The 114,325-nt window shown below is 44.0% G+C and carries 122 protein-coding genes, 4 tRNA genes and 2 pseudogenes (1 of these 128 running past the window's edge); 84 read left to right on the forward strand and 44 right to left on the reverse strand.

What is annotated here, in order from left to right; translation table 11 throughout:
* The 3 genes from VXQ11_RS09450 to gmk form a co-directional block, all read right to left on the reverse strand.
* Positions 1-1,470: the 5' portion of a RelA/SpoT family protein gene (locus VXQ11_RS09450; RefSeq protein WP_064094585.1), read on the reverse strand. Its footprint begins 636 nt before the window's first position; only the first 1,470 of its 2,106 coding nucleotides appear in the window; it begins with the start codon at positions 1,468-1,470; the stop codon falls past the left edge of the window.
* 215 nt (positions 1,471-1,685) lie between these two features.
* On the reverse strand, positions 1,686-1,967 hold the full coding sequence (gene rpoZ, locus VXQ11_RS09455) for a DNA-directed RNA polymerase subunit omega (RefSeq protein ID WP_004650579.1): 282 nt from the start codon (positions 1,965-1,967) through the stop codon (positions 1,686-1,688).
* Positions 1,968-2,043: 76 nt separating this feature from the next.
* The gene (gmk, locus tag VXQ11_RS09460) at positions 2,044-2,667 is read right to left on the reverse strand and encodes a guanylate kinase (protein WP_064094584.1); all 624 of its coding nucleotides are present in this window, start codon (positions 2,665-2,667) and stop codon (positions 2,044-2,046) included.
* A gap of 133 nt (positions 2,668-2,800) precedes the next feature.
* Here gmk and ispH point away from each other — a divergent pair, with 133 nt between their 5' ends.
* From ispH to rplS, 12 genes are all read left to right on the forward strand, one after another.
* Positions 2,801-3,751 (forward strand): 4-hydroxy-3-methylbut-2-enyl diphosphate reductase, encoded by a 951-nt coding sequence (gene ispH / locus VXQ11_RS09465; protein WP_064094583.1) that lies wholly within the window; start codon positions 2,801-2,803, stop codon positions 3,749-3,751.
* 164 nt (positions 3,752-3,915) lie between these two features.
* Positions 3,916-4,362: a GspH/FimT family pseudopilin gene (locus tag VXQ11_RS09470; RefSeq protein ID WP_416705899.1), complete on the forward strand. Its 447-nt coding sequence runs from the start codon at positions 3,916-3,918 to the stop codon at positions 4,360-4,362.
* A complete protein-coding gene (pilV, locus tag VXQ11_RS09475; protein ID WP_064102387.1) occupies positions 4,362-4,871 on the forward strand; it encodes a type IV pilus modification protein PilV in 510 nt (169 codons plus the stop codon). Before VXQ11_RS09470 ends, pilV begins: the two co-directional genes overlap by 1 nt.
* A gap of 1 nt (position 4,872) precedes the next feature.
* The gene (locus VXQ11_RS09480; protein ID WP_416705900.1) at positions 4,873-5,895 is read left to right on the forward strand and encodes a PilW family protein; all 1,023 of its coding nucleotides are present in this window, start codon (positions 4,873-4,875) and stop codon (positions 5,893-5,895) included.
* On the forward strand, positions 5,892-6,659 hold the full coding sequence (locus VXQ11_RS09485; RefSeq protein WP_416705901.1) for a pilus assembly protein PilX: 768 nt from the start codon (positions 5,892-5,894) through the stop codon (positions 6,657-6,659). Before VXQ11_RS09480 ends, VXQ11_RS09485 begins: the two co-directional genes overlap by 4 nt.
* A 15-nt stretch (positions 6,660-6,674) precedes the next feature.
* Positions 6,675-10,526, forward strand: a complete 3,852-nt coding sequence (locus tag VXQ11_RS09490; protein WP_416705902.1) for a pilus assembly protein PilY — start codon at positions 6,675-6,677, stop codon at positions 10,524-10,526.
* Between the two features lie 10 nt (positions 10,527-10,536).
* Positions 10,537-10,983, forward strand: coding sequence for a type IV pilin protein (locus VXQ11_RS09495; RefSeq protein WP_064094577.1), 447 nt, complete (start codon positions 10,537-10,539; stop codon positions 10,981-10,983).
* Complete coding sequence (locus VXQ11_RS09500) at positions 10,977-11,435, forward strand: type IV pilin protein (RefSeq protein WP_064094576.1); 459 nt, start codon at positions 10,977-10,979, stop codon at positions 11,433-11,435. The genes VXQ11_RS09495 and VXQ11_RS09500 overlap by 7 nt, the downstream gene beginning before the upstream one ends.
* A gap of 143 nt (positions 11,436-11,578) precedes the next feature.
* Complete coding sequence (rpsP, locus tag VXQ11_RS09505) at positions 11,579-11,836, forward strand: 30S ribosomal protein S16 (RefSeq protein WP_004281198.1); 258 nt, start codon at positions 11,579-11,581, stop codon at positions 11,834-11,836.
* A 30-nt stretch (positions 11,837-11,866) separates the two neighbouring features.
* Positions 11,867-12,415: a ribosome maturation factor RimM gene (gene rimM / locus VXQ11_RS09510; protein ID WP_064094575.1), complete on the forward strand. Its 549-nt coding sequence runs from the start codon at positions 11,867-11,869 to the stop codon at positions 12,413-12,415.
* A gap of 28 nt (positions 12,416-12,443) precedes the next feature.
* Entirely contained in the window at positions 12,444-13,178 is a 735-nt protein-coding gene (gene trmD / locus VXQ11_RS09515) for a tRNA (guanosine(37)-N1)-methyltransferase TrmD (protein WP_044109068.1), read from the forward strand.
* Between the two features lie 185 nt (positions 13,179-13,363).
* Entirely contained in the window at positions 13,364-13,738 is a 375-nt protein-coding gene (gene rplS, locus VXQ11_RS09520; RefSeq protein ID WP_005101283.1) for a 50S ribosomal protein L19, read from the forward strand.
* A gap of 522 nt (positions 13,739-14,260) precedes the next feature.
* Here rplS and VXQ11_RS09525 read toward each other — a convergent pair.
* The 4 genes from VXQ11_RS09525 to VXQ11_RS09540 form a co-directional block, all read right to left on the reverse strand.
* On the reverse strand, positions 14,261-15,229 hold the full coding sequence (locus VXQ11_RS09525) for an esterase/lipase family protein (protein WP_144723626.1): 969 nt from the start codon (positions 15,227-15,229) through the stop codon (positions 14,261-14,263).
* Positions 15,230-15,363: 134 nt separating this feature from the next.
* Complete coding sequence (locus VXQ11_RS09530) at positions 15,364-16,323, reverse strand: esterase/lipase family protein (RefSeq protein WP_416705903.1); 960 nt, start codon at positions 16,321-16,323, stop codon at positions 15,364-15,366.
* A gap of 84 nt (positions 16,324-16,407) precedes the next feature.
* Positions 16,408-17,418: an esterase/lipase family protein gene (locus tag VXQ11_RS09535; RefSeq protein WP_416705904.1), complete on the reverse strand. Its 1,011-nt coding sequence runs from the start codon at positions 17,416-17,418 to the stop codon at positions 16,408-16,410.
* A 390-nt stretch (positions 17,419-17,808) separates the two neighbouring features.
* The gene (locus tag VXQ11_RS09540; RefSeq protein ID WP_416705905.1) at positions 17,809-18,837 is read right to left on the reverse strand and encodes a lipase secretion chaperone; all 1,029 of its coding nucleotides are present in this window, start codon (positions 18,835-18,837) and stop codon (positions 17,809-17,811) included.
* 181 nt (positions 18,838-19,018) lie between these two features.
* Here VXQ11_RS09540 and truB point away from each other — a divergent pair, with 181 nt between their 5' ends.
* The 3 genes from truB to VXQ11_RS09555 all read left to right on the forward strand — a co-directional run bounded on the left by truB (position 19,019) and on the right by VXQ11_RS09555 (position 21,303).
* Positions 19,019-19,924 (forward strand): tRNA pseudouridine(55) synthase TruB, encoded by a 906-nt coding sequence (truB, locus tag VXQ11_RS09545; protein WP_416705906.1) that lies wholly within the window; start codon positions 19,019-19,021, stop codon positions 19,922-19,924.
* 12 nt (positions 19,925-19,936) lie between these two features.
* On the forward strand, positions 19,937-20,701 hold the full coding sequence (locus VXQ11_RS09550) for a sulfite exporter TauE/SafE family protein (RefSeq protein WP_313390847.1): 765 nt from the start codon (positions 19,937-19,939) through the stop codon (positions 20,699-20,701).
* 134 nt (positions 20,702-20,835) lie between these two features.
* On the forward strand, positions 20,836-21,303 hold the full coding sequence (locus VXQ11_RS09555) for a hemerythrin domain-containing protein (RefSeq protein WP_005248295.1): 468 nt from the start codon (positions 20,836-20,838) through the stop codon (positions 21,301-21,303).
* A 140-nt stretch (positions 21,304-21,443) separates the two neighbouring features.
* Here the strand turns inward: VXQ11_RS09555 and VXQ11_RS09560 are convergent, their stop codons facing one another.
* Entirely contained in the window at positions 21,444-22,322 is an 879-nt protein-coding gene (locus VXQ11_RS09560; protein WP_144723631.1) for an EamA family transporter, read from the reverse strand.
* Positions 22,323-22,633: 311 nt separating this feature from the next.
* Here VXQ11_RS09560 and VXQ11_RS09565 point away from each other — a divergent pair, with 311 nt between their 5' ends.
* Positions 22,634-23,779 carry a hypothetical protein gene (locus VXQ11_RS09565; RefSeq protein WP_416705907.1) on the forward strand — a complete coding sequence of 382 codons (1,146 nt, stop codon included), beginning with the start codon at positions 22,634-22,636 and terminating at the stop codon, positions 23,777-23,779.
* A gap of 55 nt (positions 23,780-23,834) precedes the next feature.
* Here the strand turns inward: VXQ11_RS09565 and VXQ11_RS09570 are convergent, their stop codons facing one another.
* Together VXQ11_RS09570 and serA are read right to left on the reverse strand one after the other, a co-directional pair.
* Positions 23,835-24,701, reverse strand: a complete 867-nt coding sequence (locus tag VXQ11_RS09570) for an EamA family transporter (protein ID WP_416705908.1) — start codon at positions 24,699-24,701, stop codon at positions 23,835-23,837.
* 127 nt (positions 24,702-24,828) lie between these two features.
* On the reverse strand, positions 24,829-26,061 hold the full coding sequence (gene serA, locus VXQ11_RS09575) for a phosphoglycerate dehydrogenase (protein ID WP_064094563.1): 1,233 nt from the start codon (positions 26,059-26,061) through the stop codon (positions 24,829-24,831).
* Between the two features lie 354 nt (positions 26,062-26,415).
* Here serA and VXQ11_RS09580 point away from each other — a divergent pair, with 354 nt between their 5' ends.
* The 3 genes from VXQ11_RS09580 (at position 26,416) to VXQ11_RS09590 (ending at position 29,767) form a co-directional block, all read left to right on the forward strand.
* The gene (locus VXQ11_RS09580) at positions 26,416-27,825 is read left to right on the forward strand and encodes an FAD-binding oxidoreductase (RefSeq protein WP_416705909.1); all 1,410 of its coding nucleotides are present in this window, start codon (positions 26,416-26,418) and stop codon (positions 27,823-27,825) included.
* Between the two features lie 141 nt (positions 27,826-27,966).
* Positions 27,967-28,344, forward strand: a complete 378-nt coding sequence (locus VXQ11_RS09585) for a hypothetical protein (protein WP_064094562.1) — start codon at positions 27,967-27,969, stop codon at positions 28,342-28,344.
* Positions 28,345-28,537: 193 nt separating this feature from the next.
* A complete protein-coding gene (locus VXQ11_RS09590) occupies positions 28,538-29,767 on the forward strand; it encodes an MFS transporter (protein WP_416705910.1) in 1,230 nt (409 codons plus the stop codon).
* Positions 29,768-29,982: 215 nt separating this feature from the next.
* On the opposite strand, the gene VXQ11_RS09595 is transcribed toward VXQ11_RS09590, so the two are convergent.
* The 5 genes from VXQ11_RS09595 to VXQ11_RS09615 all read right to left on the reverse strand — a co-directional run bounded on the left by VXQ11_RS09595 (position 29,983) and on the right by VXQ11_RS09615 (position 35,285).
* Positions 29,983-30,285 carry a DUF3817 domain-containing protein gene (locus tag VXQ11_RS09595; RefSeq protein ID WP_064094560.1) on the reverse strand — a complete coding sequence of 101 codons (303 nt, stop codon included), beginning with the start codon at positions 30,283-30,285 and terminating at the stop codon, positions 29,983-29,985.
* Positions 30,286-30,405: 120 nt separating this feature from the next.
* On the reverse strand, positions 30,406-32,550 hold the full coding sequence (gene yccS, locus VXQ11_RS09600) for a YccS family putative transporter (protein WP_064095165.1): 2,145 nt from the start codon (positions 32,548-32,550) through the stop codon (positions 30,406-30,408).
* Positions 32,551-32,717: 167 nt separating this feature from the next.
* Positions 32,718-33,260 (reverse strand): superoxide dismutase family protein, encoded by a 543-nt coding sequence (gene sodC, locus VXQ11_RS09605; protein WP_064094559.1) that lies wholly within the window; start codon positions 33,258-33,260, stop codon positions 32,718-32,720.
* A gap of 122 nt (positions 33,261-33,382) precedes the next feature.
* Entirely contained in the window at positions 33,383-34,513 is a 1,131-nt protein-coding gene (locus VXQ11_RS09610; RefSeq protein ID WP_064094558.1) for an AI-2E family transporter, read from the reverse strand.
* Positions 34,514-34,640: 127 nt separating this feature from the next.
* Complete coding sequence (locus tag VXQ11_RS09615) at positions 34,641-35,285, reverse strand: ParA family protein (RefSeq protein ID WP_064094557.1); 645 nt, start codon at positions 35,283-35,285, stop codon at positions 34,641-34,643.
* Positions 35,286-35,409: 124 nt separating this feature from the next.
* Between VXQ11_RS09615 and VXQ11_RS09620 the strand changes: the two genes are divergently transcribed.
* Together VXQ11_RS09620 and VXQ11_RS09625 are read left to right on the forward strand one after the other, a co-directional pair.
* On the forward strand, positions 35,410-35,877 hold the full coding sequence (locus VXQ11_RS09620) for a Holliday junction resolvase-like protein (protein ID WP_416705911.1): 468 nt from the start codon (positions 35,410-35,412) through the stop codon (positions 35,875-35,877).
* A gap of 27 nt (positions 35,878-35,904) precedes the next feature.
* Positions 35,905-36,483, forward strand: coding sequence for a hypothetical protein (locus tag VXQ11_RS09625; protein ID WP_416680911.1), 579 nt, complete (start codon positions 35,905-35,907; stop codon positions 36,481-36,483).
* Positions 36,484-36,498: 15 nt separating this feature from the next.
* Here the strand turns inward: VXQ11_RS09625 and VXQ11_RS09630 are convergent, their stop codons facing one another.
* A complete protein-coding gene (locus VXQ11_RS09630; protein WP_416680910.1) occupies positions 36,499-37,128 on the reverse strand; it encodes a class I SAM-dependent methyltransferase in 630 nt (209 codons plus the stop codon).
* Positions 37,129-37,318: 190 nt separating this feature from the next.
* Between VXQ11_RS09630 and VXQ11_RS09635 the strand changes: the two genes are divergently transcribed.
* The gene (locus VXQ11_RS09635; protein WP_191730970.1) at positions 37,319-37,882 is read left to right on the forward strand and encodes a hypothetical protein; all 564 of its coding nucleotides are present in this window, start codon (positions 37,319-37,321) and stop codon (positions 37,880-37,882) included.
* Between the two features lie 72 nt (positions 37,883-37,954).
* Here the strand turns inward: VXQ11_RS09635 and VXQ11_RS09640 are convergent, their stop codons facing one another.
* Positions 37,955-38,287 (reverse strand): HopJ type III effector protein, encoded by a 333-nt coding sequence (locus VXQ11_RS09640; protein ID WP_416705912.1) that lies wholly within the window; start codon positions 38,285-38,287, stop codon positions 37,955-37,957.
* 173 nt (positions 38,288-38,460) lie between these two features.
* Between VXQ11_RS09640 and crcB the strand changes: the two genes are divergently transcribed.
* Positions 38,461-38,841, forward strand: a complete 381-nt coding sequence (gene crcB, locus VXQ11_RS09645; protein WP_416705913.1) for a fluoride efflux transporter CrcB — start codon at positions 38,461-38,463, stop codon at positions 38,839-38,841.
* An 87-nt stretch (positions 38,842-38,928) separates the two neighbouring features.
* Here crcB and VXQ11_RS09650 read toward each other — a convergent pair whose 3' ends face one another.
* Positions 38,929-39,180, reverse strand: coding sequence for a type B 50S ribosomal protein L31 (locus tag VXQ11_RS09650; RefSeq protein ID WP_004732342.1), 252 nt, complete (start codon positions 39,178-39,180; stop codon positions 38,929-38,931).
* A 96-nt stretch (positions 39,181-39,276) separates the two neighbouring features.
* Positions 39,277-40,575, reverse strand: a complete 1,299-nt coding sequence (locus VXQ11_RS09655; RefSeq protein ID WP_416705914.1) for an ABC1 kinase family protein — start codon at positions 40,573-40,575, stop codon at positions 39,277-39,279.
* Positions 40,576-40,862: 287 nt separating this feature from the next.
* Here VXQ11_RS09655 and VXQ11_RS09660 point away from each other — a divergent pair, with 287 nt between their 5' ends.
* Positions 40,863-41,075, forward strand: coding sequence for a DUF1737 domain-containing protein (locus VXQ11_RS09660; RefSeq protein ID WP_416680907.1), 213 nt, complete (start codon positions 40,863-40,865; stop codon positions 41,073-41,075).
* Positions 41,076-41,277: 202 nt separating this feature from the next.
* On the opposite strand, the gene VXQ11_RS09665 is transcribed toward VXQ11_RS09660, so the two are convergent.
* Both VXQ11_RS09665 and VXQ11_RS09670 read right to left on the reverse strand, forming a co-directional pair.
* A complete protein-coding gene (locus tag VXQ11_RS09665) occupies positions 41,278-42,636 on the reverse strand; it encodes an MATE family efflux transporter (protein WP_416705915.1) in 1,359 nt (452 codons plus the stop codon).
* A gap of 39 nt (positions 42,637-42,675) precedes the next feature.
* The gene (locus VXQ11_RS09670) at positions 42,676-43,134 is read right to left on the reverse strand and encodes a DMT family transporter (RefSeq protein WP_416680905.1); all 459 of its coding nucleotides are present in this window, start codon (positions 43,132-43,134) and stop codon (positions 42,676-42,678) included.
* A gap of 126 nt (positions 43,135-43,260) precedes the next feature.
* Here VXQ11_RS09670 and hemW point away from each other — a divergent pair, with 126 nt between their 5' ends.
* Complete coding sequence (hemW, locus tag VXQ11_RS09675; RefSeq protein ID WP_416705916.1) at positions 43,261-44,415, forward strand: radical SAM family heme chaperone HemW; 1,155 nt, start codon at positions 43,261-43,263, stop codon at positions 44,413-44,415.
* Positions 44,416-44,586: 171 nt separating this feature from the next.
* On the forward strand, positions 44,587-45,531 hold the full coding sequence (locus VXQ11_RS09680; RefSeq protein ID WP_416705917.1) for an HNH endonuclease: 945 nt from the start codon (positions 44,587-44,589) through the stop codon (positions 45,529-45,531).
* A gap of 61 nt (positions 45,532-45,592) precedes the next feature.
* Here VXQ11_RS09680 and VXQ11_RS09685 read toward each other — a convergent pair whose 3' ends face one another.
* The 5 genes from VXQ11_RS09685 to hemF all read right to left on the reverse strand — a co-directional run bounded on the left by VXQ11_RS09685 (position 45,593) and on the right by hemF (position 50,559).
* Positions 45,593-45,802 (reverse strand): cold-shock protein, encoded by a 210-nt coding sequence (locus VXQ11_RS09685; protein WP_004281542.1) that lies wholly within the window; start codon positions 45,800-45,802, stop codon positions 45,593-45,595.
* 348 nt (positions 45,803-46,150) lie between these two features.
* The gene (locus VXQ11_RS09690) at positions 46,151-47,974 is read right to left on the reverse strand and encodes an acyl-CoA dehydrogenase C-terminal domain-containing protein (RefSeq protein WP_064094547.1); all 1,824 of its coding nucleotides are present in this window, start codon (positions 47,972-47,974) and stop codon (positions 46,151-46,153) included.
* Positions 47,975-48,372: 398 nt separating this feature from the next.
* On the reverse strand, positions 48,373-49,161 hold the full coding sequence (gene aroE, locus VXQ11_RS09695) for a shikimate dehydrogenase (protein WP_064095163.1): 789 nt from the start codon (positions 49,159-49,161) through the stop codon (positions 48,373-48,375).
* Positions 49,162-49,260: 99 nt separating this feature from the next.
* Positions 49,261-49,467, reverse strand: a complete 207-nt coding sequence (locus VXQ11_RS09700) for a hypothetical protein (protein WP_416705918.1) — start codon at positions 49,465-49,467, stop codon at positions 49,261-49,263.
* A 135-nt stretch (positions 49,468-49,602) separates the two neighbouring features.
* On the reverse strand, positions 49,603-50,559 hold the full coding sequence (gene hemF / locus VXQ11_RS09705) for an oxygen-dependent coproporphyrinogen oxidase (RefSeq protein ID WP_191730975.1): 957 nt from the start codon (positions 50,557-50,559) through the stop codon (positions 49,603-49,605).
* Positions 50,560-50,795: 236 nt separating this feature from the next.
* Between hemF and hemN the strand changes: the two genes are divergently transcribed.
* Positions 50,796-52,169, forward strand: a complete 1,374-nt coding sequence (gene hemN / locus VXQ11_RS09710) for an oxygen-independent coproporphyrinogen III oxidase (protein ID WP_064095162.1) — start codon at positions 50,796-50,798, stop codon at positions 52,167-52,169.
* 139 nt (positions 52,170-52,308) lie between these two features.
* On the opposite strand, the gene ribA is transcribed toward hemN, so the two are convergent.
* Complete coding sequence (gene ribA, locus VXQ11_RS09715) at positions 52,309-52,911, reverse strand: GTP cyclohydrolase II (protein ID WP_064094544.1); 603 nt, start codon at positions 52,909-52,911, stop codon at positions 52,309-52,311.
* A 309-nt stretch (positions 52,912-53,220) separates the two neighbouring features.
* Between ribA and dxs the strand changes: the two genes are divergently transcribed.
* From dxs to VXQ11_RS09755, 8 genes are all read left to right on the forward strand, one after another.
* Positions 53,221-55,131, forward strand: coding sequence for a 1-deoxy-D-xylulose-5-phosphate synthase (gene dxs / locus VXQ11_RS09720; RefSeq protein WP_416680903.1), 1,911 nt, complete (start codon positions 53,221-53,223; stop codon positions 55,129-55,131).
* A 114-nt stretch (positions 55,132-55,245) separates the two neighbouring features.
* Entirely contained in the window at positions 55,246-56,076 is an 831-nt protein-coding gene (locus tag VXQ11_RS09725) for an inositol monophosphatase family protein (protein WP_034608351.1), read from the forward strand.
* Positions 56,077-56,626: 550 nt separating this feature from the next.
* Complete coding sequence (locus VXQ11_RS09730) at positions 56,627-58,504, forward strand: DEAD/DEAH box helicase (RefSeq protein WP_416705919.1); 1,878 nt, start codon at positions 56,627-56,629, stop codon at positions 58,502-58,504.
* A gap of 405 nt (positions 58,505-58,909) precedes the next feature.
* Positions 58,910-59,728: an ABC transporter ATP-binding protein gene (locus tag VXQ11_RS09735; protein WP_416680901.1), complete on the forward strand. Its 819-nt coding sequence runs from the start codon at positions 58,910-58,912 to the stop codon at positions 59,726-59,728.
* Positions 59,725-60,504, forward strand: coding sequence for a lipid asymmetry maintenance ABC transporter permease subunit MlaE (gene mlaE, locus VXQ11_RS09740; RefSeq protein ID WP_005248230.1), 780 nt, complete (start codon positions 59,725-59,727; stop codon positions 60,502-60,504). Before VXQ11_RS09735 ends, mlaE begins: the two co-directional genes overlap by 4 nt.
* Positions 60,504-61,181 carry an outer membrane lipid asymmetry maintenance protein MlaD gene (locus VXQ11_RS09745; protein WP_064094540.1) on the forward strand — a complete coding sequence of 226 codons (678 nt, stop codon included), beginning with the start codon at positions 60,504-60,506 and terminating at the stop codon, positions 61,179-61,181. The genes mlaE and VXQ11_RS09745 overlap by 1 nt, the downstream gene beginning before the upstream one ends.
* Positions 61,182-61,199: 18 nt before the next feature.
* Positions 61,200-61,826, forward strand: coding sequence for an MlaC/ttg2D family ABC transporter substrate-binding protein (locus tag VXQ11_RS09750; protein ID WP_416680900.1), 627 nt, complete (start codon positions 61,200-61,202; stop codon positions 61,824-61,826).
* A 15-nt stretch (positions 61,827-61,841) separates the two neighbouring features.
* Entirely contained in the window at positions 61,842-62,132 is a 291-nt protein-coding gene (locus VXQ11_RS09755; RefSeq protein ID WP_416705920.1) for an STAS domain-containing protein, read from the forward strand.
* A gap of 111 nt (positions 62,133-62,243) precedes the next feature.
* On the opposite strand, the gene VXQ11_RS09760 is transcribed toward VXQ11_RS09755, so the two are convergent.
* A complete protein-coding gene (locus VXQ11_RS09760; protein WP_064094537.1) occupies positions 62,244-63,257 on the reverse strand; it encodes a magnesium and cobalt transport protein CorA in 1,014 nt (337 codons plus the stop codon).
* A gap of 152 nt (positions 63,258-63,409) precedes the next feature.
* Here VXQ11_RS09760 and VXQ11_RS09765 point away from each other — a divergent pair, with 152 nt between their 5' ends.
* On the forward strand, positions 63,410-64,000 hold the full coding sequence (locus VXQ11_RS09765) for a TIGR00730 family Rossman fold protein (protein ID WP_416705921.1): 591 nt from the start codon (positions 63,410-63,412) through the stop codon (positions 63,998-64,000).
* Between the two features lie 32 nt (positions 64,001-64,032).
* Entirely contained in the window at positions 64,033-64,434 is a 402-nt protein-coding gene (locus tag VXQ11_RS09770) for an NUDIX hydrolase (protein WP_064094535.1), read from the forward strand.
* Between the two features lie 4 nt (positions 64,435-64,438).
* Here the strand turns inward: VXQ11_RS09770 and VXQ11_RS09775 are convergent, their stop codons facing one another.
* Together VXQ11_RS09775 and recG are read right to left on the reverse strand one after the other, a co-directional pair.
* A complete protein-coding gene (locus VXQ11_RS09775; protein WP_416705922.1) occupies positions 64,439-65,074 on the reverse strand; it encodes a ComF family protein in 636 nt (211 codons plus the stop codon).
* Positions 65,061-67,106, reverse strand: coding sequence for an ATP-dependent DNA helicase RecG (gene recG, locus VXQ11_RS09780; RefSeq protein WP_409666495.1), 2,046 nt, complete (start codon positions 67,104-67,106; stop codon positions 65,061-65,063). Before recG ends, VXQ11_RS09775 begins: the two co-directional genes overlap by 14 nt.
* A gap of 33 nt (positions 67,107-67,139) precedes the next feature.
* Here recG and VXQ11_RS09785 point away from each other — a divergent pair, with 33 nt between their 5' ends.
* A complete protein-coding gene (locus VXQ11_RS09785) occupies positions 67,140-67,955 on the forward strand; it encodes an NAD(P)H-binding protein (RefSeq protein ID WP_416680897.1) in 816 nt (271 codons plus the stop codon).
* 236 nt (positions 67,956-68,191) lie between these two features.
* Here the strand turns inward: VXQ11_RS09785 and plsB are convergent, their stop codons facing one another.
* Complete coding sequence (gene plsB, locus VXQ11_RS09790) at positions 68,192-70,759, reverse strand: glycerol-3-phosphate 1-O-acyltransferase PlsB (protein WP_416705923.1); 2,568 nt, start codon at positions 70,757-70,759, stop codon at positions 68,192-68,194.
* A gap of 282 nt (positions 70,760-71,041) precedes the next feature.
* Between plsB and VXQ11_RS09795 the strand changes: the two genes are divergently transcribed.
* Positions 71,042-71,914, forward strand: coding sequence for an acyl-CoA thioesterase (locus VXQ11_RS09795; protein ID WP_416705924.1), 873 nt, complete (start codon positions 71,042-71,044; stop codon positions 71,912-71,914).
* Positions 71,915-72,091: 177 nt separating this feature from the next.
* Complete coding sequence (locus VXQ11_RS09800; RefSeq protein ID WP_416705925.1) at positions 72,092-73,339, forward strand: dicarboxylate/amino acid:cation symporter; 1,248 nt, start codon at positions 72,092-72,094, stop codon at positions 73,337-73,339.
* A gap of 272 nt (positions 73,340-73,611) precedes the next feature.
* Here VXQ11_RS09800 and yihA read toward each other — a convergent pair.
* The 3 genes and pseudogenes from yihA to VXQ11_RS09815 form a co-directional block, all read right to left on the reverse strand.
* Positions 73,612-74,388 (reverse strand): annotated as a pseudogene (yihA, locus tag VXQ11_RS09805) (ribosome biogenesis GTP-binding protein YihA/YsxC); the annotation flags it as partial.
* 105 nt (positions 74,389-74,493) lie between these two features.
* Positions 74,494-74,934 carry an RrF2 family transcriptional regulator gene (locus VXQ11_RS09810; protein ID WP_416705926.1) on the reverse strand — a complete coding sequence of 147 codons (441 nt, stop codon included), beginning with the start codon at positions 74,932-74,934 and terminating at the stop codon, positions 74,494-74,496.
* A 97-nt stretch (positions 74,935-75,031) separates the two neighbouring features.
* Positions 75,032-75,793 (reverse strand): globin domain-containing protein, encoded by a 762-nt coding sequence (locus VXQ11_RS09815; protein ID WP_416705927.1) that lies wholly within the window; start codon positions 75,791-75,793, stop codon positions 75,032-75,034.
* 316 nt (positions 75,794-76,109) lie between these two features.
* Here VXQ11_RS09815 and VXQ11_RS09820 point away from each other — a divergent pair, with 316 nt between their 5' ends.
* Positions 76,110-76,238: a hypothetical protein gene (locus tag VXQ11_RS09820; protein WP_263600639.1), complete on the forward strand. Its 129-nt coding sequence runs from the start codon at positions 76,110-76,112 to the stop codon at positions 76,236-76,238.
* Positions 76,239-76,374: 136 nt separating this feature from the next.
* Here VXQ11_RS09820 and VXQ11_RS09825 read toward each other — a convergent pair whose 3' ends face one another.
* Positions 76,375-77,577: a PLP-dependent transferase gene (locus VXQ11_RS09825; RefSeq protein ID WP_416680893.1), complete on the reverse strand. Its 1,203-nt coding sequence runs from the start codon at positions 77,575-77,577 to the stop codon at positions 76,375-76,377.
* 163 nt (positions 77,578-77,740) lie between these two features.
* On the opposite strand from VXQ11_RS09825, the gene VXQ11_RS09830 reads away from it, so the two are divergent.
* The 30 genes and pseudogenes from VXQ11_RS09830 to VXQ11_RS09975 all read left to right on the forward strand — a co-directional run bounded on the left by VXQ11_RS09830 (position 77,741) and on the right by VXQ11_RS09975 (position 94,026).
* Positions 77,741-78,475: a type 1 glutamine amidotransferase gene (locus tag VXQ11_RS09830; protein ID WP_064102406.1), complete on the forward strand. Its 735-nt coding sequence runs from the start codon at positions 77,741-77,743 to the stop codon at positions 78,473-78,475.
* A gap of 272 nt (positions 78,476-78,747) precedes the next feature.
* A complete protein-coding gene (rpsJ, locus tag VXQ11_RS09835; RefSeq protein WP_000070912.1) occupies positions 78,748-79,059 on the forward strand; it encodes a 30S ribosomal protein S10 in 312 nt (103 codons plus the stop codon).
* A gap of 60 nt (positions 79,060-79,119) precedes the next feature.
* The gene (gene rplC / locus VXQ11_RS09840) at positions 79,120-79,758 is read left to right on the forward strand and encodes a 50S ribosomal protein L3 (RefSeq protein WP_064094523.1); all 639 of its coding nucleotides are present in this window, start codon (positions 79,120-79,122) and stop codon (positions 79,756-79,758) included.
* An 11-nt stretch (positions 79,759-79,769) separates the two neighbouring features.
* Positions 79,770-80,372: a 50S ribosomal protein L4 gene (gene rplD, locus VXQ11_RS09845; protein WP_035265093.1), complete on the forward strand. Its 603-nt coding sequence runs from the start codon at positions 79,770-79,772 to the stop codon at positions 80,370-80,372.
* Complete coding sequence (gene rplW, locus VXQ11_RS09850; RefSeq protein ID WP_004281510.1) at positions 80,369-80,689, forward strand: 50S ribosomal protein L23; 321 nt, start codon at positions 80,369-80,371, stop codon at positions 80,687-80,689. Before rplD ends, rplW begins: the two co-directional genes overlap by 4 nt.
* An 11-nt stretch (positions 80,690-80,700) precedes the next feature.
* Complete coding sequence (rplB, locus tag VXQ11_RS09855; protein WP_064094522.1) at positions 80,701-81,525, forward strand: 50S ribosomal protein L2; 825 nt, start codon at positions 80,701-80,703, stop codon at positions 81,523-81,525.
* 19 nt (positions 81,526-81,544) lie between these two features.
* Complete coding sequence (gene rpsS / locus VXQ11_RS09860) at positions 81,545-81,820, forward strand: 30S ribosomal protein S19 (RefSeq protein ID WP_004673001.1); 276 nt, start codon at positions 81,545-81,547, stop codon at positions 81,818-81,820.
* Between the two features lie 11 nt (positions 81,821-81,831).
* Positions 81,832-82,161, forward strand: a complete 330-nt coding sequence (gene rplV / locus VXQ11_RS09865; protein ID WP_001982638.1) for a 50S ribosomal protein L22 — start codon at positions 81,832-81,834, stop codon at positions 82,159-82,161.
* A 1-nt stretch (position 82,162) separates the two neighbouring features.
* A pseudogene (gene rpsC / locus VXQ11_RS09870) lies at positions 82,163-82,979 on the forward strand (30S ribosomal protein S3).
* Positions 82,919-83,332 (forward strand): 50S ribosomal protein L16, encoded by a 414-nt coding sequence (gene rplP, locus VXQ11_RS09875; RefSeq protein ID WP_004281506.1) that lies wholly within the window; start codon positions 82,919-82,921, stop codon positions 83,330-83,332. The pseudogene rpsC and the gene rplP overlap by 61 nt, the downstream one beginning before the upstream one ends.
* Positions 83,332-83,529: a 50S ribosomal protein L29 gene (rpmC, locus tag VXQ11_RS09880; protein WP_004281505.1), complete on the forward strand. Its 198-nt coding sequence runs from the start codon at positions 83,332-83,334 to the stop codon at positions 83,527-83,529. Before rplP ends, rpmC begins: the two co-directional genes overlap by 1 nt.
* Complete coding sequence (rpsQ, locus tag VXQ11_RS09885; RefSeq protein WP_004281504.1) at positions 83,526-83,783, forward strand: 30S ribosomal protein S17; 258 nt, start codon at positions 83,526-83,528, stop codon at positions 83,781-83,783. Before rpmC ends, rpsQ begins: the two co-directional genes overlap by 4 nt.
* A gap of 91 nt (positions 83,784-83,874) precedes the next feature.
* Positions 83,875-84,243: a 50S ribosomal protein L14 gene (gene rplN / locus VXQ11_RS09890; RefSeq protein ID WP_004281503.1), complete on the forward strand. Its 369-nt coding sequence runs from the start codon at positions 83,875-83,877 to the stop codon at positions 84,241-84,243.
* 9 nt (positions 84,244-84,252) lie between these two features.
* Complete coding sequence (rplX, locus tag VXQ11_RS09895) at positions 84,253-84,570, forward strand: 50S ribosomal protein L24 (RefSeq protein ID WP_004281502.1); 318 nt, start codon at positions 84,253-84,255, stop codon at positions 84,568-84,570.
* 16 nt (positions 84,571-84,586) lie between these two features.
* A complete protein-coding gene (gene rplE, locus VXQ11_RS09900; RefSeq protein ID WP_004645057.1) occupies positions 84,587-85,123 on the forward strand; it encodes a 50S ribosomal protein L5 in 537 nt (178 codons plus the stop codon).
* Between the two features lie 9 nt (positions 85,124-85,132).
* Positions 85,133-85,438, forward strand: a complete 306-nt coding sequence (gene rpsN, locus VXQ11_RS09905; RefSeq protein WP_004732275.1) for a 30S ribosomal protein S14 — start codon at positions 85,133-85,135, stop codon at positions 85,436-85,438.
* 12 nt (positions 85,439-85,450) lie between these two features.
* The gene (gene rpsH, locus VXQ11_RS09910; RefSeq protein ID WP_064094520.1) at positions 85,451-85,846 is read left to right on the forward strand and encodes a 30S ribosomal protein S8; all 396 of its coding nucleotides are present in this window, start codon (positions 85,451-85,453) and stop codon (positions 85,844-85,846) included.
* A gap of 13 nt (positions 85,847-85,859) precedes the next feature.
* Positions 85,860-86,393 (forward strand): 50S ribosomal protein L6, encoded by a 534-nt coding sequence (gene rplF / locus VXQ11_RS09915; protein ID WP_064094519.1) that lies wholly within the window; start codon positions 85,860-85,862, stop codon positions 86,391-86,393.
* A gap of 14 nt (positions 86,394-86,407) precedes the next feature.
* The gene (rplR, locus tag VXQ11_RS09920; RefSeq protein ID WP_004281497.1) at positions 86,408-86,758 is read left to right on the forward strand and encodes a 50S ribosomal protein L18; all 351 of its coding nucleotides are present in this window, start codon (positions 86,408-86,410) and stop codon (positions 86,756-86,758) included.
* Positions 86,759-86,760: 2 nt separating this feature from the next.
* Positions 86,761-87,258, forward strand: coding sequence for a 30S ribosomal protein S5 (gene rpsE / locus VXQ11_RS09925; protein WP_004281496.1), 498 nt, complete (start codon positions 86,761-86,763; stop codon positions 87,256-87,258).
* A gap of 6 nt (positions 87,259-87,264) precedes the next feature.
* Positions 87,265-87,441: a 50S ribosomal protein L30 gene (gene rpmD, locus VXQ11_RS09930; RefSeq protein WP_004281495.1), complete on the forward strand. Its 177-nt coding sequence runs from the start codon at positions 87,265-87,267 to the stop codon at positions 87,439-87,441.
* A 3-nt stretch (positions 87,442-87,444) separates the two neighbouring features.
* The gene (gene rplO / locus VXQ11_RS09935; protein WP_064094518.1) at positions 87,445-87,885 is read left to right on the forward strand and encodes a 50S ribosomal protein L15; all 441 of its coding nucleotides are present in this window, start codon (positions 87,445-87,447) and stop codon (positions 87,883-87,885) included.
* Between the two features lie 45 nt (positions 87,886-87,930).
* Entirely contained in the window at positions 87,931-89,250 is a 1,320-nt protein-coding gene (gene secY, locus VXQ11_RS09940; RefSeq protein WP_416680952.1) for a preprotein translocase subunit SecY, read from the forward strand.
* Positions 89,251-89,269: 19 nt separating this feature from the next.
* Positions 89,270-89,386 carry a 50S ribosomal protein L36 gene (gene rpmJ / locus VXQ11_RS09945; RefSeq protein WP_000867907.1) on the forward strand — a complete coding sequence of 39 codons (117 nt, stop codon included), beginning with the start codon at positions 89,270-89,272 and terminating at the stop codon, positions 89,384-89,386.
* 105 nt (positions 89,387-89,491) lie between these two features.
* Positions 89,492-89,848, forward strand: coding sequence for a 30S ribosomal protein S13 (gene rpsM / locus VXQ11_RS09950; RefSeq protein ID WP_004281492.1), 357 nt, complete (start codon positions 89,492-89,494; stop codon positions 89,846-89,848).
* A gap of 19 nt (positions 89,849-89,867) precedes the next feature.
* Positions 89,868-90,254: a 30S ribosomal protein S11 gene (gene rpsK / locus VXQ11_RS09955; RefSeq protein WP_004281491.1), complete on the forward strand. Its 387-nt coding sequence runs from the start codon at positions 89,868-89,870 to the stop codon at positions 90,252-90,254.
* 12 nt (positions 90,255-90,266) lie between these two features.
* Entirely contained in the window at positions 90,267-90,893 is a 627-nt protein-coding gene (rpsD, locus tag VXQ11_RS09960; protein ID WP_064094516.1) for a 30S ribosomal protein S4, read from the forward strand.
* Between the two features lie 16 nt (positions 90,894-90,909).
* Positions 90,910-91,917 (forward strand): DNA-directed RNA polymerase subunit alpha, encoded by a 1,008-nt coding sequence (locus VXQ11_RS09965; RefSeq protein WP_004281489.1) that lies wholly within the window; start codon positions 90,910-90,912, stop codon positions 91,915-91,917.
* A gap of 18 nt (positions 91,918-91,935) precedes the next feature.
* On the forward strand, positions 91,936-92,301 hold the full coding sequence (gene rplQ / locus VXQ11_RS09970; RefSeq protein ID WP_004281488.1) for a 50S ribosomal protein L17: 366 nt from the start codon (positions 91,936-91,938) through the stop codon (positions 92,299-92,301).
* Between the two features lie 234 nt (positions 92,302-92,535).
* A complete protein-coding gene (locus tag VXQ11_RS09975) occupies positions 92,536-94,026 on the forward strand; it encodes a flavin-containing monooxygenase (protein ID WP_064094515.1) in 1,491 nt (496 codons plus the stop codon).
* 61 nt (positions 94,027-94,087) lie between these two features.
* On the opposite strand, the gene VXQ11_RS09980 is transcribed toward VXQ11_RS09975, so the two are convergent.
* Positions 94,088-95,260, reverse strand: a complete 1,173-nt coding sequence (locus VXQ11_RS09980; protein ID WP_416705928.1) for an acyl-CoA dehydrogenase family protein — start codon at positions 95,258-95,260, stop codon at positions 94,088-94,090.
* A gap of 183 nt (positions 95,261-95,443) precedes the next feature.
* Here VXQ11_RS09980 and VXQ11_RS09985 point away from each other — a divergent pair, with 183 nt between their 5' ends.
* The 5 genes from VXQ11_RS09985 to VXQ11_RS10005 all read left to right on the forward strand — a co-directional run bounded on the left by VXQ11_RS09985 (position 95,444) and on the right by VXQ11_RS10005 (position 100,773).
* The gene (locus VXQ11_RS09985; protein ID WP_416705929.1) at positions 95,444-95,701 is read left to right on the forward strand and encodes a succinate dehydrogenase assembly factor 2; all 258 of its coding nucleotides are present in this window, start codon (positions 95,444-95,446) and stop codon (positions 95,699-95,701) included.
* Positions 95,694-96,080, forward strand: a complete 387-nt coding sequence (locus tag VXQ11_RS09990) for a hypothetical protein (RefSeq protein WP_416705930.1) — start codon at positions 95,694-95,696, stop codon at positions 96,078-96,080. The genes VXQ11_RS09985 and VXQ11_RS09990 overlap by 8 nt, the downstream gene beginning before the upstream one ends.
* 536 nt (positions 96,081-96,616) lie before the next feature.
* On the forward strand, positions 96,617-97,657 hold the full coding sequence (locus VXQ11_RS09995; protein ID WP_416680887.1) for a hypothetical protein: 1,041 nt from the start codon (positions 96,617-96,619) through the stop codon (positions 97,655-97,657).
* 63 nt (positions 97,658-97,720) lie between these two features.
* A complete protein-coding gene (gene rrtA, locus VXQ11_RS10000; protein WP_416705931.1) occupies positions 97,721-98,293 on the forward strand; it encodes a rhombosortase in 573 nt (190 codons plus the stop codon).
* Between the two features lie 197 nt (positions 98,294-98,490).
* Positions 98,491-100,773, forward strand: coding sequence for a TRAP transporter large permease subunit (locus VXQ11_RS10005; RefSeq protein WP_416705932.1), 2,283 nt, complete (start codon positions 98,491-98,493; stop codon positions 100,771-100,773).
* A 62-nt stretch (positions 100,774-100,835) separates the two neighbouring features.
* On the opposite strand, the gene VXQ11_RS10010 is transcribed toward VXQ11_RS10005, so the two are convergent.
* The 6 genes from VXQ11_RS10010 to rnr all read right to left on the reverse strand — a co-directional run bounded on the left by VXQ11_RS10010 (position 100,836) and on the right by rnr (position 107,672).
* Entirely contained in the window at positions 100,836-101,717 is an 882-nt protein-coding gene (locus VXQ11_RS10010; protein WP_416705934.1) for a DMT family transporter, read from the reverse strand.
* Between the two features lie 61 nt (positions 101,718-101,778).
* On the reverse strand, positions 101,779-102,210 hold the full coding sequence (locus VXQ11_RS10015) for a hypothetical protein (RefSeq protein ID WP_416705936.1): 432 nt from the start codon (positions 102,208-102,210) through the stop codon (positions 101,779-101,781).
* 14 nt (positions 102,211-102,224) lie between these two features.
* On the reverse strand, positions 102,225-102,446 hold the full coding sequence (locus VXQ11_RS10020) for a YheV family putative zinc ribbon protein (RefSeq protein ID WP_064094507.1): 222 nt from the start codon (positions 102,444-102,446) through the stop codon (positions 102,225-102,227).
* Between the two features lie 31 nt (positions 102,447-102,477).
* Entirely contained in the window at positions 102,478-104,517 is a 2,040-nt protein-coding gene (locus VXQ11_RS10025) for a M3 family metallopeptidase (protein WP_416705937.1), read from the reverse strand.
* A gap of 215 nt (positions 104,518-104,732) precedes the next feature.
* Positions 104,733-105,140 (reverse strand): hypothetical protein, encoded by a 408-nt coding sequence (locus tag VXQ11_RS10030; RefSeq protein ID WP_416705938.1) that lies wholly within the window; start codon positions 105,138-105,140, stop codon positions 104,733-104,735.
* Between the two features lie 84 nt (positions 105,141-105,224).
* Positions 105,225-107,672 (reverse strand): ribonuclease R, encoded by a 2,448-nt coding sequence (rnr, locus tag VXQ11_RS10035; RefSeq protein WP_416705939.1) that lies wholly within the window; start codon positions 107,670-107,672, stop codon positions 105,225-105,227.
* Between the two features lie 263 nt (positions 107,673-107,935).
* Between rnr and VXQ11_RS10040 the strand changes: the two genes are divergently transcribed.
* From VXQ11_RS10040 to VXQ11_RS10060, 5 genes are all read left to right on the forward strand, one after another.
* Positions 107,936-108,025, forward strand: a tRNA-Ser gene (locus VXQ11_RS10040).
* A gap of 16 nt (positions 108,026-108,041) precedes the next feature.
* Positions 108,042-108,118 (forward strand) — tRNA-Arg (locus tag VXQ11_RS10045).
* Positions 108,119-108,166: 48 nt separating this feature from the next.
* A tRNA-Arg gene (locus VXQ11_RS10050) sits at positions 108,167-108,243 on the forward strand.
* A 118-nt stretch (positions 108,244-108,361) separates the two neighbouring features.
* Complete coding sequence (locus VXQ11_RS10055; protein WP_416680883.1) at positions 108,362-108,967, forward strand: dihydrofolate reductase family protein; 606 nt, start codon at positions 108,362-108,364, stop codon at positions 108,965-108,967.
* Positions 108,968-109,253: 286 nt separating this feature from the next.
* Positions 109,254-109,330: transfer RNA gene (locus tag VXQ11_RS10060), tRNA-Arg, on the forward strand.
* Between the two features lie 104 nt (positions 109,331-109,434).
* On the opposite strand, the gene VXQ11_RS10065 is transcribed toward VXQ11_RS10060, so the two are convergent.
* Positions 109,435-110,733 (reverse strand): hypothetical protein, encoded by a 1,299-nt coding sequence (locus VXQ11_RS10065; protein ID WP_064094503.1) that lies wholly within the window; start codon positions 110,731-110,733, stop codon positions 109,435-109,437.
* 159 nt (positions 110,734-110,892) lie between these two features.
* Between VXQ11_RS10065 and VXQ11_RS10070 the strand changes: the two genes are divergently transcribed.
* Complete coding sequence (locus VXQ11_RS10070; protein ID WP_064094502.1) at positions 110,893-111,390, forward strand: YcxB family protein; 498 nt, start codon at positions 110,893-110,895, stop codon at positions 111,388-111,390.
* A gap of 31 nt (positions 111,391-111,421) precedes the next feature.
* Entirely contained in the window at positions 111,422-112,063 is a 642-nt protein-coding gene (locus VXQ11_RS10075) for a fumarylacetoacetate hydrolase family protein (RefSeq protein ID WP_064094501.1), read from the forward strand.
* A gap of 160 nt (positions 112,064-112,223) precedes the next feature.
* Here VXQ11_RS10075 and VXQ11_RS10080 read toward each other — a convergent pair whose 3' ends face one another.
* Positions 112,224-113,471 (reverse strand): YihY family inner membrane protein, encoded by a 1,248-nt coding sequence (locus tag VXQ11_RS10080; protein WP_064095160.1) that lies wholly within the window; start codon positions 113,469-113,471, stop codon positions 112,224-112,226.
* 110 nt (positions 113,472-113,581) lie between these two features.
* On the opposite strand from VXQ11_RS10080, the gene wrbA reads away from it, so the two are divergent.
* Positions 113,582-114,181: an NAD(P)H:quinone oxidoreductase gene (wrbA, locus tag VXQ11_RS10085; protein ID WP_416705940.1), complete on the forward strand. Its 600-nt coding sequence runs from the start codon at positions 113,582-113,584 to the stop codon at positions 114,179-114,181.
* The last annotated feature ends 144 nt before the right edge of the window (positions 114,182-114,325 follow it).

Consider the following 114,325-nt stretch of genomic DNA (forward strand, 5'->3'; position numbering starts at 1 on the left):
AAACAGTTTTAATGCACGATTCAGTGCCTGCTGTCCCACCAGACGCTGCTCGTCCAGATCCTGATCGCGCAAGATATTCTGGATTGCGCGGCGGGCTTTTTGAGTATTGATAAAACTGAGCCAGTCGGGATTGGGTGTCGCGAGTACATCAGTAATGATTTCAACCACCTGACCACTAGCCAATGGCGTTGAAAGCGGTTTGGTTTCATTATTGATTTTAGCGCCCACCGCATGGTTGCCAAGGAACAAGCTGGCGGCATAAGCAAAATCAACTGCTGTAGCACCTTGTGGTAATTCATGCAGGTGCCCATGCGGGGTATAGACCCAGATTTTTTCCTGATGCAGATAATCCAGTAATTCACTAAATGTGGTTTTGGCACATTCACCATCGACCAGTACATTGAGATTCTGCATTGACGCCTGAATCGCAGAACGACAGGCTTGTGGAGCATTTTCGCCCAAAACTACACCGAAACGTGCGGCTTTACGCATCAGTTCGGTTTGAATGGTTAAAGATAAAGTGGTCTTTTCGCCTTTCAGGCGCATCATCAGGGACTGGTTGCCACCGGGTAAGGGGCGACGGATATGGTCTTCATAGCTTTGAATCTTAAAGCTTTGGGTCAGAATCTCTGCAAGACGATCACAATCGGCAATGCTCTGTAAGATAATTTCAAAAGCATGGCTATGCGTCAATTCTTGCAGGTCAATGTCATTTTTAACAAAATGACGAAGTAACTCGATATTGTTATTTTTCTTTTTGATGCGGCCTTGAATACCATTTTTCTGCAATAGTTCGGTCAGGTTTTTTTCCCATTTGGCCTGATATTCACAGCGTTTCGGTTTGGTTTCCTGCAGGGCAGTCTGAACATTGTTGTACATATCCAGATCAAGATTCTGATAGCACAAATGCTCCAGATTGTCGGCCATTTCATTCATGCCGACAATACGTGCCATCGGAACAAAAATTTCAAAGGTTTCCCGGGCAATACGGGCACGTTTGTCTGGGCGTAATGCTTCCAGGGTGGTCATGTTGTGATAGCGGTCAGCCAGTTTCACAATAATGACACGCGGATCCTGTAAGGTCGCTTGCAGAATTTTCCGGAAAGAAGCTGCTTTATTATATTCTTTATCGCTGGAATGACTCAGTTTGGTCACGCCATCGACCAGTTCTGCGACCGTGTTGCCGAATTTTTCAGCAATATCATCTTTACTGAACTCAGTGTCTTCAATCACGTCATGCAGCAGGGCTGCCATTAAGGTTTCAGTATCCAGACGCATATGCGCCAAAATGCAACTGACCGCAATTGGATGCAGAATATAAGGTTCACCACTTTTGCGAATAATGCCGTCATGGGCGATATCTGCATAATCACAGGCCGCAAGCACACGTTCAACGTCGTTTTCACTTAAATACGCGTCGATAATGATCTTTAGCTGTTGCTTGGCTTGACTGACCTGTGGGCCTGGCATAAAACACCTTTAAAACTGAATTTTTTACAAATTAAACCGAGAAAGCTCTAATGAAATGCAAAGTACAGAGCTGATTAATTTTTACTATAAAAAGTAGAAAATCTCTAGCAGTTTGCATGAGCTAACCCTTATGTTATAACCGTTCTGGTATAAATATAAAAGTCACATAACAAAAAAAGCCTAGTTTTAAACTAGGCTTTTTGATTGACGATCTCTTATTGGAAAGAAAAACCGTCTAAGTTCAGATTGTTTGCAGAAAGTGCAAGGTCCAGACTTGATGTCTGATAGTCTTGATCACGTTGTTTCAAAATATCTTTTGATACATGACCTGCAGCGATTTCACGTAAAGCAACAACAGTCGGTTTGTCATTGTCCCATTCTACAGTTGGTTCAATGCCTTGACGCGCCAATTGACGCGCACGCTTGCTTGCCACTAGTACAAGCTCAAAGCGGTTGTCTACATGGTCTAAACAATCTTCAACGGTGACGCGTGCCATAAGAATTCTCGTTTGAATAATAAATTTTAACAGACTGCACAGTATAAAAGGCTTTGTCTATAGACTCAAGTTTTAATCACTGCTCAGTCGGCGTGATCAGTTTCTGAATTAGCTTTTCATGACGGTTGGCTTGCTGGCTAAGCACCAGACGATTGGCAATAATCACTGCTTCCAGGTCATGCAGCGCCTTATTGAAGTCATCATTGATAATGATATAGTCAAAGTTGCTATATTGCTGCATATCTTCTACTGCGCAGCTCAGGCGATGTTCAATGACATCAACGGTATCAGTGCCCCGGTTAGACAAGCGTTCCCGCAAATCAAACTGGCTTGGCGGCAAGATAAAAATTTGTTTTGATTCAGGAAAAAGTCGACGAACCTGCTGTGCGCCCTGCCAGTCAATTTCCAGCAGTACATCATGGCCTTTAGCCAACTGTTCTTTCACCGTGGCCTGCGCGGTACCATAGTAATTACCAAATACTTCAGCGTATTCGATAAAACCACCTTCATTGACCAGATTTAAAAAATCTTCTTTGGTGGAGAAGTGATAATGCACGCCATCGAGTTCGCCAGGTCGTTGACCACGTGTAGTATGTGAAACAGAAACGTGAAGATTGTTGACACGCTCAAGTAGGGCTTTAACAAGGGATGTTTTGCCTGTTCCAGACGCTGCAGAAACGACAAACAAGAGACCCGACATGATATTTTTCCTGATATGATAAAATATCTTCTCTATTTTAGAGTAGAGCGGCTTTAAACTAAATAGTTGTCAGCCGATTGTTTACATTTATTTCAATTGAACCACTAAAAATGGTGTGAGTATTGAGGATTCTATGGAAATTGTTTTAGCCAACCCGCGTGGTTTCTGTGCTGGTGTGGATCGTGCCATTGCGATCGTGAACCGTGCCTTAGAATGCTTTAACCCACCAATTTATGTGCGTCATGAAGTGGTGCACAACAAATTTGTGGTCGATGACTTACGCCAGCGTGGTGCAATTTTTGTTGATGAGCTGGATGAAGTGCCTGACGATAATATCGTGATTTTTAGTGCACATGGTGTTTCGAAAGCCGTCCAGCTTGAGGCTGAACGCCGTGGTTTAAAAGTTTTTGACGCGACTTGCCCGTTGGTCACTAAAGTACATATTGAAGTGACGAAATATGCACGCGAAGGAGTGGAAGCCATTCTGATTGGGCATGAGGGACACCCAGAAGTTGAAGGTACCATGGGCCAATATGACAAGAAAAATGGCGGTGATATCTATTTAGTAGAAGACGAAGAAGACGTTGCTGCGTTAACTGTGCGAAATCCTGAAAAAGTAGCATTTGTCACTCAAACCACTTTATCAATTGATGATACGGCGAAAGTGATTGATGCCTTACGTCAAAAATTCCCAATGATCCAAGGCCCGCGTAAAGATGATATTTGCTACGCTACGCAAAACCGTCAGGATGCAGTGCGCGATCTGGCTGAACGTTGTGATGTAGTCTTAGTTGTGGGTTCACCAAATTCATCTAACTCAAACCGTTTGCGTGAACTGGCTGAACGTATGGGTAAATCTGCTTATCTGGTTGATAATGCCGATGAGCTCAAACAGGAATGGTTTGCAGAAAATATCCAGATTGGGGTAACAGCAGGCGCGTCAGCACCGGAAATTCTGATTAAGCAGGTCATTCAGCGGTTACAGGACTGGGGTGCCCAAGCACCACATGAGCTGGATGGGCGAGAAGAGAATATTACATTCAGCCTACCGAAAGAGTTACGTATTCCTGTAATCCAAGGCTAGACTGTTAACTGCTTAACATTCTGTTTTTTATTTAAAAATAAACAGATGGCTGTGAACTGACAGTTATCTGTTTTTTTATGCCTTTTATCTGTTCTGTGTAGTTTTTGTAATTTTAATAAGTAATAGTTTAAATGGGTGAATATGAGGCCCAAGGGGGAGGAAGTATGTATAAAAGCCAAGGATTTACTTTAATTGAGTTAATGATCACGATTGCGGTGTTGGCGATTATTGCAGGAATAGCTGCTCCTTCTTTTGGAAATATGATGACACAACAAAATCTCAAGAAAAGTACTAATGAACTCATCGGAGTATTGCAAGAAGCACGCTCTAAAGCTGTTTTAGAACGTCGGAATGTAAAGATTGAGCTCAAGTCTGTAGAAACACCAACTCGGGTAGCAAATACTGATACGGTTTTAAATTGGATGCCTTATGGCTCCACCACATTACTTCCAAATAGTGCAACAGAAATTACATATGGATTTAATGGCGGTGTAGTTGGTGCAACTACAGATACGACATTTATCTTATGTAGTAATTCGGGCGGAATATCTCAAACTATTTCAGTATCTAAAATGGGAACGGTTCAACAAGTGGTGAAGGGAACATGCTGATGAATAGAATAAACCATCAACAGGGTGTTGGACTAATGGAAGTACTCATTGCATTGCTTATTCTGGCAATCGGCGTAATGGGATTTATTGCGCTTCAGTATAGAGCGGTTGAAGCAACTATAGAAAGTGGTTCGCGTATTCAAGCGATTAATTTAGGTCGTGACTTGGCTGAAAGAATGCGAGTGAATCGTGGTGCAGAAAATGTTTATACATATAACTTGAATACACCAGGGAAACAACTGGATAGAGCGAAAAACTGCTTTACTGCAACTAATTGTACAAGTACTGACTTTGCTGATTTTGATGTGTCCGAAATTTCTAGAAAAGCACGTTCAATTGGCATGATGATTAATTATTTGCCATGCCAAGGAAATAATGATGGGCGCCGTTGCATTTATGTAGCATGGGGAGACACTGCACCAACACATGGAGCAGTTGGGGAAGGAAACTGTACTTCGAGTACTGCATATGATCCTGATTCAACCTGTTTAATTATGGAGGTCTACTGATATGAATAAACAAGTAGGTTTCACTTTAATCGAGTTGATGATCGCATTAGCACTTGGTTTGGTAATTAGTGCAGCAGCTTTGATGCTGTTTTTAACTGCATCAAGAAGTCAAGCATTACAACAAGGACAGGCGAGTTTACAAGATGATGCAAATTTTGGTTTAAATACAATTATTCAAGATATTCGCTTGGGTAATTTGAATACCGTTCAATCAAGTATCAATGATCTTAGTACCTATGGCGGTATTGTATTTAGGTCGAGTGCAAATGCAGTGACTGTAACAGGAACAGAAAGAGCTAATCTGCCTATTACACTTATTGGGGGTACTGTGGCACAGAATTTATTATCCAGAAGTCATGGTCAGACAGTAGGAAGTGCCCCACAGTGGTCTGGTATCTCAAATATAAATACTTTTTCTAGTGACCAATTAACAATTCAATATTTACCTCAATACATCAAAGATGATAAAGGCACCCTAACCACTACAGATGATGTTTGGTATGGAGGATTTGATTGCGAAGGGAATAATTTAGAATTTACCCTGGCACAGGGGAGACAGGTAATAGTACAGCGTTACTTCTTAAGAGCTGATAGTAATAAAAGCGATAATGAGCCAAATCAGCCTTTAGCGCTTGCCTGTGATGCAGGGTATTATCCTTTAGATGGTAGTCCAACTTCTATTACAGGATTTGGAGATGCTGGACAGATTATTTTAAAACGCGCCGATCATTTCAGGGTGTTGTATGGTATTCAAAATGGGGCTAATTATCGTTATGTTGATGCTGCTACTTATCTTGCATTGCCAGTTCCAAGACCGCGAATTCTATTAATTCAATTAGGGATTCTTGGGCGCTCCAATCAGTCGGTGGGGAATGACAGCACCTTCTCAGACAGCCAAGTGTTTCAAGTATTAGATCAAGCTGTAAAAATTAAAACACCTGCAGCGAACTCTCCTAAATATGCTCGTCAAGTAGTAACACAAACAGTCGCTTTGAGAAATACATTTGGGGAAAGAGGGCAATGATTAAGAAACAACGTGGTGCAACGCTTATAGTGGTTCTACTTATATTGTTAGCTGTTATTGTCCTGGGAACGCTTGCAGTACGACAAGGAATGGTTTCTCTGGGAATTGCAACGAATAGTCAAGCGCAGCAGCTGTTGCTACAAAACTCGGACTCGGCATTTTTCAATATTGAAAGAGAAGATAATATCATTCAGGCACTCAGTGGTAGTGGGATGTTTGGCTACATTGGTGGGGCTGATGATAGAGATAAGGAACTTGTATTTTGCTATAGAGGTGCTGAACCAAGTTTCTTTGACATCAATCGTGCAAGTATCATTTATTGGAAAGCTGGAGCAACGGCACCAACAAATAATGAATTTGGTACAGATGGTTACTGTAATTCAAATACAGGAAGTTCTACTAACTTTTTTACAAGTGGACGAAAAGTGGTAATGACGCAAGTCGCGGTCAAGTTTTCTAGTATTTCTGAGAATGATCCATTTTTTGGGGCGCAATTTGGTACGGATGAAGAAGCAGTTAAATTCGAGCGTAGTAAGGCAGTAAAGGTTTTTGCAGTTTCAGTTATGCCTAATCTTACGTCTGCAACGAGTTCAGCAATTAATGCATGTTTTCAAAATCATATGAGTGAAGTAACAATTCCTACAGGTACTCCGGTAAGTTTAAATGCACCGAGTAGAAGAACGGTCACAGAATGCCTGAGTGATCTCAATGTTCCGTTTACTTCTCATGTGACTGAATATGTCATTGTTCAGGACTTTGTCTAAATTTGGGGTAATGAAATGAAACAATTAAAAAATAATTTTCTAAGTTCATATGGCTATAAAGTCCTTGTTGCAAGTATGACTGCACTATCAACAGTATTGGTTACTACTAGCGTAACTCAAGCAAGTGATATTGACATTTATCAGGATGCAAAGTCTGGTGACATTACTTTAATGTTTACACTGGATATCTCAGGAAGTATGGGGGCGCCTCAGCAAACTGGTGATCGTGATTCCTGTGATGTTCCTGCGGGAATTACTATTACTGATGATGGGTGGGAGGATTCTACTAATGGTACGCCTACTTATAGACGATATTATTGTAATGCTATAGAAACTAAAACCTATAAATATAGATCAAGAGTAGAGAGTAGTACACGCCGTTATTGGACTTGTGAAAATAATAGTCACAATGTTAGTTTGTGTACTTGGAGCAGTCGTTACAATCAAAAACCTTCAGATTACGATAGTTTATACAAAGAGACAGTACGTATAGGAGGTAGCGATTATACAGTCGCTTATGAAGGTATGGAGCGAAAGTATTACGACCGTATTACCCGTGTAAAAGACGGAATGTTTGATCTATTAAATGGTAATACTGCGAATAATATTCCACGTTTAACAGATGATAAAATTATAGGTCTTACTACATATTCTCGCCCAACAGGATTTGATAATTTAGGACGACCTTCAACAGCGGACAATGTGAGGGGGCAAGTTCGAATCCCAGCTCGTCCACTCGGTACGTTAGTTAATGGGGTAACTCAACGCCAATTATTGCTTAATGAGATTGCTATCTTAGGTGCACGAGGTGGTACACCAACAGCTCATGCTTATGCAGAAGCAGTAGCGGCGTTGTGGGGGACGTCTACAAAAGATGCAACAGAAAGTGGTTTCGGTTATGCAGGTACAGGGGTTACTTCAGGTAACAACTATGTACGGCCTACAAGTATACAGCGCCAAATGGATGATTTAGAAAGTCGTAAATGTAGTGGTCAAGGTGTATACGTCTTAACAGATGGTGTGCCAAGTAATAATAATAATGCACGAGGGTTAATGCGAAAGGCATTAGGTGATAATAGTTTTTCTTGTAGTGATAGTGGAACTGGTTGGGATTGTATTCAAAAATTTGCTGCAAATATTCTGGATACTAGGCGGAATGGTAATAGACCGATTCTAAAAACAGCTGTGGTTGGTTTTGGCGGTGACTTCAATAATATTCCATCATTTAGTAAGGAGTTAACGCAACAGGAAAACTTAGATAATATTACGAAATCAACTGCAACAACCGATGTTAAAAATGCTGCTCGTTGGGGAGTAGAGTCTGAGGGGGGGTGGTATTCAGGCAATAGCTCTCGTGATGTAGTTAATAGTGTAAATGATTTTATTAGCAATTTAGGACAACAAATTCCATCTGTTACAACTGGTTCGCCGACAATTCCAAGAGATGCTTTAAACCCTGCAGAGCTGCAGAACAATGCTTACTATCAAAGTTTCCAACCTACGCCCAATACTAATTATCAATTATGGTTAGGTAACTTAAAAAAATATGTAGTATCAGACAATGGCGTATTGAAAGCTCGAAATAATGCATCTGTTTTCGCGAGTGATGGAAGTGTTATTGAGCCAACTTATGATGCGAATGGAAATATTACCTCAGCTGTTTATGATTTTTGGGCTAAAGCAATTAATCCAGCTGTTGAAAATGCAGATGAAAATACAGTAGGTAGTAAAAAATTTGCAGCTAGGGGCGGGGCATGGTCTAAGTTGTTATTAGGAGCTAAAGCAAATGATCTGGCTGAGCGAAAATTATTAACTAATCGAAAAGCTATCGGAACTGGATCAACGGCTACTTTTGATGGTACAGGATCATTACGACAAGTAGATCTTTCAGATATATTGGATACAACTTATCAAAATGATCCGAATCGTGGTTATTTAATATCATTATTAGGTTATAACATCGATGTTAATAGCCCGCCAACGACAGTTGCAAATTTAATTACCCAACCAGCTCTACGTCAGATGGGTGCAGTCATGCACTCTTACCCTGTACTTGTTACAAATAAAGGTAAATTAAGCTATAACTCGACTGATAAAGTTATGCAGTCTACTAATAGAGAGGACTATGTATTATTTGGAACAACTCAAGGTTTGTTACATGTTGTAGATGCTGAAACAGGTGCTGAAAAATTTGCATTTGTTCCTAATGAGATGGTTGAAAATCAGAAGGATGCATTCCGACTTTCCAGTGTCACAAATCAAGGGATGGATAAGCTTTTTTATGGTATAGATGGTCCTTGGGCATTAGATACGCGTTATGTGATTGATGGTTCTGGTAATCTAACTGTAGGTAATGGTCGAACCAGTAGTCAAAAGGGCTGGCAAATTGCATACGGTGGTTTGCGCATGGGAGGCCGAAGCTATTACGCTTTAGATCTTAGTAATATTAATGCCCCGAGTTTAAAATTTCATATAGATCCAGCTACAAATACTGTTTACAGTGGCACATCAAGTAAGACATTCTCACAATTGCAATATATGGGTCAGAGCTGGTCAAAACCCTCGATTGCATGGATCAATTGGGGAGGCGTACGTAAACGCGTTATGTTTGTAGGCGGAGGATATGATGCCGGTGGTGATGATGGTGATGCACGTACCAACGGGATAAAAGGAGTATATGGCGGTTATGAAGACCATAATTACAACCAAATTAATAAAAAAGGTGCTGGCATCTATATGTTTGATGCCGATAATGGTGACCTATTGTGGTGGGCAAGTGATAACGTAGCGAGCAGTTCGGGAACTTCTACTAACTCAGGCGTGATTGCAACAAAGCATGCAGATTTAAAATATAGTGTGACCAGTCAAATTCGTACGGTTGATCGTGATGGAGATGAATTAGTTGATCATATCTATTTTGGTGATTTAGGTGGCCAATTATTTAGAATTGACTTTGATAACTCAAAGAATATAAGGGGCGCAGTACCTAAAACACCAACTCGATTACTAAACCTAAATGCCGGAGCGAAAAGTCCGCGTTTTTATGATATGCCAACTTTTTCTCTTTATAATCATAGCGGAACTACGTTTGCATTAATATCAACCGGTAGTGGAAATCGTAGTAAGCCATTACAAGACTATACTGCTTCTGATAATACTTACGATTATGATGCTATTTATAATATATATGATAAAGATGTCGCTCGACGTGATTTATTTACTACAACAACTAGGCTCAATACAAAAGATGTTACTAAATCGAGTTTAGGTGAGATAACAGATGCAAACCGTTTCTCAAATATGAATTTAATAGCTAACTTTACTAATACTAACGGTTGGTTCTATAGGTTTAAAACGTGCACAGCGGGTGTGGATGGTACAACTAACAATTGTAGTAGCTATAAGAAACAAAGCGAGAAAGTATTTGGTACACCCTTGGCGATGAACTATAAATTATATGTTTCTACCTTTGATGCGAGTAAACCTGGTATTTCAGGTGACTGTGGTGCTGGGGTTAAAGGTGAAAGTATGATTACAGCTTTTTGTTTGCCATATGGCCAATGTGCTTCGGAGCCAGCTGATTCACGTGCTGTAATTGGTGTAGGTATTCATACTGTAACCGTTGGTGGTAAAGATGATGGAGGTGGAGGAAAGCCTGATTGTGAAGGTGACAGCTGTCCACCTGTAACTTGTGGTGATGAAGCATGTCCACCAGAAGCGGAAGGTGAGTCTAGTGCAAAAAATTACTGTATTCAAACAAGTGGCCGTATTGCTCTAACTGTGACGGGTGGTTTCGATGGTGGTGAAGCAACAGAAATGTGTCTGATTCCCCAACGTTGGTATGAAAAACTAGCGCGTAAAAACTGATAGGTGACTTATGAATTTAAATATTTCACCAGTAAAGGGTTTTACTTTGGTTGAACTCATGGTTGTGGTCGTAATTGTAGCTATATTTGCTGCGGTTGCGATTCCATCCTATCAAGCTACTGTACGACGTGGTCAGGCTGCGCAAGCACAAGATCAACTCCAGCAAATAGCAATGATGTTAGATAAGCATAAGTCTCGCAACTTTAGCTATGAGGGAGCTAATGTACCAACGGATTTGAGGGTGCTGCCTAAAGGTGCAACTGGAACAGCTGTTAAGTACAATTTTGTTTTAGTTCCTGGCGCCACCGGACAAACATGGGTTGTGACAGCTGAAAGTCAAGATACGCGAAACTTTAGCTTCTTAATGTCAAGCACAGGCTTGCGCTGTAAAAATAAGACTTGGGCTAATATTAATACCACGACCATGACGTGTGGAGCGGGGCATGAAGAATGGTAAATGAAAATAAAGGCTTTACGCTTATCGAACTCATGATTGTGGTGGCAATTATAGGTATCCTTGCTGCGATTACTTATCCTTCATATCAGGAATATGTTCGAAAAACGAAAAGAACTGAAGCTCAAGCTGAGTTATTGGATATTGCTCAAAAAATACAGCGCTATAAAATTGCTAATTTTTCTTATATGAAAGATGTTGGAGGGACACCAACGGCTATTACGTTAGCAGATATACAGCACTCAGGAAATATTCCATCACAAGGTGAAGTCCTATATACCGTCGCTTTAACTAATGTCGGGTTGAGTACATGGACACTTGTAGCTACTCCTAAAACCGGTACTGTGGTTGCTAACAATGGTGTTCTTTGTTTAAATCAAAGAAACCAGAAATTTTGGGCTAAGGGTGCGGTAGCTTGTGCCTTGAGTGAAACATCTACTTGGGACGGTCGCTAACTCAAATCCAAAATTCCACCTAAATACTTTTTGATCTTTCATTCAGGGCAAAGTTCAAGTAAAATACTGCCCTCTATGAAAGGGGTTTGAGCTGTATCGATGGTCGGTACAAGGATAATCCGTAAAAACTATAAGGTTCTATCATGGTTGTTATTCGTCTTGCACGCGGTGGTGCTAAAAAACGTCCGTTCTATCAAATCATTGTGACTGATAGCCGTAATGCACGTGACGGTCGTTTCATCGAACGTATCGGTTTCTTCAACCCTACAGCTCAAGGTAAAGCAGAAAAACTTCGTTTAGATGCTGACCGTTTTGCTCACTGGGTTTCTCAAGGTGCTCAACCTTCTGATCGTGTTGCTTCTTTAGCTGCTCAAGCTAAGAAAGCTGCAGTTGCTGCATAATTTTTATATAAATTAGGTAGTAGCTTGCCCATGACACCAACACAGAATGTTCCCGAAGATCGTATTCAGATTGGACAGTTACGTTCAGCATATGGATTAAATGGGTGGCTCTGGGTCTATTCCAATACAGACCCCATGAGCAACATATTTGACTATCTGCCTTGGTACATTGAGACCAAAGCAGGTTGGCAAATTGTCGATGTAAAACGTTGGAAACCACATGGTAAAGGCCTGGTTGTTTCGCTGAAAGGTGTGAGTGATCGCACTGCTGCAGACGAACTGGTTGGCTCCAATGTCTGGATCTCTAAATCGCAACTGCCTCAAGCTGGTGTAGATGAGTATTACTGGTCTGATTTGAAAGGTCTAACGGTGTTAGGTCTGGATGAGCAGGAACAAGAAATCAATCTTGGTCAAATTTTTGAGCTGTTTGAAACAGGTGCTAACGATGTGATGGTAGTTCGCGCAACTGCCGACAGCATCGATGGCGAAGAGCGAATGATTCCATGGCATAAAGATGTGGTGCAACGCGTTGATCTTGAAGCTGGTCGTATCTACGTCAATTGGGGCGTAGATTACTAAGAATTTTTCGGAAATACGGGAGTCTGCGATGTTCTTTGCAGTCATTACGCTTTTTCCTGAAATGTTTGAAGCGATTACAGCCTATGGTATTAGCGGGCGCGCAGCAAAACGTGAATTGATGCAAGTTCATTGTATCAATCCTCGCGATTATGCGACGGGCAACTATAAACGGGTGGATGAACGTCCATTCGGTGGTGGTCCGGGTATGGTGATGATGGCTGAGCCTCTGGCAAAAGCAATCCAGCATGCCAAAGAGCTTGCAACGCAAGCGGGTGCAGTTCAGGTTCCTGTGGTGTATATGTCACCGCAAGGACAGACCTTAAACGAAACTGCGGTACAGGATTTTGTCAAATATGACGGAATTATCGTACTGTGCGGACGTTATGAAGGTGTCGATGAGCGTTTGATCCAGCAATATGTTGATCAGGAATGGTCAATTGGAGATTATGTCTTGTCAGGTGGTGAACTTCCTGCGATGGTTTTATTGGACAGTATTATCCGGAGACTTCCGGGTGCCATGTCTGATGAACAATCACACGTGCAAGACTCATTTGTGGATGGTCTGCTAGATTGCCCACAATATACCAAGCCAGATCATTTTGAAGGTTTGGATGTGCCTGAGGTGTTAAAGTCCGGGCATCATGCCAATATTGAAAAATGGCGGTTTTTGCAGCGATATCAGCGTACACTTGAACGCCGCCCAGAGTTGGTGGAAAAAGTCGAACTGAGCAAGCAGCAGAAAAAATGGCTAAAAGATTTGTAAGATATTGATGAGTGATCATTTCTGTCTTCAAGCAAGTACTTAAAATGATTTAAGTATTCTTTAATAGGCTCTTTATGGTTGAGATGGTCAACCATAAAGGGAAAGATAATCGGGTGTATGCGCTTTAGCCTCTATACCCAGCGATGATCAGACCTCTTCTGACTCGCACATATTGGAGATACCCCATGAGCGGTAAGCATCCTTTAGTTCAAGTAATTGAAAACGCACAATTGAAACAAGACATCCCTGCTTTTGCACCAGGTGATACAGTTATTGTTCAAGTTAAAGTAAAAGAAGGCGAGCGTGAGCGTTTACAGGCGTTCGAAGGCGTTGTAATTGCTAAGAAAAACCGTGGTTTGAACTCTGCGTTCACAGTACGTAAAATTTCTAGCGGTGTTGGCGTTGAGCGTGTATTCCAAACTCACTCTCCAATCGTTGCTGGTATCGAAGTGAAACGTCGTGGTGACGTTCGTCGTGCTAAACTTTACTACCTACGTGAATTGTCTGGTAAAGCTGCACGTATTCGTGAAAAATTACCAGCTCGTAAAACTAAAGCTTAATTTTAAGTTTTATACGAGTGAAAAAATGCGCCTTTGGGCGCATTTTTTATGCCTGATTTTTATTTGGATTTATTCGAAATGTTCCTGCAAAGGCAAGATCATGGCATCCAAAATATCCAAGAAAATTTTATGAATAAACATCAGGAATAATACAAAATATCCCCAAGACTGGAATCCTGCATTAAAAAGTTGAATGCAAATAAAACATTGTGTGATAGCCAGTAAAATACTGATCCATACATTTGCGATAATATGTCGATGACAAGAGGGACAATAATAAGGCTCATATTTTTTAAATTGAAAAGGATTAATCACTTTTCGTTTGCAACAGGGGCAGGTTCTTTTAAATCTGTTTTTGATTTCTATAGAAGGTATCTGCATTTATTTTATTTCACAGTTCTTTTTATATTTGATGAATATTTTATATGCAGTTTAATCATGATTAACAAGTAAATTTTAAGAAAAAATTTAGCGAAAAATAAGATGGAAAAAGCCTCTGGATGAATAGAGGCTTGTGTAGCTCTATAAACCTTGCAGTTTTAAGCGGTTGGCATGCTGGCGATAAACATCGACTGGGTCTGGAGCAAAGACATTTTTTAACCCGAGTAACTGGTTCACTTCGTCCAGGTGGTTCCAGTTGTAGTTATCCCGAATGGTTTTACCGAATTTGGCACTACAGCGGGAGACCAGACCATCATTTTCCTTGCCGCCATCAATGAGCAGGGCTGTAACTTTGAGTGCTGAATCAGGATCGAGCGGGTTGGTAACTTGGCCTACACCTGTGAATGAATAGTTGTAGATACCTTTTTGTTGATATGCACCTTCACCACAGGTGGTAGTCGGCATACCCAGTGGATATTTCTGATTGAATTGCGCAGATCCTGCCAGGGTCAGGCTGCGACCACCAGCCAGAGAATCATGCGGGAAACTGTTCGGGTCTAACCCTTGTGCCCAGGTGATGGCTTTAGACACCAGGTTAATGCCACTGACTAAAGGCCCTTGTATCGGTGTGCCTTCTGCTTGCAGGATCAGGTCTGCAACCGGGGAGCCCTTATGTGGAGCACCGACGGAAGTCAGGGAAGCAACTATTCCATTCCCCGCACCTGCGACATAACGAATGGTCGGGCCACCATGCGAATGACCGATCAGATTGACTTTCTTTGCACCGGTAATGGCCAGAATTTCATTTACTTGCTCTAAAAGTTGCTCACCACGAATTTCCGATGAGTTAAAAGGCGAGACACGGGTTGCCCAGACATTGCCGCCATTACGCGCCAGATCCGGTAAAATCTGATACCAGTAATCCAGTCCAAACTGGTCAGTACCGATCCGGATGAAACCCGCCATACCATGTGCAAAGACAATCGGATATTGGGTCTTGGCATATTGTGAACTGGCTTTTGCTGTAACCTGACTGGCCTGGGTGGATGCCTGGGTGCTGAGACATGTACCCGCCAGTAGCAGGCCGGTGATTAATATTCCGAATTTCATTATATTTTCCTCACTTTTGTTGTTTTAACGGGATGATCCTCATCCGGTTGCCTAAAGTTTCCCTCTGTAGCAGGGACTTAGTTTCCTAAGTTTTTTTAATTAATAGAGATGATCTATTCATAAAGATGAGTGATTTATAAGCCTTGCAGTTTGAGCCGGTTGGCATGTTGGCGATACAGTGCGACCGGATCCTGCGCGAAAGGACCCAAAATGCCAAAAAACTGGTTTACTTCATCAAAATGGTTATGGGCATAGTCCTGACGGATGCTCTGGCCATAGCGTCCGCTACACAGCGGCAGAGCACCATCATTGGCTTCTCCTTTCAGAAAACTGCTACCTAACGTCACGACTGTAGATTCAATCGCATCCAAGGAATTGGTTGCCTGCCGGTTGCCCATCCAGGAATAGTGGTAAATTCCATTGGGTGTAAGTTTGCTGCCTTGAGACTGACAGTTTTGGGGAATAGCAACGGAACCATATTTTCTATTGAAAGCCTGAATCGCCTCTGGGTTCATGGCTTGCAGTGCCTCGATCGTACTGACCGGATACTGGTTGCCTGTAACTAGATTCATGCTGTGGCCCAGAATTGTCCCGATGGCATGAATAAAGGGTTCAAGGAGGGGTGTCTGGCTGGCATTGACAAAAACCGGTGTGCCTTGCATGGCGCCTGCAATGGCGGTTAAAGAGGCGGCTTTATGCGGTGCAACGCCCTCGATATATTGAATCGTTGGGCCACCTTGGCTATGCCCAATCAGATTGACTTTCTTATGGCCTGTCAGTGCCAGTACTTCATCAATTTGCATCAAGAGCTGTTCATTGGACGCAACAGCAGACAATTCGGCAGAAAACACCCGTGCACCATGCCGGCTCAGATCTTGGGGAATCTGATACCAATAATCCAGACCGATGCTCTCCGTTCCAATCCGGTTAAAACCCAGACCAAAACCATGCACAAAGACCATCGGGTATTTTGTCCTGGCATAACTTGAGAGAATAAAATTGCTTTTATATTGTTGTAATGCCGAGGCTTGCACAGGGCCAGTTAATAGGGAAACCAATAGCAAAAAGCTTAAGTACGATATTATTTTTTTCATTGCAGCTTCCCGATCACGGATAGGTCAAATAAAAAATAATCAGAAAAAAGCCTATATCTCAGCTGAAATATAGGCACTCTGGGATTATAAACCTTCTAATTTGAGCCGGTTGGCATGCTGGCGATAGAGGGCGACCGGATCGGGTGCAAACATACCCTTCAGACCAAACATCATGTTGGCCAGGTCCGTATGATTGAGTTTGTACTGGTCATGAATGACCTTGCCCATGAACGCACTACAGCGTGACACCATGCCATCATTGTCTTTACTGCCATAAGATAAAGGGCCGAGCTGCATCAGAATCGTATCAATATCCAGGGCATTGGTGGCTTGGGCTACACCTGTCCATGAATAATAATGGATTCCTTTACTGTCTTTCTGCTTTAAATTTTTATTGCAGTTTTCTGTGGAGGCCAATACACCATCTTTGACCACCTGCTGCGCCACGGTGGCATTAAAAGTATTTGAGCCGGTCTGGGTCAGGGATTTCATGGAAGCATCAAAATCAATTTCCAGTTCAGGTTTAAACTGGCCCAGTGCAATCAATGGACCAATAATATAATCACCTAAAATGTTAAAGGCGGTACGGGTCAGGCGATTATTCTGAATATCATCTGCCACTTTGGAGCCATGGTAGGTTCCTGCAACGCCAGTGATAGACGCAATATACTGCGGCTGGGTCGCTGCAACATACAGCACTGTTGGTCCGCCATGGGAATGGCCAATCAAGTTCAGTTTTTGCTTGCCGGTAATTGCCAGAACCTCTTCAACCTGATGGATCAGTTGTTCCCCGCGATGCATCGTAGTATTTGCCGGCGATAATTGTGCCGCAAACACGGTTGAGCCATTACGTGCCATATCTGGCAGAATCTGATACCAGTAATCCAGCCCGATACTATCGGTGCCAATACGTGACCAGCCTAACCAGCCATGCACCATCAGGATCGGATATTTGGTCTTGGCATAGTCGGATCTGCTCTTTTCTATCACTTGTGTTGCACTCGCTGCGGCCTGAGTCTGTGCAGAAAAGCTTAATCCCAGCGTTGTTATTAAAGCTACAGTCATAAACTGTGCTGTCTTACTAAAAGTACGCATAACTGTCCCTTTTTAATTTTATCGTTATTCAAGCAATCATTGCTTTGTATAAAGTGCTGCAAGCCACAAAATCAGAGGATGAAAATACAGTTCCGACCTTCAGTGGCTGAGCAAATTTTCTTTTTTAAAAGGGGTATTTTTTCATTTCAAAGCGTTTAAACCATGTCATTTCAGGACATGCAGGACAGGAGGTTTTTACATTGTAAGCATATGTTTTATTTACACATGTATTTAAATTACAAGTGGCTGAAATACAAAAAGCTCGTGCGGGTTATTTTGTGTAAATAAGAAATATTTAGAAACAACTCTTAGGAGTTGTTTTTAGCACAACAATTAAGTCTTAAATATTGAGGTCATAAAAAAGCCATCAACAGGTGATGGCTTTTGGATTTAATCCGCGAAGGGTAACTTGGCCCCCTGATCATGGACCTGTTCAAAGGTTTCTGCCCGTAGCTGTTCTTGCGGTGTATTGAAATGCTTGCTACGCAGCTGGGCAATGGCTTGCTTTTTTGCTGTATCGGACATGCCGGACTGAGTAATCTGATCTCGTTCATCTAAATAGCCCGTCACCCGGTTTTTCCAGTCGCTGCGTTGTACATCCAGTTGCTCTAGTCGTTGTGTTGCTTCAGGGCCGACCAGATTTATCCGCATCTGCCGGATTTCATCACGGGAACCGCCACGGGCTTTAATATCAGCGGTGAGTTTGCGCAGGTCTTCCAGTTTATTTAGTTGTTCCAGATTTTCCTGCCAGTCCTGCGGGAGTTGCTGAAACAGTGCTTTGAGCTTTTGGGCTTTTTCAATCTCAGTCAAGCTTTTGTCCGCCAGTACGCTCATCCGGTCCAGGGTATATTCATGATAGGCATCTTCTGTGCCGAACAAGCCCTCAATTTCATACTTGGAAAAGTATTGCTGGCGCAAATTCTGGGTACTGTTATAGATGCTACGATAATAGGCAGGATCTTCCTGATTCAGCCCGGCCGGTGCAGTGAGTTGGCCCAAACTCTGACGGTACTGGATATAACGATCCCATAAATCCAGAATTTGCGAGAGTGCCGGTTCTTTATGATTCTGGCGAATATAGGCTTTAAAATCCTGCTGGATCTGCTGCAGATTTTTTTCACCAAACTGGGTAATAAAATATTCAAAACAGTTGCGGGTCTGTTCATTCACAATCAGACGATTGCTGGCATCTAACTGCATCTGACAATTAATTTCGGTATCTTGCTGGCTGGCACTGGGGAAAGCTGCATTGGCAGGACCATTGACCAAGAGTGCGGTTTGCTCTGCCTGAGTTTCAGTTAAAGGTGTTTCTGTTCCTGTATCCGCCTGGGTATTTTCTTTTGGGGACAGCCATAAGATCAGTGTGAGTATGCACAGCACCAGCAAAGCCAGAATGATCCATATTTTATATTTCTGCATATCCTATGCACCTATTTTCTCGTTATTTCATTATTTTTAGAGGTTTAAGCTTTTTAAAAGCGTTGAGTTGTTCAAACCGGCTCAATATGCCATAAAAATCATTAGAAACTATAGAAAAGTTGTAAATCCTCTCGCAGGGTTTTACCATGGCGCCAATTTATAAAATGTCTGATTTTTTGCCATGAAAGCATCATCTCCTAAAATTCAGCGTCGTCATCTTAGTGGTGTCTTCCTGCTTAATAAGCCTTTGGGCATCAGCTCCAATGCTGCATTGCAAAAAGTCCGCTGGTTGTATCGTGCACAAAAAGCCGGCCATACCGGTGCGCTGGATCCGTTGGCATCCGGTTTATTGCCTGTGTGTTTGGGGGAGGCGACCAAGTTTTCGCATTATTTATTAGATTCGGTCAAGCGTTATCAGACGACCGTATTTTTGGGACATAGCACCACCACAGGCGATGTGGAAGGCGAGGTACTTCTGGAAAAATCAGTTCCTGAACTCTCGGAAGCCTTGATTCAGGATACACTGGCACAGTTTATCGGGGATATCCAGCAAGTGCCGCCGATGTATTCCGCCTTGAAAAAAGAAGGCCGTCCTTTATACGAACTGGCGCGCAAAGGTATCGAGATTGAACGTGAAGCACGTCCAATTACCATTTTAGCGATTGAGCTTTTATCCTTTACGGAGAACAGTATCACGCTGGACATTACCTGTTCTAAAGGGACTTATATCCGGGTTTTGGGGGAAGATATTGCCAAAGCGCTGGGAACTTATGGCCACCTGACTTATCTGCACCGCATCAAAACCGGCCATTTTGATTTGATCCCGAGTTATACCATTGAATATCTGGAAAGCCTGAGCGAAGCAGAGCGTGATGCACTGTTGTTGCCGGCCTATGCACCGGTTGATCATTTTCCAAAAGTGCAGATACCCGAAGGTCGTGCAGAATATTTTAGCCGCGGCATGGAAAGTAATATCGAACATGAAGCAGCTGAACAGGTACTGGTTTTTGATGGTGAGAAATGTCTGGGTCTGGCAGAAATCACCGACAAAAAACGTCTGGTACCTAAACGCGTCCTAAACTTCTAATCGAGTCAATATATGGAAATTGAGATCATCATCAGTCTGGTTGTCTTTGCATTTTTTGCAGGGGCGATTGATGCTGCCGTGGGCGGTGGTGGTCTGATCCAGATCCCGGCAATTATGGGGACTTTACCGCATTTACAGCCTGCTACGGTCTTTGGCACCAATAAACTCGCGTCCATTTGTGGCACCGCTTCTGCGGCATTTTCCTATCTGCGTCAGGTAAAACTGCCCTGGTTGCTCTTGGGCGTGATTGCACTGTGCAGTTTTGTCAGTTCTTTTATTGGTGCAGCCAGTGTTACGCTAATTCCAGTCGAGATCCTTAAGCCTTTTGTGCTGGTCATGTTGATCGTGATCGCAATCTATACCTTAATGAAAAAACAGTTTGGCCAGGTGCATACCGAACAAAAACTGAATCGGAAAATGCTGATACTGGCCGCTTTGGGCAGTCTGGCGATAGGCTTTTATGATGGTATCTTTGGTCCGGGCACCGGCAGTTTCTTTATTTTCTTTTTTATTCGCTATTTAAGCGTCGACTTCCTGCATGCATCGGCCTTATCGAAAATTGCCAATTTCACCACCAACCTGGCCGCCTTAAGCTTTTTTATTCCCAGTGGCAATGTGCTGTTTATGGTCGGGGCAATGATGGCGGTAGCCAATATTTGTGGTTCCTTGGTCGGGGTGCGTTTGGCATTTAAATATGGCAGTGGTTTTATCCGGATTTTATTCCTGATTCTGGTCAGTCTGCTGATTTGCCGGATGGCATACCAGATGTTTTTTTAGATATAAACCCGATGTAAATCATTCTCGATATTAAAATTTCTTAACAAATCACTGTATAAACTGCGTCTGAACCTGTTCTGAAAATCTTCTAGAATCAATGATATGAAAAATAAAACAATCGGAGAAATATCGGAATGACGACTATTTTTGAAGCATTAAGAGAGAGTCATGAGATTCAGCGTGATCTTGCAGAAAAACTATTACAGACTTCCGGGGATACACCAGAACGCCGCGAGCTGTTCAAGCAACTGAAAAATGAATTGTTTGCCCATGAAGCTGCGGAAGACCGTTATTTTTATATTCCCTTGATGATGACTGATTCGGGCCTGAATATTACCCGCCATGCCTTGGCCGAACATCATGAAATGGATGAAATGATCGAGGAATTAACTGCAACTGAATTGAGTAATCCGGGCTGGATTGCCATGGCCAAAAAACTTTCCGAAAAGGTGCATCATCACTTAAAAGAAGAGGAACATGGTTTCTTCCAGCAGGCCGGTAAAATTCTGGATGAAAAGCAGAAGACTGCTTTAGCAGTGCAGTACCAGAATGAATACCAGCGTTATAAAGACATGAAAAAAGATATGCTGGTACAAAGCTAAGCTTTAAATTCAAGTCGAATAAATAAAAAAGATGGCAGTAGTACCATCTTTTTTATGCCTTCTATATTTTTCTTTCAAAGCAAGTAAAAACACAGAATGGATAGAATATTTAATTAGTTTTTCAAATTCCAATAAGCCTTTTAGGTATTCTTTTCTGCCGATCCTTGACGGGCGGCACGTACCGTCACGCCGACTGATGCCAGCATGATACAGATCAGTGCCACGGTCTGAAGAAGCGTAATTTTTTCGCCTAATAGTACAAAACCGGCCAGTGCGGCCAAAGCCGGAGACAGGCTGGACAAGGTACCATAGCTGGTTTTATTCAAATGCTGAAGTGCCTTTAAATCCAGAGCATAAGGAATGGCTGTTGCCAGTACAGCAATGCTAATTGCCTTGCCCCAGTACTGGGTGTCTATCAAGGCAGGAGCATTGTTATACAGTCCGATCGGTAACAGGCATAAGGCTGAAATACTGATCGCAATAGTCAGTGCATGCATGCCGATATTTTGCTGCACCACACGTTGGCCAAAGAAAATATACAATGCCCAGCATAAACCCGCACCTAAAGCACAGGCGGCGCCGAGCAGGTCGAAATTACTGCTATTGGCCTGTCCCCAGGGCACCATCAGTACAATACCCAGAATTGCCAGCATTACCCAGACATAATCTTTGCGGTTTTGAATCGAAATAAGAGCCAAGCCGAGCGGACCAATAAATTCTAGCCCTACCGCAATCCCTTGGGGGAGTTTGCCCAGCGACATATAGAACAGGATATTCATTACGCCTAAAGCGGCGCTATAGCAGAGTAAATCCCGCCATTTCAAAAAAGGCAAACGCTGAATGATTTTCCAGGAACGAAACATCACGCCGACAATGATCGCTGCAAAACAGAGTCTTAAAATGGTCACTGTGATAGGGTCAAGGACCAGAAAAAGTTGCTTGGCGAAGGATGCACTGATCTGGTACGACGTCATGGATAAAACCATGTACAACACAGCAAGGAGTTGGGCGTTTGGCATGGGAGTTACTTACACCAGAAAGGTGTAATCAGGACATGGAAGAAAGCGGGATTATAGCAAAATGGTTAATTTTTGATGAGTAGGGCAGAGCAATATTTTATCAGGGTCCAGTAATATCTGGACTCAATCCATCCGGGTTTTTGGCTTGATCAAATCCATGAGGATCAGCTTTTCAAAATTGAAGCGAGCTGAGGTGTGATTACAAATTAATCAATTTTTAATTTGATCTTATTTTTATATTTATTAAAATGTCTTAGATCCCGATTCGGGGTGGCATTAAAATAACAATGAAAATAATAAGGTAGATAATAATGAAATTAAGAATACTTTCCTGCGCCATTTTAAGCTGTATGCTTGCAGCATGTGGAGGCTCTGATAATTCTGATAATAATACACCAGCTCCTAGCCCACCGGCTCCGACCAATCCTAGTAATCCGAATAATCCTACTCCGGGTGATGGCGCATCAGACACGGTTTCGGAATTCTATAACTACCAGTTCAACCTGCCGAATGCTGAAGCCCCAGAGATGGAGTCGAAAAAACTTCTATTGGCCAGTCATAAAAATAAAATTACTGACGGCATATTATATGCGGATGATAACAGTGCCGTGGATACTGAATATGATGTTGAAGATGACATGGTCTTTCCGACTTATGTCACAGAAAAAGGTGTATTCCCTGCAGATCAGAACCGTACAGCCTTAGGTTACAAGCTGGAAAAAGTACTGGAAAATACGACGACTCAATTCAAGAGCCGTCCTGTGACGATACCGGAGAACAACATCAGCAATCATCGTCACATAGCATGGTACGATCTGTCAGGCAAAGCATTAACTGAGCGTACCAATATTGCTGGGGTGAAAATGTATGAGGATACTGAGACCAGAACCTTGTTTAACAGTGATAGCGCCACTACAGCTGACCGCAAGTATTATAATGCCTTTGCGACCAATTTTATTGATTTGCAGAAGGCCCGCAAGTTCCCGAATGGATCTAAATGTTTCCGTCTTCTGGCGGAACATCCTGAAGAAGAATATATTGAATTTAATCCGGTAGAAAAAACTCGCTATACCACTCTGGCTGAATGGCAGGCACAAGCCTCTGTCCAGGAAATGGCAAAAACTATTCTAGATGGCACCATGGCTGGTTTGAAATATAAAAAAGCAGAATATAAAGATGCTGCCATGCAATATTACAAATATTTCGGTGCGATCGAATATCAGGGAGGAATTTATGACAGTGCCTTCTCGGAACATGGGGAACATATTGATCATGACGATTATATTGCCCAATCAAGACAGGTTGCCTTGGACAGATTAAAGGCAGAAGATGCAAGCTCTTTAATGATCAAATGGACAGAATACAGTTATGAGCAGCTTGCTTCTGCTTGTGATGGCTACAATGTTGCAGCAGCCAATGCACTGAATACGGCAATTAAAGACGCTACACCACGGTAAAATCATTTTAATACAGCTATCTTAAATAAAGGCGCTCTAGCGCCTTTATTTGTCTTCAAGTTTTTTGTCTTTGAGTCGTGACCGTGCAGCCAATTGAAGCGCTAATAATGGTGGCCAGTGCCAGCCATTGGGTCCATAATAAGGTTTCACCCAGGAATACAAAACCGGAAAGCGCTGCAACTGCAGGTTCCAGACTCATCAAGGTCCCAAAACTCAAGGCAGTTAAATTTCGCAGGGCAATCATTTCCAGCGTAAAAGGCAGGGCACTGGCCAGCACAGCCAAAGCGACAAAATACAGCAAGCTCATCGGTTCAAAAGTATGTGCTGGCATTCCTGTAAAGAGTGCAATTGGCATCAGTACCAGCATGCCGAAAAACATGCCCAGACACACCGTATGATTGCCGGAAACCCCAGAAGGCTTCTGTCCAGCGACGATATACAGTGCCCAGCAGGCACCTGCACCCAAGGCAAATAGAATTCCGATCGGATCAAGCTGTTGCGTAGCCTGATTAAAAGGAAACAGCAGCACCAGTCCCAGAATTGCCATTCCAACCCAGACAAAGTCAAACTTTTGTCGGGCGTGGAACAGGGCAACACTTAAGGGGCCAATAAATTCAAAAGAAACTGCAATTCCGAGAGGCAGGCGATCAATCGCCAGATAGAACAGCATATTCATACCAGCCAGAGCTAGCCCATAGCTGATAATCGCTGACCATTTCACCTGTTTGAAGTTAATTTGCCATATTTTAAAAATCAATGCCAAAATCAATGCGCCGAGGAGCAGGCGCATGGCTGAAACGGTCAGAATGGGAAACTGACCGAACAGATATTTGGCAAAGGAACCACTGCTTTGCATACTGATCATGGCGATTAGCAAGATCAGCGGCGCTTGCACCACTGGTGCAATTTTAAAATTTGGCATGACTAAATTTGTTTCGATGACTCGAAGAGCGGGAGCACAGCAAACGCTGGATCAGGTTTAAACCTAAAAACCTTGAAGCAATAAAAAAAGCCACAGCCCGAAGACTGTGGCTTTTTTTAAATCTGAATTAGAACAATACGCGTACGCGAATTGTGCCTTCAACGTTGTGAAGTGTTTCCAGTGCTTCCTGAGATGCAGTCGCATCGACATCCATGACCAGGTAACCTACATCGCCTTTAGTCATCAGAGACTGACCAGAGATGTTGATGCCGTGTTCGGCAAACAGGTTGTTGATCTTGGACAATACGCCTGGAATGTTTTTGTGGATGTGAAGAAGACGGTGTTTGCCCTCAGTCAATGGAAGCGCGATTTCCGGGAAGTTCACCGCAGAAAGGGTCATACCTTTGTCAGAGTAAGCAACGAATTTTTCAGCCACTTCCAGACCGATGTTCGCCTGAGCTTCCATGGTAGACCCCCCCACGTGTGGAGTCAGAATCACGTTTGGCAGGTTACGTAGTGGAGAAACGAATTCTTCACCATTTGCTTTCGGCTCTTTCGGGAATACATCTACGGCCGCACCCGCAATGTGTCCAGACTTGATCGCATCTGCCAGATCTTCAATCACGACACATGTACCACGTGCTGCATTCAGGAAGATTGAACCTTCTTTCATTTGCGCAAACTGTTCTTTTCCAAAGAAATTACGGGTAGATGGCAGATCCGGAACGTGTAGAGTAACCACGTCTGCATTGGCAAGTAATTCGCCCATAGAACCGACTTGACGTGCATTACCTAAAGGTAATTTGGTCACCGCATCATAATAGATTACTTTCATGCCCAGACTTTCAGCCAGTACAGAAAGTTGTGAACCGATTGAACCGTAACCTACGATACCTAAAGTTTTACCACGTGTTTCGAATGAACCGACAGCCGATTTGTTCCAGCCACCTGCATGTGTATCTGTTGATTTTTCAGGTACACGGCGCAGAAGAAGAATAGTTTCTGCCAATACCAGTTCAGCAACTGAACGTGTATTTGAATATGGTGCATTAAATACCGGAATACCGCGACGCATTGCAGCATCAAGATTGACCTGATTGGTACCGATACAGAAACAACCTACTGCAATCAGTTTGTTCGCGGCTTCAAATACTTCTTCAGTCAATTGAGTACGGGAACGAATACCGACAAAGTGTGCATCTTTAATCGCTTCTTTCAGTGCTTCGCCTTCGAGCGCTGTTTTGCGATAGTCGATGTTGGTATATCCAGCTGCATTCAATGTATCGATTGCGTTCTGGTGAACGCCTTCTAGCAATAGAAAACGGATTTTATCTTTAGGTAGAGAAAGATGTTGGCTCATTACGGCTCCGCTACAAAGGCCAAATTTAGTCGCGGTATGATAGCACAGGAATGGGGCGGTTATACATTTCCTTGATGGCTACAATATCAGCTATTTTTGCAAGTGATAGTAGTGAAAATGATAGAACTGGTTGAATTAAACCATCATTTTCAAAGGTATATTATCAAAATTGTCATTTTTTCAGGGAAACGCCAAAAAATAGCTTATAATATTGCGCCATGCTGTTTAAGCTCCCATTTTTGGTGCTTTAATCAGCATGTTTCGCCTGATTTGTATCCATGTTTTTATGCATAAAAAATGTGCAAATGAACCAGCGAAGTCTTTCTTGTTTAAATCATGCTAGGTCTGCAAACGATGAATGCTCCAGTCGCTTTAACCCCTGAGTTATTGACCCAATTGACTGCAATTGTGGGTGAAAACCGTATTAAAACCGATACGGATAGCCTCCAGAATTGGGGTCGCGATCATACCAAGCACTTTGATCCAAACCCGTCAGTCGTTGTTTTTCCATCCTCAACGGAACAGGTCCAGGACATCGTAAAACTGGCCAACCAGTTCAATGTTGCAGTGACACCATCGGGTGGCCGTACCGGTCTTTCCGCAGGTGCAGTTGCAGCCAACGGCGAGATCGTGGTGAGCATGGACAAGATGAACCAGATTCTGGAATTCTTCCCGGCAGACCGTATGGTACGCGTGCAGGCAGGTGTGGTGACTGAACAGTTGCAGAACTATGCTGAAGAACAGGGCATGTACTATCCTGTTGACTTTGCTTCAGCAGGTTCATCACAAATCGGCGGAAATATCGGGACCAATGCTGGCGGCATTAAAGTAATTAAATACGGCATGACCCGTAACTGGGTACTCGGCCTGACTGTGGTAACCGGTAAAGGTGACATCCTTCGCTTGAACAAGGGCATGATCAAGAATGCAACCGGTTACGCACTTCAACACTTATTCATCGGTGGTGAAGGCACGCTGGGTCTAGTAACTGAAGCTGAAATTAAATTAGAGCGTCAACCACAAGACCTGCAAGTGATGGTTCTGGGTGTACCTGATTTTGATGCAATCATGCCGTTATTGCATGCCTTCCAGGCGGAAATTGATTTAACTGCGTTTGAGTTCTTTGGTGAACTGGCAATGCAAAAAGTATTGGCCAATGGTCATGTACAGCGCCCATTTGAAACCGAATGTCCATTCTACGTGTTGCTTGAGTTTGAAGCGCCGTTTGAGCCGATTATGGACAAGGCGATGGAAATCTTCGAGCACTGTATGGAACAGGGCTGGGTACTGGACGGCGTGATGAGCCAAAGCCTTGATCAGGTAGAAAGCTTATGGCGTTTACGCGAAGATATTTCAGAATCTATTGCGCCATTTATTCCATATAAAAATGACATTTCAGTTCTGATCACGCACGTTCCTGCATTCATTAAAGAAATCGATGCGATTGTAAGCGAGAACTATCCTGATTTTGAAATCTGCTGGTTCGGTCATATTGGTGACGGTAACCTGCACTTGAATATCCTGAAACCTGAAAACTTAAGCAAAGATGAATTCTTTGCCAAATGTCAGGTCGTGAACAAGTATGTCTTTGATACCGTGAAAAAATATGACGGTTCAATTTCTGCGGAACATGGTGTAGGTATGACCAAGAAGCCATATCTTGAATATTCGCGTTCTGCGGAAGAGATTGAATATATGAAAGCCCTGAAAAAAGTCTTTGATCCAAAGGGCATCATGAACCCGGGTAAACTTTTCGATCTTTAATTGTTCGAAATTAAAAAAAGCGCATCGAAAGGTGCGCTTTTTTATTGCTGTGTAAATACAGTTACAGAGTCTAAATAGTCTTCGATTCAAAAGCTCGGCATGATGTGTTGGAATAATAATGACAATTTGGGGTTAAACAATATGTTACGGATATTGGCAGTCATAACTTTAGCTTTCGGTGTGATGGGGTCGGGTTGTACCACCACGCAACAGGTCATTGCAAAAGTACAGTCTTCTTCAGATACGCCCTTGGAACAGGTTTTGAAAATGAGACCGGATTTGCGTAAGGAACTGGCGACGGTTGAATTGCGCCAGTTTTTCAATAAGGCGGAGACACCTACCATTGGGCAGGTCAAAGTGACTGAAACCCGTTTAAAGGACGATTCAGTGCGTTCAGTCCAGACCATTTACTATTTTAGCCGTAAAAACGGGAGCTGGAAGCTGGATAATACTGACAGGTCCTATCGTTGCATGCGTGGGGCAAATACCAAAACTTTCCAGAAAGCGGTCTGTCCATAATAGTGTTTGATCTTTAGACAGATTTTGGTTAAAAGCGTATCTAGAGGATGCGCTTTTTTGTTTTGGAAGATTATCTCTACGATCAATTATATTTATTCAGAGCGTTTGAATATCTCATCTGCTAAAATTCCTGCTTTCTATTTTAGATAAAGCTCATTCTGCTTCATCCGGCAGACTGACAATAAAAACTCCCATGCAAAATATCCAGATCCAAAAACTGACCCGTGCCACACTCATGTTCCCGCTGGCACTGGTCTTGTTTGAATTCTCCGTCTATATCTGTAATGACCTGATTCAGCCGGCCATGCTGGCGATTACCCGTGATTTTGGCGTGAGTAGTTCATGGGCACCATCCTCCATGTCCTTTTTCCTGTTGGGTGGGGCATTTGTCGCAGCGATTCTGGGACCTTTGTCCGATCGTCTTGGACGTAAAACGGTACTGCTTGGTGGTGTGGCATTTTTTACCCTCAGCTGTCTGGCTATTTTATTAACACCCAATATCGAAAGTTTCTTATTTCTGCGCTTTTTACAGGGCTTTGGCCTGTCCTTTATTACCGCTGTAGGTTATGCCGCCATTCAGGAAAGCTTTGAAGAACGTGATGCCATCAAAGTCATGGCACTGATGGCCAATGTGTCTTTGCTGGCACCCTTGCTAGGACCAGTGCTGGGTGCCTTTATGATTGATCACATCTCCTGGCATTGGGGTTTTATCGGGATCGCATTTCTTTCATTTCTGAGCTGGTTCGGCCTGAAAGCTAAAATGCCAAACCTGAACGTCAGTATTCCCAGACAGCCGGTCAGCTATATTCTGGATGACTTTAAACAGGTTCTAAAAAATAAACGCTTTGTGATCATGACTGTAGCCTTGCCTTTGGTAAGTTTGCCTTTGATGTTATGGATTGCCTTGTCACCGGTGATTCTGGTCGAGCAATTTGGATTCAGTAGTGTGCAATATGGTCTGGCACAGTTTCCAGTCTTGGGCGGCCTGATTGCAGGTAATCTGATTCTGCTGAAAATTATCGATAAAATGCCGCTGGGTAAAACCGTATTATTGGGTCTGCCACTGATGCTGTTGGGTGCCGGTTTATTGATGCTGGGTTTATTGATTCCAGAGTATTTTGTTCATTGTCTGATTATCGGCACCACTTGTATCAGTCTAGGTGAGGGGGTAAGTTTTTCGGTACTTTACCGTTTTGCACTGATGTCTTCAGAAGTGTCCAAAGGCACGGTGGCCGCGACGGTTTCTATTATCCTGATGCTCAGCTTTTTTGTGGTCATTGAAGCAGTAAGAATGGCATATGAAACCTACGATATCTGGGCCTACTGTGCTGCCTCTTTGATTCTGATTGCACTCTGGTTTACTTTGCCACGCATGCAACTCAAACAGTTAATGCTGGAAAGACAGGAGCGTGGAGAGTTTTGATTTTTTAAAATTTATTTTTTGCTTAAAGATTATTTTCTAAGAAATTTACCTCTCCCTAGCCCTCACTTGCGCTTCGTTTTAAAAGCGGTACTTTAAAACTTGCTTAGGAGAGGGAATTTTCATTAAATTTAATGGTTTTTAGAATTAATAATGAAGAATAGATAGATATTGAAGGTCCTCTCTCCCTGTGGGAGAGAGTTAGAGAAAGGGAGCAATCAAGCTTCTTCCGCTACCGGTAGCTCTAGCTTCTTCAGTTTCATATCAAATAGGAATGGACCGAAAGGCAGAATCGAAGCGATTAAACCCATCACAAACATGCTGAGAGACCATTTCTGTTTTTCACATACCGCGAATAAAACCACCAGAAATAGCACAAACAGTACCCCATGCCCCATACCGACATATTTGACCAGAATCGGATTATCCATCATATATTTCACTGGCATCGCGATAAATAACAGCAGCAGGAATGAAATCCCTTCAAGCAAACCGACCAGACGCAAAGTTTTGATGTTCATAATACATATTGATTTAACCAAATTAGTTTTGAGTGTACCGAATATCACCTGAATATTGAATCTTAATAATAAAGATATATTCAATATTTTTAATAAGTTATAACCAAGTAAAGCAGTTGGTTATTTAATCTCGGCACCTAGTAATTCATGACGTAATTTTAGTAATTCCGGTAAGGTTTCCAGCAATAAACTGATCTGTTTCAGCACCAAAAGCAGATGTGCTGAGAGGTTTTCCTGTGTACTTAAGCGTTGAATTTCTGCCAGTTTATGATCAATGTCATAGGTATCTAAAGGCTGTTGTTGCAGCAATACCCCAGTTAAGGTTTGCTTGCACCAACGCATTAAATCCAGAATTTGTGTATCAGTAACCTGCTCACGGTGACTCCCCAATGCTGCAATATAACTGAGCTGGCTATGGCTATAGACCAGATAGCGAAAGGCACTTTTAACCAGTTGCGGATCTGGATTCGGTTCGGTGCTCAGGCTTGAAATCATGCTGGATAAATCAATCTGTGCATTGTGGGCCAGACGCCGTGCAGTCCGGTAAGCAATACTGTTATCTTTACCGTTTTGATATTGTTCGACCACTGCAGCAAAATAGTCCAGTGTAGCAAGCGATGATTTTTTAATATTGCTAGAAATATTACGAAAATTCCAGTCAGGCCAGATCCAGCTTACTGCCATCCATGCAATCAGACAGCCTATGAGGGTATCAATAATACGCGGTAAAATAATGGCATAACCGGCACCTTTCAGGTTAAAAATCAGGAGTACCATCAGGGTCGCCATGAGAGTGGCCATGGCATATTTTTTGGAACGTAGATAGAAAAAACCGACACCAAAAATTACTGTCAGGAGTAACTGACCTTCGACACTTGGCACAAAATACAGAATGGGAACGCCCAGCATGACCCCCAATAATGTTCCTAGGGTCCGCAATTTGAGCCGGCTTTTGGTGGCAAAATAACTGATCTGACAGACAAACAGGCTGGTCAGTAAAATCCAGTAGCCATTTTTCGCAAAGGGCAATAATGAAATGGCATAGCCGACTAGAAACACAATGGCAATCCGCACCGCATGCCGAAAGAGTGCCGATTGCGGACTCAAGTGTGGTTTGAGTTTCAGCCAGAGATCTGTGCTATCGCGAATATCATCATCAAACAGGCTCAGGTCATCAAAATGCTGCTGATAGCGTGGCTTATACAGTGCCTGTTGATCATGCAGGTGTTGTAACTGCTCATGTACACTCAGCAGATTGGCCAGAATAAGCTGTAAATTTTTAACTTCAATATTCTGTGGGTGTTGGGCAATCCAGTCCTGCATCGATTCCTGTAAATGTTTTAATGCCAGTTCATCATCTGCAGACAGATAAAATTTTTCATTGCGCAGCACACAGCCTGCCAGATGCTGACAGGCAAGGGCTTGCAAGCGGATATTTTTTTGAATCCGGAAAATCAGGTCAGTGCGGCTAAAATGCTGTTCGATCTGTTCATAATGCAGATAATTGGCTGTGGCCTGTTCATGAATATCCTGCATCAGAAAATACAGATTCAGCCAGTAAATGGTATTGCGATTGGCACGCGATGCTTTGAGTCGGGTCAATAGCGAATCTTTGCTGCGGTTAAAACTCTGAATGACTAAAGTATTTTTAAGGGACAACTCATAGAGCAGGTTTTCAACATTCGGATGCTGGTCCGGATCAAACAGTTTGGCTTTACTCAGCAGTAAATCCGACATGTGCTGCAAGCTTTGTGCGAGATTTTCCTGAACCTGCAAGGTAGGACGCAGCAGAAAAAATAGAATAGACGTCAGGCCGTACCATAGTGCTCCAATGACAAAATAAAGCGGCTGTTCATACCAGTGCTGATATTCGCCCAAGCCGAACATGGTATAGATTGACAGTAAAATGGTGCCAAATGAAATTGTGGCATAACGTTGGCCTAAGGCACCCATTAGAATAAACAGCGCACTCGATAGCGATAGCCACAGTGCAAACCAGAATTTATGTGGAGCAAGAAATTCCAGAATGCTGCTAACACTAAAAAACAGAATGATGACCAGTAACAGGTTGCGCAAACGCAGGCTTAGCCGGTCATCAAAATCAGTCAGTGCCGTGGCAATTGCTCCTAAAGTTACTGGAACGATCAAAAACTCATAACCCAGAAATTTCAGACCGAAAGTAGTACCTAAAAACACCAGCAGGATCTGCAGGCAATAAGTTATCAGCGCACTGGACTGAAAGGGCAGCAGGACAGGTTTTATAATTTTAACAAAAGTAGCAGTCGCAGGTCGGGCAGCATTCACAGGGACAGGATCCGGAAAGTAAAAACGCAAAGTTCTGAATGCAATTTAGACGCCAAAATAAAAGAAAAATCCATGAAAAAACGAGCATATTGCCCGTTTTCTCTATTTGGTCATTGGCATGAGGGTATTTAGATCACACCACAGGCAATACGTTCACCGCCGCCGCCTAATGGTAATGGGGTGTCGGAATAGTTGTCCCCACCAGCATGAACCATAATGGCACGACCCTGAACATCAGCCAGTTTCAGGCGTGGTGCAAGCAGGGTGACACGCGCAGTTCCATCAGTCTTAACTTTCAACGCTGGTAAATCGCCTAAGTGACCGGTTGTTGGCGTACCGTGATGTGGTGCCTGATTCGGATTGTAATGGCTACCTGCTGCCAGTGCTGCACCCATCTTGCCATCTTTCATTGCAGGTGCACATGATCCATTTTCATGAATATGGAAACCGCGCTCACCTGCAGGAAGCTGTTTCAAGTTGGTGCGAATGACCAGACCAGCTGGGCTGTCACTGAGTAATACGGTACCAATCTCTTGGCCTACACCTTGAGCAGTTACTGCATTTAAAGTCACTGCTCTGACCACTTCGTTTGATGGAGAGGTTGAGGCACAACCGGTAAAAAGTGCTGCGCTTAATGCGCAAAGTGTCGTAATTTTAAACAATGAAGACATGATTCTGGCATCCTGATCTTTATTCTGTTTGGTGAAATCATTTAAACAGAGCAAGACCAGAAGCTCTATATAAAATCAGTACTTAAATGTTTTGTTTTGTTTAAGTCGATTAAATATATGCTTCAAGGTGCTTTGGGTGGTGTCTCTTTTGTTTCCGGATCAATCTCATGTGCCAGGGTCGCTTTAGGCATCATTAATGGTTCATTTATATTACTTTCATGTAACCATTCACGCCAGATAGCCAGGAGTACAGCCAGAATCACCGGGCCAATAAATACCCCCACCAGACCGAAGCTGGCAATACCGCCCAGCACTCCAAACATGATCAGCAGGAAAGGAATCTGCGTTGCACCAGAAATTACCAGGGGACGAATGACGTTATCGGCGGTACTGACCACACAGACACCCCAAACCATGACTCCAATAGCTTCAATGGTTTGTCCTTGCGAAAACAGCCACAGTGCGACCGAACTATAGGCAAGAGGTGGACCGAAAGGAATCAGGGCAAAAATAAAGGTCACAATGGTTAAAACCATCGGATTTGGAACACCTGCAACAAAATAACTCATACCTGCCAGCAGAGCCTGGGCAATTGCAGTTAAACCGACCCCATAGACCACCGCTCGGGTAGTGGCAGAGATAGTAGAAAAATAATGATGCACACGTGGTCCGACCACCATTTCAAAGGCTTTACGCACCTGATTTAAAATGGTCTGACCATCACGGTAGAAGAAAAACAGCGAAAGTATGGCAAAACATAATTTAAATATATTTTTGCTGACTTCGTTCAGTACCACTTTGCCATAATTCAGATGACCTTGAATCCAGGTCGATACCGACAGCGCGATACTCTGCGGATCGGTATTGATTTCATTTAAGGTCCGGCTGATCTCCTTGCCGACAATCGGAAGTCCACGAATAAAATCAGGTACATTCAGATGACCGGAAAAGACCTGTCGCTGCAATTCCATATACAGGTTACGGCCTTCATGCTGCAACATGAAAATAGCAAAAATAAACGGAAGACCGAATACCAGAATCACGGCCAGAATCATCAGGGTCGCACTCAGTGTCGGGCGATTGCCACACATACGTAACACTGATTGATACAGGGGCCAAGTCATATAGGCAATAATTGCCGCCCAAACTACAGGAATGATGAAATACTTGAGTATATGAAAACTCAAAAAAATCAGGATAAAGAACAATCCAAATAATAAGACTTTTTGTAATATAGGCGCGTATTGTTGCACTGAATTTAATGACTCATTTTTAGGTCGTGTTCAGGCATATTAACTGAAAAAAAAGCGATCGAAAATGCTGCATTGCCAAGTAGCGTGATTATTTTCCAAGAGCTGCAGCCTGATTCAGTCTATTGACTCAAAACCATTGACTTGGATCATCAATAATCGCATTTAGTACCGGTTGCCATTGATCCTGCAGTTCCCGGTAAATTTTTTGTTGTTTATCAAAGACTGAAAGACCTTCCATCGCTAAACGGCTATAAGGGGCGCGTTCCGAAATCCAGGCCACCGGCTGTTGGTCGATTTTGTCAAAAAATTGTTGTATATCCTGATTGCTGGCTGCATTTGCTTTGGTGCGATTGGCTAGAAGCAAAATTTCGACCTTGCCTTTGCGGATACGTTTAATGTCCTGTAAATGTTTGAGAAAACGGCGGGTTGAATCGATATCAAAAAAAGAAGGCTGGATCGGGATGATAATCGCATGTGCTTCACTGACCAGCTGTTCCGCATGATCGTCACTTAACGCACCTGGTGCATCAATAATCAGGTATTCAATCTGCTTGGGAGCATCACCAATGGATTTGCTATTGCGCCAGTCCAGACTTTGAATAGGTGCCGCCTGTGCCGGGCGGTGCTTAAGCCATTGCAATGTGGATTTCTGGTTGTCGGCATCGGCCAATGCCACTGTATAACCCTTTTGTGCGAGTGCTGACGCCAAACTAATGGCTGTCATGGTTTTACCACAACCGCCTTTCTGATTCGCAACTAAAATTGTTTTCATGACTCAAGGTGATTTTATTCTGTTCCAGCCTAGCATATCATTCTTTTCAAGTATGCAAATGGCCGATATCCTCAACTTCAGTCGAATGCGATGTTATAAAAATCAAGTAAATTAGGAAGATTGAATGTCCATATGGATGGCCATGCTGATTGGCGCATGTATCGGGGTGGTATTGACCACTATTATTTTAAGTCAGACACGCAACGGACGGATCAAGGCCGAATATGAGCAGTATATCGCCGAGCTGGAACTGGAGCATCAGCAATCCCTGATTGCCGCGCAAAAGCGCAGTGTAAATACTAGCCGTGCCGTTCTCAAAGGCAAAATGGCGGAACAGCTCGCACCGATCATGCCGGAATTTCAATATCTGCCGAGTGATGCTAAGTTTCTGGGCGACCCGGTAGATTATGTGGTCTTTGATGGCTATAGCGATTTTCGTGACGGGGAAGGTGCAGCCGAAGATATTGAAGTCGTCTTGATTGATATTAAAAGTGGGGGCGCACGTCTGACCAAAGGCCAGCAAGCCATTGCCCGAGCGATTCAGGAAGGACGGGTACGTTTTGAAACTGTTCGGATTGATTTTGAGGATTAATCTAAACCTCATGCAGAATAAAAAATTATGCAAAAACTACTGATTACTGCGCTGCTGTTTATGCTTGGACTTTGGGTCTGGAATGAGTTTTTCCGCGCTATTCCACATCTACAAGAAAAAGGCGTACTTAAAAATTTTAAAGTAGAACCGGTCAAGCATATTTCAGAAACCTATATTGTGCATGATCAGCGCTTTGTAAAACCCAAGCGTCGGGTTCTGCATCAGGCGAGTCCTGTGGTGGGGAGTTTTAATGATCTGGCCTATCTCAGCAATATTGATGTGCTGTTGCTGACTCAGCCGCTGCCAGCCATGCAGGCAATATTGGAGTTTGATGAAGCAAAACGCTGTTATCAGGTTGAAGGACAAATCAGCGAGGTAGATCGTAACTTCATCAATACGCATGTGCAGCATTTCAGTCTGATTGCTGCCACTGAAAAAATTGCCGATCAGATTCGCCGGTTAAAACCAGGACAGAAAATTACTCTTAGTGGTGATCTGGTTACCGTTCATTCAGGTACGACTGGACAAGAATTCACGGTGGGTACAGGTTCTAAATATCGCGGCCATTGTCAGTTACTGCGAGTGACTCAGATTCAACATCACTAAAAAGATCAGAGGGAGTTAGCCTCTTGACTTACGCAGTCGAGCCAACAGCATATGCTGACCAATCTTGGGTAGACCTGCCGCATCAATATAATTCAAGCTTTCTATTTCAAAACCGGTTTCCAGCAAGGCATTTTCAATATCGCGGTTCAGATGACAGCCATCTGCGACTTTCTTTTGAATAGGAGTAAGTAAATGTTGCAGGTGCTGGATCTTTAAATTTTGCCGATTCAGCACATGTTCGACCACATGTAAAGTACCACCCGGCTGTAGCACCCGATAAATTTCCTTTAAGCTCTGTTCGAGATCTGGAATACTGCAAAGTGTCCAGGTTGAAACCACATGTTGCAGGCTATTCGCTGCAAAAGGCAAAGTTTCTGCGCTGGCTTGAATATGCTCAACCGGAAACGCAGCCTGCTGAATCCGCGTCTCTGCCAGTCTGAAAATATCAGCATTCGGTTCCAGCGCATAGAGCTTGTCAACCAGTTGATAAAACGGCAGATTCAGCCCGGTACCGAAACCAATTTCCAGCACTTCATTTGACACCCCCAAGAGCAATTCGCGGCGTAAGTCCATCAAAGCCGGGGTTTGCATGACCTGATTTAAAAGATGTGGAAAGATATGTTGTTGATAAATTTTATACAGCATCCGGGCCATTTTAATGAGATGAGAATTTGTTCTAGCTTAACCGAAAATAAAATAATCGGCATATCCCGAGCTGACCAAATTTGTTCAGTTTGTTACCAAGTTCAACTGTTTATTCATTAAAAAATACGTAAGATCAAAGAAGATATCCTTAAAACGTTTAAGCAACTTGATTAGGATTAGATTAAAAATTATGTTCAAACACTTTAAACATTATGCTTTGCTCGCCAGCCTGTTACTGCCTATTTCTGGCTACAGTTCTGTTGAGCATAATATTGCCAAAGGTTTGCCTCCTGTGGTCAAAGGTCAGTCAATTTCGGTCTTGCAGCCTTTTAAAGGTGATTTCCGTATTTTGGGTTCTAAGGTTTATAGTTCTGATCCGCAAGCCAAATTCTCTCCGATTGATTATGCAGTCAGTTGGGGGTTATTTGCTGAGCCTGAAATTGCCCGGCATATCACCGTGAATCAATATGACCGTTATCTGAACTGGAAAATGGATCGGGTGCCGGTGCCGGTAGAACAAGCCAAGCAGATGGTGTCCAATATGCATATCATTCCCGCCAATCCTGAAATTGCCAAGGCAATCAAAAAGGTGAAGCGTGGCGATCTGGTGCGTATGCAAGGGGAGCTGGTTGAAGTGCGTGACAAAGATCTGGTCTGGACATCTTCTTTAACTCCGACAGATACGGGGGATGGGGCTTGTGAAGTTTTCCGTGTCAGCTCCATTCAGTGGATTGAAAAAGTCGGTAAAAGCTAAACAGATATCCAGCATACTGCTGAGATGCCTAAAAAAACCGTTCCTATGAACGGTTTTTTATCTGTTGAAGACTTATTTTGCAATTAGAGCCTGACCTTCAAAGGCAATTCCATCCCACCCATTAAGCATAAACTGACGGATATTCTGATGATCGGTCGACTCTAGCGTCGCCAGTACAGCAGCATAATGCTCAGCAAACAGGCTTAAGGTCTGTGCCTGATCCAGACCATTGAGTTGTGCAAAAGAAAAGACTTTGGCGCTGCCTTGGTTTTCTGTAGCCGCATTATTTTGCTGGCCATTTTTAAATGCAGTTGGTGTATGCGTATAGCGCGAGTCAATATATGCAATCACATCTGCAAATTTTGCTTCGCCTGCCGTTAACTGGGCCAATAAATCCTGTGCCATGCTATTTTTCCTGTGCCATTCATGAAAATTCGATGCGATAAATATAGCAATTTTCTTGCGAAGTTCCATGGTATTTGATTGATTTTCCGTTCAAGATAATAGTGAAAATTATCCATGTTAAGTTTAAAAATTTGGATAAGATAAACTTGATCAATAAATAGATAGGAAAAAATATGGGCTGGCTTTGGGTGGCAATGGGTGGGGCAGTCGGTGCCAGTCTGCGTTATGCAGCAGGACTTTGGCTGTTTAAACCACAAATGCAGTTTCCTTGGCCCACCTGGTGGATCAATATTCTAGGCTGTTTATGTGCGGGGATTTTTTTTGCCTGTAGCCAAAAATATCCAATCTTTCAACAGGAAGCTCGTCTGTTTTTAATGGTGGGAATTCTCGGTGGTTTTACTACATTTTCCAGTTTCGGTCTGGAAAGCTTTTTGCTATTCAAGCAAGGGGCTATGGGCCTAGCGGTATTATATGCATTATCCAGCTTAATCATCGGCATTATGGTTCTGGCGCTGGGCTTTTATTTAACGTCATGGATGCTATCGCACAGTTAAAACGGACATAAAAAAGTCAGGAAACTGGAGGTTATTTCCTGACATAAACCACGATTCGAAGATTGAGATAATCGACGGTTTTCATTTTTAACCACGTTTAAAGCGGCCAAAACGTTTGTTGAAGCTTGCCACACGACCTTCATTACTGGTCTGACGTTGCTCACCCGTATAGAAAGGATGAGAAGCGCTTGAAATATCTAGTGTTACATAAGGGTATGTTTTACCTTGATATTCTTTAGTCTGACTGGAGTTCATGGTACTGCCAATCACAAAATAGGCATCGGCATTGGTATCATGGAATAACACTTCACGATACTCAGGGTGGATATCTGAACGCATATCTAAATTCCTCTTGATTATTGATCAAATGTTATAATGTAACATTTACGCTTTCAAGTAATTTAGGGTTACAACGCGTAAGCCAGTCGCCTCTATTTAGCTGCGACTGGGTACGAGCTCTTCAAATACATCACTTAAATCATCATTTACTTTAAGATGAATCAGGTTCCAGTACTGCCCTGAAATCGTCCGGTTCACCATTAAGGTATCTGGAGAAGGTTTAAACACATCCCAGTATTTTAAGGAAGGTTTCAGCAGTTCCATACCATCATGATGCGCTGAGTTTTCGGCGAAATCATAGTGGGTGACTAAAGGACGCATGAGTACTTCCAGCCATTGTTCATACAATTCTGTCGGGAATTTTCCGGTCTCAGTCAATGAATGCAGTGCATCCAGTTGTTGTTCGATTACGGGAATATTCTTTTCGCGCGCAGCTTGAATCAGTTCCCTGAAATGTTCAATAACTTCGGTCGATAAGGTCTTGACGCCGCCATAATCATAAACAATCACAGAACCATCCTCACGGAAGGCGAAATTGCCAGGATGCGGATCACAATGAAAGCGTTTCAGATAGAAAATTTCCTGACCAATGGCACGGAATAAACGGCGTCCCAAAGCATTTCGGGTCTCGAGTGGCCAAGTGCTAGCGGTTTCAATACTTTTCCCAAGCTCCTGGCTCAAAGTCAGAATATGCCGTGAAGAGTACTCATGAAACACTTTCGGAATTATAATTTTACTGTCCAGAGATTCATGGAAAGTCCGGGCGATTTCCAGATTCTGTGCTTCGATTTCATAGTTCAGCTCATTGTCCAGACTCTGCTGAATTTCCTTAAACAGCTGATCCTGAAGTTTACGGTCAATCTTTAACACGCCCATCATGCGCAGTGCCAGACGGACTTGTTTCAGGTCACTTTCGCAGGCTTCATCTACCCCAGGATACTGCACTTTGACCACAACTTGCTGGCCATCTGGCAGGATCGCTTTATGTACCTGACCAATCGAGGCTGCAGCAAATGGCTGTTCATCAAAGTGCTGGAAAAGCTGTGCTAAGGGTTTACCCAGTTCTTTTTCTACCTGTGCCTGAATTTCCTTAAATGGCATGGGGGGTGCCTGACGTTGTAACTTGGCAATGGCTTTGGCGACTTCGGGCGGGAAAACGTCTTTATATTGCGAGGCAATCTGGCCGACTTTCATGACTGCGCCTTTCATCTCTCCCAAGGTATCTGCAATCTGTACCCCAATATCCTGAAATAGTTTGCTGCGCGCAGTATTTTTCTGCTCTTCATCGGCAGTTAGATTTTTAATGGAATTGGAGAGGGTTTTACCTGCAATACTTGCGGTCATTCCGGCAAGTTTCATAAAGCGACGACCGGGTGTGCTAGCCGTTTTTGCCATGCGAGATTCCTTGAAACCAAAAATGAACGGATGTATTTGATCATAGGTGACAAAGGTTGAATTGCCTAGATTTAATTGTAGAGGTTGTGTTGTGATTTCCTTCAGCTTCTCCATGTTTAATGCATCATCTCTGATTTGTTAAAAGATTTATCTTCCTTACATTGACTTGAATGACAATAGTACACCGGAATCCATCATTGTTTTAGATAAGACCGAGTACTAATTCTGAATGTTGTTTTATGGCTAAAAGCTTAGAATAAACAGATTGCTGTAATGAAGAAAATTCAATGAAAGTCTATCGATATTTTACTGGGAAGGATGATGTGCATTTTTGTGCGCGGGTGACCCGTGCCTTAAATGAAGGTTATGAGTTATATGGGTCACCCACCATGACTTTTAATGGTACGGATGTGATTGTGGGGCAGGTGGTGACCAAAGTTGTGGTGGATGAATCGGAGATTCCAGAAGGACTGAAGGAGGCTTTGGGAGCTAATTCTTAACTTCTACATCGAAATTACAATGCTCAAGGCGATGCTCTCATCTTTTATTTTTATGCTGTCGCTTAGGCAGCTCTTACTTTTGTCATGGCAAAATTAACAAAACCGTTTCGTTGGTCTGATGCTACTTCTCTGTTTCACAGCTCAACGGTGACATCCATGTCACCTACCCAATATTTAAGATTGCTTGAAAGTCGCTAAGTTTTTATACCTTTAAGCTTAAACGTCTGTTATTGCTATAGAGTCGTGCCAGCAATAAAACACAGGCAACACTTAAACCCACGATCAGGCCAACCCAAACACCGGCGGCGCCCATCTCGGTAAAGCGGGATAAATATACTCCAACCGGGAAGGCGATGACCCAGTAAGCCAGCATGGTAATCCACATCGGCCCCTTGGTATCCTGCATGCCGCGCAGACAACCTGCCGCACTGATCTGCCAGGCATCCATCAGCTGATAGGCAATGGCAAACAGAATCAGATACACCGCAATTTGGCTTACGATCAGATCTGAGGTGTAGAGTGCCACGATTTCATTGCGGAAAACCCAAAGCAGAATCATGGTCAGGATCGCCAGAATAGTGGCAGTGATCAGGCCGAGATATTGCACTTTACGCATGGCTTGCCAGTTCTGTTCACCATAGTAGGTGCCGACCCGAATGGTCAGGGCAATCGCCAGTGACATGGGGATCATGAACAGTTGTGAAGTGACAGAAATAGCAATCTGATGGGCAGCGACAATGGTCTCTCCCAGAGGACTCAGCACAATTGCTGCTGTACTGAAAATACTGACCTCAAAGAAGATCGCCAATCCAATCGGACAACCCAGTTGCAGAATACGCTTCACCCATTCCGGGTTGATTTTTTCCCAGTGAGTAAAAGGCTGAGTACGCTGATAGGCTCTGTTTTTAAAGATATACAATGCCAGAGTCATGAGCATTAACCACTGCAAAATCGCTGTGGCAAACCCACAGCCTGCACTGCCTAGGGCCGGAACAGGACCAATACCATACATAAAGATATAGTTCAGCGGAACCAGCAAAACCAGGGCCAATAAACTAATCACGGTGACCGGGCGAGGATTTCCAATCGCTTCTGAGTAGCCGCGTAAGGCTGCATACATGGTTACCGCAGGCATACCAAAACCAATCGCATGCAGGAATAAACTGGCTTTAGGCTGCAAGCTTTCCGGTACACCCAAGAGAGGTAAAAGGGCTGGCAAGAGTTGTAAAATCAAGCCGGCAATTACTCCAAGAATCAAGGCAACCCAAAGCGATTGACGTGCAATGGTGGCAATTTTTTCAGGTGTACGTGCGCCGTTAGCTTCGGCAACCAAAGGCGTCGTGGCAATCATAATGCCACTAAACAGCAGCATCACTGGAATCCAGAGTCCTACTCCGACGGCAATCGCGGCAAGATCGGTAGCAGACAGGTGACCGGCCATAATGGTATCAATCAGGCCCAGACCAGCCTGAGAAAATTGGGTTACCAGAATAGGCAGCATCAGATGGAAAAGTTTTTTTAATTCAAAACCAAAGGTTGTGACTGGTGAAACATTCGACACAAAAATTACTCATCGTGATCATGTGCTTAAATAGAAGGTTTAGCGTTGTAAAGTGAGAAGCACACCAATAAAAATTACCACGCCGCCTAAAAGACGTTGCCAGTTAACCGGCATTTTTTCATTACCCAATAATCCCAGATGATCGACCAGCATCGACATTACCATCTGACCAAAAATAATGAGACCGCTAAGAACCAGAAAGCCAAGTTTGGGCGCTGCATAAATGCTCATACTAATCGCGTATACACCCACGATTCCCCCTAGCCATAAATACCAGGGAACACTCATCAGTTCCTGTAAACTGGGTCTGGGATTGGACTGAAAAAGTACGATTACGGCGAGCACTATTGTACCAATCAAAAAGGAAAAAAATGCAGCTTGAATAGGAGAATATAAATATTCTTTCAGTTGTGTATTAATTGCAGTCTGGAGTGTCAATAAAACACCGATTGCAAAAACCAAAGGAAGTAAAATAATAAGTTGAGAAGATATTTTCATAATTTTAACTGACTAATTCTATTTAAATTTTTAGACATATCACACGATCAAATTTAATTTTAGCAGTGTTGCCGCCGAGTCATGTTAAAATTCCGCTATATCTTGTAATCGTTTTTGAGTAGTTCTTTGGCTGAATTGAATCCTGCTGCTGTCCCTTTGTCCTTATATATTCATATACCTTGGTGTGTGCGCAAATGTCCTTATTGTGACTTCAATTCACATGCGGTTCCGGATGGTCAGCTATCACTAGAATTGGAACAGGAATATTTACGAGCACTGGTGGAAGACTTTAAAACTCAGGTCAATTTTGCCCAAGGCCGGCAGATTCACAGTGTCTTTATTGGTGGGGGGACGCCGTCACTGATTTCTGCCCCAGGTTATCAATGGTTATTTGGTCAGCTCAAAGCCATTATTCCCTTTGCCGAAGGCTGTGAAATTACCCTGGAAGCCAATCCCGGCACGGTCGAACATGATCCGTTTGCCGGCTATTTGCAGGCCGGTATTAACCGCCTGTCGATTGGGGTGCAGAGTTTTAATACCGATCATCTCAAGCATTTGGGACGGATCCATAGTAATGAAGATGCGATTTCTGCCATTGGGTTGGCACGTGAAGCAGGTTTTCAGCGGATTAATGTCGACTTGATGCATGGTTTGCCGGAACAGACTTTAGAACAGGCTTTACATGATTTAAAACTGGCAGTGGAGCAGGGTGCTACCCATATTTCCTGGTATCAGTTGACGATTGAACCCAATACGGTATTTTTCCGGACTCAACCGATTTTGCCTGTCGATGAAGTCTTGGAAGATATTCAGGAGCAGGGTGAGCTCTACCTAAAATCTCAGGGTTTTATCAACTATGAAGTTTCGGCCTGGCGTAAAGAATTGCCTTCAGCGCATAATCTGAATTATTGGCAGTTTGGTGACTATCTGGCGATTGGTGCCGGAGCACATGGCAAAGTCACTCAGCCGCATGGCGTGTATCGGTTCCAGAAAACCCGTTTACCTAAGGACTACTTAGCCAAAGTACCTGCCGAACATGTGCAGTTTAAGCGCATTGAAGATGCCGACCTGCCTTTTGAATTTATGATGAATGCATTACGTTTAAATCAGGGCGTGGAAGCCAAACTCTATGCCGAACGTACCGGTTTGAGTCTAGATACTTTACATGAGTTACTGAGCTCTTTACGTGAAAGAAAATTAATGGTCGATGATCAAGACCGGCTTTCATGTACCGAGCAGGGGCATATCTTTTTAAATTCGGTATTAGAAGAATTTCTTTAATTATTTAATTTCCCCATTGTTCTAAAAGAAACCCTAATAGGATTTTATTGGGGTTTTTTATTGCCTTAAATAAATACCTAAAGTCTGATTGAAGCTTTCTTAGAGAGAAGTTTTCTGAGAATATTCAAAGATTAAATTAATTGAATATTATAATTTCTAGAGGGTGGGCAGGTGGATACATTATGGGCTTTTCAACAGCTGGATTTAACTGACACCCGATTCTTTATTTTTGATAGTAAAAGTGATCATCTGGTTTATGAAGATCGGGACTTTAAAGAATATCATTGGGATCAAAGTAAATATAATCGGGTCAGAGAAGGAGATTTCTTTTTATATCGACGACCGCAAAAAGCTTCTGAAATTAAAAATCAATTCTATCTTTATGGTGCAGGTCGTATAGCCAAGATTATTGCACCTAATGCTATTCCTCAAAATCATCAAAAACGCCAAACCAAACCGGTCTTTGCGGAAGTGATCGATGGTATACGTTTTATAGATCCCATTCTGCAGTCCGATTTGGAAAATTTTCAATGGACTTTTAAACCACGCGGAAATACTTGGGAACATTTTTTTCAACAATATGGCATGAATGAGATCACGGCAGATGATTTTTGGCGATTACTTAAATTAGCGGGAAGAGGGGAAAAACAGGACACTTTGCGGGATACGCATTTGCGTCAAGAAATCCTTGATTATAGTGTTGAAGATCAATATGCCAAAGTAAAGGTTCGCGGCTCGGCACATCAAGAATTTGCCTTACAAGTTAAACTCAATTATCAATATCAATGTGCGATCTCCGGCATTAAGACCAAAGCCTTTTTAGTGGCTTCTCATATTGTACCTTGGTCTGAAAATCAGGCACACCGAAAAAATCCGCGTAATGGAATTTGTTTATCTTCTTTATTGGATCAAGCTTTTGATCAGGGATTTATCACACTAGATAAAGGGCTTAAAGTGTGTATTGCGAATCAAGCCAAGCAAGATGTGAGTTTATATGCCTATTTAAAGCCCTATCACGGTAAACGAATCGACGTACCAAAACGTTTTGCTCCTGATCCGGTATTTTTAGCCTGGCATAGAGCACACCGGTTTTTAGAACAACCAAATAATCTTTAAAAAATGATAGGCACAAAAAAAGCACTCTAAGAGTGCTTTTTTTCAATATCTTGCGTCTAAATTATAGAGCAACGATATTTACAGCTGTAGGGCCTTTTTGACCTTGAGCTACGCTGAAAGAAACCTTTTGGCCTTCAACTAAAGTTTTGAAACCTGAACCAGTGATTTCGCTGAAATGAGCAAAAACGTCTGGACCTGATTCTTGTTGAATGAAACCGAAACCTTTAGTTTCGTTGAACCATTTTACTGTACCGTTAACTGTATTAGACATAATATAACCTATTGAATCGTATGAATTTATAGCCAAAATTTCAGATGACTAACTGTAACTTTGAAAAATAAAAAGGATGGAGCTTTTTGATCTGTAATACGAAGGTTTATGACTAAAACTGCGATACTTAAAAGAAGACTAACCAAAACAAGAATTTTTCTAGTTGGGGTTATCATACCGCTTATTTTGAGATATACAAGCGTTTTATTTGGCTAATTTATTAGGATGTTGAAAAATATAAAATTAAATTTGTATATTTTATATCCAGAAAGGTTTTTTAAGTTGAAAGAAAGATATTTGAGTCAATAAAAAGAGCGCCGAAACGCTCTTTTTGAGACAATTTACAGCTTAGTAATCGAAGCTAAAGTGTTCTGGCGCGAGTGCCGTCATGGTTTTAGAGGGATTCACCATCGCTTCTGCATGACCTTGGGTACGTGGCAGAATACGTTCAAAGTAGAAATCAGCAGTTTTGATTTTTGCTTTATAGAATTCTGGAACTTCCGCACCATCACCAGATGCCAGTTTGGCTGAAGCAACTGCAGCTTGCTGTGCCCAGAAGTAGGCCATCATCACATAACCGGAGAACATCAGGAAATCGACTGACGCAGAAGACACGATGTCGCGGTCCTTACGTGCAGCCAGCATAATACGCACGGTTAAGGCATTCCACTGTGCACAGAGCTTGGTTAAATCCCAGGCGAAACGGCGCATGTATTTATTGCGCGCATGCTGACCGCAGAATTTCAGAATTTCAGCAGTGTAATCACGAATCACTTTGCCTTTCGACGTCAACAGCACTTTACGGCCGATCAGATCCAGTGCCTGAACACCTGTAGTACCTTCGTACAGGGTAGAAATACGTGAGTCACGTACGATCTGTTCCATGCCCCATTCTTTGATATAGCCATGTCCACCAAAGACTTGCATACCATGATTTGATGCTTCATAGCCCATTTCGGTCAAGAAGCCTTTCAGGATAGGGGTGTAGAAACCAAGATGATCATCATGCTGTTCAAAAGCAGCGGTATCGCCACGCAGCAAAGCATCATTCATATTATCGGCAATTTGTGCTGCATGATAAATCATGGCACGGCCACCTTCAGCAATGGCTTTTTGCGTCAACAGCATGCGGCGTACATCGGCATGATGAATGATTGCATCCGCTACTTTTTCTGGATCTTTTTTGCCAGACAGGGCACGCATTGACATACGCTCTTTGGCATAAGGCAAAGCACCCTGGAATGACAATTCAGCATGGCAGATGCCCTGAATTGCAGTACCAATACGCGCCGTGTTCATAAAGGTAAACATGGCATGCAGGCCTTTGTTTGGTTCACCAATCAGGTAGCCAGTCGCATTGTCGAAATTCAGTACAGCCGTTGCTGAAGCGCGAATCCCCATTTTGTGTTCTATCGAGCCACAGTTTACTGGATTGCGTTCACCGATCCCACCATCTGCAGCAGCAATAAATTTCGGTACGATAAACAGGGAAATCCCTTTGGTGCCTTGCGGTGCATCCGGAAGGCGTGCCAGTACAATATGTACGATATTTTCAGTGAGGTCGTGCTCACCTGCGGAAATAAAAATCTTAGTTCCTGAAATCGCATAAGTGCCATCTTCTTTCGGCTCTGCCTTGGTTTTTACCTGACCCAGATCCGTACCACATTGTGGTTCAGTCAGACACATGGTGCCCGCCCAAGTTCCTGCAACCAGGTGAGGCAGATACGTGTTTTTCTGCTCATCGGTACCATACTGGATAATAGTATTGATACAGCCCACACTTAAACCCGGATACATCTGGAATGACCAGTTCGCAGTACCCATCATTTCTGATTTGATCAGGTTTAAAGACATGGGCAGGTTTTGGCCACCAAACTCTTCAGGATAAGACAGACCTTGCCAGCCACCTTGTACGAACTGTTCGTAAGCTTCCTTAAAGCCTTTCGGGGTTTTTACTTCGCCATTTTCAAAATGACAGCCTTCTTCATCACCGCTTTGGTTCAAAGGTGACAGTACATTTTCACAAAAATCTGCCGCACCTTCTAAGATCATATCTACCGTGTCGGCATCGGCATATTCACCATTCGACAAATTCTGGTAGTGCGCAGGGTAGTCAAGCACTTCATTCATAAGGAAGCGAATGTCGTGTAAAGGGGCTTTATATGCTGGCATGCGTTTAATCCTGATTGAAATAGTTTTGGATTATCTGTATCGATTCTTTGATTATTCACATTGGAGATAAAAAAACATTGATGAATTCAGTGAATAAAAATGTCAGAAAAGCGAATCGATTTTTAATTCCAGTCAATTAACTCGGTTAATTTTATTGACTAGTATAGATATTGCAGGAAGATTGAAAACTTGTTATCACATTGGACTTTAATAAATTAAAAGGTGATATGTCCAGTATACTTTTGTATGAATTGTGCTCAAATTTAAGTTAAAACAGGCCGGCTTCTAAAATGTCACTAGAACCAATCCATGGTGTCTCAGCTTCTGGACGGTTAGAGGAAATTCAGTTGCGGGCTATAGTTACAACCCGAACTGAACTCATTGGATAGATAGGGCTTTTAAAGAAACTCTTTTAAGTCCGGCTTGATGCCATTCCAGATGTAAAAAGATTCAATCGCCTGACCGACCAGCATTCCAAAGCCTTCTGACGTGGGAACACCGCGCGCCTTGGCCTGATCCAGAAAGGAAGAGGGTTTACCATAGGCCATTTCATAGGCCCTCTTAAACTGTAACGTTTCCGGTAGAATAAGGGTATCACCGCTGAGGCTTGCAGAAGTCGCGTTAATCACCAGATCAAATTCACCGCTAAGATTATCCAGAGAAATTGCCTGTAATTCGATTTGCGGTACGGCATTCTGAATATCAGCAACCAGCTGTTTCGCGCGTGCCAAGGTGCGATTGGCAATCACGATTTTTTTCGCACCCGCCTGCGCCAGAGGATAAATCACGCCACGCGTGGCACCGCCTGCACCAATAATTAAGATAGCTGTATTGTCCAGTGGCCAGTCTAAAGCACGGATCGCCTCGACCAGGCCCTGACCATCAGTATTGTCGCCATGCAGGACCCCATTTTCCATCCAGAGGGTATTCACGGCTTTGGCAATTTTGGCCCGCTCACTCAACACCTGACATTGAATAAAAGCCTGCTCTTTGAAGGGGACAGTAACATTCAGGCCACTACCACCCTGACTAAAGAAGTCCTGAATATTGGCTTCAAAGCCATCCAGTGGAGCCAGACGCTTGGTGTAACTCAGGTCGACACCAGTTTTAGCAGCAAAGGCGTGATGCAATTCTGGAGAACGTGACTGTTCAATCGGGTTACCAATCACGGCAAATTGTTTGCTCATTTCACAATGTCCATGTGCGGAAATGGCCATCAATATACGTGAAAAAGCGCAGGGACTAAAGCCTGCGCAATCTTTAATTACTGCTAGGTTGTCAGGATGTTAGGAACTGCAAATCTCCATAATATGTTCCGCAAATATCAGCGCCATACTAAAAACGACTCCAACCCCAGTCAGAATACTCACCAGAATAGCTGCGCCATCCAGAATCAGGTTGTGACTCAAAATTGCGGTACTCATCGCACTGATGGCGAGAGCAAGGAAAAGCCAAAAGGCCAATATAGGTAGATTTAATTGAAGATTATGCATTTTTATTTCTCACTAAACATCAAATAGAAGGTGATCGATGTAGCGATAGGGTGCTGCGATCAAATCAGATATTTCTATGCAACAGTATAGAGGAACTATCCATTAAAAAAGCCCTCCATTTGAGGGCTGTTTGTATCATTTCATTGCTTGGGATTTTAATTCTGTTAACCAGTCGTGTGGTTTCAGGTAATAATCTGTTAAGCGTTTTTCGGGTGAGCCTTCATCCCATTCCGGGCGATATGACCATCCGGTAAGCGGGGGCAGGCTGACCAGAATCGATTCAATCCGGCCGCCAGTCTGTAAACCAAACAGGGTGCCGCGGTCATAAACCAGATTGTACTCTACATAACGACCACGACGGTATAACTGGAATTCGCGTTGTGCTTCGGTATAGGGTTTATCCTGATTGCGCTGGAAAATTGGCAGAATGGCTTCCAGATAACCATTGCCTACAGCCTGCATATACTGGAAACAGGTTTCAAAATCCCATTGATTCAGGTCATCAAAAAACAAGCCGCCCACACCGCGCTGCTCGTCACGATGTTTCAGGTAAAAATAGTGATCACACCATTGTTTATGTTCAGGATAAACTTCTGCACCAAATGGAGCACACAGATCATGCGCCGTTTGATGCCAAGACAGTACATCTTCATCATTCGGATAAAACGGGGTCAGGTCAAAACCGCCACCAAACCACCAGATCGGATCCTGACCTTCTTTCTCTGCGACAAATAAACGCACGTTGGCATGTGAGGTGGGCACATTCGGATTTTTTGGATGGATGACTAGTGATACTCCCATTGCTTGCGCTTTGGCACCGGCAATATTGGGATGGCGTTCAGTCGCAGAAGCGGGCAGTTTGGAAATGTTGATGTGGGAGAACATTACCCCACCTTTTTCAATGACCGTGCCGTTTTGCAGAACACGTGAACGGCCGCCACCACCTTCCGGGCGCTCCCAGTCATCAATAATAAATTCGGCCGTACCGCCGCCAGCACGTTCCTGTTGCTCCAGTGCCGCACAAATCCGTGCCTGCAAGTCGAGGAGAAATTCACGAACGCGTTGAATATCCGTAGATGTAGGATGCTGCATCAGAACCCTCGTAGGGAAATAAAAAACTAATTACATCAAAGCATAAAATCAGTCAAAGATTAAGGTCTATTTGGTGATGCAATTCATCAGCCCAGACCTTACATTCCACTATTCATAAACAGAATGCACCATTAAATCCGACCAAAGGGCTAGGTTGAATTCTTTTTTCAAGCTCAGCACAATAACTTGCAAGCGCTCATTGGCTTGAGCATTTTTCGATGGTAAAGGTGGGTGTCATGTCGGTACAGGTCAATTCCCTGATTCAAAAATATAATGTTCCCGGTCCGCGCTATACCAGTTATCCCACGGTTCCGTATTGGGAAGAGCAGAATTTCTCGCTGGAACAATGGAAGCAAACGCTAAAAAAGTCTTTTGCGGAATCCAATCAAAGTGAAGGCATTAGCTTGTATATCCACCTGCCATTTTGTGAAAGTCTGTGTACCTTCTGCGGGTGTCATAAGCGTGTGACCAAACGCCATGAAGTTGAACAGCCTTATATTCAGGCAGTGCTGAAAGAATGGGATTTATATTGTGAGCTATTACAAGAAAAGCCCATAATTAAAGAGATTCATTTGGGTGGGGGAACACCGACATTTTTTTCAATGGCGCATCTGGCTCAACTGATTCAAGGCATTCTGGCCAAAGCCGACGTAGCGCCTGTACATGAATTCAGTTTTGAAGGCCATCCTAATAATACCACGCGTGAGCATTTGCAAGGATTGTATGACCTTGGTTTTCGTCGGGTCAGTTATGGGGTGCAAGATTATAATGAAACCGTGCAAAAGGCGATTCACCGGATTCAGCCGTATGAAAATGTTAAACAGGTAACCGAATGGGCAAGAGAAATTGGCTATGAATCGATTTCTCATGATCTGGTGTTTGGTCTGCCATTTCAGAGTCTGGATGATGTCTTAAATACTATTGAGCAAACCAATTCGCTTTTGCCGGACCGTCTGGCTTTATATAGCTATGCACATGTGCCCTGGATTAAAGGCAATGGTCAGCGCGGTTTTAAAGATGCCGATGTACCCAAAGATGCGATCAAACGGGAATGCTATGAAGCGGGTAAAAAGAAACTTCTGGCACATGGTTATCATGAAATCGGCATGGATCATTTTGCCTTAGAAAAAGATGCGATGTACCAGTCCTTTCAAGCTGGAACATTGCATCGCAACTTTATGGGATACACAGCCTCTAAAACCCAGGTGATGATTGGACTCGGGATTTCTTCAATCAGCGATAGCTGGTACAGCTTTGCGCAGAATGTGAAAACCATTGAAGAATATTATGAATGCCTGGCGCGCAATGAAATTCCGGTATTTAAAGGACATGTCTTAAACCAGGAAGATCTGATCATCCGGCAACATATTCTAAATTTGATGTGCAGCTTTAGCACCTCATGGGAAAATTCCGAGATGCTTTTTCCTGAAATTGATGAGGTTTTGGAACAGCTTGAGGAAATGGCACAGGATGGTTTAATTGAATTTTCAGACTCGTCAGTCACAATTCTGGAGAAAGGGAAACCATTTGTACGCAATATTTGTATGGCTTTTGATTTACGTTTAAAGCGACGGATGCCAGAAAGTCGGATTTTCTCGATGACGATTTAATCTCCTCCTAAACCCCATTTTTAAGAAAGAGAGAGAAAGCCTCCCTGAGCCAGACTTAAACATGGCTTTAAGTCGAAGCGCAAGAAAGGGAGGTTTGGAAGGATTCAGTTAAAATAAGGTAGGACAGGGTTTAAAAATATTAAAAATCATCCTTTTTATAAAGATGTGCCATGCGTTCGTGCTTGGTCTTAAGGTATTGTTCATTAAACGGGTTTAAGCCTACTGTTAGCGGGACACGATCGACTACATTAATGCCTTGTGCTTTTAAGGCTTCTATTTTTGAAGGGTTGTTGGTCACGAGACGTACCGATTTTATCTGTAAATGATCCAGCATAATGCTACACATATCATATTGGCGTGCATCCGCCGGCAGGTTCAGCATCAGGTTGGCATCTACGGTGTCATGGCCTTGATCCTGCAGGGCGTAAGCACGAATTTTATTGGTCAGGCCAATACCACGCCCTTCCTGACGCAAATACAGAATAGCTCCGCGGCCCAATTCATTGATCAGTTTTAAAGTTGCTTGTAATTGCGGGCCACAGTCGCATTTGAGTGAAGCAAAGGCATCACCGGTTAAACATTCAGAATGTACACGGACCACCACAGGTTCATCTGATACTTCCTCAAGTCCTTTAGACAGTGCGACATGCTCTTCACCGGTCTTAGGGTCTTGAAATACAGTAATTTTAAATTCACCGTGAGCGGTAGGTAATCTTGACGTTGCGACAAACTCGATTGGCACAGCTGAACCCGTTAAATCCTGAAATTAGCTAAAGTATAGCGTAATGATTGAACATTGGTAGAATTGCAAAGTCGAAATTCTGCATTAGATTTTCTTTTTTGTAGAAAGCGAACGATAATAGTTGATAAATAGTAAGATTATTCAGGATAATCGTAGGCTGCGATTTTTTCACCCCGACGAGATCATTGTTTAATATTGCATCGCTAGAAGCGTAGCTGAATTGAAGCTGCTACAATTCAGCTATATGATCGGGTACTCCCCATTGACCTAGCTTTAGATTTGCCAGGCTTTAGAAGGCTTTGCCATAATATGCTGTATACAGAAATCCCAACTCAACGCCCTGTAACACCGTTGCTTGATGCGATCAATCATCCTGAGCAACTGCGTGCACTCGAGCAAAGCCAGCTAGAACAAGTGGCAGATGAGTTACGTCAATTCATTTTGTATGCTGCCGGGCAAAGTGGCGGACATTTTGGTGCCAACCTTGGTGTAATTGAACTCACCGTGGCCTTACATTATTGCTTTAATACGCCGCATGACCGCCTGATCTGGGATGTCGGTCATCAAGCCTATCCGCATAAAGCATTGACAGGTCGTCGTGAACAGCTCACCACCATTCGTGCTAAAGATGGTCTGGCAGCCTTTCCGGCACGTGAAGAATCTGAATTTGATACTTTTGGGGTAGGCCACTCGTCTACTGCGATTTCTGCCGGTCTTGGCATGGCTCTAGCGCGCCGTTATCAAAACAAGCCATGTGAGGTGGTGTCGATCATTGGTGATGGTGCCATGACGGCAGGTATGGCTTTTGAAGCCATGAATGATGCGGTAGCACATCAGGCGGATCTGATGGTGGTGCTGAACGATAATGATATGTCGATTTCTTGCAGTACTGGTGGTTTTGCCAAGCATTTAGCCGCAATTTGGGAGCGTGGTGAATTCATCAACGTGACTGAAGAGGGAGAGGCTTATGTACAGCCGCATCCGGAGTGGCTGTATAACTCGCGATTACACAGTGCAGCAACCGATGCAGCAGACAACCTGTTTAAAGCCATTGGCTTTGATTATTTTGGTCCTTATGACGGTCACGATGTCAAACAGCTGGTGCATGTCTTTAATGCGCTGAAAAAACGTAAAGGCCCCCGCCTGATTCATATCTATACCAAGAAAGGCAAAGGCTTTGCTCCGGCAGAATCAGATCAAATCAAATATCACGCGATTAGTAAACTCAATGCTGTTGCCGCCAGCAATACTGCACCGAAATATTCGGATGTATTTGGACAATGGCTTTGCGATGAAGCGGCACAAGATGCACGTTTGCTCGCAATCACACCTGCGATGTGCGAAGGCTCAGGCATGGTCAAATTTGCCAAAGAATATCCGGAACGTTTCTTTGATGTCGCGATTGCCGAACAGCATGCAGTTACCTTGGCTGCCGGTATGGCTTGTGAAGGCTTGAAGCCGGTGGTTGCAATTTACTCGACTTTCCTGCAACGCGGTTATGACCAGCTGGTACACGACGTAGCCTTGCAGAATCTGGATGTCACTTTTGGTATTGATCGTGCCGGTCTGGTCGGTGAAGATGGGCCGACGCATGCCGGTGCATATGATTATGCCTATATGCGTACTATCCCGAATATCGTGATTATGGCGCCGAAAGACGAAAATGAATGCCGTCAAATGCTGCATACTGCGTATTTGTATCCAGGACCTGCAGCCGTACGTTATCCGCGTGGCAATGGACTGGGCGTCGAGATCCAGCAAAAAATGATGGAGATTCCGATCGGTCAGTCAGAAATCGTAGCTAGTTTTAACGGGCAGTATGATGAATATATTTCTGTGCTGGCATTTGGTAGCCGGGTACAGGCTGCAGTCGACGCTGCTGAAGCATTTGCCATGAAACATGAAATTGGTGTGCGGGTAATCAACATGCGTTTTGTCAAACCGCTAGATACCCAAATGCTGGACGATCTGGCATTGACGACCAGTCTGTTTGTTACGGTGGAAGAACATGCAGTGATGGGCGGCGCCGGCAGTGCAGTGAATGAATATCTGGCAGAAGCACAGATTGTTAAACCACTCCTGAATCTGGGTCTGGATGATACATTCATGGCGCAAGCGACCCATACCCAGATGTTGCAACAGGCTGGCCTAGATGCGCAAGGCATTGAAAAATCGATCAATCAGGCTTGGTCCAGCTTAGGGCAAAGTGTTTTGTCATAAGTTCTTAAAAATTTTAGACACATTTTTCCCAAAAAAGCCCTGATATTTGCTAAGATATCGGGGCTTTTATGCATTATTCTTTATCAGTGTCTTCAAATTTGTAGTGGGTGTTCAATGGAACCTATGGTGGTGATGGCTGCGCGTGCGGCTCAGTTAGTTGGTCAAGAGCTTTTAAAAGCGCATCAGAATCGTCATAAACTCGATCTACAAGTCGAAGAAAAAGGAATTGATGGTCCAGTAACGCGTGTAGATCGTTATTTGGAGCAGTTGACCATCGATACCCTACGTAAAAGCTATAAAAATCACAGTTTCCTTGGTGAAGAGTTTGGCTATCAGGAAGGTAATGGTCACGACGCCGATTGGTGTTGGGTGATCGATCCACTGGATGGTACTTTAAACTTCATTAACGGTTTCCCGCATTTCTGTATCTCTATCGCAGTTCAGCACAAAGGCATTACTCAACACGGGGTGATTTATGACCCGGTGAAAGATGAGCTATTCTCTGCCAGTCGTGGTCGTGGTGCCATGATGAACCAGCGTCGTATTCGTGTGAATGTCAAAGACAGCCTGGAAAATACCTTTATGGCTGTTGGTCACGCTTACCGTGCTAAACGTAATGGCGAAGTTGTATCTTATGCCAAGAACCATTTTCAAAGTTTGTTAAACGTGACTGAAGCTGGCGCGCAATATCGTCGTTCAGGTTCTGCGGCATTGGATTTAGCCTATGTTGCTGCAGGCCGTTTTGATGCTTACTTCGAACTTGGTTTAAAACCTTGGGATATCGCAGCGGGCGAATTGATCGTGAAAGAAGCAGGCGGTACTGTAGTTGATGCACGTGGTGGTAGCGACTCTATGGAAAATGGTCAAGTTTTGGCTTGTTCAATGAAAATGCTTAAACCTTTAATGCAAGCAGTTGTTCCTGCTTGGGGTGAAGCAGCAAAATAATCGGGTTTAGATGAAATATATCTAATTTTCAGAAAAGGCATCCTTCGGGATGCCTTTTTTAGAGCAGTAAAATAGTTAAGAAGGGAGGTAGAGTATATTTCTAACATGATATGAATATTGGAAATATCAAGTGAATTGGCGAAAACTGCCTTTTTATACCGGTTGTTACATTTTTTATTCATATTTAAGTGTATGAAATTAATATATAAATTATAGACAGAGCAAATTAGTTTTAAAACTTAATGACATTGTTGATTATTCTGCTATAATTTCGCCACGCACTTAATTTCTGTTCTTTACCTGAACACTATCTTCTAATCATTGTATGCGCGTGCTGTCCATAGAGAGGACATATCCTTCGCGCCCCAATCGCTTAAGCGATTCCTTCAGGTTTGCGGCCGTAATCATGCGTGCGTTATATCCACATCGTCGTTACTCGGATCGCTGCTGAATCCTAATATTTTCAGCATTATTTGCTGTGCCGCTTTTTGCCGATGTCCATAATTGTTATTTATTAAATGGAGCACCCATTTCAGGGTGAATACTCTCTATGAGCAAAACTTTTGCTGATTTTTCCCTCGATGAATCTCTAACCCAGGCTCTCGACGCTTTAGGCTTTACTACTCCTACTCCTGTACAAGAACAAGCGATTCCAGCTGCGCTTGAAGGCAAAGACCTTCTTGTGTCAAGCCAAACAGGTTCTGGTAAAACTGCTGCATTCTTACTGCCTACGTTAAATGCGTTGGCAAACCAAGATACATTAGTACCGTTTAAAGACCGTATGAAAGCGGTTACTCAACCGAATATTTTGGTGATTTCACCGACTCGTGAATTGGCACAACAGGTATGTCAAGACGCGATTGCATTTGTACGTCACATGAAAGGTGTTCGTATTGCGGCAATCATGGGCGGTATGCCTTTCGGTAAGCAAATTCAACAGTTAAAAGGCGCGCAAGTTGTTGTTGCAACTCCAGGTCGTCTACTTGACTTGGTGAATCGTCGTCAAATCAAGCTTGATAAAGTTGACGCGTTAATCGTCGATGAAGCTGACCGTATGCTTGACCTAGGTTTCTCTGAAGACTTGGAAGCAATTGGTGAGTTGGCTGCAAACCGTAAACAAACGCTAATGTTCTCTGCGACGTTTGCACCACGTATCATTACACTTGCAGAACGCATGATGAATGATCCAATGCGTATTTCGATCGAAACTGGTCACTCTACAAATACTGATATTACTCAGACTTTGCATTGGACTGACGGTTTCGAGCACAAGAAAAAATTGCTTACGCACTGGTTGAACGAAGAAGACGTTGATCAAGCAGTAGTATTTGCGTCAACTCAAGAAGACACAGATATGTTGGCTGAAGAACTTGCTGAAGCAGGTCTATCAGTTGTAGCACTTCACGGTGCTATGCCACAAACGGTTCGTAACCGTCGTTTACGCAGCATCCGTGAAGGTCGTGCAAAAATCCTTGTTGCAACTGACGTTGCTGCTCGTGGTCTTGACGTACCAACCATTTCACACGTAATTAACTTCGGTCTTCCAATGAAGAACGAAGACTATGTACACCGTATTGGTCGTACAGGTCGTGCCGGTCGTACTGGTAAAGCCATTACACTTGCAACTTACCGTGAGCGTGGCAAAATCCGTGCTTTGGAAGACTTCCTTGATGCGCGTCTAAACGTATCTGAAATCGAAGGTCTTGAGCCATCTCCACCTCCTGCACGTGGTAGCCGTGATGGCGCTGGCCGTGGTCGTGGTCGTGATGGCGGCGGTCGTCGTGATGGCGGTCGTGGTGGTTTTGGCGGTGGTCGTCGTTTTGAAGGCGAAAGCAACTTCAAACGTCGTGAAGGCGGTGATGATCGTCCACGTCGTAGCTTCGATGACAAACCACGTGGCGAACGTCCGGCATTTGGCGAAGATCGTCCACGTCGTGACTTCGGTGATCGTCCAGCGCCACGTCGTGAAGGCGGTTTCGGTGATCGTCCACAACGTTCGTTTGATGACCGTCCAAAGCGTGACTTTGGTGACCGTCCAGCGCCACGTCGTGAAGGTGGTTTTGGCGACCGTCCACAACGTTCGTTTGATGACCGTCCAAAGCGTGACTTCGGTGATCGTCCAGCGCCACGTCGTGAAGGTGGTTTTGGTGACCGTCCTCGCTCTAATGATGACAACCGTGGCAACCGTGTAGATTACAAGCCAGCTCGTGAAGGCGGTTATGGTGATCGTCCAAAACGTGATTTTGGTGATCGTCCTGCTCCACGTCGTGAAGGTGGTTTCGGTGATCGTCCAGCGCGTTCATTCGGTGATGACCGTCCAAAACGTGATTTCGGTGATCGTCCAGTACGTCGCAACTTTGATGACAAACCACGTGGTGAACGTTCATTCGGTGGTGAAGATCGTCCACGTCGTAAATTTAACGACTAATAGAGTCGCTAGATGAAGATAAAAAACCGGTAGAAATACCGGTTTTTTTATGCATTGAGTTTTTTGCTTTTTAACGTAAAATGTCTACTAATTCATATTTTGTCAGGGTTATGATAATTATTAATATGAAAAGTTTAGCTGCTCGATCTCAATTGATAGAGGTGCATATGCCATATATCGCATTGACTTTGATTTTATGTAATATTATCTATTATTTATACAGTGTTTTTAATTAATCAATCTAGTCATTTCAAGCCTAAGTACATATTTTTATTATAAAAAACACGAAATAATCAATTATTGTCATCTTTTTATGATATTCACCCACCTTTTTCAACTGCTAACATTTTGAACTTCGTTCCTTTATAGTATGCATGCTGAAAAAATGTAGGAATAAACTCAGCTATGAAAAATCAAACAGCGCGAGATACTCTGTCTTTGATTGAAGTCAAGAATTTGAGCTTCAAACGAGGCGAGCGCGTGATTTATGACGACGTGAGTTTAAATATTCGTCGTGGGCAGATTACCGCCATTATGGGGCCATCCGGAACTGGTAAAACTACCTTATTAAGATTGATCGGTGGGCAGCTGACGCCTGAGCATGGGCAGGTCTTATTGGATGGCAAAGATATTGCCTCGATGTCACGTTCCGAACTTTTTTCAGCACGTGCACGGATGGGTATGCTATTTCAGAGTGGTGCTTTGTTTACCGATATGAGCGTGTATGAAAATGTCGCGTTTCCAATTCGGGCCCATACCAAACTGCCAGAGCATTTGATTAAAGAAATCGTGGCACTAAAACTGGAATCAGTTGGTTTGCGTGGTGCAGAGCAGATGATGCCGTCTGAACTGTCTGGCGGTATGAACCGACGCGTAGCTTTGGCCCGGGCAATCGCGCTGGATCCTGAGCTGATCATGTACGATGAACCCTTTGCTGGGCAGGATCCGATTGTGATGGGGGTGTTGACCCGTTTAATCCGCTCTTTGCGTGAAGCACTGGACTTGACCACGATTATTGTTTCGCATGATGTCGCAGAAACCCTATCCATTGCTGACTACATTTATGTGGTGGCAGAGGGCAAAATTCAGGGCGAAGGTACGCCGGCAGAACTCAAGGCGCATCCGTCTGCTTTTGTACAGCAATTCCTGACCGGTTCGGTAGAAGGCCCAGTGGATTATCAGTTTAGTCATCGGGCTTATTTAAGTGATGAGGTACGTTCATGAATGCAATTGCCGCATTAGGTAGACGCGTTATTGAACGTGTACAGGGAATTGGGGTCGCGACCCTGATGCTGTTGCAGATTTTATTTTCAATGCCGACATGGCTTGGAGTGAAACTGTTTGTTTATCAGATGTACCGGGTCGGGGTGTTGTCCCTGCTGATTATTGTGGTGTCTGGCCTGTTTATTGGAGCCGTTCTTGGTTTGCAGATGTTTAGCATCTTGTCGACCTTTGGCAGTGAGTCGATGCTGGGAACAGCAGTTGCCCTGACTTTGCTGCGTGAGCTGGCGCCAGTGGTTGCAGCTTTGCTGTTTGCTGGACGTGCCGGTTCAGCCTTGACCGCAGAAATTGGTCTGATGAAAGCCACCGAACAGCTGTCCAGTATGGAAATGATCGGGGTGGATCCATTAAAGCGTGTAATTTCGCCGCGTCTTTGGGCAGGGATTTTCAGCTTGCCCATGCTTTCGGTTATCTTTGCTGCAGTCGGCATTATGGGCGGTAAGATGGTCGGTGTGGACTTTCTGGGAGCCGACGAAGGCGCGTATTGGAGCGGCATGGAAAGCAGCGTGCAATTCTACAAAGATGTCTTGAATGGCACCATCATTAAAAGTTTTGTATTTGCATTAATTTGTACCTGGATTGCGGTATACCAAGGTTATGCTTGTGTCCCGACCTCGGAAGGTATTGCAACTTCTACAACCCGTACAGTCGTATATTCTTCACTGTGCGTTTTAGGCTTTGACTTTGTGTTGACTGCGGTCATGTTCGGAGGTGTTTAATGAAATCACGTACTAGTGAGCTGGCCGTTGGTGTTTTTGTTATTTTGTTTGGTATTGCCTTATTTTTCCTGGCAATGCGAGTCAGTGGTCTGGTTGGGAACAATATTTCCGACAGCTATGAAATGACGGCAACTTTTGAAAACGTGAATGGGATCAAGCCGCGCGCCAAAGTGGCATTAAGTGGTGTAAAAGTAGGACAGGTGGACCAGATTACCTTGGATCCTGTCACTCGTCTGGCGACCGTACATATGACGCTGGATGGCTCGTTGACCTCGTTTAATGCCGAACAGCTAAAGCAGGTTCAGCAAAATGCGCTGGAAGAGTTGCGTTATAGTTCAGACTATACAGCGGCTACTCCGGCACAACAAAAAGACATGGAAAAACAACTCTTAGCTAACATGAAATCCATCACTAATATTGATGAAGATGCTTATATTATGGTAGCAACCAATGGATTGCTGGGTGAAAAATACCTGAAAATTATTCCAGGTGGGGGTCTGAACTATTTGCAACGCGGTGATCAGATTGCTAATACCCAAGGCACCATGGAAATTGAAGATTTAGTCACGAAGTTTATTACTGGCGGTGCCGGTAAGTCTTCGGATAGTCAAGAAGCTGCCCCAGAACAGGCGACAGTTTCAGGATCGACCGATGCAGAACCTGCATTCGTTGAATAATAGATTGAGGAGATATCAGTGAAGACTTTAGTAAAACAAACGCTTGCAGCAAGCATTCTTTCCACCGTGGTTGCTGGTACAGTGTTTGCAGCTCCAAGCCAAACGCCTCCTGAGTTTATTAAACAAGTGGCGGATAATTTGGTTAAACGTTTACAGGCTGATCATAGCAAATTACAGAGTAATCCAGCCTTGGTCAAAACCATTGTACGTCAAAATCTGGATCCCTATATTGATTCACAAGCTTTTGTGCGTACAGTCATGGGCACTTATGTGCAACAAAGTACTCCAGCACAGCGTGCCCAGTTTGAAAAGAATTTCCGTGAAACCCTGATTGAAAACTATGGTTCGGCATTTGCGAAATATAGCAATCAGACTTACAGCATGCGTCCATACAAAGCCAGCAACAGCAAAAACCCTGTGGTGACCATTGATTTCAATAACAAGGGCGAGAAAATACCGGTAGCGTTCCAGTTGGTGGATAAAGGTTCACAGTGGAAAATCCGTAACATCAACGTATCTGGTATTGACCTTGGTTTGCAGTTCCGTAACCAGTTTGCTGCGACAGTCAAACGTAATGGCGGTAATATAGATACAGCGATTGCCAACTTTAAACCAGATGCAGAAGCCGCAATTGAAAAGAAATAATCAGATAGGTGAGCCGTGATTGTATTCAAGGATCAGGAATTGCAGGTGTCAGGCAACATTGACTATGCCAATGCGCAGGACTATTACCTACAGGGCCTGCGTGTGATTCAGTCACAGAACAAGTTTCCGCTGGTAGTTAATCTGGCCGGGCTTGAAAGTGGCAGTACCTTGGCTCTGGCAGTATTGGTGCGCTGGCTGCGTCAGACGCCTAAAGCACAAGGCCTGCAGTTTAAAGCTGTTCCACCGAAGATGATGAATATCATTCAGGCCAGCCATCTCCAGGATGATCTAAAAATCATTCAGTAGAAGTAATAAAAAAGCACCGAAAGGTGCTTTTTTATTACTTTTCAAATAGGCATGGATCAGATGAGATGTATTTCTTGAGCTTCGACTTAAAAGCAGGGCTTTAAAGCTCGCTCAAATCCATTTCTTCCATCTAAAGTAAATTAATGGTCCGATCAGAAAGCCGATCAAAATAATACTGACCATAATGAAACTCATGGAGCCTTTAGCAAAGGGCAATACATCGGTATTCATCCCATAAATACTGGCAATCAGCATCGGTGGCGCAAGCATACTTGGCAGAATAGAGAAGCGGCGAATGGTATCATTCTGTTCGGTGTTAATGAATCCTGACGTAGTATCGAGCAGGAAGCGCACTTTCTGGAACAGGAAGGCATCATGCTCCACCAATGAGCGGACATCTTCACTGAGCTCCCGGATATCTGCATCATAAATATGACTCCCTAAAGCGCGTGGACGCGCCAGGAAGGTCAGAACACGCCGTAAATCGATCAGACAGAGTTGCGCTTTACCCAGCATATCTTCCAGTTGCGCCAGCCGGGTAATCATGTCATCCAGATCGAGAATTTGCTCACGATGACGGTTATTCAACACTTCGGTTGAATATTTTTCTAAATCTTTATGGACATCTTCCAGGATGTCGGCCAGTTCATCCAGCTTGGCTTCAAGCAGACCCAATAGAATCCAGGTCGGATCTTTATAATCGATGTCATAATCATTGCGGCGTGCCCGGGCACGAAAGGCACGAAAAGCCACCAGCTTTTCACCGCGCAAGGTAAACAGACGATCCTTATGCAGAATGAATGCCACAGTCTGTACCGTCGCCAGCATGCTGGACTCATCTTCATTTTCGTTCTCGACCTGATAGTTTTTATTTTTGGTTAAGAAATATGTGCTGATGTGCAAAATTCCGTCATCATCACGGTAAAATCGGGCACTGGAGGAAATATCTTCTAGCGATTTTAAAGTCGGTAAGTTTTGTCCATAGGCATCTAGAATCCATTGCTGCTCTTCTTGTGAAGGTGCAATCAGGTCAAGCCACACTAAATCTGGATGTAAGTCGAAATCACCATTAATCGTGATATCTTCTAAGCTACCGCGCTCTGTGGCGTAAAAGGCTTCAAGCATGCTGTCTTTTCTCCCTGGCGCAGTATGTGAATTGGAATGGGTGTATTTTAGACAAGGAATTGAATAAAAACACTGATATTAAGTGGTTATTTTTGGAAAAAACGCGCTGGAAGCGATTACGTACAATATACCGTCAATTAGAGGATGAAATGATGAATTCTATCGCAATTTTTTGTGGTTCAGCCCTAGGCTCGGATCCTCTTTATGCCCAGATTGCTAAAAAGGTGGGTCAAACCTTGGCCGCCAGGCATCAGACGCTGGTATATGGTGGTGGTCGTTCTGGCTTGATGGGAATTATCGCTGATAGTGTTTTGGCCGCCGGTGGCAAGGTGATTGGGGTAATTCCGAGGCAACTGGTGAATCGTGAACTGGCACATCCGCATATTACCAAGTTATTTGTGGTGGAGAATATGCACGAGCGTAAAACCCGAATGTCAGAACTGGCTCAAGGGTTTATTGCCATTCCGGGTGGTGCGGGAACGCTGGAAGAAATTTTTGAACAGTGGACCTGGGCGCAACTGGGAATTCATAAAAAGCCTTGTGCTTTTCTAAATGTTGATGGTTTCTACGATGACTTGCTTAAATTTATCTACATGACCACCGAGAAAGGATTTACCAAGGCACGTTTTAGTGATGCTTTAATTGTCAGCGATGATCTGGAAGAAATTTTACGTCAATTCGAAACTTATCAGCCACCTGAGCCTAAATGGGGTAGGAGCGATCAGACCGATCTTGTAAAATAAGCTGCCCCCTAGCATAAAGTCATAAACCAGAGATGAAGATAATTACAGTGGCTGCAGCCATTATTTTAAATGAAGCGCAGCAACTGCTTGTGGTTCGCAAGAAAGGAACGTCCTGCTTTATGCAGGTTGGTGGCAAGCTGGAGCCAAATGAAGCACCAGAAGCAACGATGTTACGTGAAATTCAGGAAGAAATTGGCGCCCAAGCACACATTCAGCAATTCATTGGACGTTTTGAAACGGCAACAGCCAATGAGCCTGATCATCAACTGGTGAGTTATGTCTATTGGGTAAGACTGGATCAGGCACCAAAAATTGAAGCGGAAATTGCTGAAATGAAATGGATAGATCTGGACGAAAAGCAGGTCTTGCTGGCACCCTTGACCACTGAAATTGTCATTCCATGGGTGAAGTCACAGTTACTTGCCCAGGCTTAAGTTTTCAGATTTGCGCGCCTGCCAGACAGGCCGCATAAATTTTTTGACAACCCAGTTGTTCAAGTGTTTGGCTGAGTGCCCGGATCGAGCTGCCAGTCGTGACGACATCATCGATAATCAGCACCCGACGATACCGCAGCTTGGAAATGGTGCTGATCTGGAATTGTGACTGGATATCTTCAATTCGCTCCAGCCGGCTTAGGCCCTTTTGCGAGTGTTGTTTTAGTCGTCGAACAGGTTGCCAGATGGGTGCATTCAACTGTTTTGCCACATGTTTGGCCAGTACCAGGGATTGATTATAACCGCGCTCGGCCAGACGCTCATTCGAGATCGGCATCGGTACTATCGCACTGACTTTAGGCAGGTCTAAACTTAACAGCGCACCTGCCAGTAAATTTTGCAAATGCAGTTTCTGTTCATATTTAAACAGTTGAATCAAACGATCCATCGGATAGGCATAGTCGCAGGCAATCTGGAACTGCATTTCCTGCCGTTGAATGGTTTGATGTGCCCAGGGTAATTGTCGCCAGCAATCTTCACAGACTGAATGAATGGACTGATAATCGGTCAGGCAGAGCTGACAGGGCTGTAAGCGGGTGAGCCAGGATTTTCCGTGTTGCAGTAATTTAAACATAGGCATAGCGCGGTGCTTCCGGTAGCCAGCGTTGCAATAATGCTTCGGCCTGATCAGGATAATCCTTGAGCATTTGCTGGGCCACATAATGTGCCTGATTGAGCAGGTGATCATCACGTTCCAGTTTGGCCACACGGAAATTCATGTCGCCAGTCTGTTTGGTTCCAAGCAGTTCTCCCGGGCCACGCAATTCCAGGTCTTTCTCGGCAATCATGAAGCCATCATTGGTTTCGCGCATGATTCTTAAGCGTTCCTGACCATTTTGCGACAGCGGATGTTTATACAGTAGGGCACAGAAACTGGCTTTGGCGCCACGTCCGACTCGACCCCGTAACTGATGCAATTGAGATAGGCCCAGACGCTCGGCATTTTCAATCACCATAATGGAGGCATTTGGTACATCGACGCCGACTTCGATCACGGTGGTAGCAATCAGCAGCTGTAATTCATTATTTTTAAACTGCTGCATTACCGCCTGTTTTTCATCGGCTTTCATCTTGCCATGTACCAGTCCGATATTCAGCGCAGGAAAGCGCTCGCGAATTTCAGCGAAAGTGGCTTCTGCAGCTTGGGCATCTAAAGTTTCGGACTGTTCTACCAGTGTACACACCCAGTAGGCCTGCTTGCCTTCAGCACAGTTGCTGGCAATCCGTTGCAAGACTTCTTCGCGCCGGTCTAATGGAATGGTCACGGTCTGAATCGGGGTACGGCCCGGCGGCAGCTCATCAATCACAGAGGTATCCAGATCACCATAGGCAGACATGGCCAGTGTGCGTGGAATCGGAGTCGCTGTCATCACCAGTTGATGCGGTGACATACCATCTAGCCCTTTATTTCTGAGAGCAAGGCGCTGATCTACACCAAAGCGATGCTGTTCATCAATAATCACCAGACCCAGTTTGGCAAACTCGACATTTTCCTGAAACAGGGCATGAGTCCCGATGACCAGATGAGCGCTGCCATCCCGAATCAGCTGCTCTGCTGCTGCGCGCGCTTTACCTTTCTGCTTGCCGGAAAGCCAGGCTACATTTAAGCCTAAAGGTTCAAACCAGCGTTTAAAGTTCAGATAATGCTGCTCGGCCAGAATCTCGGTCGGTGCCATCAATGCCACTTGCCAGCCTTCTTCCAGTGCATGGCAGGCAGCTACACCGGCCACCAGTGTTTTACCCGCGCCGACATCGCCCTGAACCAGACGTAACATCGGCTTATTTGTTTTTAAGTCCTGCGCAATTTCTCTGGATACACGTTTTTGCGCACCGGTCATTTCAAAAGCCAGACTGGCCAGTAACCGTTTGGCATAGGTCTGACTTGGCGCAAATGAAGGTGCTTCGACCTGCTGGATGAAGGCGCGTCGGGTCAATAAACTGATCTGATGCGCTACCAGTTCTTCAAAGATCAAGCGTTGCTGTGCAGGATGTGAGCCTTGTGCCAGCTGCAGCATATTGGCATTGACTGGCGGGTGATGGATATATTCCAGTGCCTGTTTCAGTGCATAACCGTTACTAAATTTTGCTGGCAGCAATTCAGGCAGATGATCGCTGTATTGAGCCAAGGCCTGCTGAATATAGTCCCGTATTTTTGGTTGGGTCAGGCCTTCAGTCGCCGGATAAATTGCCGTGAGCTGGGTTTGAGGTAAAGGTGTGTCCTCAGTAATGACTTGCAGTTCGGGATGATACATTTCCAGACCGCGCGCACCAACCCGCACTTCACCAAAAATTCTTAAACGGTTACCCAGTTTGCAGCGGTCGGTAATGCCTTTATAAATATGATAAAAACGTAAAGTGACTTTGCCAAAATCATCATCCAGCAGCACAGCCATGGATTTGCGTTTGCCAGGGGGGAAATCCACGCCTTTGACGATGCCTTCCAGCAGATAGCTGCGTCCCACGCTCAATTGATTCATAGGAATGATCGTGCTACGGTCTTCATAGTCACGTGGTAGATGAAAAAGCAAATCATCAGTATTGAAGATATTTAGTTTTTCGAGTAATGCAGCGGCGGCATTGCCAACGCCTTGTAACTGATGGACTGCAGCCATGTCCCCTCAACCAGATTTGTGATTCGGTGCTCAATGCATATTTTATTTATCGGTTATGGTAAAACATCCCGACGTGTGGCTAAACAACTATTTGAGCAAGGTCATCAAATTAGCACAATTAGCCAGAGTCCCAAAACAGATTCATTCGCAACTCATCTGATTCAGGATGTGCATCAACTGGATTTAACTGCAGTTACTCCAATTGACTGGGTCTATGTATTACTTAGTCCAAAACAAAGTACGGTTGAAGGCTATCAGCAGACTTATCTGGATTCGGTTCAACCTATTGTGGCTGCCTTGAAACAGCATCCGGTGAAACGGATTGTGGTGGTGTCATCGACACGAGTGTATGGGCAAGATGCCGGTGAAATCGTAGATGACGAAACTGAAATTTACCCAATTGATGCTCAGGGCACAATCTTACAGCAGATGGAGCAGGCTTATTTCGCTGCTTATCCTGAGCAATGTACGATCATTCGTCCAAGTGGGATTTATGGAGCATCGGTAGAACGCTTACAAAAAATGGCTGCCTCGATGACGAGTTATCCGAATCTGCACTGGTCCAATCGGATTCATATTGAAGATTTATCACGTTTCTTATCACAGATGATTCACGTGGAACATCCTGAAACTTCTTATATTGTGACCAACAACGATCCAAAATTATTGCATGAAATATTGCAATGGTTCCAACAGCAGATAGGGCTTCCTTTGCTTAAGGTGGAAAGTGAGCAGGTCACGGGTAAAAAGCTTTATGCGACCCGAATGCAAAAAATGGGATTTGAATTAAAACATCTGGACTGTTATGAGGATTATTTGGAGTTGATGAGGAAAAATAATCCCTTCTAACCTCCCTTTAAAAAGGGAAGAATCCCCCTCCTTTTCAAAGGAGGATTAGGGGAGGATTTTATCTAGAACCACCTCTCCCTAATCCTCACTTGCGCTTCGTTTTAAAAGCCGTGCTTTAAAACTCGCTCAGGAGAGGGAATGCTATATTTAAATAATGGCATTAGCTTCTCAGTTTTCACTTCTTATAAATTCTTAAATAAAAAAGAGAGGCCTTAGCCTCTCTTTTTTATTTAATCTTACTTCTTTTTCCGCTTCGCACGTTTCTTGGCTTGTTCTGCCGCAACTGCATCCAGGGCTTCTTTAAGTTCTTCATCGGTAAAGGCGGTAATGTGATGCAGCATCTGCAATTTCACTTCGTCCAATACCAGATCGGCATATTTCGCTACATTGGTCAGCTGTTCATCAAAGACAATCGCATTGTCTTCATTGGTACACAGATAACCTTTCTGGGTTAATACTTTAATGAAGCTCTGGAACAGGGCTTTATCGAAGAATTCAGGCGAATTGAACTCGTATAGTACAGACAGACGCTGACCAACTAAATAGCTCAGCTCTTCCACCTGACGGGTTGAAATATTGCCTGAATCACGCTGGGTAATCAGTGCCAAAGTCATGTAATAACGCTCCAGACTTTGGGTCACTGGGGCAGCCAGAACTTCGAGCTGATGATGCGCTTCAGTATTCGGTGCAGGTGCAATCAGGTTTTCGCCATCTTGCGTGATCAGTTTTGAAGAAATCAGGTTATCAATATGGGCATTGACCTGATTTTGAATCTCATCTTCATGCCATTTTAAAAATAGCTCAGCTTTGAGGAACGGATACAGGGTGCTGCTGATATTGACCACATCATGACGGCGGATGGTGCCGTTATGTTCAGTCAGGGCTGCAATCAGGGATGGCAGTATAAAAGTATGCACAATATTATTACGGAAATAGGTCAGCAGAACCGCCTGATTATCTTCAATCGCAATAATATCGCCCAGTACATGCTTGACCCGTTTGATCAGTTTCAGCTTCATTGCATAGGCAATTATTTCTTTGCCTGACAGCGGTGTAACCTGCATGCGTTCATCATAAGGCAGGGCGGTGAGCAAGGTGCGATAGGTATCCAGCTGTTTGATACAGATTTCTTCATCCAGCGTATGTTTTGGCGTGGCCAGCAAGATTAAAGATAATAACGATACCGGATTGATCACCACCGCACTGTTGATATTTTCCAGAATAGCCTGTGCAGAGCTATTCACCGCGTCAGAAACCGCTTGTGGAACCGGATCATCATTCTTTTCGATCTTGATATTTTCTGCACCATGCTGTTTCAGGATATCATCCAGAAATACCGGTTTACCGAAGTTCAGGTGCACCTTGCCAAAAATGCGTTCAATCTTGCGCAGGGTTTTCAAAATACCAAAAATAGACTCGGCTTCTTTTGGCTTGCCACTCATCTCACCGACATAGGTACCACCTTCCATTAGGCGTTCATAGCCGATATAGGTCGGTACAAATACAATCGGTTTGGACTTGCCACGTAAATGACCATGCACGGTCATTGCCAGCATCCCGGTTTTTGGCGGTAGCAAACGACCGGTACGTGAACGGCCACCTTCAATAAAGTATTCCAGCGGGGTATTACGTGACAGGACGCTATACAGATATTCTTTAAAGACCGTGGTATAGAGCGCGTTGCCGCGGAAGGTACGACGGATAAAGAAGGCACCGCCACCGCGTAAAATCTGGCCCACAAAAGGCATATTCAGGTTGTCGCCCGCTGCGATGTACGGCACCATCAAACCACGGCGATAGATCACATAAGACAATAACAGATAGTCAATATGACTGCGGTGACAGGGGGTATAGACAATTTCATAATCCTTGGCCAGTTCACGCACAGTACTGAAATTATGGACTTCCACGCCGTCATAAAGCTGGGTCCATAAGCGGGTCAGGGCTTTGTCGGCAAAACGTACGGTAGAATGAGAATAATCGGAAACGATTTCGTTCAGATAACCGATGGCACGACGTTCGGATTCCAGCATCGAGGTTTTACTGCGAATACTGTCATTGCGAATCGCCGCCTGTACATCTGGCGACTTGATCAGACCATGCATCACATTACGGCGGTCGGACAGATCCGGCCCGAGAATGACTTCACGCTGACCATCCAGATAATCATTTAAAGTGCTGACAATATAGGTTGCCGGTGCGGAATTTGGATGCGTCTCTTTGGCAAAGTTAATCAATGCGCGTAAAGACTGCGGTTCATGGAACTCTAAATAAGACTGGCGACCATGTAGGCCGATATTGACCAGTTGCTTGACCCGGCTTGGTGTAGACCAGGTGTCGGTAAATAAAAGTTTAAACCAGGAATCTTCTTTCTCAGGTTCACGTCCCCAAAGTACTGTTACCGGTACCAGTTCGACATCCAGTTCAGGATGTTGCTCCAGAATTTCAATCAGGCGTAACAGGCGCGGCGGGAAAGCATGCGGTGGTGAGCTCAACAGGTTATTTTCATCATGATGCTGTAAAAACAGTAGCGATGCTTTTTCCTTATTATTGCCCAGTTGCATTGGATCAAGTGCAGCCGGCAGTTTTAAGCGGCGCGTTTCTGCATCGACCACGAGGGCATTACTACGTGAATGGTTCTGTAAAACGTAGCAGACCAGCTTTTGCGATTCTGCTGTAGTCTGATCAGATTCAGGTGCTGTCACTTCACTTGGTACTTCCCCAAGAACATGAGGGGTAACCACAAGATCAAGTAGTTTACTTGAAAGCTTGCGATACATTTGACCAAAGCCATTCTTGGACATAGCTGCTCCTAATTTTACTGACCAAAACCACAGGACTTCTGAGGGGATTTATTTTGCGGGTTTTTAAGATGAAACAATATATCTTTTTTAACAACTTCAACAGAAGTAGTTCAATTTTAGCGTGAAAGTAGATGCTTTTCCTAGTCACTTATGACATGAGTATGACAGAACAGTCATGCAATCTTTAGAGTTTCAGTCTGATTTTGTGGCAGAATATTCCAGATCAATTGTTTAAATCTGTTTTTCCATTTTGGGATATCTCCAATATTACGTAGGTTACTTATGAATGCCTTAACACAGGAACTGGTCGAGCTGCTCAGCTTAGAAAAGTTAGAAGAAAACATTTTCCGTGGAATCAGCCGGAATCTGGTGGGCAAGCGTGTGTTCGGTGGACAGGTTTTAGGGCAGGCATTACGCGCCGCATCTTATACCACAGACCGTCCGGCACACTCATTGCATGCCTATTTTCTGTTTGGCGGAGATGTCAACGCACCGATTATTTATGAAGTAGACCGTATCCGTGACGGCAAGAGCTTTGTCAGCCGTCAAGTGCGTGCCATTCAGCATGGCCGTACCATTTTTATGTGTATGGTGTCTTTCGCTCCACAGGAAGAAGGTCTGAACTATCAGATTTCAGAGCCCGAGTATCCACCGGCAGAAAGCCTGAAAAATGAAGCAGAACTTACCCGGCAGATTATCGAGTTTATTCCGGAAAATGTACGGGCCACCTTTACACGTGACCGTCATGTCGAGATTCGTCCGGTCAATCCGCAGAATCCGTTCCAGCCGCAACCTGAAGCACCTTCTTATGCGCACTATATCCGTACCCACGGCCAGATTGCTACAGAGGTGGACGAGATTTCTCTGCATCAGGCCATCGCCGCTTTCTATTCTGACTTTACTTTGATGACGACTGCACTGCGCCCACATGGTCTGAGTTATCTTTCACCAAGTTTGCAATGTGCCAGTATTGACCATGCCATGTACTTCCATAGACCGTTTCGGGTGGATGAATGGATGCTGTATGACATGGATGCGACGCAAAGTGCCAGTTCACGTGGCCTGAACTTTGGCCGGATGTGGCAAAATGGCGAACTGGTCTGCAGTACGACTCAGGAAGGCCTGATCCGTTTGCGTGAAATCGAAACACAATAATGGTTATTCTTGTTCAACAAACCGAATGTTTAGATTCGGTTTTTTGTTTTTTTAAGTAGCATATAAATGGCTATTTAATGTCATGTTTTCATGAACTGTTTATAAAATATTACTCGATTCTATAGAACACGCATGGCATAGTGCGGCTTAAGATCAATATTAAAAATGCATGAAAAGATGAGTTTAAATACGCAAATTTTAATTGCCGCCGTACTGGGGGTGCTGTTTGGATTCCTGCTGACGACATTTCCACAAAGCACGTTTTTTGATATCGGCCTGTACGGGGTTGGAATTGCCAGCAGTCTTTTCATTGGGCTGCTTAAAATGATTTTGATCCCTCTTATTTTTACTTCAATCGTGGTCGGGGTGTCGAATCTGCAGGCCGGTGGACAGTTGAGTCGAACCTGGAAAATCACCCTGATGTGCTGTGTGACAACCACTTCATTGGCGCTCATTTTAGGTCTGACCTGTGCCCATCTGTTTAATGTCGGTAAGGGTGTTGATGTACTGATGTTCCAGGATGCCATGGCGCAACATCAAACACCGGATACCCTGACACCTTCATCTTTCTTTACCAATTTTATTCAGAATACCCTGATCAATCCGTTTAAAGCTTTTGCTGATGGCAATGTTTTGGCAGTAGTGATTTTCGCCTTGTTTATCGGTGTGGCGCTAGTGGCAGGTGGAGACAGCTTCCGTACCGTACGCAAACTGAGTCTCCAGTTTTTTGACATCATGATGTTGATGATTGGCTGGATCATGAAATTGGCACCGCTCGGAATTTTTGCACTACTTGCCAAGCTGATCGCTACTGAAGATATTTCTGTACTGAGTCGTCTGGCTGAATTTGCTGCAGTGGTCACAGGTACCACAGTTTTCCATGGTCTTGTGGTCTTGCCTCTATTGCTGTGGGTTTTCGGCAAGATGGATCCCATCACGTTCTTTAAGGGTACTAGAGCCGCCCTGATTACTGCATTTGCCACCAGTTCCAGTTCGGCTACCATGCCCTTGTCGATGAAATGCGCACAGGAAAATTTAGGGGTACGGCCCCAGACTGCAGGTTTTGTGATTCCGCTGGGTACCCAGTTAAATATGGATGGCACGGCACTCTATGAAGCGGCAGCAGCCTTGTTTATCGCCAACTTAATGGGGCTGGATCTCAGTCTGGGACAGCAACTGGTGGTATGTGCCACAGCGATGATTGCATCCTTGGGTGCGCCGGGAATTCCGAGTGCCGGTATGGTGACCATGATCATGGTCTTGCAGTCGGTCGGTTTGCCTGCCGAGGCGATTGCCATTCTGTTACCGATCGACCGCTTGCTCGATACTGTACGCACAGTCGTGAATGTTCAGGGTGATATGATGATCAGTGTCGTGGTGGATCGATATACACGTGAGCCCGATCTTCAAGCAGCAGACCGCTAAAGCATTTAAAAATAAAAAAAAGCAGGCCACTGGTCTGCTTTTTTATAAGGGAAGTTTTAATAAATCAAGAACGATCCCAGACAATTCTGATGAGATAGTTAATCTGCAGAATGCTTGTTCTGATTCAGTTCATCTGCTGCTTTAAGCTCAGATGGATCCTGCTCAAGCAGTTCAAGCGGCTCTTCAGCTTCATTTAAAGCATGCATTGATACTTCAGCAATATGCTCCAAATCAGATTCACTAAGCTCGAGTTCTTCGAGGGGTTCATCCGATTCATTGAAATCATGAATCGATGCTTCCGGAATGCTGTCCAGATCATATTCAGAGGCTTGATCTAAGGTAAAGTTCAAACGGCCACCCATGACGCTGGCCAGTTCTTCCAGACCCTGTTTATTCATTGATGAGAACAGTTGAATCGAGAAATCCAGCTTCATCTTTTTCAATGCCGCTTTGACTTCCTGCAAGGCTTTGGATGCAGGACCACGATTCAGTTTATCTGACTTGGTTAACAAGACATGTACGAACAACTGGCGGGAATAGGCCCATTCCAGCATCATCACATCAAAGTGTTGCAGTGGATGGCGAATGTCCATCAGTAGCACCAGGCCTTGCAAGCTCTGGCGATGAATCAGGTAATTTTCCAGTTCTTTTTGCCAGACCAGTTTCATTTTTTCAGGTACAGCGGCATAACCATAACCAGGTAAGTCGACCAGACGCTGATCCGGATTGCCCAGGCTAAAAAAGTTGATCATCTGGGTGCGGCCAGGTTTTTTGGATGCGCGTGCCAACTGTTTCTGGTTGGTCAGGGCATTAATCGCACTGGATTTACCTGCATTCGAGCGACCGGCAAAAGCAATTTCATAGCCAGTATCTTCTACACAAAGACTAAGTTTGGGTGCACTCATTAAAAATTCGGCTTTACGTAGCCAGTTGAGTGAGCGCACAGCATATTCAGTAATGGCAGAATCAACTTTTTTCTCGTAGCTAATCTTTTGCTTAGGCGCATGAGCTGTCTTACTGTTTTTGGATTTTCCTCTGCTGTGGTGCATAACTCAACTTCAATAAATGATCTACAAAGAAGCATTATAAAGGAAGTCGCACAGGCAAGCGAACATTGCCGCAAGAATAACTCATAAGATGTGAACTGAAAGACTTTAAAGATTAATCAGGCCGATCGGGGACTTTGAACTAAAGCGTGCATCTTTGGGTAGAACAACATCTTGAAGCGTATATTGATCCAGACTGTGATAAAACTGATCGACTGCAGTATCTAAAATACCTTTCAAACTGCAAGTTGGACGTAATACGCAGGGTGGATTATTGCATTCCACCACATTGCTGTCGTGTTGCAGAATCCGCACAATCTGTCCCAGTTGAAGGTTCAGGCTGGCTGGATTTAAACGTATGCCACCCCCTTTACCACGGGTAGTAATCAGCCAGTCCTGTTTTGCCATAAAATGCACGATTTTCATGGCATGATTTTGCGAAACCTGCAGGCGCTCGGCAAGTTCTGCAATGGTATAGGGGAAGTCACGTGGCTGTGCGACATACATCAGGATTCGAAGCGCATAGTCAGTGAATTTATTGAGTTGCATAAGTTCAACAGCTAGAAAATGAAAGAATTGAATGCTAAAAGCTCCACGTATGGAGCTTTTAATCAGGATCTGATATTAGTCTAAACCGTTTTTGACATTAAAGCTTGAGCGGGGCAGACACTTCGACGATATCGCCCACCTGATAATGGTCGATCAGTGTTTGTGCCACTGAAAACGCGGTTGGGTTTTCTTCAGCTTTCACAGTAATCTGATATTGTCCACTTTGAGCCTGATCAAAGCTGAACTGCTGTGGCTGGCGAATGTTCTGTTCAGGCACCTGTACTCGTACTGAAATATGTTCACCTGCCTCCGCACTTGCAATCGCTGCACCGTCTTTAGCTTTGAGTGTAAAGATTTTACCTGCCTCAGTATCATTGACTGCTGCCACTTCAAATTCGCGCCAGCCGGCCCAGCCACCATTTTCAGAAGCTAGAGTGGCATATTTGGATTTTTCTACACCAATCAGGATATCTGCCAGTTGCATATATGCTTCTTTCCAGGCTGCAATCAGCTCGGAGTCCATGGGTACATCTAAAACTTCGCTGATCGAATGTAACAGATTTTCACCGACAATCGCATATTGATCTGGCTGAATATCCAGACTGACATGTTTGGTGGTAATACGTTCGATGGCTTTGGCCAAAACACCCGGGTTGGTGATGTTCTCGGCATAGGCCAAGACTGCCGCAGCCAGGGCACGTGGTTGACGACCGGTACTTTGATGATCCATGTTGAAGGTGTTTTTCAACTCAGGATGGTTGTTCAGCATGCGGTTATAGAAATATGTAGTAAGTGCTACGCCGTTTTCACGTAAAACAGGAACAGTCGCTTGTACAAGTTCAATATGTTGTGGATTCATGGGAGCTGTCTGCAGTTGTTTTTAAAAGATGTATTTAAATTACATCTTTTAAAAAAGCTTTACAATAGTGTCACTCCATAAAAACCTATAAAAATTATGGAATATAAAAATATTCCATAAGAAGTGTGATAATGATCGGAAAATAGAGGGTTATGTGCGCCTGAAAAGGGGGTTAAGTAAACCTTGGATAATTTTCTGTTTCGTTCTTCTTCTGTCCAGACTATAGGCAGCACTTGTGGTCAACGTGCCGATAATATCTAAAGTTATTTCTCTACCTTGCTTGGCTGTATGTTCTTCAGCTTGTTGGGTTGTTTAGATGCCAGCATTAGCAAGCTCATTGCAGAAATCGGAAGGCGAATGGAGTGGTTTTTTTGCATCAGATCTATCCCAGATCGGCACTGGCATGGGTACACCAATTCAAAAAACTCTCTGCCAATACTTTTAAACACGGGAGCTTTACGATACCGGTGGTGCCTGCAATCAAGCCAGGTCGCTGGGCAAATGATGATTACAGAACATCGTCGGTATCCTATCTGGAATAGTTTTAGCAATAACAGCTGATCTATCCATAGATCTTTCTATTATTCATGTTTAAGTTTTTTCATTTGTTCCAAGGCGTGCTGGATATCCTGAATCAAGTCTTTCGGGTGTTCCAGACCAATACAGAATCGCACCAGTAAGCCGTCTTTTAGGTGGGAATGTTGCAGCACGCGCATGTCATTTAAGTTATATAACATGACCAGACTGACAGGACCACCCCAGCTAAAGCCAAGCTTGAACAGGCTTAAACTGTCACAGAAATTCCGGATATCCTGTATTGTGTATTTGCTGTCAAAGATTACACTGACCAGACCGGCACTATGCGCTTGCCTGCAAATTTCTTTCCAGTATGGATGGCCTGCGCTGTCAGAATCAGCAGGATGCAATACCTGTATAAGCTCAGTTTGCTGTTTAAGCCAGTCCAAAATAGTGAGACAACTTTGTGACTGATGTTCATAGCGCAGTTGCATAGACGCCAGACTGCGTTGTACCTGAGCCACATCATCCCCAGAAACACTAATGCCTTGAAGGGCATGCGCACGGAACAGTTGGTGATGCAAGACTTTATCTCGTGTGACCACTGAGCCCATCAGGATGTCGCCACCACCGCTTGGATATTTGGTCAGTGCATGTACCGTAATATCTACACTTAAATGTTCATGACCAAAATCAAAGGCATTAAAAGCCAGACCTGCACCCCAGGTATTATCCAGTACAGTCACCATATTATGCGCCTGCGCCTTTTTCACCAAACCGGTCAAATCTGGGAATTCCAGGGTCACTGAGCCGGCAGCCTCGAGCCAGATCAGTTTGGCGTTATCTGTAGGCTGAAAAGTTTCAATCTCTATCGGATTATAGACTTTAACCGTAATTCCATAACGCTTCTCCAGATTGCGTAAATGTTCCATGTTTGGGCCATAGATGTTGTCAGCTACCCAAACCTCATCCCCCTGGCTTAAAAAACAGGAATTCACCAGATTAATCGCAGATAAACCGCTCGGTGCGAGCAGATGATACAAGCCACCTTCGAGTTGGGCGATATTGTCGCCAAGAGTAAACGTAGTGGGTGTGCCATGCGTGCCATAACTATAATCATACTCATCGCTCCAATGGCGATTAAACAGGGCATCGGTATTGTTAAAAATTATGGTCGATGCACGATAGAGGGGAGGCTGAATGCTCGAAATTAATTGAGGGGCCTTTCGTGGTGCATGAATCAGGCGAGTTTGAGAGTCTTGTTTCACGTGAATGCGCTCAAATGTAATCAAATATTACTCTAGCTTAAGAGAATCTGTGACTCACTGCCAGTTACGTTATGAATTGTTTAAAAACAGCAGGGGTAGAAAAAACTTGGCTTCATTTTTGCAAAAGCTAAAGCCATATAGCTAAAAAAATAGGTTGAGGAGCATGAAGTCGCATTTAAAAGTGCATTATTTTCAGCATATTGCTGGTGAAGGTTTCGGTAGTTGTTATGAGTTTTTGAAGCAGCATCAGGCGCAAATTACCGCGACTGAATTTTTTGCTTTACCTGTAGACCCACCTCTGGAGATCGAGGCATTGCCTGCAGTAGAAGAGGTGGATTTGCTGATCATTATGGGTGGAACCATGAGTGTGAATGATGAAGCAAATTTCCCTTGGTTAAAAATAGAAAAACGCTGGTTGCGTCGCTATCTTTCACACGGTAAACCGGCAATTGGCCTGTGCCTGGGTGGGCAGTTGATTGCAAATGCCCTGGGTGCAGGCGTTAGCCGCAATCCGGAGCAGGAATTGGGGTGGACCACGGTGCAGAGGGTAGTCAATCTGCCGGAATCGTGTTTTAGCTTGCCGGAGCAGTTCAATATTCTACAGTGGCATAATGAAACTTTTGAACTGCCCAAAGGTGCAATCCATCTGGCAGAAAATGAAGCCTGTCGTAATCAGATGTATCAACTGGGCAGAAATGTATTAGGTTTCCAGTTTCATCCAGAAATTACACCCGAAACACTCGAATTGTTTTTGGAAAATGAGGAAGAGCTGGGGCAATTTTCAGGAAGATATGTACAAAACTTGGTTGAGCTAAAAAAAACCCCAAAACAGAAATTTATTGAAGGAAATCATATATTAAACCGTGCGATAGAATATGTTCTGGCAAAAACTGCCTGATATTCAATCAATAAGCCATTATTTAAGTCATCAATTTAAAACTTGGATAAAACCATAAAAGAGATTTGCTTATGCAATAAACAATGGCTATAATAAGCGACCCTTCAATAGGAAGGGGGTTAACTGCGAATAAAGTAGTTAACTATCGTTACAGTCGTGGCATCGATCATGACCTTAGTGATAATTCACTGCTCTTGACACTTGCCCACATTAAAGTGGGGTGAGATGCGTCAAGAGTGATTCTTTATATATTTGGCTTGGAGTTTACTGGTATGTCTAACCAGAGAATTCGTATCCGTCTTAAGTCTTTTGATCATCGTCTGATCGATCAATCAGCTCAAGAAATCGTAGAAACCGCAAAACGTACTGGCGCACAAGTGTGTGGTCCAATTCCAATGCCTACACGTATTGAACGTTTTAACGTTTTAACATCACCACACGTAAACAAAGACGCGCGTGACCAGTACGAAATCCGTACTTACAAGCGTTTGATCGACATCGTTCAACCTACAGACAAAACTGTAGATGCATTGATGAAGTTAGATCTTGCAGCTGGTGTTGATGTTCAGATCGCATTGGGTTAAGGCTTTCGGGTTAATTAACACTCTAAGTTAATTAGGCCGCTTTTTTAGAGGTTTATGCACATGGCTATTGGTTTAGTCGGTCGCAAGTGCGGTATGACACGTATCTTTACAGATGCTGGTGTTTCTGTGCCTGTTACAGTGATTGAGGTTGATCCTAACCGCATCACTCAAATCAAAACGCTTGAAACTGATGGTTATCAAGCGATTCAAATCACTACTGGTGAACGTCGCGAATCTCGCGTAACTAACGCTCAGAAAGGTCACTTCGCGAAAGCGGGTGTTGCTGCTGGTCGTCTGGTTCAAGAATTCCGTGTTTCAGAAGCTGAGCTTGAAGGTCGTGAAGTTGGTGGTACGCTTACCGTTGAAATGTTCCAGGTTGGTCAAGTTGTTGACGTAACTGGTACTTCTAAAGGTAAGGGTTTCCAAGGTGGTGTTAAGCGTTGGAACTTCCGTACTCAAGACGCTACTCACGGTAACTCACTTTCTCACCGTGTTCTAGGTTCTACTGGTCAAAACCAGACTCCTGGTCGCGTGTTCAAAGGCAAAAAAATGGCTGGCCATTTAGGTGCTGAACGCGTAACTACACAGGGTCTTGAAATCGTTGCTATCGACACTGAGCGTTCAGTTCTTGTTGTTAAAGGCGCGGTTCCTGGTGCTACTGGTGGCGACGTAACTGTTCGTCCTACTATCAAGGCCTGAGGGGAAATAACGTGAATTTAAATACTGTTTCCGGCTCTGCTGTTGAATTATCAGAAGTTGCGTTCGGTCGTGAATTTAATGAAGCTCTTGTACACCAAGTTGTTACAGCTTACTTAGCTGGTGGTCGTCAAGGTTCTAAAGCTCAAAAATCACGTGCAGACGTTTCTGGCGGTGGTAAAAAACCATTCCGTCAAAAAGGTACTGGCCGCGCTCGTGCTGGTTCTATTCGTAGCCCAATCTGGGTTGGCGGTGGTAAAACTTTTGCTGCTCGTCCACAAGACTGGTCTCAAAAAGTAAACCGTAAAATGTACCGCGGTGCTATGCAATGCATCCTGGCTGAGCTTGTTCGTCAAGATCGCCTAGTTTTAGTTGAAGAGTTTGCTGTTGCAGCTCCAAAAACTAAAGAATTGCTTGCAAAACTTAACGACTTGAATGCGACTCGCGCATTGATCGTTACTGATGCTGTTGATGAGAACCTGTATCTTGCTGCACGTAACCTTCCACACGTTGATGTGGTTGATGCTGCTGCAATCGATCCGGTTAGCTTGATTGCGTTCGACAAAGTTGTTATGTCTGTAGCTGCTGCTAAGAAAATTGAGGTAGAACTCGGATGAACAACGAACGTATCTATCAAGTCCTGCAAGGACCTGTATTCTCAGAAAAAGCACAAGTTTTAGGTGAAACTGCTGGTGTTCAAGTGTTTAAAGTTGCATTAAATGCAAACAAGCTTGAAATCAAAAAAGCAGTGGAACAACTCTTTGGTGTGGAAGTTGTTAAAGTTAACACGACTATCACTAAAGGTAAGTCTAAACGCTTTGGTAAAACATTAGGACGTCGTTCTGATGTTAAAAAAGCATACGTCACCCTGAAAGCTGGCCAAGATGTAGAAATGGCTGACTTGGGCGATACCGCTGAAAGCACAGCGGAATAAGGACGAGAATTATGCCTATTCAAAAATGTAAGCCAACGTCTCCAGGACGTCGCTTTGTAGAGAAAGTGGTTCATAATCACCTTCACAAAGGCGCACCATACGCTCCGTTGGTAGAAGCTAAAAAACGTACTGGCGGCCGTAACAACAACGGTCACATCACGACTCGTCACGTTGGTGGCGGTCACAAGCAGCACTACCGTCTAGTTGACTTTAAACGTAACAAAGATGGTATTCCTGCAACTGTAGAGCGTATCGAATACGATCCTAACCGTACTGCACACATTGCACTTGTATTGTATGCTGACGGTGAGCGTCGCTATATCATCGCTCCTAAAGGCCTTCGCGCTGGCGATAAAGTACAGTCTGGTAACGATGCTCCAATTCGTCCAGGTAACTGCTTGCCGCTTCGCAACATGCCAATCGGTTCTACTCTTCACAACATCGAACTTAAAATCGGTAAAGGCGCGCAGTTAGCTCGTTCAGCTGGTACTTCAGTTCAGCTGTTGGGTCGTGACGGTTCTTACGCTATCGTTCGTCTACGTTCAGGCGAGATGCGTAAAATTCACGTTGAATGCCGTGCTGTGTTAGGTGAAGTATCTAACTCAGAAAGCAACCTTCGTTCACTAGGTAAAGCTGGTGCATCACGCTGGCGTGGTGTTCGTCCTACCGTTCGTGGTATGGCGATGAACCCAGTTGACCATCCACATGGTGGTGGTGAAGGGCGTAATAAAGGTATTCAACCTGTAAGCCCATGGGGTCAAAAAGCTAAAGGGTACAAAACACGTACCAATAAGCGTACGACTAAGATGATTATTCGCGACCGTCGCGTTAAGTAACAAGTAAAGGAATCTGACAATGCCTCGTTCTCTGAAAAAAGGCCCATTCGTCGATGCGCACTTGTTCGCTAAGGTTGAAGCGGCTATCGCGGCTAATAACCGTAAGCCGATCAAAACTTGGTCGCGTCGTTCGATGATCCTACCGGATTTTGTTGGTTTAACAATTTCTGTACACAATGGCCGTAACCACGTTCCTGTGATCATTTCTGAACACATGGTTGGTCACAAGCTTGGTGAATTTGCACCAACTCGTACCTATCGCGGTCACGGTGTTGACAAGAAATCTAAACGTTAATGGGTGCTATGATGGAAGTAACTGCTAAATTACGCGGTGCCGCTATCTCGGCACAAAAAGCTCGTTTGGTTGCAGATCTTATCCGCGGCAAATCTGTTGCGCACGCTCTTAACATTCTTAACTTCAGCAACAAAAAAGCTGCAGTTCTAGTTAAGAAAGCGTTGGAATCTGCAATTGCAAACGCTGAACACAATAACAGTTTAGATGTAGACGATCTTAAAGTTTCTACGATCTACGTTGATGAAGGCATGAGCCTGAAACGTATTATGCCACGTGCTAAAGGCCGTGCAGATCGTATTACTAAGCGTACTTGTCACATCACCGTTAAGGTAGGGGTTTGATATGGGTCAGAAGGTTCATCCAATCGGTATCCGCCTAGGTGTTGTGAAACGTCATAACGCTAACTGGTATGCGAATCCGAAACAATACGCTGAATACTTGCTTAAAGATCTTCAAGTTCGTGAGTTTTTAACTAAAAAACTTAAAAACGCGATGATCAGCAATATTCTTATCGAACGCCCGACAGGCGCTGCTAAAGTAACTATTAGCACTGCGCGTCCTGGTATCGTGATCGGTAAAAAAGGCGAAGATATTGAGAAACTACAACGCGAATTGACAGCTATCATGGGTGTCCCTGCGCAAGTAAGTATCAATGAAATTGATCGTCCAGACTTAGACGCGCGTCTAGTTGCTGAAGCTATCGCTTCTCAATTAGAAAAACGTGTAATGTTCCGTCGTGCTATGAAGCGTGCGGTACAAAACACCATGCGTGCTGGTGCTAAAGGTATCAAAGTAGAAGTTTCAGGCCGTTTAGGTGGTGCTGAGATTGCTCGTACTGAGTGGTATCGTGAAGGTCGTGTACCTCTACATACGCTTCGTGCAGATATCGACTATGCGACTATGCGTGCTGAGACTACTTACGGTACGATCGGTGTTAAAGTTTGGATCTTCCGTGGTGAGATCTTGGGCGGCATGAAACAAGTCATGAACCCAGCTCCAGCAGAAGAACGTCCAGCTAAACGCGGTCGTGGTCGTGGTGAAGGTCAAGAGCGTCGTGGTCGTCGCAATGATCGTTCTGCTGAAAAAGGAGAATAATCCATGTTGCAACCTAAGCGTACTAAATTCCGTAAAGTGCAGAAAGGCCGTAACACTGGTCTAGCACACCGCGGTAGCACAGTATCTTTCGGTACTATTGCACTTAAATCAGTTGAACGTGGTCAAATGACTGCGCGTCAAATTGAAGCAGCGCGTCGTACAATTAGCCGTCGTATTAAGCGTGGTGGTAAGATCTTTATCCGTGTATTCCCGGACAAACCGATTACTTCTAAGCCTCTTGAAGTGCGTATGGGTAAAGGTAAAGGTTCTGTGGAATATTGGGTTTGCCAAATCAAACCAGGTAAAGTCTTGTACGAAATTGATGGTGTTAACGAAGAACTGGCTCGCGAAGCGTTTACGCTTGCAGCAGCTAAACTTCCGTTTAAAACCGCTATCGTGACTCGGACGGTAATGTAATGAAAACTAAAGATCTACGTGAAAAGTCGGTAGAAGAGTTGACAGCTTTGCTTGATGAGCAACAGCTTAACCAATTCCGTCTTCGTATGGCGAAAGCAACTGGTCAATTGGGTAAATCGCATGAAGTTGCACTTACTCGTCAGACTATTGCTCGTATTAAGACCCTCCTTACCGAAAAACAGGGGAACGGACAATGAGTGATAAAACAGTCCGCACGTTAACTGGCAAAGTTGTAAGCGACAAGATGGATAAATCTATCGTTGTGCTTATTGAACGCCAAGTTCAACACCCGTTGTATGGCAAATTAATCCGCCGTTCAACAAAATTACATGCTCATGATGAGAACAATACAGCGAAAGCTGGTGATGTTGTAACCATTAAAGAAAGCCGCCCAATTTCTAAAACTAAGTCTTGGACTCTAGTTGAAGTTGTTGAAGCAGCTGCTGAGTAATTAACGTTCTTGTTGCATCATCGGTCAATTTCGAGTACTCTTTGAGCCTTTCGAAATTTCGACCGGTGTTGCTCGGTTTTGGAGTAGGGCAATGATTCAGACCGAAACTATGCTCGACGTAGCAGACAACAGTGGTGCACGCCGCGTACAATGTATTAAAGTACTTGGTGGCTCGCATCGTCGTTATGCTTCTGTTGGCGACATTATTAAAGTTACTGTAAAAGAAGCAATTCCACGCGCACGTGTTAAAAAAGGTGACGTGATGAATGCGGTTGTGGTTCGTACAAAATTCGGTATCCGTCGTGCAGACGGTTCAGTGATTCGTTTCGACGATAACGCTGCTGTTATTTTGAACAACAACAAAGCGCCGATTGCAACTCGTATTTTCGGACCAGTGACTCGTGAACTTCGTACTGAACAGTTCATGAAAATTATTTCATTGGCTCCTGAAGTTCTATAAGAGGCGATCATGGCTAAGATTAAAAAAGGCGATCAAGTAATTGTGATCGCAGGTAAAGAAAAAGGCAAACAGGGTACTGTTCTGTCTGTTTCTAATGACCGTGTTAAGGTTGAAGGCCTTAACTTGGTGAAGAAGCATCAGAAGCCGAACCGTGCTACAGGCGCTGAAGGTAGCGTTGTAACTCAGGAAGCTTCGCTTCATATTTCAAACGTGGCAGTTTTTAATGCTACAACCCAAAAGGCTGACCGTGTTGGTTACCAAGTGATTGATGGCGTGAAAACTCGCGTATTCAAATCAAATGGTGAATCAGTGGCGGTAGCGAAGTAATAGGTTGATATAGGCCATGGCCAGACTTAAAACACGTTACAATGACGAACTTAAAGCTCAGTTACAAGAAGTATTGGGCGTTAAGAATGTGATGGAGATTCCTCGCATCACTAAAATCACGATCAACATGGGTGTTGGCGCAGCTGCTGCTGACAAAAAACTCCTTGATGGTGCTCTTTCAGATATGCAAGCTATCGCTGGTCAAAAACCAGTACTTACGTTAGCTCGTAAATCAATCGCTGGTTTTAAAATCCGTGATGGTTGGCCGATCGGTTGTAAAGTTACTTTACGCGGCGAACGTATGTACGAATTCTTAGACCGTTTGATCTCGATTGCGATCCCTCGTATTCGTGACTTCCGTGGTTTCTCTGCGAAATCATTCGATGGTCGTGGAAACTACTCAATGGGTCTTAAGGAACAAATCATGTTCCCTGAAATCGATTTTGACAAGATTGATCGTATTCGTGGTATGGATATTACCATTACTACGACTGCTCGCACCGATGACGAAGGCCGTGCGCTTATGCGTGCATTCGGCTTCCCGTTCAAATAAGAGGTCGATATGGCTAAGAAAGGTATGATTAATCGCGAATTGAAACGCGAAGCTACTGTTGCTAAATACGCTGCAAAACGTGCTGAATTAAAAGCTGTTATTGCAAACGTAAATGCATCAGACGAAGAACGTTTCGAAGCGATGATGAAATTACAAGCATTACCACGTAATGCATCTCCAGTACGTCTACGTAACCGTTGTGGTTTAACTGGTCGTCCTCATGGTTACTTCCGTAAGTTCGGTTTAAGCCGTAACAAATTACGTGAAACAGTAATGCAAGGTGATGTACCTGGCGTTGTTAAGGCAAGCTGGTAAGGAGCACTATAGATGAGTATGCAAGATACCGTTGCCGACATGCTAACACGTGTTCGTAACGCACAAATGGCGAAGAAACAATCTGTTTCTATGCCTAATTCTAAGTTGAAAGTAGCAATTGCTAACTTACTTCAACAAGAAGGTTATATTTCAAACGTAGAAGTTGCAGATGCTGAAGGCAAACCAACTCTTACTTTGACTTTAAAGTATTTCGAAGGCAAACCAGTTATTGAAACTGTGAAACGCGTAAGCCGTCCAGGTCTACGTCAGTATCGCGGTAAAGATGCACTTCCAAGCGTTAAGCAAGGTTTAGGTATTGCAATTGTTTCTACAAGCAAAGGCATCATGACTGATCGCGCTGCACGTGCTGCAGGCGTTGGTGGTGAAGTTATTGCTTTTGTTTCTTAATAGGTGATTCCTCATGTCTCGTGTGGCTAAAGCCCCAGTAACTGTACCTAACGGTGTAACAGTTACTCAGAACGGCCGGCAGGTCGAAGTGAAAGGCACTAAAGGTACATTGTCTTTCAACCTGCATGCGCTGGTCGAGCTTAAACAGGAAGACGGTACATTAGCTATTGCTCCAGTAGAAGAGTCGAAAGACGCTTGGATGCAAGCTGGTACTGCTCGCGCTGTGCTTAACAACCTTGTAAAAGGTGTGAGCGAAGGTTTCGAACGTAAGTTACAGCTTATCGGTGTTGGTTATAAAGCTGCGGTTAAAGGTGACGTTGTTCATCTTAACCTTGGTTTCTCTCACCCGATCGATTATGCACTTCCTGCAGGTGTAACTGCTGAAACTCCAACTGCAACTGAAATCATTCTTAAATCTGCTGATAAAGCAGCTTTAGGACAGGTTGCTGCAGATATCCGTGGTTACCGTCCACCAGAGCCGTATAAAGGCAAAGGTGTTCGTTATTCTGACGAAGTTGTACTTCGTAAAGAAGCTAAGAAGAAATAAGGCGCGAGGTTCTTATGAACGAAAAGAAACAATCCCGTTTGCGTCGTGCGAAAAGCACACGCTTGCACATCCGTGCATTGGGTGCGACTCGTTTGTGTGTAAACCGCACTCCGCGTCACATCTATGCTCAAGTTATCTCTGCAGATGGTGGCAAAGTATTAGCGCAAGCTTCTACTTTAGACGCTACTCTACGTGCGGGTACAACTGGTAACGTTGAAGCAGCTCAAAAAGTAGGTGCTTTAATCGCAGAACGCGCTAAAGCAGCTGGTGTTACTAAAGTTGCATTTGACCGTTCTGGTTTTAAATATCATGGTCGTATCAAAGCCTTGGCTGATGCTGCTCGTGAAAACGGCTTGGAGTTCTAATCATGGCTAAAGTTGAACAAAACGAAGGTCTTGTTGAAAAGCTGGTTGCCGTTGATCGTGTAGCCAAAGTTGTTAAGGGTGGTCGTATCTTCTCTTTCACAGCATTAACTGTTGTGGGTGATGGTAATGGTCGCGTAGGTTTTGGTCGTGGTAAAGCACGTGAAGTTCCAGCTGCTATCTCTAAAGCACTTGAAGCTGCTCGTCGCAATATGATTACTGTTGACCTTGTTGATGGTACGTTACAGCATCCAATTCATGCACGTCACGGCGCTAGTCGCGTATTCATGCAGCCTGCCTCTGAAGGTACAGGTGTAATTGCTGGTGGCGCTATGCGTGCAGTTCTAGAAGCTGTAGGCGTACGTAACGTGTTGACTAAATGCCGTGGTTCTACTAACGCTGCTAACGTAGTAAACGCAACTTTCAATGGTTTGCGTGATATGACTACTCCTGAAAAGGTTGCTGCGAAACGTGGTCTTTCAGTAGAACAAATTCAAGGGTAATCAATCATGAAAACGATTAAAGTTACCCAGACTAAATCTGCATCGCACCGCTTGAAAAATCACAAGCTTAGCCTGCAAGGTTTAGGTCTGCGTCGTATTGGTCATACTGTAGAAGTGTTAGACACACCTTCTAACCGTGGTATGATCAACCAAGTCTACTATATGGTTAGTGTAGAGGAATAAGCCATGACTCTGCGTTTAAATACAATTGCACCTGCAGAAGGTGCTAAACGTGACAACCTTCGTCTAGGCCGTGGTATCGGTTCTGGCGTTGGTAAGACCGGTGGCCGTGGTGTCAAGGGTCAAAACTCACGTAAGAGCGGTGGTACTCGTCCAGGTTTCGAAGGCGGTCAAACAGCACTTTATCGTCGTTTGCCTAAATTCGGCTTCACTAGCCAATTGGCTTTGAAAACTGCTGAAGTACGTTTATCTGAGCTTGCTAAAGTTGAAGGCGACATCGTGTCTCTAGAAACTTTAAAAGCTGCGAACGTTGTACGTAAAGACATGACTCGTGCTCGTATCGTACTTTCTGGTGAAATTACTCGTGCATTCACTATTCAAGGTGTTGCATTGACTAAAGGCGCTAAAGCTGCTGTTGAAGCTGCTGGCGGCAAAGTCGAGGAGTAATCCCCAGTGTCTATGACTCCTAGTTCTTCAGGTCATGTCAACATGATGAAAGGCCAACCATTTCATGTGAAATACCGTGAAATTATTCGTCGAATGATGTTTCTCATTGGTGCGTTGTTGGTGTTTCGACTAGGAGCGCATATTCCAGTACCAGGCATCAATAATGCTGCGTTGGAAAACTTGTTTAATGCAAACTCAGGTACGATCCTGGGTTTGTTTAACATGTTTTCTGGAGGGGCATTAGAACGAATGTCGATTCTTGCTCTGGGGATCATGCCTTACATTTCTGCATCGATTATTGTGCAGCTGATGTCAACGGTGGTTCCTTCGCTGGAAGCTTTAAAGAAAGAAGGCGAGCAAGGCAAGCGTAAAATTAATCAATACACACGACAAGGCACCTTATTCTTGGCGCTGGTACAGGCGATAGGTATGTGTGCGGGCCTCATCAGTCAGGGAATTACCCTGAATACTGGTTTGGCTTTTTATGTTCCTGCAGTAACCTCACTGGTTGCCGGGACCATGTTCTTGATGTGGTTGGGTGAGCAGATTACCGAACGTGGGGTGGGAAATGGTATTTCCATGATCATCTTTGCGGGTATTGTTGCCGGATTGCCTAATCTGATTATGCAATCATTGTCATCTGTAGATAATGGCCAGACCAGCCTAATCGGCTTGGTAATTTTTGGTTTACTGTCTTTAGGTGTCTTGGCAGCGATCGTGTTTATCGAGAAAGCGCAGCGTCGCATTCCGGTGAACTATGCTCAAAAACAACAGGGTCGTCGTGTATTTACTGCACAGCAGACACATTTGCCATTAAAAATTAATATGGCGGGTGTGATTCCGGCAATTTTTGCCAGTTCATTGCTTTTGTTCCCTGCGAGCTTAGGTCAATGGGTGGGCAGTGCAGATCCAAATGCTGGATTTATTAAACGTAGCCTGCAAGATTTGGCATTGGTGTTGTCGCCTGGTCAGCCGTTGTATTTGGTGCTCTTTGGTGCGTTAATTATCTTTTTCTGTTACTTCTATACAGCACTGGTATTTAGTCCTAAAGAAGTGTCAGAGAACTTGAAACGCAGCGGAGCTTACGTGCCTGGTATACGTCCAGGTGAGCAAACTGCTCGTTACTTAGATCATATTCTCAATCGTTTGACGTTTATTGGCGCGATTTATATCACTGTCATTTGTTTGATGCCGATGATATTGCAAAGTTCATTTGGTATTCCATTCTATTTGGGTGGTACTTCTTTGCTGATTGTTGTGGTAGTGGTGATGGACTTTATGGCTCAGCTGCAATCACATCTCACTTCGCACCAATACGATAATCAAACGTTAATGAGAAAAACGACTGCTCATCCTAAGGGATAAGCGCACTTGAGGTTTCATCATGAAAGTACAAGCTTCTGTTAAAAAAATTTGTGGTAGCTGTAAAGTTATCCGTCGTAATGGGGTTATCCGCGTAATTTGTAGCGCAGAACCTCGTCATAAGCAGCGTCAAGGTTAATCTGATTAAGACCTGTTGATTTCTGTAGGCGAATTAGGTTATTATCCGCCCCTCAAGATTTTTGTGGGGCGGTTGATTATCTACTGCCTTTTTGGAGAAAATTGAATGGCTCGTATTGCCGGTGTAAACATTCCGGATAACAAGCATGCTGTTATCTCTCTAACGTATATCTTTGGTATTGGCCGCCATACTTCAAAAGCTATCTTAGCTGCTGCTGGTATTGCTCCAACTACTAAGATCCGTGAATTAGATGACGCTCAGCTTGATGCGATTCGTGCAGAAGTTGCTAAGGTTCCGACCGAAGGTGATTTACGTCGCGAAATTTCCATGAACATTAAACGTTTAATGGATTTAGGCTGCTACCGCGGTCTTCGTCATCGTCGCAGCTTGCCTGTCCGCGGTCAACGCACCAAAACTAACGCACGTACCCGTAAAGGTCCGCGCAAACCTATTAAGAAATAAGATTTCTGGAAGCTAAAAGATGGCTAAAGATACTCGCGCACGCAAGAAGGTCACTCGTACCGTCTCTGAAGGTGTCGCACACATTCACGCTTCTTTTAATAACACCATTGTGACTATTACCGATCGTCAAGGTAATGCACTGGCTTGGGCCACTTCAGGTGGACAAGGCTTCCGTGGATCACGTAAATCAACTCCGTTTGCTGCTCAAGTAGCTGCTGAAGTTGCTGGTAAAGCTGCTTTAGATTACGGTTTGAAAAACTTGGACGTCCTTGTAAAAGGTCCTGGTCCTGGTCGTGAATCTGCGGTTCGTGCTTTAGGTGCAGTGGGTTATAAAATTAATAGCATTACCGATGTGACTCCAATTCCTCACAACGGTTGCCGTCCACCTAAAAAACGTCGCGTGTAAGGAGAAACATTCATGGCTCGTTATATTGGTCCAAAATGCAAACTCTCTCGTCGCGAAGGGACAGACCTGCAACTTAAATCAGGCGTTAAACCGTTTGATGTTAAGACTAAAAAACATGCGAAAGCTCCTGGCCAGCACGGCGGGGCTCGTGGTGGTAAACAATCTGAGTACTCACTACAATTACGCGAAAAACAAAAAGTACGTCGCATGTACGGTGTTTTAGAGCGTCAATTTAGTAACTACTATAAAGAAGCTGCTCGTGTTAAAGGCGCAACTGGTGAAAACCTGTTGAAGCTACTTGAAAGCCGTCTTGATAACGTCGTTTATCGTATGGGTTTCGGTTCTACTCGTGCAGAAGCTCGTCAGTTAGTATCTCACCGTAGCATCACTTTGAATGGCCGTCGTGTTAACATTGCGTCTATCCAAGTTAAAGCGGGTGATGTGATCGCAGTTCACGAAGGCGCTAAACAACAATTACGTATTAAAAACGCAATTGAATTGGCGACTCAACGTGGCTTGCCTTCTTGGATGGAAATTGACCATTCTAAATTAGAAGGTACGTTCAAATCTGCACCGGATCGTTCTGATTTACCTGCTGAAATCAACGAAAGCTTGATTGTAGAATTGTATTCTAAATAATCCTTGAGGAAGCAATATGACGCGTACTGCAAATGAGTTTCTAACTCCGCAAGCGATTAAGGTCGAAGCGGCAAGCGGGACCTCGGCAAAAGTTATTCTAGAACCATTAGAGCGTGGCTTTGGTCATACTCTTGGTAATGCTTTACGTCGCATTCTTCTTTCTTCTCTACCTGGCGCAGCTGTGGTAGAAGTTGAGATTGAAGGGGTCGAGCACGAGTACAGTACTTTGGAAGGCTTGCAGCAGGACATCGTCGAGCTCTTGCTGAACCTAAAAGGATTGTCGATTAAGCTGTTCGATCAAAATGAAGCTTATTTAACATTAGAGAAACAAGGTGCAGGCGACGTAACTGCGGCTGACCTTCGTTTACCTCATAATGTTGAAGTGGTTAACCCTGAACATTTGATCGGTACTTTAAGTGCCTCAGGCTCATTAAAAATGCGCCTGAAAGTGGCTCAAGGCCGTGGCTACGAAACTTCTGATTCACGCTTCCCAGAAGGCGAAACTCGCCCAGTGGGTCGCTTGCAGTTAGATGCTTCTTACAGCCCAATCAAACGTGTTTCATATACCGTGGAAAACGCGCGTGTGGAACAACGTACTGACCTTGATAAACTGATCATTGATCTTGAAACCAATGGTACTGTTGATCCTGAAGAAGCAATCCGCAAAGCGGCAACAATCTTGCAACAACAAATTGCAATCTTTGTTGACCTTCAGAAAGATCAAGCACCTGTGGCTCAAGAACCTCGTGAAGAAGTTGACCCAATCTTGCTTCGCCCAGTAGATGATCTAGAGCTAACTGTTCGTTCTGCTAACTGTTTGAAAGCAGAAAACATTTACTACATTGGTGATCTTGTACAGCGTACCGAAGTTGAGTTGCTTAAAACTCCTAACTTGGGTAAAAAATCGCTTACTGAGATCAAAGATGTTCTGGCTTCTAAAGGCTTACAACTCGGCATGCGTTTAGAGAACTGGCCACCGGCTAGTCTCCGTATGGACGATCGTTTCGCCTATCGTAGCCGTTAATTAAGTAGGACTATCACCATGCGTCATCGTAATAGTGGTGTGAAATTAGGCCGTACAAGCAGTCATCGTAAAGCGATGTTCCAAAATATGGCTAACTCTTTGTTCGAGCACGAGTTGATCAAAACAACTGTGCCTAAAGCAAAAGAGTTACGTCGTGTAGCTGAGCCTTTAATCACTTTAGCTAAAAACGATACAGTAGCAAACCGTCGTTTGGCGTTTGCTCGTACTCGTTCAGCAGCAACTGTTGGTAAATTATTTACCGTTCTTGGCCCTCGTTACAAAGAGCGTAACGGCGGTTATCTACGTGTTCTTAAAGCGGGCTTCCGTGCAGGTGATGCTGCACCGATGGCTTACGTTGAGCTAGTAGATCGCGAAGTTAACTAATTTCGTGAAGAATAACGTAAGTTGTTCAAAAAGGTCGGTTGAATAAACCGGCCTTTTTTAATGCCTGAAAACTTTATTTGAATAAATCTGAATTTGGTTTACCTATACATCCTGCATAATTGATTTGGCCTCAAAAGATAAAAAAATAGTGGCTTTTTAATCAACTTGACATTGTGTATTGTCAGTTTTGTGATTTAATTAAAACCGATAGCATCGCTTAGGTAAAAGAACAATATGGAAAAGCAGGTAGATATTTTAATTGTGGGTGCGGGGATCTCGGGGATTGGTCTGGCAGTGCATCTTTCTAAACATTGTCCACAACGCTCTTTTGATATTATTGAACGTCGTGAGAGTATTGGCGGAACTTGGGATCTGTTTAAATATCCGGGTATCCGTTCCGATTCTGACATGTCAACTTTTGGTTTTAATTTCAAGCCTTGGCAGAAGGAAAGTGTGCTTGCCGATGGAGCGTCCATCAAAGGCTATCTCTCTGAAGTGGTAGAAGAGTTTAAACTTCAGCCAAAAATCCATTTCCAGCATCGGGTGCTGAGTGCCAATTATGATTCTGCCACCTGCAAATGGTCAGTAGAGATTTTGGATGCGCAGGGCAAGAAGCAGATCTGGATCGCTAACTTCGTACTAGGTTGTACCGGTTATTATAATTATGACCAAGGTTTCCAGCCGGAGTTTCCAAATCAGCAGGCATTCAAGGGGGAATTCATTCATCCGCAGCACTGGCCGGAAAATTTAAACTATAAGGGCAAAAAAGTGGTCATCATTGGCAGTGGTGCCACTGCGATTACTTTGGTGCCTGCCATGGCTAAAGGTGGAGCAGGTCATGTGACCATGTTGCAGCGTTCACCGACTTATATTGCCTCTGTGCCTTCTGTCGATTTTATATATTCAAAAATGCGTAAATATCTGCCTGAAGATCTGGCTTATAAGCTGACGCGGGCGCGTAACATTGGTATGCAGCGTGGAATTTATGCCCTGGCACAAAAGCAACCCAAATTGTTAAAAACGCTGTTGCTTAAATCAGTAAAATTTCAACTGAAAGGTAAAGTGGACATGAAACACTTTACCCCGAATTATGAGCCTTGGGATCAGCGTCTGTGTGTAGTGCCAGATGGTGACCTGTTTAAAATCTTACGTGAAGGGCAGGCATCAGTTACAACCGATCAGATAGAAACTTTTACCGAAACCGGGATTCAGCTGAAATCGGGTCAACATCTGGATGCTGATATTATTGTCTCTGCCACTGGCCTGAACATACAAATTCTTGGCGGGATTCAGGCGACGATGGATGGTCAGCCTGTCGATACCTCGCAGCATATGCTGTATAGAGGCGTTATGGTGAGTGACCTTCCGAATATGGCGCTGATTATTGGCTATATTAATGCTTCCTGGACGCTTAAAGTGGACATTGCAGCAGAATATATTTGCCGTTTGCTTAACCATATGGACCAACAACATTTTGATGAAGTCATTGCAACAGGCGATGCCACGGAACTGATGGATGATACTGTGATGGGCAGTCTGACATCGGGATATATTGCCCGTGCAGCAAATGTGATGCCAAAGCAGGGTAAACATGCTCCGTGGAAAGTCAGCAATAATTATCTCGCCGACCGTAAGGAACTGAAACAGGCTTCGTTTGAAGATGGCGTGCTGAAATTCAGGAAAAAGAGCAATGCACTTAATCATAAGCCGCGTCTGGTTTCTTGAATTTGAATTTTTAGCGTACAGAAAAAGGAGTCCTGAGTGACTCCTTTTTAATTCGTCGGTTTTACAGTGAGCGCGCGATGAGTTCTTTCATGATTTCATTGGTACCCGCATAAATCCGGTTGGCACGGTTATCGATATAAGCCCGGGCAATTGGATATTCCAGCATATAACCATAGCCGCCATGCAGTTGCAGACATTCATCTACGACTTTGCTGTACATTTCTGAAATCTTGTATTTGGCCGCAGCAGCGGCATCCACACCCAGTTCCTGCTTGAGTTGCAGCTGCATACAGCGATCCAGATAAGCGCGGCAGACATCGATCTCGGTACGCAGTTCTGCCAGTTTAAAACGGGTATTTTGGAAATGGCTGATGCTCTTGCCGAATGCCTGACGTTCCTTGGTATATTTTACTGTGTGGGCAAAAGCCGCTTCAGCACCTGCCTGACAGATAATCGCTACAATCAGGCGTTCCCAGGCCAGTTCCTTCATCAGCATCATAAAGCCCATGCCTTCCAGACCAAGCAGGTTTTCTTTGGGAACCCGAACATTGTCAAAAAACAGTTCGCAGGTATCCTGGCCTTTCATACCGATTTTATTTAAGGGCTTGCCTTTACTAAATCCCGGCCGGTCGGCTTCGACCATCATCAAGGAGAGATTGGCCGAGCCTTTGTCACTATTACCTGTTTTACAGACCACAATGGCCATATCGCAAAGATAGCCATTGGTAATAAAGATCTTGGAACCATTAATGACATAGTCTTCGCCATCCAGTACTGCCGAGGTGCGCACTGCTTGCAGGTCAGAGCCCGTGCCTGGTTCAGTCATCGCAATAGCGGTGACGACTTCCCCGGAAGCCATTTGGGGTAGCCATTGCTGTTTTTGAGCTTCATTGCCAAAGTTCAGCAGATAATTGGCGACGATATCCGAATGCAGGGAAAACCCGGTGGCTGAGTCTCCGGCATAGGCCTGTTCTTCAATCAAGATCATGCTATACAGCCGATCTACGCCAGAGCCGCCATATTGTTCAGGCATGGTCGCACAGAGTAAACCAAGCTCACCAGCTTTATTCCATAGCTCTCGATCTACATGTTGCTGGTCTTCAAAACGTTCGGTATGTGGAATAACTTCCTTTTCATAAAACTTGCGTACCGTTTCGCGAAAAGCTTCATGCTCGGCAGTAAAAAGTTGGCGGGGCAGCATGGGAGTAAGCGGGCGAATGGCTGCAGATTGCATCTTGTTATTCCTTATTTTGATCGGTTTACTTTAACTTAGGTCAAGCTGGGAACAGCGGCAATGAGCGGAATGTTCAAATCAGCTAAATCTGCTGATGCTTTTGGTCATTTCTATGAAATCCCTCGAAATTCAGTTGATGCTTCAGGTAAACTATTCGGGTTTATAACGAATTGGGGAAATTCGATGACTGATGACATTAGCTTGGAAGAGCGCAAAGTGATTTACCGTGCGCGTCGTGGTTTAAAAGAACTGGATGTCTATTTTGATCCCTACGTCAAAAATTACTATCTGAATGCTGAATCTTTTGAAAAGCAGATGTTTGCAGAGCTGGTGGAGCAGGAAGACCCAGATTTGCTGGACTGGTTTATGGAAGTATCCGAGCCGCCGCGTCCTGAACTGAAAGATTTTATCAAGAAGCTTAAATTTTACGTTCATGGATAATCGCTGCTTCAAGCTGAAACGCAGTCTGTGTGCATTGGCGTTTCAGCTTTTTATTTTTGCACTGTTAATGTATTTGCTCTATCAGTTACTACCGTTTGCACTCTGGTTGCTGTGCGCACTCGCAGGACTGCTGGTGTACCATCTGTTTTACCGCAAGACGCCACAAATTGAGCAGTTTGAATATCTGGATGGCCGTGAATGGTCATTGACTGCCAAAGCAATGCCAACCCATCGGGTGTCTATTAGTCATGTCATTGATCATCAGGCATATATTGTGGTGTATTTCCAGCATGCCAAGGCTCGGCCTTTACTGATCTGGTGTGATCAATTGCCACTCAAGCAATGGAAAGCTTTAAAAGTATTGACTAAATTAATTTAATTGTAAGACAAATGTTTTTTAATTATTTTATTAAAATTTAAAATAAACAAATACTTAGATTGTTATGGTCTTTTTGTTGTCAGACAAAAATCAAGGTTAATTCATGACTTAGATGAATTGTCTGACAATTTATCCCCTGTGTTTTATTTTTAGCCTGTACATTGAGCCTACCAACAGCAAATACGGGAGACCCTGATGGAATTTCCAGTGTGGATGTTTCTGATTGTAGCGATTGTTTTGGCCCTGGTAATTGGACGAATCGGGACAGTGCTGAAGGATAAATTTTCATCTTAATCAAGCAGGGTTTAAACCACTTCTCTGTTTGTACAGTTAATAAGTAGCATGTGCTGAACCGTCGCAATGCTACTTTTTTTTGCCCAAAATTTGGGATTCTCCTAAATACAGTCAATTGCAGTGTGGTCATTTAATGGCAAAGTGTCTGGTCTAAATTAGAGTAAATACTCTTTTATTCACAAAATGCTTCTGATATCTTTAGCAGAAAGATGGACATAATCACAATTATAGAGGACAGGAAAATGTCAGGCGTCCGTAAAATATGCCAAGGTATGGCGACTATTGCAATAACAACAACAGTTTTGACGGGATGTTCTCAGGTTATTAAAACTGGTGCCAATGTGGCACTGGGTTTCACCGAAAATCATATCGTCCCACCGATTTTAGCGATGGATGATGCTGAAATGGTGTGCAATTCAGGAAATTCTTTAACGCCGGCCATTATGGCAACCAAAGAAATGGGAGCAGATCCAACCCGGGTGGCTGTACTGATGTATTCAGCTGCCGGTATTTGTGCTGAACAAAAAGCACTTGAAGCCGAGTTGCGCTATTTACGTGCTTCAAAAACCAATCAGGTAGCAGAAGCCCAGGATGCCCGGATCGAGCAGAAGCGCTGGGCGGCACTGGCAGCACAGCGTCAGTATACCGGTTATCAGCTGTTTCAAAGCCGTTATGAAAAGAAATATCAAAAAGCCTTGGGTGAAGAATGCCCGCGCATGAACAGTGACATCGAGCAAACCGTTTATCTGCTGGGCATGCTCAGTGGCTTGCAGGCCATGACCAATGATATTAACTCGGGTGGTGCAGTGCATGTACCAAAAGATATTGCTGCCGTGGTCGAGCGAGGCATGGTTTGTCTGGATAACGCGAAATTCTGGGGTGCACCGAATGCCACTCGTGCGGTGATCTGGACCTTGTTGCCAGGCGCCGGGGATGGTAAACCTGACCCTTACCAAACCTTAAAACAATCTACACAAATTGGTGAGCAAAAAGGTGTACGTTTATCTCATGCCTTATATGCCGTAGCCGCACAGGCCAGTGGTGATGATGCCAAAGTCCGCGATGCCCTTAAAACTTTTGCTCAGGCCCGTACTGAAGACAAACCGGTCAATCCACAATTCAAGCTGATTGACAGTATGGCTGCAATTATGGTCAGCGGTATATCTGATCGCTATTGGACAGAACATACCGGTGTACGCAGTGGCGATGATGGTATGCAACGTTTCTGGGATGAGTCAGATAGCTCTTCCGAACTCGATGAGTTGTTCAGCGCGGATTTGTAAGCAGTACCATATAGGCTTCAGGAGTGAACTCCAAACTAGAGAACCAAGGAGGGCAATAGGCCGATGCTAGAGCAACATTTTCGACAAAAAATTATTTTTCTAGCGGCTTTTGTCTCTCTTTGTGCTTGTCTGCAAATTTTCAAGGACGATTTCATTTATTGGCGAGAGAGTCTGCTTGGTGAATTCTGGCGACTCTGGACAGCGCACTGGGTACATGTGAGCTGGATTCATTACTTTCTAAACATTCTCGCCTTTATCTGTTTACCTTTCATTTTTCCACGCGCTACCGTCTGGCATTTCTGTGCCATTTTGCTGATCTTGCCACCGTTGATCAGTTTAAGCTTTTATTTTTTCTTGCCGAATATTGAAGCATATGCAGGGTTGTCAGGAGTATTACACGGGGCTTATGTAGCAGTAGCCTGTGTGCATTTGCAGTATAAGCGGGAACGTGGATTTGCGGCGCTGGTGCTGTTTCTCATCTTGGCCAAACTGGTCTGGGAAAATACCATTGGTAATTCCGGAACAGCCCAACTCATTGGTAGTCCAGTGCTGGTAGAAGCACATTTACTGGGGGTGATCTGGGGGGTGATTCTGGCAGTCATTTATATTGTGACCAATTATTTTAGGGATAGCTAAAGTGTAGGAATAGACAGCTACTTGGCAGAAAAAACTAAAAGAAAATATAAATTGTCATTTTTATTATGCCGGTTTTCATGCAGATTCAAAACATAGAATAAATATCCTGACTTTTGAAAAGGAATTTTCGGGAGCAGAAGGCAAGATCAGCGATCTGGATCAAGCGACAGGCCGCTAAAACAATAATAGGAAAACATATGCAAAATGATGATCAAAACAGATCAGGACTAGGTCTGTTGCGTTATATATGGACAGAGTGGATCTCGACCTTTGTCGTGCTGGTTTTACTTTTGCTCACTTTGATTATCGGCACCGGGGAAATGATTCACGGCCAGTTGCTGCGTATGGGCGAGCGTATTTACGGCGATCCGGCAACCGGAATGCAATATTCATTTTTACGTGCTGAACCGACACGCCCACAATGTGAACGTAATATCAATGTCGATCAGCGTGTTCAGCAACAGATGAAAGCCGATGCGGCCGATGAATATGCCGATTTCTTTGGCGTGCGCTCGGAAGCGGATGTCCGTGCTGCGGTGTTGCAGGCACAGCAGGTCTGTGAAGAATCCTACCTGTTTTATGACAAAGCCATTCAGCATGTAGAAGCGCATCCAAGTATTCGGGCTTATCGGACATTTGAAACCTCTTTCTTTGGCATATTCAAGTTTGGTACTGAAAACCGGGCTTTGCTTCTGGTCATCATGGTGGTTTTCGCTGCAATCAGTGCCACCCTAAAAACCCATCATATTGGCCTACGCAGTCCAAGTACCCGAATGGACTTTAAAGTCTATTCGGTGGCCATGCTGGTTGCTAATGCTTTTCTGGCATTCTCATCTTATAGCCAATACCAGTCTGTGTTGAATTCGGGTGTGGCGATGGGCGAAATGAAATACATCTACTGGCTGTGGATGATTCTGTTTAGCACACTCACTCTAATTAGCCTTTATCAGGTCATCAAACCACCGAAACCGACACGTGAGGGTGGTAATTTTGGTCTGGCCTTTCTGAGTGTGCCGCTGTATGCCTATATGGCCATTACTACCGGGATAAACTTTACGTTCTTTATGGACTATCCAATGGGACAGGGGATTTACCTCGGTCAATTGGTAGAATTTTCTAGTATCTTCCTGAATCTGGCTTTGTTTATCTGGGCCGGTATGTTGTTGAAACAGACTCGTGTCGTGGACATGTTCCTGAATATTCTGCGTCCTTGGAATCTGGCACCTGAAACCCTGACCTGGTTAATCCTGCTGGCCGCTGCATTACCAACCGCCTATACCGGAGCATCAGGGATTTTCGTCATTGCCGCAGGTGCGATTATTTATAAGGAAGTCTGGAATGCGGGTGGACGCCGTCAGTTTGCACTGGCGGCCACAGCCATGTCCGGTTCACTGGGCGTAGTCTTACGCCCGTGTTTGCTGATCGTCGTCGTGGCTTCACTGAATAAAGAAGTCACCACCGATTTGCTGTATCACTACGGGATTTATGTCTTCCTGCTCAGTTCGACTTTATTCCTGGTAATTTCCCTGTTCTTTGCAGAAAATAAATTCCGGATTGCTGCACCTACTGTAGCTGCGCCTCAATCCGGGCGTGCCTTCGTTGCAGTTATTCCTTATATCGTGATTTTCATTCTGATCTGGCTATTCTATAAATATGCCTTGTCGACTGATCTGAATGAATTTACTGCACCTGTGATGATGCCAGTCATTCTGCTGATGATTGTCCTGTTCGACAAGCTGCGCCACGAACCTGCGCCACTACCGGCAGTGGGGCATTGGGATGACACCTTGACCGCGACTTTAAACTCCAGATCGGCTCCTGAGCTTGCAACAGCCGGTGCGGTGACCAATGCAGAATATCGTGAAGCTGAACATAGCGAACAAGCAGGCAAAGAACTGGTGGTTGATCATGGTGTGCAGCGTTCAAAAGCGACTGAAATTTTACGTCATGTCGGTTTCTGGAAATCTATGCATATTTCTACCAGTGAAACTGTAGGACATATTGGTGCGCTGGTGATCCTGATGGCACTTTCAGTGAGTGTTGGTGGCTTGCTGGAACGTATGGAAATTATGGAAGCCTTTCCGACTGATATCAGCAGTACCATTCTGGTGATATCACTGATTGTCGGCTTGATGATTTTTGTCGGGATGATCATGGATCCATTCGGAGCGGTCATTCTGATCTCTGCAACGGTTGCTCCAGTGGCTTATCAATACGGCATTCATCCGGTTCATTTCTGGATGATTACCCTGATTGGTTTCGAGCTGGGTTATGTGACGCCGCCAGTGGCACTGAATCATTTACTGGCCAGGCAGTCGATTGGCGATGCCGAAGTGGCTGAAGCCGATGCAGAAGTACGACACTTGTCTTTCTATTACCGTTATGAACGCTGGATTTTGCCGGTGATTGTGTTGCTGCCTGCGATGCTGATCATTGCTTATGTACCTTATATCTTTAAGTTGTTCGGCTGGTATCAATAAAAGAAAAGCAATAAAAAAGCACCTACGGGTGCTTTTTTATTTATTTGATTTAAATTCTTTAATCAAATTTTGGATGAATTCAGGCGCTTTTGCAGGATCGAACTACACAGCAAAATGGCACAGAAAATCAGACCTAGCCCGATCAGACTATATAGGTCCGGAACTTCATGCCAGAACAGAAAGCCCCACATGCCAGCAAAGAAAATTGCCACATAGTTGACTGGTCCAATCTGTCCTGCCGGAGCCAGTTTATAAGCATTGGACATGAAGAGCTGACTGAAATTGGCCAAAAGGCCGGCAGCGACAAGAAAGCTGAGTTCTTTCAGGGTATAAGGTCGCCACAGCCAGAACATCGGAATCACGGAAATCAATGTGCCAATAAAACAGAAATAAAACACGATTTTTTCTGGTGACTCGGTTTTGGTCAGTGCCCGAACCGTGACAAACGCCATCGCGGCCAGAAAGCTGGCACCCAAACCAATGGCTGACATCAGGTTGAATAAACCAGAATCCGGTTTGGCGACACAGAGTACCCCGATAAAACCAATCAGAGCTGCGGCTAACATGCTTGTTGTGATTTTTTCCTTGAGAAATAGCCAGGCAATCAGTGGAATAAAAATCGGGGAAGAGTAGGTGAAGACCATGGCATTGGAGAGTTTTAAGTGCGCGATGGCATAAAAAAAGCCGTACATGGCAGTCAGACCGACCACTGCACGCCAGGTGTGCATCCACAGTTTTTCAGTCTTAAAAAAACCAATTCCCTTGTTAAAAATGAAAGGCAGAAAAATAAACAGCCCGACAAAGTTTCGAAAGAAAACCACGGTAGCATTATCAACCGTTGCCGAGGCATAACGGATGCACACGCCCATGACTGAAAACAGGAAGGCAGAGCAGGTCAGTAACAGAACGGCTTTGAGCAGATGTGGAGTGGCTGGGGCGGACATGCAAACAACTGAGCTAGAAGATCTGACGATATTCTAGCTGAAAAACCCCAACCTATTCTGACTATTGTGCCAGTTGTGCTTCGAGTAACTTGATTTGTTCTTCTTTAAGTTTAATCAGCTCATCAGCAGTACTGTGCTGTTGCTTCAGGCTTTTTTCCTGTTCATCAAGCTGCAGCTGAATATCTTCCAGTCGGGCAATTTCCTCTTTGGCCAAGGTGGCATTGCTGGTAACTTCTTCTGTCATAATAGAAGCATCTACTAGCACATTGTCAGAACTAAGCGCATCTGTTACTTCTGGCTTGGTAGCCTTTTCAGAATTTTCAGAAATGGTCTGCGGTGCCGGTGCATTGATCAGGTCGCCCTGATGTGTTGGCAACGTTTCATTTTGTGTGAGAAAGAATTGTATAATTATCCAAACAGCAATAATCACAACAATTAATCCGCTCACTATTCCCCATAAAAGTTTAGGATTTTGTCGATGATCTGGAGTCATTTAGGTTCCCGAAATTATTTTTTTGGCTGACGGGGTTTAAACTGAATCACACCAATTTCATCTGGAACTTCAGGTGACTCAGGTTCATCGATATGAGTAGGACGATTTTCTTCATACCCACATTCGATACATTCAATCCATTCAGCTTCACCATTGGTCAGCATGACGATCCGATCCAATGCCTGACATTTAGGACATTTTGCGCCTGCAATGAAACGGCGTTTGAGAGTCATCATGCTTACCCTGTGATTAACTTAAAAACGTAGTTTAAGCGTTTTTAGAGCCGTTCGTCCAACCTTGATGACGCAGTAATGCATCTATTTTTGGCTCGCGTCCACGGAAATTGATAAATGCGTCAAGTGCTGTATCTTTTCCGCCAACTGCTAGAATTTTTTGTCTAAACTGCTTTCCAGTTTCAGTATTAAAAATCCCTTCTTCTTCAAAGCGGTCGAAGGCATCACTGGCCAAAACTTCAGCCCATTTATAGGAATAATATCCCGCTGCATAACCGCCGGCGAAAATATGACTGAAGCTGTTTTGGAAACGGTTATAGTCAGTGGTCGGCAAAACTGCATACTTTTCGCGGATTTCATTCAAAGTATCCTGAACCTGCGCTGCATTTAAGGCTGGATTGGCACGGTGGATACTCAGGTCAAACAGGGCAAATTCAAGCTGACGCAGGGTTTGCATGCCAGACTGGAAAAAACGTGCATCGAGTAGGGCTTTGAGCAATTCAGCCGGTAGGGATTCTTGGGTGTCGATGTGTTCACTGAGCACATCCAGACTTTCCTGATCCCAGGCCCAGAACTCCATAAACTGGCTTGGCAGCTCAACCGCATCCCAGGCTACGCCATGGGTACCAGCTACCGCAATATTGTCTACCTCTGTCAGCATATGATGCAGGCCATGACCAAATTCATGGAACAGGGTAATCACTTCATCATGGCTCAGTAGTGCAGGACGACTACCGACAGGAGGAGTGAAGTTACCGACCATATAGCAAATCGGCTTTTGCAGGCCGTCACTGGTCTGCATACGGGAACGGAAGCCACTCATCCAGGCACCGCCACGTTTGCCCTGGCGTGCATACAGATCGAGATAGAAGCCGCCAATCACCTGACCTTGATCTTCCAGTTCAAAATAATGTGCATCCGGATGCCAAACCGGTGCATCACGTTCAATTGCCTGTATCCCATACAGACGATTCACAATACTGAACAGGCCTTGCAGGATTTTTGGCGCAGGGAAATAAGGTTTAAGTGCTTCCTGTGACAGGTTAAATTGCTGCATTTTCAGCTTTTCAGAATAATAGCTGCTGTCCCAGGGTTGCAGGTCACTAATGCCATCTTCAGCAGCAATTGCTTTCAGTTCACTAACTTCTTTCTCTGCCGGTACACGGGCATGTTCTGCCAGATCACGCAGGAATTCATCTACCGCCTCTACACTCGGTGCCATTTTGCTGGCTAAGGACAATTCCGCATAATTATTAAAACCAAGCAGCTTCGCCATTTCCAGACGTAAACTGAGAATTTCTTCGATCAAGGCAGTATTGTCAAACTCGGTCTGCCCAGACTGATCTGATGCTCGCGTCACATACGCCTTATAGAGCTCTTCACGCAGAGGACGATTTTCTGCATGGGTCATGATTGCCAGATAGGATGGAAAATCCAGGGTAGCCACCGGTTGATCCAGTTCATGCTGCTTGCCATACTGTTTGAGCAGTTCAATATTGTTTGCCGATAAGCCCGCTAGTTCATCTTCATTTAATGGTCTGAAGTAGGCTTGAGTGGCATCCAATACATGATTCGAAAAATCTGAAGACAATTGGGACAGGCGCGCAGAAATTTCCGCAAAGCGCTTTTTCGCTTCTCCTTCCAATGCCACACCAGACAGTTTGAAATCACGTAAGGCCAGTTTGATGGCACTTTGCTGTGCGGCCGGGAGTTCATTAAAGATGGGTGCATCATGAATATGCTGATAAGTCTGATACAGTGCGGTATGTTGACCGAGTTGCGTATAGTATTCGCTTAGACCGGGTAATAAGGCCTGATAGACATCACGTGTTTCCGCATTGTTTTTCACGGCGTTGAGATGTGAAAGAATACCCCAAGCCTCACTCATATTATTTTCGAGTGTGTCGACATGTTCCAAAATGGCAAGCTGTTCCTGAGCTGATTCAGGTGTTTCGGTAAGTTCATTCAGGAATTTTTGACCTTCAGCAATACAGCTTTCAATCTTTTGTTTAAGTTCTTCTAGGGTAATCTGATCAAATTGCGGAACAGGCAAAGTTGCCTTTTCTAAAGTCATGTCGTTTCTGCCAAATTAATTTTCAGTGTTAAATTTAGATGTAGGGCTTCTAGTGAGAGAAATCAAGGCAGTTACAGTTTTTTCTCTAGCTTTGTATTTAATATTTTCAATTCTTTATTAATATTTTGAAGTTGTTCAATAAATCCACCCTCAGATGAGGGTAAGCCTTCTAATTCATTTATATCAATTGTAGAGATGTCAGTGATTTTTGTTTTCTAAAGATTCAAAGGGTGCTTATACAAATATGTAATAGTGAATGTTATAGGGGAGTTATCTAATGAATCTTTTAAGCCCCCATATTGCCCCCAATCGTATAAGCTCTGATTGGGTGGGAATACTTTGACTCCATTTTTAAAAATTCCAGTTTCAAAATATTGTTTTTCAGAATTTAATTTTTCAATTCCAAATGCTGCATGAGGGATCAGTCGATCACTAGATATTTTTACATTATGAGCGATGGACTTTCCAATATTTTTAACATGAAGTTGGATTACGGATTCTTTCCCATAATGAGGGGTAGCAAAAATAATAATTTGTGGTTGCTGATCGGACTTAAATACTGCATAGGTTACAAGCAGAGCCATAAGAGAAATGATTATTGTTAGAATATTAATAACTTCCAATTTATAATTCCTTTTTATTTCTAGTTAGTATCTTGATTATAAATAAAAAAGAGCGCCGTAGCGCTCTTTTTAAACTGTCACAGATTATTCAGTCTTGGCTTTTGCATTGGACTTTTTCTTTTTAACCTTGGCCTTTTTCTTTACTTTACCTTTATCCTTTGCTTCAGACTTTCCTGCAGATGATTTAGCAGGCTTGTTGCTGTAAGAGCTGGGTTTTCCTTTGCCTTTTTTGCGTCGTCTGGGTTGTTCTCCATCAGCGTTCAGGTTGGATTTAGACTCACGCTCATTGCTGCCAAACACTTCTTCTGTGGTAGTAGGACGTGGTAACGGTTTTTTCTCGCTTACTCGCGGTGCACGGGCACGGACTGCACGGCCGGCATGACTGAGCTGTTGGATCAGTTCAAAATCAATCTTGCGCTCTTCCAGATTTACACCGGCAACCTTGATCTTGACTTCATCCCCTAATCCAAAAATCTGACCGCGGTTCTGGCCGACCAGATTCTGGCTGCTTTGGTCATAGACAAAGAAGTCATCGCCCAACTGGCTGACATGTACCATACCATCGACATAAAGGTCTTTTAGCGTGACAAACAGGCCGAATTCTGCCGTCGCACTGACAATGCCCACAAACTCTTCACCCAGATGCTGCTGCATATAGTGACATTTAAGCCAGGTGGTTACAGAGCGGGAAGCTTCATCAGCACGGCGTTCTGTTGCAGAGAAATGTTCACCGGCAGCCTCTAAAGCCCCGCCTGAAAGTGGAGATGGCTTGTGATTTAAATGTGCTTTGATGGCACGATGCAATAACAGATCCGGATAACGGCGAATTGGCGAGGTGAAATGTGTATAGGCTTCATATGCCAGACCGTAATGGCCGGCATTGTTGGCACCATAATAAGCCTGCATCATGGAACGCAGTAACACGGAATGAATACTTGGTGCATCAATCCGTTCTTTGGTCGCTTCAATCACCGCCTGATAATCTTTCTGAGTCGGCTGTTCCGGGAAATTCAAACCCAACAGCTTGACGAAATCACGGACTTTCTGGATACGCGAAAACTCAGGTGGCTCATGCACGCGGTACAACATTGGCATTTCATTTTTTAATGCATATTCTGCGGCTGCCACGTTGGCCAGCAACATACATTCTTCAATCAGCTTATGTGCATCATTACGGGTGCGTGGAAGAATTTCTTTAATTCCACCCATTTCGTCGAAGGTCATGTAAGTTTCTACAGTTTCAAATTCCATGGCATGCCGTTCAGAACGTAAGCCTTTGAGAACCTGATAAAGCTGGAACAGGGTATTGATCGACTTGCGAACTTCACGGTCTTCGGTAATGGCCTGGCTGTCGCCTTCCAGATACTGTGCGACCTGATCATAGGTCAAACGTGCCTTGGAATGCATTACCGATGGATAGAACTCAAAACCGGTCACACGACCAGCACGTGACAGTTTTAAATCACAGACCATACATAAACGGTCAACGTTCGGATTTAAAGAACACAGGCCATTGGATAGGGCTTCAGGTAACATCGGTAAAACGAAGTGCGGGAAGTAGACAGATGTACCGCGTTCCTGGGCTTCATCATCCAGCGGCTTGCCTGGACGTACATAATGGCTGACATCGGCAATCGCCACGACTACACGATAACCACCACCTGGACGTTTTTCGGCATAAACGGCATCATCAAAGTCACGCGCATCTTCACCATCAATGGTCACTAGTGCCAGATCTCGAAGATCAACACGGCCTTCGCGATCTTTCTCTGTCGGTTCCTTGAAGCTTTCAGCTTCTTTAATTACTTCTTTCGGAAATTCATAAGGCAGGCCATATTCCAGAATGGTTTGTGGAATGATGATCTCGGTATCGGCCTTGTCTGCCATCGACTGCACAATATGGCCGGTTGCAAATTCTTCTTTGGTCGGGTAGCGATCAATCGCAACGCGAATAGAATCACCGACTTTGACCTTGGCATGTTCAATTAGCTCTTTTTCCAGGGTAATCGGCTGATGTGCATTTGGAGCAGCCGGCTGAACAAAGTATTCACCTTCATACTCTGATACTTTACCAATGATCTCTTTGACACGATGCTGCAAAACTTCGGTAATAAAGCCCCAAGACTTACCTTTACGGTCCACTGAAGTCTGGCGTACTTTAACCCGGTCACCATTAAAGACCTGACGCAGTTCACGCTCAGGGAGCAGCAAATCATCTTCACCTGAAATATTGGCGGTACCGCTTCCCTTTGAGTTGATATAGACCGTTGCTTCATGCTCGGGCTGTTCTGCCGCAATCTGGAACTTATAACCGTCTTTCATCAGTTGGCCGTCACGTACCATCGCAATCAGACGATGGCTCAGGGCATCAATACTTTTTTGATCAGCAATTTCAAAATGTTCGACCAGGTCTGCATGGGACTGGGCATTGTTCTTTTCGATAGTTTCTAAAATCAGCGTGCGGCTAGGGATAGGGTTGTCATAACGTTCGGCTTCAGCTTTTGCTTCAGGATCGACCCAGTTTTTCATCATGTCTTTAAATTTATCTTAGGAGATAGGTTTAGCATAAAACATGTATGCGCAGACTGCACGTAAATGATTGCAATAATCCATTTAAGTTTTCAATTTTCTATTAATTTTCGATAACTGGAAATTTATGCAGTTTTTTCGCTATCAAAATGCACGAAAAATCGAGGAATTGCTTAAAAAGTATTTAAACGAGCAAAAATATGCACTTTTTTTTGATGCTGCGCTTGCAGTGCCATGCCGAAATTTGTATTATGGCCGCACGTTACGGTGAGATGGGTGAGTGGCTGAAACCACGTCCCTGCTAAGGACGCATACGGGTAACTGTATCGAGGGTTCGAATCCCTCTCTCACCGCCACGCTTACTTACATCGCGCGCTCATAGCTCAGCTGGATAGAGCACTTGGCTACGAACTAAGGGGTCGGGAGTTCGAATCTCTCTGAGCGCACCAAGTAAGTTAAGCAGAAAAACGTATCGCCAACCTAGGCACACAAGTTACGCGCTCATAGCTCAGCTGGATAGAGCACTTGGCTACGAACTAAGGGGTCGGGAGTTCGAATCTCTCTGAGCGCACCAACTTGAACAATCAACCGCACATGTTGCGGTTTTTTTGTGCCTAAAATTTACAGAAACACCAGACATCACGTGCTAAAAATAAGTCTCAGGCGATTTAATAAAAATAAAGGCAGTCGTGATGAGAAAAATCATTGTCCAGGAATTTTTGACCCTAGATGGCGTGATGCAGGGGCCCGGAGGCCCGAAAGAAGATCTATCTGGTGGTTTTCAATATGGTGGCTGGGTGGCGCCGTATTTTAATGCGGAACCTGATCCGGCATTTGATGCCATCATGCAAAACTGGATGCAGCCCTCCGATATTCTTTTAGGAAAAAATACTTTTCAGATTTTTGAATCTTACTGGCCCACACATGCTGAAGACTGGCCGGGAATTAATGATGTCAATAAATATGTTCTTTCTACCAGTCTGGAGCACTCGGACTGGCAAAATACGATCTTTCTAAAAAGTATTGATGAGATCATTAACCTGAAGGCTTCAGGGGAGGGGAATATTCGTGTATATGGTAGTGCTGCAGTGGTACAGGCGCTTTTCAAATATGAGCTTGTGGACGAACTTCGTCTGCTGACTTTTCCAATTATACTGGGTGTTGGCAAACGCCTGTTTAATCATGAATCAATACCCGCCGCTTTTCAGTTGATAGACCACTTGGCTAGCTCAAATGGTGTTGTGTTTGCGTATTATCAAAGGGCAGGCGCAGTAAAGACCGGAACAATAGGCGAGTGATAAAGCGTACAAGGATGATGGTTATCTGATATTTGAATTCTATTCTGGTTGGATACCTGGTTGAGAATACTGAGAGCTGACCTATTGTGTGCTGCTGAAATTTTTTGGAAATCCAGCTTTCTGGTCGAATTAATTAAGTGCTTTTAGCTCTAAATTTGCAGAAGTTTTCGGCAGAAAGTTGTGAATATTGCTGCATCGTTTAATTACTGTACGTTCGGTTGAGATTTTATTAAAAAACACTTAACAAGACTGAAAAAACTCGTATAATGCACCCCATCAAGACGTCGCGCTCATAGCTCAGCTGGATAGAGCACTTGGCTACGAACTAAGGGGTCGGGAGTTCGAATCTCTCTGAGCGCACCAATCTTGATAAAGAATTCTGAAAAAACCGCACAGTGATGCGGTTTTTTTACATCTGTAGTTTTTTAATTTTTCATATAAAAAACCAATAACTCTCTGCCTCCTTCTTATCTTAATTTCTGCTGCACTTTCAGTGCATAAACGGTATTGCCACCCACTGCAGGTAAAACATCATGATAGGGCATACTGCGCATGGCTCTTAATAAGAACGGTGCCTGATCGTGAATCTTCATACTGCTGGTAATTTGAAATAAGGTACCTTGTGACTGCGGTAATAAGCGCATGCCACCTTTCACAAACTTCAAGTCGCCGCCATTGGCATTGAACTGGTTTTGCAGGGAATCAGGCTGGTAAAAACGCATCTTGAAGTTAAATGGAATCTGAATCACTCCTAAACCGACCGACACCTTATAGTTGGCATCTATATTCTGAGGATTGACCGGCTTAAGTTCGACCTTCTTGATCTGCCGGGGAAAAAGCTGCTGGGTTGCTTCAGCTGCTAACCACGGCCGCAATTTTTCGACCGGATGCGCAAAATATTGATAGGTGCTACTAAATCTTAAATTTTCTGAGACTTTTCCTTCTTTGACCAGATAGTTCGGCAAAATGAAACTGACCGGTTGCCCAGACTTCTGGCTGATCTGGGCAATTTTTTGTAGCTGTTGAGGGTTGAATCTCAGTTGCGGAATCGGAGTTGCTAGTGCTGCTGTATGCTCGGTTTTAAAGCGTTGTTGTAGTGCTTCCAGCAGAAATGCATTGGTACTCGGCGGAATGCCGAGTTTGGCTTCAGGCAGCGCATTCAGGATTTTACTGAATAAAAAGCCTTTGGGCTGGTTCAGGTCGCCCCATTGGGTGACAGTCACCAGCGTTCTATGCGAACCCAGTGCAAACCATTCCAGTTTTCCTGCACCATAGGGAATTGGCGCATCGATAATTAAGGTGCTGATGCTGTTATCACCCAGATGATGCTGCATTACTACAGTTTCTTTAAAGTTTAACACCGGAATCGGGGTTGGGATATGAACCTGATATTTAACCTGCTGAATCGAACCCTGCTGCTCCAGCACTTTGGCTGACTTTAATGTCGGAAACAGACCCACATAATTCGGATAATGTTGCAGCAATTTTTCGACCTGAGCTTCAGCTACCGGCAATACCACAGCCGCACTATAAAACTGTGCCTTGCTGGGTGCATTGCTGTTTAAGGTCGGAAGCTGGGTTTTAGATGAGGGATGCGCATAAATCAGAATCCGCTCGCCGGTTAACTCTGCCAGCTGGTGAGCATTTCCCTGATAGGCACTCAGACTGCTCGGCAGTTCGGCATTCCAGGGAATAATCTTGGCCAGTGCTGTGGTAGAGGTTCCTAAAAGAACACTGATGACTATGCATTGCTTTAATCCGTTCATTCAGCAACCTGTTACATATTTTTTGTTTTAATTGCTATTTATTTAAAACCAAAAGCACGAAATTCCAAAGCAAAGTTATGTAATTGATGTGACAGGCCATAAGCGCTGTGTATATTTTGGTATAGTATTGGGCAAGATTTTATTTTTTGATGTGATGCTATGACTGAGTCAGCACCGACTTTATCGACCCGTTATTTTCTGACTTTAGAAGAATCTCAGGATGGTTTTGCCCTGGCAACGTTTGGTAAAAAACAGATTTCACGTTTTCTGACACCTCTGGTCAGTATCGGGATTATCATCTGGGGTTTTTCGATGGGCTTTGATGGCGTCGGACGTTATTACGTGGCTTTGGGAGCATTCTTCCTGATCCTGCAAGGCATCATGCGTTACTGGTTCCTGCCGATGATGTTTAAGCGCCAGTTTATTAAATATCAGTTTGGTAAAAGCGAACAGGGTATTGATCTGTATCAGGACTATGCGGAAATTTTTACCAATGATCGTAGCAAGCTGGTGCCATATAGCGAAGTGCAGAATTTTGCTGTCGGTAAACTCACTTATATGCTGGAATTAAAAAACCGTACCGTGGTTATTGTGCCGAAGCGTGCATTTAAGGATGGCACTGAACAGAGCATGTTTGAGCATACATTTAAAAAATAATTCAGATATCTACCAAAGGGAAGTTTTGATCATGAGCACACGTCCGTCCAAAATTGTTTGTGTGGGTCGCAGTTATGCCGATCATGCCAAGGAACTCGGTAATGCGATCCCTGATCGGCCGGTATTATTCATCAAACCACCGAGTGCCTTAACTTCGCTTGAAGCAGGCATTGAATGGAATCCTGAATGGGGTAACTGCCATTATGAATGCGAGTTGAGTTTGCGTATTGACCGGACTTTAAGCAAGGAAAATGATCCTGAAAAAGCCCTGCAGGCAGTAGGTGCTGTGACTTTAGGTCTGGACTTAACGCTGCGTGATTTACAAGATGATCATAAGAAAAAAGGTCAGCCTTGGGAACGAGCCAAAGCCTTTGATGGTTCCTGCCTGTTGTCGGACTGGGTGCCTGTAGCGGATGTGGTTACTGACTGGAAAGATGTGCACTACACACTTGAAATTAATAATGAGCTGCGTCAAAAAGGCGATACCGCTTTACTGATTTTTGATATTGCGACTCTGCTGGCTGAGATTAGTCAGGTCTTTACTTTAGAAGAGGGCGATGTGGTAATGACCGGTACACCGGCAGGCGTTGCGGCATTACATTCGGGTGATCAGCTCAAAATGACTCTTAAAGGTAAGTCTCAGGATTATATCTGGACGACTTTTGTTAAATAATCCCGGTATTTTATATTGTTCAAGCTAAAGGACTGCAAATGCAGTCCTTTTTATCGCCTCGTCATTCAGGCGGTGGCTGAGAATTACGGTGGTTGCGGGGAAGCCTGCTTGTAAATCCATCGATGTCATTAAAAAATCCTCTCGAGCGAGAGGATTTTTTCTATTTACGTCGGAACAATTCGGATAGCGGGAAACTGAGTTTTTCTTCCAGATACTGATCTGCTTCCTGTAACTTGGGCGAGAAATTTTGCATCCAGATATCATCAGGCTGGGTATTGATAAGATGGTTTTTGCGTGGCAGTGGATAGGGCAGTTGCGAATAAAAATTCCAGAAGCTCACCTGATCCAGGTCGCGGACCAGCACATATTCATTCTCATCGGTACGTTTGATCAGATTCTGCTTTTCGAACATTTCGACATAGCTCGGCCAGCGACCAATTTCATCTCGGCCCAGCACTTCCAGCGCTTGCGCTTCACTGATACTTTCACCCGTTTTTTGCTTTTTATAAAAGAGCTCTAATAAATCCAGCAGCATGACGATCGGATGGCGTTTGTTGTCCTGACCAGATTCAAAAGCGGTCAGGGCATAACTGATCTCAACTCCCAATAATACAATAATCCATGACAGATAAATCCAGAGCAGGAAAATTGGCACAGCGGCGAAGGCACCATAGACAATTTCATAACTGGTAAAGTTTGTCATGATCCAGCCAAACAGGTTTTTCAGCAGTTCAAATACTACTGCACTAAACAGGCCTGCAATAAAGGCAGATTTAATCGGTACGCTGCGATTCGGAATGGTCCAGTTCAGAATGAAAAAACCGAGTACTGTCAACGAAAAGGAAATTGCCCAGAGAACAAAAGCGCCATCTAGTTCATAACCGGAAAAATTGTTGCTGAGAATGCTCAGGGACGCTACAGTCGAGGAAATCACAAATGCACTGCCCAGTAAAATTGGTCCCAGCGAAATGATGGTCCAGTAACGCATAAATCCTATAATCCCGCCTCGCGTTTCAGTCACACGCCAAATCCGGTTAAATGCCGTTTCGATACTGCTCAGCATCAATACTGTCGTCACAAACAGGAACAGAATACCAATGATGGTGAGATTGCTGGATTTGTCGGTAAAGGCATTTAGGGCTTTATCAAATGCAATGGTGGTTTTAGGTAAAAAGTTACTGTAAATCAGCTGTTGCAATTGCTGCCGCGCAGGTTCTAGTGCTTTAATTGAAGAAATAATTACCAGAAAAACTGTCAGCATCGGCACCACCGCAAACAGGGTGGTATAAGTCAATGAACCTGCCTGTTCGCGACAGCGGTCTGCTTCAAAACGTCGTAATACAAATAAAACAAATTGAAACCAGTGTTTTTCATAGAAAGGTAATTTCTTTAAATACTTATCAATCATCTGCATCCAATCTCAATTTTTTTAATCATCATGAATTTTCATCATCAGCTTAACCAAAAAACTTGCAAAGTATCGTATAGTTTTATTTTTTTTAGTAATGAATAAGAACCATGATGCAACCTTATGTCCTTGTTTTATATTACAGCAAATATGGCTCAACCAAAGAAATGGCGCATTTGATTGCCAATGGAATTGAAGCGGCAGGCGTGGCAGTGAAAATCAGGACGGTTCCCAATATATCCAGCATGGTAAAAGTCGCGGAACCAAGCATTCCGGAAGAAGGAGACATTTACTGCACTCTGGATGATCTTGCGCAATGTGCCGGTCTGGCACTGGGTTCACCGACTCGTTTTGGCAACATGGCTTCTGAAATGAAGTATTTTTGGGATCAGACCACAAGTCTATGGCTGAATGGCGCTTTGCATGGTAAGCCTGCTTGCGTGTTTACGGCGTCAGGTTCCATGCATGGCGGACAGGAAAGTACTTTGCTAAGCATGCTGCCGCCGTTGTTTCATCATGGCATGATGATCATGGGGCTTAGCAATGCAACATCGGCACTATCGAATACCAAAACTGGCGGTACACCTTATGGTGCCAGTCATGTCAGCGGCCCCAGGCATGATCAGGGCTTAAGTCAGGATGAAAAAATTCTGTGTGAAGTACAGGGCAAGGGTCTGGGTGAGGTTGTACTGAAGCTCAATCAAGGCTGATCAAGCTCTCGCAGGAAATGAAGTACTCACTTCATTTCCTCAATTATATTAAGCTTCTTTTTGATCTTTTTGATCTTTTTGATCTTTTTGATCTTTTTGATCTTTTTGATCTTTTTGATCTTTTTGATCTTTTTGATCTTTTTG

The organism is Acinetobacter sp. 197, assembly GCF_048148385.1.
Taxonomy (GTDB): Bacteria; Pseudomonadota; Gammaproteobacteria; order Pseudomonadales; family Moraxellaceae; genus Acinetobacter; species Acinetobacter pecorum.

Coding starts and splice junctions, on each gene's coding strand:
- rpoZ (WP_004650579.1), bottom strand. CDS start 1,967: ATGGCACGCGTCACCGTTGAAGATTGTTTAGACCATGTAGACAACCGC.
- gmk (WP_064094584.1), bottom strand. CDS start 2,667: ATGTCGGGTCTCTTGTTTGTCGTTTCTGCAGCGTCTGGAACAGGCAAA.
- ispH (WP_064094583.1), top strand. CDS start 2,801: ATGGAAATTGTTTTAGCCAACCCGCGTGGTTTCTGTGCTGGTGTGGAT.
- VXQ11_RS09470 (WP_416705899.1), top strand. CDS start 3,916: ATGTATAAAAGCCAAGGATTTACTTTAATTGAGTTAATGATCACGATT.
- pilV (WP_064102387.1), top strand. CDS start 4,362: ATGAATAGAATAAACCATCAACAGGGTGTTGGACTAATGGAAGTACTC.
- VXQ11_RS09480 (WP_416705900.1), top strand. CDS start 4,873: ATGAATAAACAAGTAGGTTTCACTTTAATCGAGTTGATGATCGCATTA.
- VXQ11_RS09485 (WP_416705901.1), top strand. CDS start 5,892: ATGATTAAGAAACAACGTGGTGCAACGCTTATAGTGGTTCTACTTATA.
- VXQ11_RS09490 (WP_416705902.1), top strand. CDS start 6,675: ATGAAACAATTAAAAAATAATTTTCTAAGTTCATATGGCTATAAAGTC.
- VXQ11_RS09495 (WP_064094577.1), top strand. CDS start 10,537: ATGAATTTAAATATTTCACCAGTAAAGGGTTTTACTTTGGTTGAACTC.
- VXQ11_RS09500 (WP_064094576.1), top strand. CDS start 10,977: ATGGTAAATGAAAATAAAGGCTTTACGCTTATCGAACTCATGATTGTG.
- rpsP (WP_004281198.1), top strand. CDS start 11,579: ATGGTTGTTATTCGTCTTGCACGCGGTGGTGCTAAAAAACGTCCGTTC.
- rimM (WP_064094575.1), top strand. CDS start 11,867: ATGACACCAACACAGAATGTTCCCGAAGATCGTATTCAGATTGGACAG.
- trmD (WP_044109068.1), top strand. CDS start 12,444: ATGTTCTTTGCAGTCATTACGCTTTTTCCTGAAATGTTTGAAGCGATT.
- rplS (WP_005101283.1), top strand. CDS start 13,364: ATGAGCGGTAAGCATCCTTTAGTTCAAGTAATTGAAAACGCACAATTG.
- VXQ11_RS09525 (WP_144723626.1), bottom strand. CDS start 15,229: ATGAAATTCGGAATATTAATCACCGGCCTGCTACTGGCGGGTACATGT.
- VXQ11_RS09530 (WP_416705903.1), bottom strand. CDS start 16,323: ATGAAAAAAATAATATCGTACTTAAGCTTTTTGCTATTGGTTTCCCTA.
- VXQ11_RS09535 (WP_416705904.1), bottom strand. CDS start 17,418: ATGCGTACTTTTAGTAAGACAGCACAGTTTATGACTGTAGCTTTAATA.
- VXQ11_RS09540 (WP_416705905.1), bottom strand. CDS start 18,837: ATGCAGAAATATAAAATATGGATCATTCTGGCTTTGCTGGTGCTGTGC.
- truB (WP_416705906.1), top strand. CDS start 19,019: ATGAAAGCATCATCTCCTAAAATTCAGCGTCGTCATCTTAGTGGTGTC.
- VXQ11_RS09550 (WP_313390847.1), top strand. CDS start 19,937: ATGGAAATTGAGATCATCATCAGTCTGGTTGTCTTTGCATTTTTTGCA.
- VXQ11_RS09555 (WP_005248295.1), top strand. CDS start 20,836: ATGACGACTATTTTTGAAGCATTAAGAGAGAGTCATGAGATTCAGCGT.
- VXQ11_RS09560 (WP_144723631.1), bottom strand. CDS start 22,322: ATGCCAAACGCCCAACTCCTTGCTGTGTTGTACATGGTTTTATCCATG.
- VXQ11_RS09565 (WP_416705907.1), top strand. CDS start 22,634: ATGAAATTAAGAATACTTTCCTGCGCCATTTTAAGCTGTATGCTTGCA.
- VXQ11_RS09570 (WP_416705908.1), bottom strand. CDS start 24,701: ATGCCAAATTTTAAAATTGCACCAGTGGTGCAAGCGCCGCTGATCTTG.
- serA (WP_064094563.1), bottom strand. CDS start 26,061: ATGAGCCAACATCTTTCTCTACCTAAAGATAAAATCCGTTTTCTATTG.
- VXQ11_RS09580 (WP_416705909.1), top strand. CDS start 26,416: ATGAATGCTCCAGTCGCTTTAACCCCTGAGTTATTGACCCAATTGACT.
- VXQ11_RS09585 (WP_064094562.1), top strand. CDS start 27,967: ATGTTACGGATATTGGCAGTCATAACTTTAGCTTTCGGTGTGATGGGG.
- VXQ11_RS09590 (WP_416705910.1), top strand. CDS start 28,538: ATGCAAAATATCCAGATCCAAAAACTGACCCGTGCCACACTCATGTTC.
- VXQ11_RS09595 (WP_064094560.1), bottom strand. CDS start 30,285: ATGAACATCAAAACTTTGCGTCTGGTCGGTTTGCTTGAAGGGATTTCA.
- sodC (WP_064094559.1), bottom strand. CDS start 33,260: ATGTCTTCATTGTTTAAAATTACGACACTTTGCGCATTAAGCGCAGCA.
- VXQ11_RS09615 (WP_064094557.1), bottom strand. CDS start 35,285: ATGAAAACAATTTTAGTTGCGAATCAGAAAGGCGGTTGTGGTAAAACC.
- VXQ11_RS09620 (WP_416705911.1), top strand. CDS start 35,410: ATGTCCATATGGATGGCCATGCTGATTGGCGCATGTATCGGGGTGGTA.
- VXQ11_RS09625 (WP_416680911.1), top strand. CDS start 35,905: ATGCAAAAACTACTGATTACTGCGCTGCTGTTTATGCTTGGACTTTGG.
- VXQ11_RS09630 (WP_416680910.1), bottom strand. CDS start 37,128: ATGCTGTATAAAATTTATCAACAACATATCTTTCCACATCTTTTAAAT.
- VXQ11_RS09635 (WP_191730970.1), top strand. CDS start 37,319: ATGTTCAAACACTTTAAACATTATGCTTTGCTCGCCAGCCTGTTACTG.
- VXQ11_RS09640 (WP_416705912.1), bottom strand. CDS start 38,287: ATGGCACAGGATTTATTGGCCCAGTTAACGGCAGGCGAAGCAAAATTT.
- crcB (WP_416705913.1), top strand. CDS start 38,461: ATGGGCTGGCTTTGGGTGGCAATGGGTGGGGCAGTCGGTGCCAGTCTG.
- VXQ11_RS09650 (WP_004732342.1), bottom strand. CDS start 39,180: ATGCGTTCAGATATCCACCCTGAGTATCGTGAAGTGTTATTCCATGAT.
- VXQ11_RS09655 (WP_416705914.1), bottom strand. CDS start 40,575: ATGGCAAAAACGGCTAGCACACCCGGTCGTCGCTTTATGAAACTTGCC.
- VXQ11_RS09660 (WP_416680907.1), top strand. CDS start 40,863: ATGAAAGTCTATCGATATTTTACTGGGAAGGATGATGTGCATTTTTGT.
- VXQ11_RS09670 (WP_416680905.1), bottom strand. CDS start 43,134: ATGAAAATATCTTCTCAACTTATTATTTTACTTCCTTTGGTTTTTGCA.
- VXQ11_RS09685 (WP_004281542.1), bottom strand. CDS start 45,802: ATGTCTAATACAGTTAACGGTACAGTAAAATGGTTCAACGAAACTAAA.
- VXQ11_RS09690 (WP_064094547.1), bottom strand. CDS start 47,974: ATGCCAGCATATAAAGCCCCTTTACACGACATTCGCTTCCTTATGAAT.
- aroE (WP_064095163.1), bottom strand. CDS start 49,161: ATGAGCAAACAATTTGCCGTGATTGGTAACCCGATTGAACAGTCACGT.
- VXQ11_RS09700 (WP_416705918.1), bottom strand. CDS start 49,467: ATGCATAATCTTCAATTAAATCTACCTATATTGGCCTTTTGGCTTTTC.
- hemF (WP_191730975.1), bottom strand. CDS start 50,559: ATGCAGCATCCTACATCTACGGATATTCAACGCGTTCGTGAATTTCTC.
- hemN (WP_064095162.1), top strand. CDS start 50,796: ATGTCGGTACAGGTCAATTCCCTGATTCAAAAATATAATGTTCCCGGT.
- dxs (WP_416680903.1), top strand. CDS start 53,221: ATGCTGTATACAGAAATCCCAACTCAACGCCCTGTAACACCGTTGCTT.
- VXQ11_RS09725 (WP_034608351.1), top strand. CDS start 55,246: ATGGAACCTATGGTGGTGATGGCTGCGCGTGCGGCTCAGTTAGTTGGT.
- VXQ11_RS09730 (WP_416705919.1), top strand. CDS start 56,627: ATGAGCAAAACTTTTGCTGATTTTTCCCTCGATGAATCTCTAACCCAG.
- VXQ11_RS09735 (WP_416680901.1), top strand. CDS start 58,910: ATGAAAAATCAAACAGCGCGAGATACTCTGTCTTTGATTGAAGTCAAG.
- mlaE (WP_005248230.1), top strand. CDS start 59,725: ATGAATGCAATTGCCGCATTAGGTAGACGCGTTATTGAACGTGTACAG.
- VXQ11_RS09745 (WP_064094540.1), top strand. CDS start 60,504: ATGAAATCACGTACTAGTGAGCTGGCCGTTGGTGTTTTTGTTATTTTG.
- VXQ11_RS09760 (WP_064094537.1), bottom strand. CDS start 63,257: ATGCTTGAAGCCTTTTACGCCACAGAGCGCGGTAGCTTAGAAGATATC.
- VXQ11_RS09765 (WP_416705921.1), top strand. CDS start 63,410: ATGAATTCTATCGCAATTTTTTGTGGTTCAGCCCTAGGCTCGGATCCT.
- VXQ11_RS09770 (WP_064094535.1), top strand. CDS start 64,033: ATGAAGATAATTACAGTGGCTGCAGCCATTATTTTAAATGAAGCGCAG.
- VXQ11_RS09775 (WP_416705922.1), bottom strand. CDS start 65,074: ATGCCTATGTTTAAATTACTGCAACACGGAAAATCCTGGCTCACCCGC.
- recG (WP_409666495.1), bottom strand. CDS start 67,106: ATGGCTGCAGTCCATCAGTTACAAGGCGTTGGCAATGCCGCCGCTGCA.
- VXQ11_RS09785 (WP_416680897.1), top strand. CDS start 67,140: ATGCATATTTTATTTATCGGTTATGGTAAAACATCCCGACGTGTGGCT.
- plsB (WP_416705923.1), bottom strand. CDS start 70,759: ATGTCCAAGAATGGCTTTGGTCAAATGTATCGCAAGCTTTCAAGTAAA.
- VXQ11_RS09795 (WP_416705924.1), top strand. CDS start 71,042: ATGAATGCCTTAACACAGGAACTGGTCGAGCTGCTCAGCTTAGAAAAG.
- VXQ11_RS09800 (WP_416705925.1), top strand. CDS start 72,092: ATGAGTTTAAATACGCAAATTTTAATTGCCGCCGTACTGGGGGTGCTG.
- VXQ11_RS09810 (WP_416705926.1), bottom strand. CDS start 74,934: ATGCAACTCAATAAATTCACTGACTATGCGCTTCGAATCCTGATGTAT.
- VXQ11_RS09815 (WP_416705927.1), bottom strand. CDS start 75,793: ATGAATCCACAACATATTGAACTTGTACAAGCGACTGTTCCTGTTTTA.
- VXQ11_RS09820 (WP_263600639.1), top strand. CDS start 76,110: ATGCCAGCATTAGCAAGCTCATTGCAGAAATCGGAAGGCGAATGGAGT.
- VXQ11_RS09830 (WP_064102406.1), top strand. CDS start 77,741: ATGAAGTCGCATTTAAAAGTGCATTATTTTCAGCATATTGCTGGTGAA.
- rpsJ (WP_000070912.1), top strand. CDS start 78,748: ATGTCTAACCAGAGAATTCGTATCCGTCTTAAGTCTTTTGATCATCGT.
- rplC (WP_064094523.1), top strand. CDS start 79,120: ATGGCTATTGGTTTAGTCGGTCGCAAGTGCGGTATGACACGTATCTTT.
- rplW (WP_004281510.1), top strand. CDS start 80,369: ATGAACAACGAACGTATCTATCAAGTCCTGCAAGGACCTGTATTCTCA.
- rplB (WP_064094522.1), top strand. CDS start 80,701: ATGCCTATTCAAAAATGTAAGCCAACGTCTCCAGGACGTCGCTTTGTA.
- rpsS (WP_004673001.1), top strand. CDS start 81,545: ATGCCTCGTTCTCTGAAAAAAGGCCCATTCGTCGATGCGCACTTGTTC.
- rplV (WP_001982638.1), top strand. CDS start 81,832: ATGGAAGTAACTGCTAAATTACGCGGTGCCGCTATCTCGGCACAAAAA.
- rplP (WP_004281506.1), top strand. CDS start 82,919: ATGTTGCAACCTAAGCGTACTAAATTCCGTAAAGTGCAGAAAGGCCGT.
- rpmC (WP_004281505.1), top strand. CDS start 83,332: ATGAAAACTAAAGATCTACGTGAAAAGTCGGTAGAAGAGTTGACAGCT.
- rpsQ (WP_004281504.1), top strand. CDS start 83,526: ATGAGTGATAAAACAGTCCGCACGTTAACTGGCAAAGTTGTAAGCGAC.
- rplN (WP_004281503.1), top strand. CDS start 83,875: ATGATTCAGACCGAAACTATGCTCGACGTAGCAGACAACAGTGGTGCA.
- rplX (WP_004281502.1), top strand. CDS start 84,253: ATGGCTAAGATTAAAAAAGGCGATCAAGTAATTGTGATCGCAGGTAAA.
- rplE (WP_004645057.1), top strand. CDS start 84,587: ATGGCCAGACTTAAAACACGTTACAATGACGAACTTAAAGCTCAGTTA.
- rpsN (WP_004732275.1), top strand. CDS start 85,133: ATGGCTAAGAAAGGTATGATTAATCGCGAATTGAAACGCGAAGCTACT.
- rpsH (WP_064094520.1), top strand. CDS start 85,451: ATGAGTATGCAAGATACCGTTGCCGACATGCTAACACGTGTTCGTAAC.
- rplF (WP_064094519.1), top strand. CDS start 85,860: ATGTCTCGTGTGGCTAAAGCCCCAGTAACTGTACCTAACGGTGTAACA.
- rplR (WP_004281497.1), top strand. CDS start 86,408: ATGAACGAAAAGAAACAATCCCGTTTGCGTCGTGCGAAAAGCACACGC.
- rpsE (WP_004281496.1), top strand. CDS start 86,761: ATGGCTAAAGTTGAACAAAACGAAGGTCTTGTTGAAAAGCTGGTTGCC.
- rpmD (WP_004281495.1), top strand. CDS start 87,265: ATGAAAACGATTAAAGTTACCCAGACTAAATCTGCATCGCACCGCTTG.
- rplO (WP_064094518.1), top strand. CDS start 87,445: ATGACTCTGCGTTTAAATACAATTGCACCTGCAGAAGGTGCTAAACGT.
- secY (WP_416680952.1), top strand. CDS start 87,931: ATGAAAGGCCAACCATTTCATGTGAAATACCGTGAAATTATTCGTCGA.
- rpmJ (WP_000867907.1), top strand. CDS start 89,270: ATGAAAGTACAAGCTTCTGTTAAAAAAATTTGTGGTAGCTGTAAAGTT.
- rpsM (WP_004281492.1), top strand. CDS start 89,492: ATGGCTCGTATTGCCGGTGTAAACATTCCGGATAACAAGCATGCTGTT.
- rpsK (WP_004281491.1), top strand. CDS start 89,868: ATGGCTAAAGATACTCGCGCACGCAAGAAGGTCACTCGTACCGTCTCT.
- rpsD (WP_064094516.1), top strand. CDS start 90,267: ATGGCTCGTTATATTGGTCCAAAATGCAAACTCTCTCGTCGCGAAGGG.
- VXQ11_RS09965 (WP_004281489.1), top strand. CDS start 90,910: ATGACGCGTACTGCAAATGAGTTTCTAACTCCGCAAGCGATTAAGGTC.
- rplQ (WP_004281488.1), top strand. CDS start 91,936: ATGCGTCATCGTAATAGTGGTGTGAAATTAGGCCGTACAAGCAGTCAT.
- VXQ11_RS09975 (WP_064094515.1), top strand. CDS start 92,536: ATGGAAAAGCAGGTAGATATTTTAATTGTGGGTGCGGGGATCTCGGGG.
- VXQ11_RS09980 (WP_416705928.1), bottom strand. CDS start 95,260: ATGCAATCTGCAGCCATTCGCCCGCTTACTCCCATGCTGCCCCGCCAA.
- VXQ11_RS09985 (WP_416705929.1), top strand. CDS start 95,444: ATGACTGATGACATTAGCTTGGAAGAGCGCAAAGTGATTTACCGTGCG.
- VXQ11_RS09990 (WP_416705930.1), top strand. CDS start 95,694: ATGGATAATCGCTGCTTCAAGCTGAAACGCAGTCTGTGTGCATTGGCG.
- VXQ11_RS09995 (WP_416680887.1), top strand. CDS start 96,617: ATGTCAGGCGTCCGTAAAATATGCCAAGGTATGGCGACTATTGCAATA.
- rrtA (WP_416705931.1), top strand. CDS start 97,721: ATGCTAGAGCAACATTTTCGACAAAAAATTATTTTTCTAGCGGCTTTT.
- VXQ11_RS10005 (WP_416705932.1), top strand. CDS start 98,491: ATGCAAAATGATGATCAAAACAGATCAGGACTAGGTCTGTTGCGTTAT.
- VXQ11_RS10010 (WP_416705934.1), bottom strand. CDS start 101,717: ATGTCCGCCCCAGCCACTCCACATCTGCTCAAAGCCGTTCTGTTACTG.
- VXQ11_RS10015 (WP_416705936.1), bottom strand. CDS start 102,210: ATGACTCCAGATCATCGACAAAATCCTAAACTTTTATGGGGAATAGTG.
- VXQ11_RS10020 (WP_064094507.1), bottom strand. CDS start 102,446: ATGATGACTCTCAAACGCCGTTTCATTGCAGGCGCAAAATGTCCTAAA.
- VXQ11_RS10025 (WP_416705937.1), bottom strand. CDS start 104,517: ATGACTTTAGAAAAGGCAACTTTGCCTGTTCCGCAATTTGATCAGATT.
- rnr (WP_416705939.1), bottom strand. CDS start 107,672: ATGATGAAAAACTGGGTCGATCCTGAAGCAAAAGCTGAAGCCGAACGT.
- VXQ11_RS10055 (WP_416680883.1), top strand. CDS start 108,362: ATGAGAAAAATCATTGTCCAGGAATTTTTGACCCTAGATGGCGTGATG.
- VXQ11_RS10065 (WP_064094503.1), bottom strand. CDS start 110,733: ATGAACGGATTAAAGCAATGCATAGTCATCAGTGTTCTTTTAGGAACC.
- VXQ11_RS10070 (WP_064094502.1), top strand. CDS start 110,893: ATGACTGAGTCAGCACCGACTTTATCGACCCGTTATTTTCTGACTTTA.
- VXQ11_RS10075 (WP_064094501.1), top strand. CDS start 111,422: ATGAGCACACGTCCGTCCAAAATTGTTTGTGTGGGTCGCAGTTATGCC.
- VXQ11_RS10080 (WP_064095160.1), bottom strand. CDS start 113,471: ATGATTGATAAGTATTTAAAGAAATTACCTTTCTATGAAAAACACTGG.
- wrbA (WP_416705940.1), top strand. CDS start 113,582: ATGATGCAACCTTATGTCCTTGTTTTATATTACAGCAAATATGGCTCA.